Raw genomic sequence first — 115,343 nt, forward strand, 5'->3', positions numbered from 1 at the left:
CCCCACAACCGTTGTAACACCAAGCAATTCGATCTCCTTCGACGCAGCAGCAAGTAATATTGCGAATGCATCGTCATGTCCCGGATCACAATCTAGTACGATTTGCAAACTATTCACCTCCAGAGTTTTCACTGATTGATATTATCATAAGATCATCTGCCATGACAATGAAGGACTTTTCCACGGTATACTCAAAATAGTTCGTGGGAGGTGTTGATCGTGAAGTTCTCACAAATTGTATATCAAAGACCAGACTTTGAAAAACTCGAGCAACAGTTCATGGAATCTTTGGAGAAACTGACCACAGCGAAGAATTTGTCTCAAGCAGTGGAGTCCATTAAGTTCATCAACAACATTAGGAAAAGTTTTATCTCAGCTATGAGTGTGGCAACCATTCGTTACTGCATGGACACGAGGGACGAGTTCTACTCGAAAGAACGAGAATTCTACAACGAGGCCGCTCCTAGAGCGGAAGCGTTACTCTTTCGTTTCTATGAAGCTTTGATCAAATCTAGCCTGAGAGACCAACTCGAGAGAATCTTTGGAACACGGCTTTTCAACATCGCTGAAATGACCATCAAAACCTTTGTACCGGAAATACTTGAAGACCTGATAGAAGAAAACAAACTGTCCAACGATTACGCTAAGCTCATATCCTCAGCCAAAATTCAGTTCGATGGCCGTCAGCTCACTTTACCCCAGCTCAAGGCGTTCGAGATGTCACCCGAAAGAGATGTTCGTAAACGCGCATGTGAAGCAAGATATCAGTTTTTCGCACAGAACGAGAGACAACTGGATGAGATCTACGATCAACTTGTGAAGGTTAGGCACCGAATCGCCACCAAGCTTGGTTTCAAATCCTTCGTACCAGTTGCATACCTTCGGATGAAGAGATCCGATTATTCACCACAGGATGTTAAATCGCTCAGAGACGTTGTTCAAAGGCACGTTGTACCGTTGATTCAAAATTTGAGGAACCAGCAACGAAAAATCCTTCAGATCGATGAATTGAAGTACTACGATCGACCGATCCTTTTGAGAGATGGAAATCCACGGCCCCAAGGTGATCTCCACGAAATTGTCAAGTCAGCCAAAACTATGTACGAACAGATGTCGAAGCACACGAAAGAGTTCTTCGATTACATGTTGGACAACGGTCTGATGGATTTGGAAAGCAGAGAGGGTAAATATCCTGGAGGATTTTGCGATTTCATACCCGATCACGGTATGCCGTTCATCTTCGCCAATTTCAACGGTACCGCACACGATGTCGATGTTTTGACGCACGAGGCGGGTCATGCTTTTCAAGTGTACAGGAGCCGGCACTTTGAAGTACCCGAATACTACTGGCCCACTGCCGAGGCTTGTGAGATTCATTCTATGGGCATGGAGTTTTTCGCCTGGCCATGGTTAGAACTTTTCTACAAAGAACGTGCTGAAGAGGCCAGGCTCGTACATGCTTGGGGTGGTTTGAACTTCATAGCGTACGGCGTGAGTGTCGATGAATTTCAACACGTGGTGTATGAAGATCCGTCCCTCACTCCAGAAGAGCGAAGAAAAGTTTGGCGACAGATCGAAATGAAGTACATGCCTGAGATAGATTACGAAGGTAACCGTTATCTGGAAAGTGGAGGTTTCTGGCAGCAACAAGCCCACATATATGAAAGTCCCTTTTATTACATTGACTATGTCATCGCTCAATTGTGTGCGATGCAATTTTTACAAAAGTTCTTTCAAGATCGAGTCACTGCATTCGATAGATATTTGAAACTCTGCGATCTTGGTGGTAGTTTGTCGTTCTACCAACTGCTCAAAGCCGCTGACTTGGGTTCACCATTCAACGAAGAAGTTGTCAAATCAACTGTCAAATGGCTCTACGATTGGATAGAATCTCGCGTCAATAAATTGAAGAGTTCTCCGTAAGACCTAGCTTTGTTACCCTCAAAGTCTGCTTGAAGTTGATCTAGATCGATCAGTATGAAATCTATTCCCGCATTCTTTGCGGCAAGAAAATCTATGATTGGATCGTCTCCAACGTAAACTGACTCTTTCAAGGGTACCCCACTCTTTGAGGATGCTACGAAAAACATCGTCGGATCAGGTTTTGGCTTACCAGCAACTTCTGAAGTGAGTATAAATTCGAAGAATCTTTCGAGTTTTAAAAGCTTGGCTCTATTTTCTTGCACCATTTGAACCCCGTTGGTGAGCACAGCCATTCTGAATCCGGATGCTTTCATCCTCTCCAAGAACGTTTCTGCTCCCGGTAAGAAATGAGCGGTTTGAGACAATTTTCTCAGATATTGCCACGAAATTTCCTGTGCATCGAGATCAGATCTTCCCAACAGAGAAATGAATTCTTTGAACCTCGCCACAACTATTTCCTCTTTTGAAAAACGACCTTCAGAGAAAAATCTCCACCATTTTTTGTTTATCTCTACATAAGTTTCAATCTCTTTCTCAGTCAGAAACGCTCCATGTGTAGAGAAAACAGCTGTCAAAGCTTCTCTCTCTGATCGAGCAAAGTCCAACAGTGTGCCATCCAAATCGAAGTAAACCATGCGATAGCTCAAGTTCATCATCCCTTCACACTCTGCTCTTTCAGAAACCGTATCACTTCCTCAAAAGATGGAATAGAACTCTGTGCACCGAGTCTTGTGACACTTATTGCGGCGGCCGCTGAAGCAAAACGAAGAGAGTCATAAACATCTTCGGTTTTCTCGTACCAAACAGCGAATGCAGCGTTGAATATGTCACCCGCGGCTGTTGTGTCGACAGCTTTCACTTTGAACGCGTCAAGTTTGTATCTCCCCAGATGCCCAACGAAGAGGCAACCTTTTTCTCCAAGTTTCAATAGAACATTGGAGCATCCCATTTCGAGGAGAGTCTCAGCGGCGGATTCCCCTTGTTTTCCAGTGATCTGTTGAGCTTCAGCCTCGTTGGGAGTTATGATATCGACGTATTTGAAGATTTCCCCATCGATGTTGCTCGCTGGCGCAGGATCAAATATGACGAACTTTCCTTTTTGTTTGAATTTTCTTGCTATCTCCAGGTTCACATCGAACGGTATTTCGTTCTGAAGGAGCAAGATATCGGCGTTCAAAAGTTCGTCGAGATGCTTCTGAACCAATTCGACATTCATTGAAGCGTTGGCACCTGGGAAGATGATTATTCTGTTTTTTCCTTCACGTGTGACCTCAATCATCGCAAAACCGTTCGGAAGCTCGACACGAACAAGGCCTTTCTCAAGGCCAGCATCGAGCAGAGTTTTATACGAAAAATCTCCATTTCCATCGTTTCCTACACACGTTAAAAAGTAGACACTTGCCCCGAGTTTCTTGCAAGCAACCGCTTGGTTGGCACCTTTACCTCCCGGAAAGCGGTTGTAAGAAATGCATCTTTGAGTTTCTCCAGGTTCTGTGAAGTGATCCACGGTCAAAACCAGATCAACGTTGTTACTTCCAACCACTGCGATCATGACTCTCGTCCTCCCGTTCGATCTCTGTAGTTTAATTGTATCTGAAAATGGTGCAGGAGCTGTTCGTCAAAAAGTTGGCAACCCCAACAAAGATTCCCATAGCGAGATACGTTGTCAACCCATACATCGGTTGTGAGCATGGTTGTTTGTACTGTTATGCAAGATTCATAGGTCCTTTCAAGAAAATGGCAGGTGTTTGGGGTAAAGATATCTTCGTGAAAGTCAATGCCGTTGAAATCTTCGAAAGAGAAATGCCACATTTGAAGGGACCGATACTCCTTTCAAGCGTGTGTGATCCATACCAACCACTAGAAGAGCGCTACCAACTGACACGCAGAATTTTAGAACTGATCAACTCTCATTTCAAATCGGCTCATATCCTAACAAAATCGAGCCTCGTTTTGAGAGACATCGATCTCTTGATCGATTCGAATGTAAAAGTCACCATCACCATCACGACCGATGATGATAGAGTCAGACGAATTTTAGAACCGAACGCGAGCCCCATAGAAGAAAGATTTGAAGCACTCTCACAGTTGAAAAGAGCTGGTGTAGACGTATCCGTTTTCGTTGGTCCGATTCTGCCCATGAACCCCGAAAAACTGGCCAGGGAACTGTCGAAATATGTGGACAAGGTATCGATCGATGGGATGAACTACACTTGGCAGGTTGAAAGAATTTACCAAAAATATGGTTGGGCAAGGTGGCTCAGGAAAGAAACCATGAATGCTGTTGCGAACGTGTTCAGAAACTTCCTCGAAGTCGTGTGAATCAGAAATGAAAATTTGCCAAGCTTTTCTCAACCAAGTATTCCATAGCCCCTGTTAGGACAGGGTTATTGGTGGATTTTCTTATCTCGATATCGAAACCATAGAAATTGTCCTTGACCGTTCTTTCAACCTGTGAGAGGATCTTATCGGTGATATTGACTCCCGTTCCTCCGACCACGAAATGTGTCACGTCAAGAGTGGATACCACATTCAAAACTATCGTGGAGAGCAATCTGACAATATCATCTTCGCTGAGATTCTCTTTCTTCAACATCTTCGCGTATGCATCACCAACGGTCTCGAATGGCTCGGTGTTGTAAACGATCCTACCGATCTCTCCAGCGTAACCTCTATCACCGCGGAATATGCTTCTATCGATTATCAAGCCACCGCCTAGCCCTTCACCCATGTGGATGTAGAACATGTTGCTCGTCTCCTTGTCCATTTTCATGAACTCCCCCAGAGCCGATAGATTCGCATCGTTTTCGATGAACACCGGTATTTCTAACGCTGATTTTAAGTAGTCTGCCAATCTCACCGTTTCTAAACCTTTGATCAAACTACTGCTTATCTTGCCAGTCTCTGGATTCATAACTCCAGAGATCGCGACACACATGCCGAGCATCCTCGCTCGGTTGATGCTTTCGAGCAACCGCTTCGATTCTCGCACGATCGATTCGAGGCCAGTATAAATATCTTCACTCAACTCAACGTGGCCAACATCGATCGTTTCCAGTGCACAGTTCATGAGAGCTATTCTGACTCTGTGGCTAGATAGATCAACCACTATTCCTAAAACTGCTTCGGAATCGATTTTCAAGAGCATAGGTGGGCGACCGCCCGTTGAAACACCCAACATTGTTTCTACAACTATCTTCTGGTCGATCAAAGGTTTCAAAAGTTGAGCCACAGTTGAATGACCAACTTGCAGTTTCTTCGCAAGCGCCGCTTTGGATATGGGTTGATGCTTTAAAATTTCTCTGAGCACAACTCTCAAGTTGCTCGACCTGAGGAATGAAGAGTTCCTTATCCTGCTCATCTATCCCACACCAGCTGAATTATATCAAACCGATCGAAGATGTTATGTCACGACTTATTTCAAGACTTGACATAAGAGTTGAAAGGTGATAGATTAAAAATCGGTGAACATCATTTCGAGGGGGTGACGTTATGAAGAGGTTTGTGGCGTTGATTTTAACAGTAGTGGCAATCTACGCATTCTCTGCAACAAAAATAAGGTTTTCGTTCTGGGGTTCACCTGCAGAGCTTCCTCCCTATCAAGAAATCGTGAAGCAATTTCAAGCTGAAAATCCAGACATTCAAATTGAGATCATCAACTATCCTTGGTCAACGTATTTTGACAAGATCCAAGCCATGATGGCCGCTGAGGATGCCCCAGATGTGATGTTCTTACACACGATTCCAAGTTGGGCGGCCAAAGGTGTGCTCGAAGATCTCACACCTTACATTGAGAAATCGAATTTCCCGGTTAAAGCTTACAACCAAGAACTTCTGAGTACGTTCATGTACAAAGGACGCATCTATGGATTTCCACGTGACAACGACACCACTGTGCTCTTTTACAACAGAGATCTGTTCGACGAAGCCGGCGTACCTTATCCTGACTACTCCTGGGATTGGCAGAAATTCTTGGATGCCGCCAGAAGACTCACCAAGAGGGATGCACGCGGTAGAGTGACTCAGTGGGGAGTAGTACTTGAAAGAAACAAGTGGCACTTATGGATACACATGAACGGCGGTAGAATTGTTGATAACTATGACAATCCAACGCGTTGCACACTCAACGAAAGGGCAGCGGTTGAGGCTATCCAGTTCATAGCCGATATGATCCTGAGCTACAAGGTTGCTCCATCGATCGCTGAACTCGCACAGCTTGGCTCAGCTGCCGAACTTTTCACCACAGGTCGTGTGGCTATGGTTTTGACGAACGCCGCTCAAATAAACATGTTCTTGACGAACAAGAACTTGAAGTTCGGGGTTGCCCCACTGCCTTACAAAGTGACGAGAACCAACACGCTCGGTGGTGCTGGTTTCGTCATGTACTCAAAATCCAAGAACAAAGAAGCAGCATGGAAGTTCATGCAATTTCTCTGCGGTCCAAGAGGGCAAGCCATATTCGCCAAGAGTGGAGACGCAGTACCAGCGATGAGAACGCCTGAGACAGTGAAAGCTTTCACGAACAACCCACCAAGTGAACAAGAAAGATTGATATTCTTCACTGAAACGAGCTTCGGTGTCAAGTTCCCACAGATCCCTGGCTGGTGGGAAATATTTGAGTACGTCACTCGAGAATTGGACTACGTTTGGACTGGTCAAAAATCGACGGTTGAAGTGCTTGAATACGTCACTGAAGAAGTGAACAAAATGATAAAGAAATTTGGAACCTGGTGATCCTCGCGCGGTGCGTTTGCACCGCGCTTTCAAAGGAGATGATTGAGTGGTCCAACGCGTCTTTGACGTCCACGTTCATTTCGTGAGCAGAGATGACGAATACACAGAGAGAGTGGAACGTTTATTGGAATATGCTCAAGAATTCAATGTGAAGAAGATCGTTTTGATCGGAAATTTTGGATCCAACCATTTGGTGGAGAGGGCTTTCAAGGAATATCCCGATATCTTCTTGGGTCTCGCACGTATCGACATGGACAGTGAGAAACCAGATATCGTGGACGAATACAAAAACAGGGGGTTTGCTGGTCTGAAAGTCATCCTCACCGCGAAGGACTACGACGATCCTTCTTATTTTCCATTCTACGAGAAAGCCGAACGGAACAACATGGTCGTGCTGTTCCACACAGGCATCATAGGTGGGCCGGTGGATTATCTTCTACAAGAGCGGAGTGCGATGAGTGAATATGAAGACCAAATACAGCAGATACTGAAAGGCAAATCGTCGGCCAGGATGAGATCCATATTCCTTGACACGATAGCCAACACTTTTCCGAAGTTGAAGATCATAGGTGCTCACCTAGGCTGGCCAGAGTACATGGTTTCATGTGCTATAGCGAGATGGAGAAAGAACGTCTTCTTCGATGTTTCCGGTGGAGAGGTGGTGAGGAGACACATCATAGAAGGTAAATACATAAAGAGAGAGATTTCAGTGAGCAAAGTCTTGTTCGGAACCGACAGCAACATCGAAAAGATGCCGACGGAGGTTATTTGCTGGTACGATTCGCTCCGTGCCATGGGCTTGAGTTATGAGGAGATCGATGCGATCATGTACAGCAACGCGGCGAGAATTTTTGATGTGGAGGAATAGTTCGAATGACACTCAGGAAAAAAGAAGCTCTTGCAGCATGGTTTTTCTTATTGCCCGGTTTCGTCGGTTTCACGATTTTCGTTTTTGGAGCGGTGTTGTTTTCTTTGGGCTTGAGTTTCTTCGAGTGGGACATGCTGACCCAACCCACCTTCGTTGGACTAAAGAATTTTACCAGGTTACTTTTTGAAGATAAGACTTTCCACTTGGTTTTCAAGAACACTCTTTGGTTCGTGGTTGGCACAGTTCCAACCCGTGTGCTATTGGGTTTGCTATTCGCACTCATTCTGGTTAGGAACGTTCCAGGTAGAACCTTCTTCAGAGCTGTCGTGTTTTTGCCTGTGATAATACCGACGGTTGCCGCTGCTATGGTTTGGAGATGGATTTTCAACGCAGACTTTGGCCTTCTGAACGATTTTCTCTATCACATAGGGGTTTCAAATCTTCCAAGATGGTTGTCACATCCGAGGTGGGCCCTCACCGCCATCGTGATACTCAGCGTTTGGAAAGATGTTGGGTTCTCAACGGTTCTCTTCATGGCGGGACTACAATCTATTCCTTCCACAGTCTACGAAGCCGCTAAGCTCGATGGAGCAAACAGTTGGAAGATTTTCCTTCACATCACGCTGCCGTTGCTCTCCCCAACCACTTTCTTTGTGATCGTCATCAACGTCATAGCTTCTTTTCAAGTGTTCGATCAAGCTTACGTGCTGACGGGGGGAGGGCCAGGTAACGCAACCAACACGATCGTTTACTACATTTACAACAACGCTTTTCAATGGTTCAGAATGGGTTATGCCGCTGCGGTCGCTTGGATTCTATTCGGCGCAATCTTCATCGCAACGTTCATTCAGTTCAAATATCAAAAAAGGTGGGTATATTACGAATGAGAATCAAAGAAAGAATTCTAAATTGGTTCTTGTTCTCCATAATGGTCTTGGTAGCTTTCTTCATGTTGATTCCTTTCTTTTGGATGTTTTCTACATCTTTGAAGAGTTTAGGGGAAGTGTTCGAATATCCACCCAAATGGATACCGCGTGAACCTCTCTGGGAGAACTACTCCCGAGTTTGGTCGGTCGTTCCGTTTGGAAGGTATCTTCTGAACAGTTTGATCGTTTCAAGCTGTATAACGTTTTTACATCTGCTGGTCGCTTCGCTCAGTGCTTATGCGTTCGCGAGATTGAACTTCCCTGGCAGAGACAAACTTTTCCTGCTCTATCTAGCGACTCTCATGATACCAGGTCAAGTCACGATGATTCCGAACTTCATCCTCATAAAGTTGCTGAGGTTGACCGACACTTACACTGGTCTGATTCTGCCGAACGTTTTCACAGCCTTCGGAGTTTTTCTATTGAGACAATTTTTCTTGACCATACCCAAAGACTACGAAGACGCTGCGAGAATAGATGGTGCCTCGAGGTTTTACATCTATTCTAGAATAATTCTGCCGCTCTCTATCCCTGCTGTGTCCACTTTGGCCATCTTCACGTTCGTGTTCCAATGGAACAATCTCCTCTGGCCACTCGTGGTTGTGAGCAAAGATTCGATGAAGACCATAACTTTGGGGCTTGCAAGTTTTCAAGGCATGTATGGTACCACATGGAATCTGCTCATGGCCGCAGCGATGATGGGTGTGTTACCATCCATAGTGGCATTCCTGCTGGGGCAAAGGTATCTCATAAAAGGTGTGACGCTGACGGGTTTGAAAGCCTAATTCATGTTCAACGCGACATCTTTTCTATAATGTACGCCTTTGAAATGTATTTTTTGAACCTCGCGGTACACCCTTTCCCTAGCTTCTGTGTATGTTTTTGCCGTCGCACAGACGTTGAGCACTCTACCTCCGCTCGTGATGAATCTGCCGTCTACAAGTTTCGTACCAGCATGGAAAATCAGAACCTCAACTAATTCTAAGCCTTCTATGGTGAAACCAACTTCGTAGTCCCCTGGATACCCCGCACTGGCCAGAACAACACACACACATTTTTCATCCAACCAGTCGAGCTTGAGTTTTGACAATTTGCCCTCAACTACAGCGAAACATATTTCACTGAGATTCGTCTTCATTAGTGGAAGTACAACTTGAGTTTCAGGATCGCCAAATCTCGCGTTGAACTCCAACACTTTTGGCCCTTGGTTTGTGATCATGAGGCCGATGTAGAGTATCCCTTTGTAGATGATGCCCTCTTTTTGAAACGCAAGTGAGAGTTTCTCAAGAACGTTCCTTCTCACCATTTCGAAAATTTCTTCGCTGTAATGAGGTGCCGGAGCAACGGCTCCCATACCACCGGTGTTCGGGCCTCGGTCGTGATCGTGAGCTCTTTTGTAATCCATGGCACTCAAAAGCGGTACGAAATCTTCACCGTCACTCAAGACCATCAAGCTCACTTCTCTTCCTGAGAGAAACTCTTCGATGATGATCATCTTTCCAGCCTCACCGAAAATTCGCTTTCTCATGAGTGAATCGATCGCTCGAAGGGCTTCGTGATGATTCAAAGCGATGTAGGTCCCCTTCCCTTGCGCCAGTCCGTCTGCCTTTATCACTATTGGAAATTCGCACGTCTCGATGTGCCTTTCTGCTTGCACGGCGTCATCGAATACTCTGAACCTTGCCGTGGGCACACCGTACTTTTCCATCAGGCATTTAGCGAAAACTTTGCTGCTCTCAATCTTTGCAGCTTTTCTATTCGGTCCGAAAACTTTCAAACCTTTCGCTTCGAACTCATCGACTAAACCTTCCGCGAGGTATGCCTCAGGACCAACCACGGTTAAATCCACACGCTCTTTCAACGCGAGTTCCAATATATCGTGAACCGTTCGCGCATCGAAGCACTTTGCGTTCAACGATATGCCACCGTTTCCTGGGGCACAAAGTATCTCTAAACTTTTTTCTTGCGAAAACTTCCAAACAAGCGCGTGCTCCCGACCACCGCCGCCGACAACCAAGATCTTCATGTAGATCACCTCAGTGTTTGAAATGACGTGTCCCCGTGAAAACCATCGCCATGCCATATTTGTTTGCAACTTCGATCACTTCATCGTCCCTGATGGAACCTCCAGGTTGGATGATGGCCGAAACCCCACTCTTCGCTGCGAGTTCCACCGCGTCGGGAAAGGGAAAAAATGCGTCGGAGGCTAACACTGATCCTTTAGAATTTTCACCTGCGATCCTCAAACAATGTTCCGTAGGCCAGAGTCTGTTCGGTTGCCCCATACCAACGGCGAGGGTGCTTCGATCCTTGGCAAGCACGATGGCGTTCGACTTGACGTGTTTTACGACCTTCCATGCGAACAACAAATCTCGTAGCTCTTTTTCTGTTGGCTTTCTTTGACTGACTATCCTCAACTCTCGATAATCGATCTCATCGGGAGTTTGGAAGAGCAAACCACCAGACAACTTTCTTAAATCGTAAATGTCAACCTTTTCTTCGAGACTGACCCTCAGCAATCTTAAGTTTTTCTTTTTCTTAAGTATCGATAAAGCTTCCTCGCTGTAAGAGGGGGCAACGACAACCTCTAGGAAAATGTCAGCCATTCTTTGTGCCGTTTCACCATCGAGCGTTCTGTTGAAAGCAATGATCCCTCCGAAGATCGATACTGGATCTGCTGACAATACTTTCTCGAAGGCTTGTAATAAAGTTTCTGCACACGCGACGGCACATGGATTTGCATGTTTTACAACGACACAGCAAGGCTCATCGAATTCTTTCACTGTGGAGGATGCAGAATCAGCATCGACGAGGTTGTTGAAGGACAATTCTTTACCGTGTAGTTTTTGTGCGTTCACTATACCATCTCTCGACAACGGATCTTTGTAGAGCGCCGCCTTCTGGTGTGGATTTTCACCGTAACGAAGCTCACAAACCTTTTCGTAGGTGAGAGTTAAAAGCTGCGGGAAGAATTCTTCTGCAAATCTAGAGAAATAGGACGAAACAATGGCATCGTACCAAGCACTGTACTGAAAAGCTTTGCATGCGAGTTTCAGTCTATCTTCTAAAGATAAGGAACCATCCTTCAATTTTTTGGCGACCCAGCCGTAATCCGAAACGTCACACAGCGGTACAACGTGCTTGAAATTCTTGGCCGCCGCACGCAACATCGCAGGTCCACCGATGTCAATGAATTCAACTATCTCATCCAAATCGTTCTTCTCTTCGATGGCATTTTTGAACGGATAGAAGTTGACCACAACCACATCGATGGGTTCTATTCCCAACCTTTCGAGTTCTCCGATTTGGTTCGGATCATCGCGGTCAGCCAAGATCGCTGCATGGATGTATGGATGAAGGCTTTTCACCTTACCCCCCAACAGTTGGTTGAACGAGGTGATGCTCGAGGTTGGTACGACGGCCACACCATTTTTAAGCAAATATTCTGCTGTACCCCCTGTACTCATTATGGTGAAACCGAGTCTGGCAAGCTCGCCCACAAGGTCGAGGATACCACTTTTATCCCACACCGATATCAAAGCATTCTTCACACACTTTCCCTCCTGATCAGCACTCTTCTTCCCTCGATCTTCAATCTGCCTTCGGCGAACAACTTGATCGCTTGAGGAAGCAATTCATGCTCGACGTTCTTCACCCTCTCCGCGAGCGTTTCAGGTGTATCCTCGTCGAGCACTTCAACAGCTTTCTGGAGGATGATCGGTCCTCCATCGACGCTCTCGTCCACGAAATGGATCGTCACACCGGTGATCTTTACACCATACTGCAAAACGGCTTCGTGCACTCTCATACCATAGTATCCAGGACCACAGAATGCGGGTATGAGTGAGGGATGAACGTTCATGATTCTCCATCTGAAAGCACTTATGAAATGTGGGGAGAGGATGTTCAAAAAGCCTGCCAAGACCACCAGGTCAACCCCGTAAGAATTGAGAATCTCTATCATCTTGCTTTCGTATTCGACTTGATCTTTGAAGTCCTTCTTTCTCACGATATAAGTGGGTATACCGAAACTTCTGGCCTTCTCCAAAGCTGGGGCGTTCTCTCTACTGCTTATCACAACTGAAACTGTGGCTGGTATCTCTTGAGTCAAGCATCTTCGAACGATCGCGACCATGTTCGAACCAGTACCAGACACCAAAACACCTAAAGACAACCTACTCAAAGAACGATTCCCCTTTCACCACGTTTCACTTCACCCAAAAACCACACCTGCTCTCCTTCCTCTTTCAACTTTTTTGCAATCTCGTCGGCTTGATCTCGATCGACTATCAAGACAAAGCCGATGCCCATGTTGAAAGTTCGAAACATCTCCCGATCGCTTAAATCACCGAGTCGTTGAATGAGCTGGAATATGAAAGGAACACTCCACGATGTTCTGTCTATCCTCGCTTCCAATCCGTTCGGCAGAACCCTCGGTATGTTCTCGAGGATGCCCCCACCCGTTATGTGGGCCATGGCATGGATCGCTGGGCTCAACGCCTTCAAGACACTTTTCACATATATCCGCGTTGGGGTTAGCAACTCTTCTCCCAAAGTTTTCGCAAGTTCATCTATATAGCTATCGATCGTGTAGTGCTCAAATAGCACCTTTCTTGCGAGTGAAAATCCGTTGCTGTGCATTCCACTCGAAGCCAAGCCGAGTATCACATCGTTTTCCACCACTCTTGAGCCATCGATGAGCTTTTCCCGCTCGACTATACCCACGGCGAACCCTGCCAAATCGTATTCTCCTTCTTTGTAAAAATCTGGCATTTGGGCCGTCTCACCACCGATCAACGCACAACCAGCTTGTAAGCAACCTTCCACGATGCCCTTGATGATCGACTGTAATCGATCAAGCTCGAGTTTTGCAGTGGCTATGTAGTCTAGGAAGAAGAGTGGTTTTGCGCCGTGTACCAACACATCGTTCACACACATCGCCACACAATCGATGCCCACAGTGTCGTGTTTATCCATGAGAAAGGCTATCTTCAACTTGGTTCCCACTCCGTCGGCACCAGACACCAACACTGGTTTGTCGTAACCTGAAGGTAACTCGTAAAAACCTCCGAACGAACCTATATCGCCCAGAACTTCCTTCGTGTAGGTGAAACGCGCAAGACGCTTGATGAATTCAACGTTTTTATTGGCCGCATCGAGATCAACGCCAGCTTCTTTGTAAGATCTAAACATCCTCTCATCCTTTCTCGAACAAGTACTTCGTGTTCTCGCAAGGTACCTCAACCGGGTAGGATCCGTCGAAGCACGCAAGGCAAAGATGTTCACGCGACATCCCTGTGGCTTTCAACAATCCCTCCATGCTCAGATATCCAAGTGAGTCAGCACCTATCATTCGTTCTATCTCCTTTTCAGCGAGCACCGATGCCACGAGTTCCCTTCTGTCCGAAGTATCAACGCCGAAGTAGCAACTGTACCTTATGGGAGGTGAGGCGATCCTCACATGAACGGATTTCGCTCCCACATCCTTGAGCATCTGCACGATTTGACTCATGGTTGTGCCTCTCACGATCGAATCGTCCACCAAAACGACCCTTTTGTCTTTGACCAAATCCTTCAGTGCGTTCAATTTCAATTTGACTCCCAGGCTTCTGAGCTTTTGGGAAGGTTGTATGAAGGTCCTCCCTACATATCTGTTCTTGATCAAGCCCATTCCGTAGTTTATGCCGGATTGACTGGCATAACCTATCGCCGCGATCGTTCCAGAATCCGGTACACCCACGACGATATCTGCCTCTACTGGTTGTTCCATCGCGAGAAGTCTTCCCGCCATCTCGCGAACTGAATAGACGCTTTTACCTTTGAAGAAACTGTCCGGTCTAGCAAAATAGACGAATTCAAAAATACAAAACGATTCGGTTGAAGAATCGATCATAAGAGTCTCCAAACCGTCTTTATCCACCACCACAACTTCCCCAGGTTCGATCTCTCTGATGAACTTGGCACCAACTGTATCTAGAGCCACAGTTTCCGAGGCGAAGACGATTCTATCGTTCAAAGATCCCATACAGAGGGGTCTGAAACCTTTAGGATCTCTCACCGCCAGAAGTCTTTGATCATCCATGATCAGCAAACAGTAAGCCCCTTTAGCGATGTTCATGAGATCCAAACACGCCTGAGCGAGATCCGTTTGAGATTCGAGCAATTGAAGGGCCAATAGCTCGCTATCGGTCGTTGTGCGAAAGGTTATATGCTTGGTTGTCATGCGAGTTCTGAGTTCCTTCGCATTCACGAGGTTTCCGTTGTGAACAACCGCGATCGTTTTTCCCTTCCATTCAACGACGATCGGCTGTGCGTTATCGAAAAGGTTCGAACCAGTAGTCGAGTACCTAACGTGCCCCACGGCCAGTTGACCGGACAATTCATCTAAAATCTCTTCGTTGAAGACCTCGTTGACTAACCCCAAGCCTTTGTGAAATTTGATCCTTCGTCCATCGGATACGGCTATACCCGCACTCTCTTGACCTCTGTGTTGTAGAGCGATGAGTCCGTAATAAACCAGCTTCGAAATTTTAGGATCAAAACTCGGTGAAAAGATACCAAATAGGCCGCAGGCTTCTTTCATTCGTTCACCAGCTTCTCGAGGGAACGTTCATACACCGATTTCATTTTGGACACTTCCTCTTCGATGAGCGTTTTTCCGTTCACTTTGATCACAAGGCTCGTTCCACCGACCCGTCCAACGATGGTGAACGGTACACTCTCATCATTCATCAATCTAGCGAACTCTGATAGATTTTCTTCAGACAGACTCGCCACTATTCGGGATGGACGTTCACCGAAGAGGAGAAAATCTGTTCTCGATCGGCTCTCGATCTCGCAACTTGCTCCAACGTTTCCCAAGATGCAACATTCAGCCAAGGCCACCGCTAAACCACCCTCAGAAACATCGTGTGCAGAACTCAACAGATCTTTTTTTATAGCCCTGAGTAGAGCTCGATGCAGCCTTTTTTCAAACATCAGATCGATCGTTGGCACTGGTGCATCCTCGATCCCATGAATCAACCTCACATATTCGCACAAACTCTCTCCACTCTCTAAAGGTCCAAGCAACACGATGAGATCGTTTGACCGCTTGAAGGCGGCGGAACAGATTTTAGAAAGATCTTCTATGATTCCAACCATGCCTATGACTGGTGTGGGATGAACTCTTGAATCGTCAGATTCGTTGTAGAAACTCACGTTGCCACTCACAACTGGTATGTTCAGAGTTTCAGCTGCGTCCTTGATTCCATCGATGGTCCTTTCAAAGGCATATGCGACTGTGGGATCTTCAGGATCACCGAAGTTCAAACAATCAGTTATACCTAAAGGTTCCGCGCCGACCACCACTAAATTTCTCGCCGCCTCACAAACTGCCATCTGTGCACCGATGTAAGGATCCACCGAACAGTACAGCGGATTGCAGTCGGTAACAGTCGCTATCGCTCTGTTTGTTCCTTTTATTCTGATGATCGCGGCATCGTGTCCGGGTCTGAGTACCGTATCGATTCCCACCATGTGGTCGTACTGTTCGAAGATGTATTTGCGACTACAAACGTTTGGACTGCCAAGAATTTTCAGAAAGACAGTATTTAGATCCTTGGGGATGGGAACATTCAACTCGGTGGTCCTTCTTCGTAACATTGCACTCGGTTTGAGTTCGATGATCGGCGCTTCCGTCAGTAATTTCACTGGCAATCGGACCACGATCTTTCCATCGTAGATGGCAGTGAAGAAACCATCATCGACGATTTCACCTATTTTGGAAGCCCTTAAACCCCATTTTTTGAAGATTTTCGCAACAGTTTCTTCAAAACCCTTTTCTACCACCAGCAACATGCGCTCTTGTGACTCAGACAGCAAGATCTCTCGTGGCGTCATGGCTTCTTCACGCACTGGAACAAGAGAAAGGTCCACCAACACACCTTTTCCACCTTTTGCAGCGACTTCAGAGCAAGCTGAGGTCAAGCCAGCAGCCCCGAGATCTTGAATGGCAAGCACACAATCGAGTGTGGCTGACTCAACGCAGGCTTCGATGAGGAGCTTCTCCATGAACGGATCGGCTATCTGAACACAGGGACGCTTTTTCTCACTATCGTCCGAAAGATTCTCCGAAGCAAAACTTGCTCCACCGATGCCATCACGTCCAGTGAGTGATCCAACCAACAACAGCGAAGCATTCGATTTCGAAGCTCTCGCAAACTTCAAATGTTTCTTCTCGACCAAACCCACACACATCACGTTCACTAATGGGTTCTGTGAATAACACGAATGAAAATAGACTTCTCCGCCAACGGTCGGGACCCCTATACAGTTTCCATAGAAAGAGATACCCGACACCACACCGTGGAACAGATATTTCACTCGAGCTGATGTTGGATCTCCGAACCTCAGCGAATCAAGCAAAGCGATGGGCCTTGCACCCATCGCGAGAACATCCCTCACGATCCCTCCAACACCCGTGGCGGCACCGTGGAACGGTTCAACTGCGGAGGGATGGTTGTGGCTTTCCATTTTAAAAACGACCGCAAGACCATCGCCTATATCCACAACTCCTGCGTTTTCACCGGGTCCTTGTATCACCCTGGGCCCACGAGTTGGCAACCTTCGCAGAGAACTTTTCGAATGCTTATAGCCACAGTGTTCTGACCACATCACTGAGATCATCGAAAGCTCTGTCTCGTTTGGTTCTCTGCCGAGTTTTTTCAAAATGAGCTCATACTCCATCTCGGTGAGACCGAACATCTCAACTCGTTGCATAGACACGCCTCCGAGAAACATAAGTTAAGATCGATTCGAAGAACCTTTTTCCATCAGTATTCCCTAAAACATCTTCGCAACATCTTTCAGGATGAGGCATGAGGCCAAAGACGTTCCCATCTTCGTTGATGATCCCAGCGATGTTCATGTACGAACCGTTGGGATTCGTAGAATCGATCGTTTTTCCATCCTCATCACAATATTGAAGTACTATCTGATCTGGTTTCAATCCGCTTGGAGATGGGAAATACCTTCCCTCACCGTGAGCTATGGGCATGCGAATGACTTCTCCTTCCTCAAAAAGACAAGTGAAGGGAGTTCTGTTGTTGACAACTTTCACATGCACTTCTCGACATACAAATTTCAAATTGATGTTTCTCAATAAACTACCAGACAACAAACCTGCCTCGGTGAGAATCTGAAAACCGTTGCAAATGCCCATGACGAGTTTTCCAATCCTTGAAGCTTCCTGAACACTCCACATGACTGGTGAAAATCTTGCTATCGCGCCAGGTCTGAGATAATCACCGAAGGAAAATCCCCCAGGTATGACTATCAAATCGAAATCGGTGGGTGCAAATCTTTCTTCGTGAAACACGTAGTGACAATCTACACCAAAAACATTCTTCAGAACGTGGTAAGTATCGCGATCACAGTTGGAACCAGGAAAAACTATCACGGCAGCCCTCATGAAATTTCCTCCACGTTGAGTATTTTGTAAGATTCCACCACAGGATTCGCGAGCAATTTTTCACACATGGAAATGGCTCTGACCTTCGCCTCTTGTTCACCTTTCACGTCCAAAACTAGTTCGATGAGCTTTCCCATTCGCACACTCTCAACACCTTCAAATCCGAGTTTTTCCAAGGCACCTTTAACAGTTTGGCCTTGTGGATCGAACACGCCTTCCTTTGGGAGTATCTGTACCGTGACTCTGTACATGGCCCTCACTCACAGATACGCTTGTAGATCTCCCAGTAAGCTTCTTCAACCTTGCCAAGGTCGCGTCTGAATCTGTCTTTGTCGAGCTTTTCGAGAGTAGTCGCATCCCAGAATCGACACGTGTCTGGAGATATCTCGTCTGCCAGTAAAATCCCATGCGCACTCCGACCAAACTCCAGCTTGAAATCGACCAATACGAGATTTTTTTGGGCCAGGTACGATCTCAATATTTCGTTGACTTTGAGGGCCGTTTGTTCAATGAAACGCAACTCTTCTTCGTCGGCTAAATCGAGGGCGAGGGCGTGGTAGTGGTTTATCATTGGATCGTGCAACTCATCGTTCTTGTAGGTGAATTCAACGATGGGAAATTTCAACGCCGTTCCTTCTTTTAATCCAAGCCTAGAACAGAGACTACCTGCGGCTATGTTTCTGACTATCACCTCTATCGGGATGATCTGTACGGCTTTCACGAGCATCTCTCTGTCATTGAGGAGTTCAACAAAATGTGTCTTAATACCATTCTCCTCGAGCAACTTAAAGAACGCTGCCGACACTTTGTTGTTCACGATGCCCTTGCTCGGGATGATACCCTTTTTCTGACCATCGAAAGCGGTTGCGGTGTCTTTATACTCAATTATCAGATAACCTTCTCTTTCAGTTTTGTAGACCTTCTTCGCTTTCCCTTCATAAATCATCTCAACTTTTCTCATATTCTCACCCCTTCTTCCAATTGAGAACTTCTTGTTTCATTTTTTCACGATGATCTTTCAATCTCTGTGAGAGCTTTTCGTCTTTAAGCGATAACATGGCTACAGCAAACAGAGCGGCGTTGACGGCTCCGTCTATACCCATGCAAGCAACGGGTACACCACTCGGCATCTGCACTATGGAGAGGAGTGAGTCCAACCCGTTCAGCGAAACCGCCAGAGGCACCCCTATCACTGGCAGAGTGGTGTTCGCCGCTATGACACCCGGTAGATGCGCTGCCTTGCCAGCCATGGCGATGATCACTGAAAAACCGTTCTTCTCAGCGTTCTGCGCGAACGAAAGAGTCTCGAGGGGGGTTCTGTGCGCGGACAAAACGAAAATTTCGTGAGGAACTCCGAATTCTTCGAGGAGCTTTCCCGCACGCTCCGCGTGAGCAAGATCGCTAGAGCTTCCAACAACGATCGCCACTTTCAAAATATCACCTCCAAAAAAATAAAAATCCGGTAGGCCTTGGTCTCTACCGGAAAAAGAAATGAGCCCTTGTAGCCAGGACAGTTTACGGCTGTCCGGTAGAGACTCCCGAGCCATATTCTCGGGATTATACAAGGGCCTCTCCCTGTGGGAGGGAAATATTCACTTTCAATTTTATGATAGCACAGCTTCTCAATGAGAAACAAGTTGCCGTAAAGTTAATGAGAGTTTCTATGAGGTTGAAAGATCTTGACAAGTTCTACAGGATATGGTTGAATAAGATGTGGTAACGTTACCACATAAGGGGGGATGTAACTATGAAGAAGGGCTTTATAGTCTTGCTCACCATCTTGACCTTCGCGTTCTTACAAGCTTCAACGTTGAACGTACTGCTGTGGGACGATGCTCTCACTCAAGCCTTGAGAGCCGGATTGGCTGAATTCGAAAAGGCAACGGGTATCAAAGTCAATCTAGAACTCGTGCCCAGTGGCACTTTGCTTCAAAAAACGCTCATGAGTGTGAGTCCTAACTCGGCTGATTATGACTTAATCGCTGTTGATGAACCGAACATCCCTATGGTCGCGCCACTCTTGATAGAGTTCGATGAGTGGCCACAGACCAAGTTTTTCCTGCGACCACCCATGAGCGACATCATGCCTCTCGCACTGTCGGCTGGGCAATGGAAAGGTAAATTCATGGGGTTACCAGTGAATGCGAATATCTATGTATGGCTCACCAGAAAAGACATCATCGAAAGGTACAAAGATGAATTCAAGGCACAGTACGGCTACGAAATGAGAGTTCCGAAAACGTTACAAGAACTACTGGAAATGAGCGAATTTCTATCGAAGAAAGGTATCTACGGTTGGGCTCCTTTCACCAAGCCAACGGAAGGTGCCACGTGTGAGGCTGTATGGATGTTCGAAAGTTTTGGGACAAAGGTGCTCGAAGTTGATGAGAGAGGATACAGAGTCGTGCTCGATAAGAAGAAAGCTATAGAAGCGATTGAATTTTACAAAAAACTGCTCAAGTACGCTCCCGAAGGAGCTCTAGATTTCGGTCATGCCGAAAGAATGGCTGCGTTCTCGAGTGGGAAAGTATTTTCTATGTTCAACTGGCCGGCACTGATACCTGATCTGGAAAATCCTGACAAATCGCTCGTTTACGGAAAAATAGTGTACACACAACCACCAGCAGGACCTGCAAAAACGGCAGCAATCAGGGGAGCTTGGATCGTCGCGATTCCAAAAGCTGCCAAGAACAAAACGGCTGCGGCAGAATTCGCATACTGGTGGATGTCCATTGAGACTGGTAAGAAACTGATACCGAGAGGTTTAACACCGGCGAGAGAATCTTTACTCAAAGACCCTGAATTTCTGAAAGACAGACCATGGTTCAATGGCATATATCTCTCGATGATGTACGCAGTCGAAAGACCAAGATTTGAATATTACCCAGAAGTCTCAACCATTGTGAGAACGCATTGGCTGGATGCTATAAGTGGTAGGGTTGCTCCCGAAGTGGCCATCGACAGGATGGTGAACGAGATCAATGCACTACTCAAAAAATATGGATACTGATGGTAGAGGGGGGCGGGGACACCGCCCCTTGCACTTATTCTTTGTGCTACCCGCAACGGTTGTCGTCATGGCCGTTTCGATTTTTCCAGCCATTTACGCCGTCTATCTATCTTTCACGAACCGCCGTTTGATGTGGTTAGGCACGATGAAGTTCCTCGGGTTGGAGAACTACTCAAGAATGTTCAACGACAGTTTGTTCCTACACTCTTTGAGGCTCCAATTCACCTTCATGGCTCTTGCAATTCCAATTGAACTCATCATAGGATTTCTTGTGGCATTGCTGTTCTTAAAGGATTTTCCTCTTTCAAGACTGTTACGTTCACTCCTGATGCTCCCAGTGTACGTTCTACCCGTCGTTTCTGGATTGACTTGGAGGCTCATGCTTCAACCTGAATATGGAATGTTGGGCAAATTGTTCAAACAGATTTCTTTGGGTCCTGCCGCTTGGCTTGCAGATGTGCGTTTTGCCTTCGTTGCTGTAGTACTTCAAGACGTTTGGCGCATGTGGCCGTTCATGTTCATGGTACTCTACGCAGGTTTGACCTCAATACCGAACGAATATTTGGAGGCGGCGCAACTAGATGGTGCCACCCCTTTTCAACGGCTCTTTTGGGTCATCATACCACTGATAAAACCAGTGATCGTGACTGCGTTGTTACTGCGCTTGATCGACGCGCTCAGGATATTTTCGGAAGTCTACGTCATGACTTACGGGGGGCCTTCGAACGCCACGATGCTGTTACCATTGTATATACACAGGCGCGCCTTTGAATTTGGTGAAATCGGCTATGGTTCGGCTTTGGGAGTGTTCCTGATGATCGTTTCTCTGCTGATCACCTACCAACTGATCAAAAGGAGCATGCGTGGTGAGCTGGCATGAAAAAAAGACTGCTGAAGCTTTTTTTGTTCGCCATAGCCTTATTCATCGTCTCCGTTGAGCTGGTCCCCATACTGGTGATCATCACCAACGGCTTCAAAAAAGACATAGATATATGGACGAAAAGTCCCTTCTATTTCAAACCTACGGTGCACAGTTACTATCTCATCTTTTCGAATCGTGACTTTAAAATGTCGCTGAGAAATTCCTTCACCGCAGCAACCATATCGGCTTTAACATCAGTTTTTTTCGCCTCCCTGGCTGCGTTTGGATTCACGAGGTTCGATTTCAAACTAAAATTTTTACTCCTCATAGCGATCTTGCTCACCAGAATGATACCTCAAATCACGTTGGCCCTCCCTTTCTACTTACTGTTCAGAACTCTTGGCTTGAAAGATAACATCGTTGGATTGAGCGTGGCGCACATCAGTTTTAACTTACCCTATGTTCTTGCACTCTTGATACCTTTCTTTGCGAGCGTGCCGAGAGATTACGAAGAAGCTGCCAGAATCGACGGCTGTAAAATGTTCGGAGTTTTCTGGAGAATAACACTCCCGTTATCTTCTGCAGGATTGGTCGTCGCCTTCGTCTTTGCGTTTCTCATGTCTTGGAATGAGTTTCTCTACGCACTCGTTTTGACTGGACCGAATGCCAAAACGGCCCCGATAGTGATCAACGCCTTCCTCGGTCAATACGCACCTTTATGGGGACAGCTTTCTGCAAGTTCTACGATAATGCTTTTACCCGTGTTCGCCATAACTTTGGGATTTCAAAGATACATTTTGAAAGGTTTATGGACTGGTGGATTGAAAGGCTGAGCGGAGGTGAAGGTATGAAATTTTTTTTGGACAGTGCCAAGCTCGATGAGATCTCCTACGCCATAGAGCACTGGAACATCGACGGAATAACTACAAATCCAAGACACTTGGCGAATGCCGGTCTGAAAGTCGGTGAGTTCGCATCTCAAATCAAAAATCTGATCAAAGGTACCGATATCTCTGTGAGCATCGAAGTGAATCCACACTTAACGGATGCAAAGGAGATCATGAAGGAAGCTCGGTATCTGGCGAGTCTGTGCGAGAACTTTGTCATCAAGATACCTGCCACAGAATCAGGATTCGAAGCTTTGGCACAACTATCCAAAGAAGGGATCAAAGTCAACACAACGCTGGTTTTCACCGTCTTTCAAGCAGTGAACGCTGCTCGTTTGGGCGCCCACATCATCAGTTTGTTCGTCGGGTGGCGGGAAGAGAGGGGTGAAACGGATACAGATCTCATAGCGAAGGTGGTCAAAGCTGTGAAAAATTACAATTATCAATCGAAGATATTGGTCGCGGCGATCAGGTCTTCGAAACACATAGCCGATGCTGCTCTGGCTGGAGCGGACATCGTCACTGCTTCGTGGGAAGTTTACAAAAGGGCATTCGAAAATCCATACGTTGAACTCGGTCTGAACATATTCAAAGAATCGTGGAACAAGCTGGGAGGGATGTGAATGGTGCACTTTCTGGTTCACAAACCGATCGATCATGTGGGTGTTGCCGTGAGAGACCTCAAAAAAGGTGAGACAGTTTTCGGACGGTGCCTCGAAACGAATCAAGAGTACAGAATCACCGTTTTAGAGGATATACCCCTTGGTCACAAGATCGCACTCAAAGATATAGAGAAGGGAGAACATGTGGTTGAGTACGGTGAAAAGATAGGTTTCGCACTTCAACATATACCGAAAGGTTCTCACGTTCACGTTCACAATTTGCGGAGTTTAAGGTGGGGGTGAAACGTCGTGAAAAGATCGATACTCGCTTACAGGAGAAAAGATGGAAGGATTGGCGTGAGAAACCATGTACTGATATTGCCCGTAGACGATATATCCAACGCGGTTGCCGAAGGGGTGGAAAAAAACGTTTATGGCACTCTGGCCGTGCCACACCCGTATGGACGCCTACAGTTTGGAGAAGACCTCGAACTGTTCTTCCGAACTTTGATAGGGACGGGCAAAAATCCCAACGTCGCTGCGGTGATCGTCATAGGGGTTGAACCGAAGTGGACGATGAAAATCGCCGATGAGATCGCAAAATCGAATAAACCTGTGGAGGCCTTCTGGGTAGAACATCATGGTCAGCTCAAAACTATAGAGAAAGCTTCACGAGCGGCCGTTCGATTAGTTGAAGAAGCTTCCAGACTGAAGAGGGAGCCTGCAGATATGAATGAACTCGTGATAAGTCTAAAGTGCGGAGAATCCGATACAACGTCAGGTCTCGGATCGAACAGGGCAGTGGGCCGTTTCACCGAGAAATTCTTGGAGATCGGTGGAACCGTACTGTTCGGCGAGACGACGGAGCTGACCGGAGCGGAACACATCGTGGCGAGCAGGTTCAAAAAGCAAAAGGATAGGGAGAGATTTCTGAAGATGTTCGAAGAATACCAAAAGCTGATAAAGTCTCAAGGGGTGGATTTGCTCGGCTCACAACCTACGGAGGGGAACATAGCGGGTGGTCTCAGCACGATCGAGGAAAAGGCCCTTGGAAATTTACAGAAGATAGGTGGGGCTCTGATAGATGGTGTCCTTGATTACGCAGAACCACCCACTGGACGTGGACTTTTCTTCATGAACACATCTTCCGCAGCAGCAGAAGCTGTGACCCTGTTCGCAGCAGCTGGTGCCGTGATTCACTTGTTCCCGACTGGCCAAGGAAATCCTATAGGAAATCCGATAATACCTGTGATCAAAATAACTGCTAATCCGAAAACAGCTGAAAACATGTGGGAACACATCGATGTAGATGTCTCTCGCCTACTTCAACTCGAGATCAGCCTCGATGAGGCTGCTGAGTTGATATGGAACCACGTCGTAGAGACCGCTGAAGGTAAACTCGTGAAGGCTGAAATTCTGCACCACAGAGAGTTTGTACCAACGAAGCTCTATCCGAGTGCGTGAGGTGATGAGAGGATGAAAATGCTCGTGGCTGGTGAGAAGGTGGGGGGTAAGGAACTTCCGGTGGTTTTTCCCTACGATGGAAGCGTCGTGGATGTAGTTCCTGACGCGAGCGATGAAGACATAGAAAGGGCACTTTCCAAAGCTGTTGAAGGTGCTACAGTCATGAAAAAGACGCCGTCGTGGAAGCGGGCAGAGATCCTTGAAAAAACCGCGAAGTTGATCATGAGCAACCTTGAAAAGCTCACCGATCTGTTGGTTTTGGAGGTTGGCAAGACGAAACGAGAAGCTAGAAGTGAAGTCATAAGGACCGCCGAGTTGTTCAAAATGTGTGCAGAAGAAGCTCGCAGGATTCACGGTGAGACTCTTCCTTTTGACAGTCTGAAGGGTTCTGAATCGAAGCGTGGATACTTCGTACGAGAACCAGCCGGTGTAGTCGTTGCCATCACACCGTTCAACGTTCCACTAGCTCTGTGTGCTCACAAAGTTGGACCAGCCATAGCTGCAGGTAACGCGGTGATCGTCAAACCTGCAACGAAGACCCCCTTGAGTACGATCGTTCTCGGTGAACTCCTTTTGGAAGCTGGTATGCCTCCAGAAGCACTCAGCGTGATAACTGGTAGTGGCAGTAGAGTCGGTATGAAACTCGTCAAAGATCCACGCGTCAGAGTTGTGAGTTTCACGGGCAGTGTTTCAACAGGTGAAACGATCGCGAAAGAAGCCGGTTTGAAGAAACTGTGTATGGAGTTGGGTTCGAACACACCGATGATCGTGTGTGAGAGTGCCGACATCACGAAAGCTGTGAAAGCCACAGTTTCAGGTGGTTTTTCGATAGCTGGACAAGTTTGCATATCCGTTCAGAGGGTGTACGTACACAAGAAAATCTTCGATGAATTCCTCTCTATGCTCAAAATCAGTGTGGAATCTTTGAAAGTAGGTGATCCTAGGGATGAGAGCACGGACATGGGGCCGGTGATAGACGAAGCGAACGCCGGAAGGATAGAAGAATGGCTCAATGAAGCCGTTCGAAAAGGTGCAAAACTCGTGACAGGTGGAGAACGTACAGGTACGTTGATTCAACCTACGGTACTCGCTCAGGTGCCGAAAGGAACGTTCATCATGACCGAAGAACTTTTTGGACCAGCCGTGGCAGTCAACGAGTTCGAAAGCCTTGAAGAAGCCATCCACGAAGCCAATTCGACTAAATATGGCTTGCAAGCTGCAATATTCACGAACAACTTGCAAGAAGCTTTCAAAGCCATAGAGGAACTCCAGTTTGGAGGGGTCATCGTCAACGAAACGGCGAGGTACAGAGCAGACTTCATGCCATACGGTGGGTACAAAATGAGCGGCCTGGGAAGAGAAGGCGTCAGATTCGCCATCGAGGAAATGACTGAAATAAAATGCATCGTTGTTGAAACAGGGAAGTGATGCGCATGTTGCGTGTCGAAACTCGCGGTGAAGAGCTTTCCATCACTTTTGGAAACATCGTCTTGAAACACTCACCCAACAAGCCTCTACTGTTCTACGGTTATGGAGAGGCGAATTACTCCATGTCTCACGGTAACTTCAAAATTGAGGATGAACTCTTCTTCAAAATCCCAGCCAAGCGCTTCAGCATAGAGGACTCAAAGATCGTTTTCGATGACTCTGTAGAGATGAAGTTGATCGTTCAAAAAGATCTACTAGTTGTGAGATTGCATCCCTTGAGAAAGCTCAACAGGCTCTGGTTCAGGCTCGACGCTCGTAAGGATGAACATGTCTACGGTTGCGGTGAGCAGTATTCCCACTTCGATCTCAGGGGAAAAAAGGTTCCCATCTTCGTTTCCGAACAAGGTGTTGGTAGGAACAGAAAGGACTTTTTGACGCTCATAGCCGATTTTGTGTACGATGCCGGTGGTGATTGGTACTCAACTTATTTTCCACAACCGCTGTTCGTTTCTTCGAGAAAATACTTCTGTTTTGTTGATGGTTCATCGTACATGATGTTCGATTTCAGCAAAGAAGATTTCTTTGAGTTGATGGTTTGGCAGTTGCCTGTGGACTTATATTTCTCTTCACAAGAGACCTGGGAAGAGCTGTTGAACAAGTTGACAGAAACGCTTGGAAGACAAACCACCCCTCCCGAGTGGATCTATGACGGGATAGTTTTAGGCATCCAAGGTGGCACCGACATCGTTTTGAAAAAGCTCGAAAAGGTGAGATCGAAAGGACTCAAGGTTGCGGGAATTTGGATCCAAGACTGGGAAGGAAGGCGAGTCACGACCTTCGGCAAACAATTGTTCTGGAACTGGTCGTACTCCGAAGAACTCTATCGAGATCTTCCAAAAACCATCGAAAAACTCAAAGGGGAAGGAATCAGAGTGCTTGGATACATCAATCCTTTCTTGGCGCTCGAAGGTGAACTTTACAGAGAGGCTTCCAAGAAAGGTTATCTCGTTAGAAAGAACGATGGAACGGAATACCACGTTGTTATCACCACTTTCCCCGCTGCGATAGTGGATTTAACGAATCCAGAAGCTTTCGAATGGCTCAAGGGTGTGATCAAGAAAAACATGATCGACATCGGTCTGTCGGGTTGGATGGCAGATTACGGGGAGTATCTACCCGCAGATGCAAAATTGTTCAGTGGAGAACCTGCAGAGATTTTTCATAACAAATTTCCCGTAGAATGGGCGAGGTTGAACTACGAAGCTGTGAAAGAATCTGGTAAGCTCGGTGAAATAGTTTTCTTCATGCGTTCTGGGTATCTGAAAAGCGCTCGTCATACTCCAATGTACTGGCACGGAGATCAGCTAGTTAACTGGTCAAAGGATGATGGTTTACCATCGGTGATTCCTGCCAAACTTTCACTGGCCATGAGCGGTGTGGCTTTTGTGCATTCAGACATCGGTGGTTATACAACACTCGCGAAGAACCTTCCAGAACGCTTGACAGGCTTTAGAACGGTCAGAACCAAGGAGCTCTTCATGCGCTGGGCCGAGTTGAGCGCTTTCGAGCCCATGATGAGGACACACGAGGGAAATTGGCCAGAGGAAAATTGGCAGTTCGACTCAGATGAAGAGACCATCGATCATCTGATCAGGATGGTGAATCTCCACGTCCAACTCAAACCCTACTTTTTGTCTTGTCAGAAAGAATATTTCGAGCGTGGTTTGCCACTGTTTCGACCCATCATGCTCTACTACGATGGAGACGAGTTTAAGACAGAACAATACGAGTTCCTTCTGGGGAGAGACATTTTGGTCGCACCAGTACTGGAAGAAAAAGCTACTGTGAGAAAAGTCATCCTTCCAAACGATGAGTGGGTTCACTATTGGTCTGGCAAAGTTTATAGGGGCGGTGAGCACGAGATAGTGGCTCCGCTCGGCGAGCCACCATTTTTCATCAGGAAGGAGGCAAGAGTGTTTTGAAAGATCTGAAGATAGGAATAGTCGGACTCATGCAACCCAATTTCAGGGGAGACAAAATTTTTGTTTACAAAAGGTGTCTCGAGGAGTTGGATGAACTTTCTCAAGAAATGAGTTTCGAGCTATACTATCTACCAGAACTCATCAGTGAGTTGGCACAAGCACAGCATGCTCTGAATTTGATGATCGAAGAGCGAGTGGATGCACTGTTTGTTCTGAACGCGTCCTTCGCTTCAGGAAAACTTGTCCAGGTTTTCTCGAAACTCGAGGTACCGTTGTGTTTATGGTCTGTGCCGGAACAGACCAGTTCTGGTCCTCTACCTCAAAATTCTTTCTGCGCTATGAATTTGAATGCGAGTATTCTCAAAAGGATCGATCCAAAGAGGAAGTTCAAATGGTTCTACGGTTATCCCAACGATGAACTTTTCAGAACTAGGCTTTCTGTGACTGTGAAAGCCCTCAAAACTCTCAAGAAACTGCGCAAATCAAGAATTTTGCTGGTTGGAGGCCACGCGCCAGGTTTTGATAACCTCGTGTACGATGCCACCTTGCTTCGAGAAAAATTCGGTATAACCGTCGATGAAATGAGCTTCGATCAGTTCAAGACCATGGTGCAGAGCGAAGTCGTGACGGATCGCGATGTGGATCGACTGTTGAAAAGGCACGAAGAAATCGATGAACTTTCTATGATGACTGTTGAAAAACTCTCAGCTGTCGTTAACACGGTCGAAAGGCTCTCGAGAGAAGGTTATCAAGCTTTCGCGATCAGTTGCTGGCCAAATTTTAGAAAGGAACTTTCGATGGTTCCATGCGCTTCGTTCGGTCTTTTGAACGATGAGGGCATCGTAACGGCGTGCGAAGGAGATGTACTTGGAGCCATCAGCATGTTGATCCTGAGCTATTTGGCTGATCATCCTTCCATCGTTCTAGACATTTCATCTTTGGATCTTCAAGATGGTTCCATCTTGTTCTGGCACTGTGGAGTTGGCATGAAGAGCTATTCTAAGAATTTGAAGATGAAAAAACATTTCAATCCAGGTCCTTTCGATCCTCAAAAGGGTTGGATCGAAGTGGCGGCCGTTTCAGAGATGATAGTTGAATCAACGCACGCCACCGTTTTGAGGTTGACGGACGAAGGCAGAAAGTTTTTCACATTCGAAGGTGAATTTCTGAGTGGGGAAAAGCCTTCTTTCGATGGAAGTCGTGGTTGGTTTGGACGGTTCAAAAATCACAGGGGAATGAGTTTTGAGGTTCTGGATCTGGTCAACACTATAATGATCAACGGTATAGAGCATCACTTCGCGGTGGTACGAGGCGGATGGATGAACGAAATCGTTGAGATTTGCTATTGGACAGATTCAGAGTTGATCGACATTGAACCTTACACCGTTAGTGCAATAGGAGGTGTCAACGATAGAGAACCGAAAGCATCCAACGATCAGGGACATAGCTGAACTGAGTGGATATTCGATAAACACTGTCTCGAGAGCTCTGCGCGGCAGAGGCTATGTGAGTCCAGAGGCGAAGAGAAAGATATTGCAAGTTGCAGAGAGCATCGGTTATTTCAAAGACAGAACGGCACTATCTCTGAGGAACAGACAGAGCAAGATCATAGGCGTGATCATCGTTGACAATTCGAACCCTTTCTACGCCGATGTTCTGAAAGGTATCGAAGAAGAAGCTTACAAGGAAGGCTATGAAACGATCCTAATGAACACCTACAGAGATCCAGAGAGAGAGAAGATCGCTTTGATCAGGATGATAGAGAGACGCGTAGATGGCATCATCATCACCTCGACGCAACAAAACTGGGATTTTCTGCTGAGGGTCAAAAGACTTGGAATGAACGTCGTGCTGGTGGGATCTCACCATCCCGGTCTCATTTCCGTCAGGCCAGACGATGTGAAAGCAGGTTACATCGCCACCAAACATCTGATAGACATGGGACACAAGAACATAATCATGCTGAACTCACTGCCGAGCAAATTCACAGCACAGATGAGATTGAATGGTTATCTACAAGCGCTCAACGAGAGTAATTTGACCGCACGTGTACTCAACTCTTCGGAAGGTTTCGACAACGCTTACAGAACGATGAGCAAATTTTTGTCATCCTGTGATAGAAACTTCACTGCTGTTTTTTGCTACAACGACATTTTCGCTTTCGCCACGATCAAAGCTTTGAAGGATCATGGCTGGCGTGTTCCTGAAGATGTGAGCGTTGTGGGGATCGACGATTTGGTTTTTTGCAGCTTGATTTCACCACCGCTCACTACGATTCGAATCGATAGATTTCAACTTGGAAGTGACGCGTTCAACATGGTGATAAACAAGATCCAAGTCACCGAGAAAGTGAACAACGTTGAGCTGGTTTGCAGAGAAAGCGTGAAGAAGTTGACGTGAAAATTGCTATTTCAACCTGAATCGAATTTTTTCAAAAATCGGACCAGTTGTACAGATCGATCAAAACTGGGATAATCTTCATCGGAGGTGATGGTGTGATCGAGAGCGTCCTCGTTCGAAAGAGCGTTTGGGTGAAAGTCTTATTGGCGTTCGGTTTTTCAGTCCTCACGGGATTGGCAGCTCAAATCAGAATACCTCTTCCTTTCACTCCCGTTCCCGTCACGGGACAAACTTTCGTTGTGCTTCTAACACCGTTTTTGATTGGAAGCTGGTCGATCTTGAGTCAAGCGGTCTATGTAGCTTTGGGAGCAATAGGTCTACCGTGGTTTGCAGGTTGGAATGCTGGACTAAACGTAGTGCTTGGTCCTACTGGAGGTTATCTGATAGGTTTCATCCTGGCTTCTTTGTTCCTATCGTCGTACAAAAAAAGATATTACTTCGACAAGCTGGTCTCGATGCTATTGGCAAATTTCTTGATAATACACGGCCTTGGTTTGATTCAATTGACGATCTGGTTTTACACCAAAGGTTCAACACCAAATTTTTGGAAACTGATTTCCATGTCCCTGTTGCCTTTCATCCCTGGTGATCTGATCAAAATTTTTCTAGCATCATCCATTGTTTCTTTGAAGTTCAACCCAAAGAAAGAGTGAACCCCATTCAGGGGTTCACTCTTCAATCGGCTCAAAGTCTTCCTTGGGAGCACCACAGACTGGACAAACCCAATCTTCTGGTAAGTCTTCGAAAGGTGTCCCCGGAGAGATGTCGTTGTCTGGATCGCCTTCAGCAGGATCGTACACATAACCACAGATTATGCATCTGTACTTCTGCATCGAACGAAACCTCCTCAAGTTGTTTTCTTTCTTGTCTTTAGAGATAGCTGAAGCGAAATTTGTTGATACGTCTCTTCAATTATTCTATCATGGAGAATATGAATTATACTCATAAGAGGTGGGTTAAGAATGCGTCTTGAAAAACTCGAAGGGGATCTATTCAAACCGGATTACGAGCAATTCTCCATCGTTAATGTGTCGAATTTCGTCTTGGAACACTTTGGGGTTCAGACAGTTCATCCCGCGTATCCTTTAAGGCATCTTGTTCCTGGCATATCTGAAGGTGTAGAGAAGATCGTGTTCTTCCTCATAGACGCATTGGGCATGACCAGTCTGGAGAAACTTTTGAATAAAGAGCGAGTTTTCCATGATTACACGATACTTGAAGCAACTTCGGTTTTTCCAACGACCACCTCTTCTGCGATAACTTCGTTGTTGACGGCAACGACTCCCATAGAACACGGTATCCTCGGATACGCGCTTTACATAAAACAACTTGGAACCTTGCTGAACATGATAGAGCTTTCCTCTCCCATCATGGGGAAGGTCACTTCGACTTTGAACAATAAAGATCTGATGTTCGAGAAAACAGTTTTTGAGAGACTCTTGGAGATCGGTGTGAAGAGCTTCGTGTTGACCTCGAAAACCATCAGAAATTCTGGTCTTTCGACTCTGGTCAACACCGGTGCGTCCATCAGATCTTACCAAAGTTTCGGTGACATGTTCTCAAAGTTCCGAGAAATCCTGCAGGAAGATGGTCCATTTTTCTGCTTCGCGTACTGGGGACTCCTAGATTCTATAGGCCACAAGCTCGGTGTCGACTCAGACGCGTTTGAGAGTGAGCTTTATTGGCTTCTCAAGATGTTGGCAAGAGAAATTCTACCCATTTTGCCAAAGAACGCTTTGCTCGTTGTTATGGGTGATCATGGGCAAATCTACACCCCATGGGAGAGGGAAACGTGGTGGTCCTGGAAAGACCCGATCTCTCAGTTTTTCTCGATCCCACCTGGAGGCGAGATGAGAATGATGCATATTTACACTGCTGAACAAAAAGAAGTGATAAAATACTTGAGTGAAAAATATGCTGATAGAGCTATATCGATGACTAGGGAAGAAGTGTTGGGTTTGCAACTCTTCGGGAATGTACCATCGACGTCTTCGAGAGCCATTGAGAGAATAGGAGAAGTTGTGCTCATCGCCAGGGAGAATTATTCCTTTTATTTCAAATACACTGGTAAAGAAGAAAGCTTGAAATCCAAGCATGGAAGTTTGACACTTCAAGAGTTGATCGTTCCTTTGATGCTGTTCAGGAGGTGATAGGTTCTTACTGAGAAGCCCGACACACGGTGAAGTAAAAATTGATGAAGCGAAGGTGTACATAGAGAAATTTTTAAATGGTGATCGATTCAAGCTCTTCATCGGAACCGACAGTGACGATCGAGACGGTGTTGTGACGTTCGCTACGGTGTTCATAGTTTACAAACTCGGAGTTGGAGCGATCTATTTCTACACGATCAAGCGCGAACGACGTTATTATGATGTTTACTCGAGGATCTTTGAAGAAACCCACCTGAGCTTACAGATGGCTGATTTCGTCAAGCGTACTTTAAACCTGGACAGCGCCGAAATTCACATCGATGCCGGTTATGAAGGACCGAGCAAACAGATCATACCTTCCATCGTCGGTTACATAAAGGGCATGGGTTACAGCTACAGATTGAAACCTTGGGCTTTCGCTGCGACTAAAATTGCACATAGGCATACGAAATGAGTCTCAATTTCTCAACATCGTAAAAATTTCCATCAGCCTCTCCGTATCAACGTTTCCTCCAGACAGGATCACCACAATTTTTTTATGCTTCAAAGGCAACTTTTCGAACATCACCGCTGCCACCGTAACTGCCCCAGAAGGTTCAACCAGGACCTTACAACGTTCCAGCAAGAAAACAACCGCTTGGGCGATCTCTTTTTCCGAGACGAGGAGCACATCTTCAACATACTTCTGCACTATGGGGAAGGTCAACTCACCGGGACTAGCCGTTCGAAGACCATCGGCAATCGTTTGGATATTCGAAAGCTCGACCCTGTGGCCAGCTTTTAAAGATAGATAAGTGCTGTTGCTCTTTTCAGGTTCAACGCCATAGATCTTCACGTTCGGTTGTTTCTCCTTCACATAGGTCGCTATTCCCGCTATCAAACCACAGCCACCACAGGGAACCAAAACGGCATCCACTTCGTCTAATTGCTCAAGCACCTCCAATCCGACGGTGCCCTGACCAGCCATTATCCAGAAGTGATCGAACGGGGGAACAAAAACTCTACCTTCTTCCATCGAAATCTGCTTTGCACGATTCAAACGTTCCGTGGAAGAAGTTCCAAATCTTTCAAGCTTTGCGCCGTATCCTTCTATGGCTGCCACCTTCGCCGCGGATGCATCCTTCGGAACGACGACTTTCACATCCACTCCAAGGATTTTTCCAGCCAGCGCTAGGGCTTGTCCGTGGTTCCCCGAGGAACCTGTTACCACACCTTTTCGGCGTTCCCCATCGCTCATTGAGAGCAAGAAATTCATCGCCCCTCTTATTTTGAATGAACCACTCTTCTGAAAATTCTCCGCTTTCATGAATATCTGTCGCTTCGTCATCTCATTCAAAGTTCCTGATGTGAGGATGGTCGTTCTGTGGATGAACCTCCGTATTCTTTCGTAAGCTTCCTGAATCTGCTTGGCAGTCAACACACTCATCGCCTCACTCTTCTGATTTTTCTGGCGATCTCGAACAACACGATACCGGCACTGACGGACACGTTGAGCGAATCTATATCTGAATACATCGGCACAGCAATGAGTTCATCACACTTCTCTCTGATCAATCTACTCAGACCTTCACCTTCGTTTCCAAAAACCACCACCACTGGAGATTGAAAATCCTCCTCATAAACGCTTTTACCAGACATATCGGCACCGTAAACCCAGAAGCCTTCCTGCTTCAATCTTTCTATGGTTCTAGCGAGATTCGTCACGATGATCACTGGAATCCTCAGCACAGTTCCCGCCGACACTTTCACAACCGCTGGTGTAACCTTAACTGAGCGATCTTTGGGTATCACGATCGCTTTGGCCCCTGCCCCGACGGCCGTGCGGGCGATGGCACCAAAATTGTGGGGATCAGTTATGTGATCCAGAACGACCAAGAGGTCACCTTCGAGTTCGGTCTCGTCAGCATACCGAAATTCTAAATCTATCACGATTCCTTGATTTTTCTCTTCACCACACAGTTTGATGAGCTTCTCTTCGGACGCGAAGGTCACAGGATAACCAGCCTTCTTCAGCTTTTCGAAAAGCTCGGACGGCTTATCCTTTTTATCTTCTCTCAGATAAATCATCCTCACAGGGTAGCGAATCTTCAGAACTTCCTCAAGAACACTTTTACCGTACACGATCATTCGTAGCACCGGTCAGGCTGACCATCAGAATCCGAAACATTTTGTCAAGATCGCCCACAAGGTAAAGATAACCAATGAGCGCTTCCAAAGCTGTGCTCTTACGGTATTCCTCGTCATTCCCATACTTCTTTGCAGTTTTACTGTTCATCGCACGCTTCACGAGCCCCATTTCTTGTTCGTTCAGCGTGGGAAGAATTTGATCTAAACATCTGGCCTGCGAATGCTTCGAAACTAGACCAGATACCCTCTTGTGGATTTCCTTCACGTTAAGCACGTTCAAAGAGCTGATCTTTGCGAAAAATCCGTGTATCGCATCGCCGAGATACGCGAGGGTCGATATGGGAAGCAACGATGCTTCAGTCTTGCTGGGACGAGGTAAATTTTCTAATAGCAACTTCGTCGAGATAGAGTCTATGTAATCGATCTTGTTCGAATGCATAAGCTTTGAACCTTCTTTCACGGAGATTTTGCAGTATTTTCCTTTCTTTTCTTGCTTCAAGATACTGATCTCTCAAAGTTTCTTCCTGCTTTCTCAATTGATCCAACTTCGACTTTAAGCTTTCGATCTCTCTCCAGAGGATCTCTCTGTATGTGAGCAACTGGGATAACTCGAATCCGGTGACCCCACGAGTCGATCGAGAAAGCGTCCTCAGATCGAGGCTACGCAGTTGTTCTTCAAACCCTTTCAGATCGGTTTCAATGTCCTTGATTTGGTTTCTCAAAGCGTTGAGCTGAATCTTCAACAACTGTTCGTGCGAGATTTTCAACGAGAGTAACCTGGACAATCTGAATCTGAACATGTTTTACACCCACATTATTATAAGTGATAGAATCGTTTTCAGGACTTGGGGGTGCGAAGATGGACCTTGTCGATTTCAAAATGACTAAAGATGGACTCGTGCTCGTGATAAGACACTATGAAAACGTCCAATCGATCTTGGACCAAATCATTTCAAAACTTTCCCAAATGAAGGGCTTCTTCGCTGCTGGTGACAAAATCATGCTCATGATCGAACGGCACGAGATGCATTCTCATGATATACCGAAGATCATTTCACTGTTACGGGAGCATGGTATAGATGTAGCTCAAATACTGATAGGTGAATCGTTTCAACCGGATCTCAGTGCGTTGAACCGTATGAAACTGCTGGAAGAACGTGAAACGAAGTCCGGTACGAAGGTTATCAGAAAGCACGTCAGATCAGGGCAAGCGGTGGTACACTCTGGGGACATTTTGGTGATAGGAAACGTCCATGCGGGGGCGGAGTTGCTCGCTGGAGGTTCGATCGTAGTTTTTGGGAACGTCAAAGGAACCCTTCGAGCTGGTTTGAACGAGGGCGATAACGCAGTCATCGCAGCTCTCAGCATGCAACCATCGTTGTTGCAAATCTCTGGATACACTTTGAGAGAAGTTTCGAGTTACGAAGAACCAGTTGTGGTACACGTAAAAAATGGTAAGATCGTTGTGGAAAAAGCAAAGGACATCAAATTCTGAAACGAGGAGTGATCGAAGTTGAATACGAAAGAGCTTTTGATGTCACTGTCAAACATCGATGGGCCAGCCGGATTCGAAGGCCCCGTACTCGATGCGATAGAACAGATCGTGAAGGGTTTATGCGACAAAACTTGGCGCAACAAAGTTGGAACGCTCATAGCCGAAAAGAAAGGTTCAGGGAAGACGAAGTTGGGAATCTTTGCACACGTAGACGAAGTGGGTCTCACCGTGGCGAAGGTAGAAGAAGGTTTTCTCCGACTCGAAACCGTTGGTGGTGTGGATCCTAAAGTTCTACTCGCACAGAGGGTGAAGGTGTACACGAGAGAAGGAGTGGTGAACGGGATCGTCGGTATCCTCCCTCCACACCTTCAAAAAGAAGAGCACAGATCCAAATTCCCCGATTATGACAAAATCTTCGTGGATGTTTCGTGCGATGAACGTGGTGACAAAGTCCGTGTCGGAGACATTTGTGTTTTCGACGTGAAACCGATAGAGATCAACGGTAAGATTTCTGGGAAAGCTTTGGATAACCGAGCTGGTTGTGTCTCTCTACTCCTCGCTGCGAATCTGCTTCGAAAGTTACAACACGATGCGGACGTCTATTTCATTTTTTCAAGCCAAGAAGAGGTACAGGGACCAGGAGCGATCTCAGCAACTTACGAGCTGGGACTCGATCAAGCTGTAGTGGTCGATGTGACACACGCGAACGTGAAACAAGCCTCTCTACCTCTGATAAAGCTCGGTGAAGGGCCAGTTCTTGGGATTGGACCTACTATAGATCCGGGATTTTACAAACGCGCCCTGGACATAGCACAAAAACACAACGTGAAGGTTCAGATCGAACCGCTTCCAGGTCGTTCTGGCACCGACACCGATCAAATTCAGATCACACGCATTGGTGTGAAAACCTTGCTGATTTCTATACCGTTGATGTACATGCACACACCGGTTGAAGTTGTGGATCTCAAGGATGTAGAGGAAACCGCAAGACTTTTGGCATTCATCGCCGCTGAGTGAGGAGGTGTCTTCTTTGTATCTGAAGGAGTTATCGATGATCAACGGAGTATCGGGTGATGAAGGTAGAGTACGAACCTTCATAAAGCAACAGATACAGAACAAGGTGGACCAACTGTGGGAAGATAAACTTGGTAATCTGATAGCGCTGAGAAAGGGAAGCGTGGGAAAACGAAAGATACTCTTGGTGGCACACATGGATGAAGTTGGATTCATGGTGACGAACATCGACGAAGATGGTACGCTGTGCTTTGCGCCTGTTGGTGCTGTGGAAACTCAAGTTGTCATAGGTAAACAGGTCAAGATCAACGATTCGATTTTTGGTGTGATAGGTTTCAAACCTATTCATCTTCAAGAAAAAGACCAACTGCTCAAACCTCCGAAGTTCGAAGAGTTGAGGATCTACATAGGTGCCAAGAACAAGGAAGAAGCACTCAAAGCTGTCAAAATAGGCGACTATGTGTGCTTCGTCACAGAATATAGGGAAAACGGGCACAGAGCGAGTGGAAAAGCCTTCGATGATCGTGTTGGATGTTCCGTGCTGATGGACGTCATAGATAAACAAAATCGTTACCAAGACGACGTTTATTTCGCCTTCGTCGTTCAAGAAGAAGTGGGGTTGCGTGGGAGCGCGGTTGTGGTTGAGCAAGTTCATCCGGACGTATCCATCGTTTTGGAAGGTACGATCGCAGGTGACGATCTTGGATTGGAAAAGGATCGATGGTCCACTCACTTGGGTGAAGGACCAGCGGTGACGTTCATGCACAGTGGGTATGTCGTCAATCAGAGAGTTTTTCAAGCGATCGTGTCTGTCGCGGAGAAAAATGGTATACCCTATCAATTCAGAAGGAGAACGGCGGGTTCGACGGATGCCGGTAGGCTCGCAAGGACCGGAGCTGGGACGGCTTCAGGTGTGGTTTCAGTTCCAACGCGTTATATTCATAGTCCGGTGTGCATGATCGATCTGAAAGATTACGCAAACACGGTTCAGCTGATAGAGAAGATCCTTGAAGAAGGGGAGGTATTCGCAAAATGATAGACCTTATAAAAAAGTTGACGGAAGCCTATGGACCGAGTGGCAGAGAATCTGAGGTGCACAAGATAATCCTCGAAGAACTTTCAGACCACATAGATGGGTACAAATTCGACGCTGTTGGGAACTTGCTGGTGTGGAAGTACGGAAGCAGTGGGAAGAAGATCCTGTTCGATGCACACAGCGATGAAATAGGTTTGGTCGTTACGAACATAACTGAAAAAGGTTTTCTGAGGGTGGAGAGTGTCGGAGGGGTTCTTCCCCACAGCTTCGTTGGTCATCGCGTCAGGTTCCCGAACGCAGTGGGTGTGGTTTACGTGGAAGGAGAAAGTGAAGAAGAGAGGAAAAAGAACTGGACAAATCTCAGCCTCGACAGTATGTTTGTGGACATAGGTGCGAAAAGTTATGAAGAAGCTAAGAATAAAGTTCCAATTGGTTCTTTCGGTGTCTACGACAGTTATTTCTATCAAATGGGAGAATATTTGGTCAGCAAAGCGATGGACGACAGAATAGGGTGTGCTGTGATCGTCGAGGTGCTCAAGAGACTGAAGTCTTGTCCAAACACGATCATAGGTTCTTTCTCAGTTCAGGAAGAAGTCGGTTTGGTGGGAGCTTCGGTCGCAGCTTACACGCTCGTGCCCGATGTTTGCATCGCCGTAGATGTTACCGATTCTGCGGACTATCCGAAAGCTTTCAAGAGACACGCCATGGCGCTCAATAAAGGCCCCGCGATCAAGATCAAAGATCGAGCCTCTATAAGTAACAGACAGGTCGTTGAAAAACTCGTTGAACTCGCTGAAGCGAGTGGTATTCCATACCAAATGGAAGTGCTGGCTTTCGGCGGAACCAACGCGGCTGCTCTGCAGAGAACCAGGGCTGGCATCGCGGCCGCGACGGTGTCTGTACCAACCAGATACGTGCACACTCCGAGTGAAACGGTGAGCGTTTCAGACGTTGAGAACACCGTTCAATTGCTGATCGAATATGCAACGAAAGGAGTGTGATAATGCCACGCAGAGAAATAAGGTTAACCTATACACAGGCTCGTTTGCTGGCTCTGCTCGTGGTGATTTTGAGTGTGGGGTTTGTGGGTTTCAGCCTCGCAACTTTTTTCATCTTGAAGAGTCGTGAAAATGTGAAAATCGAGATAGTTGAAATTCCTCCAGCTAAGATCGAAATCCCAATTCCCCAGGAGAAAGCAGAACCGGCGAAAATTCCAGAACAACCTCGTGAGTTCTACAGGGTAGAGACGTACGATTACGCCAAGCTCGTGGTGGAGGCAACCGAATTGATCGAAAGAGGTACAAAGGTTTCGACTTACGTCCTCGAACCGAGTGAAGCTTTGGGTGTACTGAGGGCCGCCAAAAAACCTTTCTTCATAACGGAACTTTCTAAAGATGCGTGTTGCATCAGTTTCGTTGGTGGCCACGCCATCGAGGGTAAGCGAGAGTACAATACACTCTACGGCGTTTTCGTGCTTTCGAGTACGAGCAAAGATCTGGCGCTGGAAAGAATGTTCGCTCTCAGAAGCGCCGGTTTTCCGGCGTACCTCATGAAATTCACGAGGGACGGTAGGGATTGGTTCACCCTGGTGGTGGGAGCCTTTCCCACCAGTGATTCAGCCGAAGATTTCAACAAAAACTTGGATTGGTCTAGAGTCATGAGGATAAGTGGAGCGAGTAAACCTGGCTACACCGGGAGGATCAGTCCTTGAAGCTTTCCACTTCTGAAAAAAGATTGCTTTTACTTCTTTTCGTCGGTGTGTTGCTTTTGAGTGGAGCTGTGGTAGAACTGGGAACAAGAAAAGTACAGCAAAGTACTGTGACATCCAGAAAATCTGTCGAGTTACCCATCGACTTGAACAGTGCCACTGAACAAGAATTGATGTCTTTGCCTGGTATAGGTCAAAGTAAAGCGAAAGCGATCATAGAATATAGGCAAAAGAATGGTCCCTTCAGAACTTTGTCCGATCTGGAACGTGTTCCAGGGATCGGTAAAAAAACTATCGAAAAACTCGCCCCTTACGTGAATCTGTCTTCGATCGAGGCAGAATCGAAGAACAACGGCAAGTTCAAAGTGAACGTGAACACGGCGAGATTAGAGGAATTGATGGAACTACCGGGAATAGGTGAAGTCAAAGCATTGGAGATCATCAAAATGAGACAGCAAATGCGCTTTTCAAAACCGGAGGATCTGCTCAAAGTACCCGGCATAGGCTCAAAAACATTGGAAAAGATCGTGGATTACATCACATTTTAGGAGGTGTAGGAGAATGCAACGAGTTTTCATCGTAGGCTTAGTCCTCGCCGTAATGCTTCTGTTCCTCTACGGTTCAACGGCGAGCAATCCAAGGGTGGTCTTCGCGGACGTCAACCGAGTGGTTCAAGAGTATCCGAAGATGGTTGAATTGAACCAGAAATACGCTCAAGACGTGCAGTTCTACCAACAAAAGCTGAACGAATTGGTGGCTGAGCTTGAAAAGCTTCAAAAGATCGGTGCACCACAGAGCGAGATCGAAAAGAAACAATCAGAAATACTCGCGAGGAGACAACAATACGAGCAATTGCTTCAGAGTGAATACCAACCCAAAATGCAAGCAGTTCTCGATGAACTTGCGAAGAAGATTGAAACCTTTGCCAAAACCATGGGGTACGATTTTGTCATAAAAAAGGAAGCTTTGTTGTATGCGGATGATGCGTACGATGTGACGCAACAGTTGATCAAGTACCTCAAGAGCCAATGAGCGTGATCCTCTGCCGAGGTTTGGTCAAGAAGTTTGGAAGAAAAACCGTCGTCGATGGCGTGGATTTGGAAGTTCGCCAGGGAGAAGTCATTGGATTGCTGGGTCCCAACGGTGCAGGTAAAACCACGCTCTTCAACATGGTCCTTGGTTTAGTCACACCCACGAAGGGAGACGTTTATCTCGACGGAAGAAAGATAACCAACATGCCCGTGAGCGAGAGGGCCAGGCTCGGCATAACGTACTTACAACAGGAAACGTCGGTGTTCACGGGTATGAAGGTTTGGGAAAACATCGATTTTGTCCTCCGATTCAGAATGAAAGATAGATCCGAGCGCATGAGGACTGTGGAAGAGCTGCTGAGAGAATTCGGTATCTGGGAGTTGAGGGACCAGTACGCTTCGGATCTTTCTGGTGGAGAAAAGAGGAGGCTCGAATTGGCCAGAATGATGGCTTTAAAACCTCTCTTCCTCCTCTTAGATGAGCCATTCGTCGGTATCGATCCAAAAACGGTCAAAGACATACAGCACATGATACGCACTCTCAGCGCAAGGAACATAGGCATAATCGTTACCGATCACAGCGTCGATGCCCTCGTACCGGTGGTCGACAAACTGTACATAATACATAAAGGTAAGATCATAGCGCACGGTGAACCTGATTCTGTGTTGAACGATCCGATCGTTAAGGAGGTCTATCTCGGCACATGAACGTTGCGGTCGTGGGTTATTCTGGGCCTGTCGATCGCCCACCGGTGTGCGAAATAGCACAGGTGTGTGTCGAACTCGGCACGGAGTTGGCCAAGAACGGTTATACTATCGTTTGTGGTGGTAGAGACGGTGTCATGGAACTCGTCTCGTTGGGAGCCAGAAGAGTCAACGGCACGGTCATAGGTGTTCTGCCCAGGGAAGAGGAAGGCAATCCACACTTGACGGTGAAGATCAGAACACCGTTCGATAACGTAACGAGGTCTTTGGTCCTGATCGAAACGAGTGACGTGGTCGTGTCAGTCGGTGGAGAGGTCGGTACAGCTATAGAAGTTTTGGTCGCTTACGCTAAGGGAAAACCCATCATACTGTTCGTTGGTACCGGTGGCTGGACTGACAGGTTTGCGGAGGTTTTGATTGAAGGTCGTTTCTTGGACAGTCGAAGAAACGTCGCTGTTCATAAAGCTAGGACTGTGCGGGAAATCCTTCAGCTACTGGAGGCAATGAGGAGGTAGGACCGTGAGCGAGGTGAGGTTGAGGTTCGCACCGAGCCCGACAGGATATCTACACGTCGGTGGTGCCAGAACTGCACTCTTCAATTGGTTGTACGCTCGCAAGATGCATGGAAAGTTCATCATAAGGATAGAGGATACAGACCTTCAAAGATCAACTATGGAGTACGAAAAGGCGATACTTGAAGCACTCAGATGGTGTGGGTTGGATTGGGATGAAGGTCCAGACGTGGGGGGACCGTTCGGACCTTACAGGCAGAGTGAAAGAACGCGCGCTGGTATCTATGCAGAATACGCACGAAGACTCGTTGAAAAAGGCTGTGCTTATTACACTGTTTACGACAAATTGGATAGGAAAAAAGAGTTATTCAAAACTTTCGAATTTCCAAAAAAATATGTCGAAGAAGGATACGACGTTACTGTGAGTTTCAAAGTGCCTGAAGGCAAGACAAAATTCTATGATCTGTTGAAGGGCGAAGTCGAGTTCGATAATTCCACGATAGAAGACTTCGTCATGATCAAATCGGATGGTTTTCCAACGTACAACTTCGCCGTAGTCATAGACGATCATCTGATGCAGATAACTCATGTCTTTCGTGGTGAGGACCACGTTTCAAACACTCCAAAACAGATAATGCTCTATCGAGCGCTCGGATGGGATATCCCACAGTTCATGCATGTGCCTCTGATACTCGGTTTCGATCGAACTCCACTCAGCAAGAGGCACGGTGCGACGAGCGTGGAACATTTCAGAAGTATTGGAATACTGAGCAGGGGTTTGATGAATTATCTCGCATTGCTCGGTTGGAGTGTGGGAGAAGAAGAGATCTTCAACGTGAAGGAAAGAATAGATCAGTTCGACCCATCTACGATCTCGAACAAAGGTGTCATATTCGATCCGGCGAAGTTGGAGTGGGTGAACGGAAAGCACATGCGAACGATGAACGTCGAAGAATTGCTCAAAGAATTCGAAGATTGGATTCGTTATACAGATAAAAAGATGCCATCGACGGAAAGGAACTACACCTTGAAGGTCTTAGAAATATGTCGAGAGAAAGTCAACACACTCGCACAACTTTACGAATTCAGCTATCCATTCTTCTTCGACGATTTCAAGTTCGAAGATCAGTTCGTCTCAGAATATCTGACAAGTCCCTACGCAGAGGATGTGCTGAAGAAAGCTCTCGAGATGTTCAAATCGCTCGATGATTGGTCGGTGGGTGGTACGGAAAAGGTTTGTCGTGAACTTGCACAACTCGGCGTGGCTTCGAAGAACAAAGTTTTTCAAACCATCCGTGGTGCCGTCACGGGTAGGTTGGTCACACCGGGTTTGTTCGAAACGTTGGCCATTTTGGGTAAAGAAAGAACGCTCGAAAGATTGGCCAAAGCACTCAGTTATAGATCGAGATTGACCCAACAGTCCTGTTGAAAAGATCAATTCGAGTCGATCGCTCGGTGGATCACAACAGCACGATGATGGCTAGAAGTTGCAGATCTTCGTTGTAAGGATTTTCGATCGAATGTGTGTCGCCAGACATGGTGAAACACACGTCACCCGGTTTCACATCCACAGCCTGACCGTTGTCGTAGAAGATGCCTCTACCGTTCAAAACGAAAAACACCTCAAATTCGTTTTCATGCTTGTGTGGTCCGATGGACACACCTGGTTTTAAAGTGAGTTTCGCAAACAATCTTGCCCTGTTCGCGAGCATGTTGCGCTCGAGCAGATGGAGTAATTCGACCTCCCCCTTGCCACCCCGCATGTTGGAAATGATCTCTCTTCTCATCTGTTCAGACTTTAGAACCATTGGCTCACCTCCACAACTTCGATGATATTATAATTTCAGTCTTTCTAAGTCGATGGAGTTCGTCACCGATGAAAAACTGTAAACAAGAGATTACCTTTTCTCGATGCAATCGAAGCGATCCATTCAAAAGGTTTTTCGCAACATTAAAGATGAAATCGTCGATTTGCTTTTTTAAAGATTTTAGTCTTATAATACAAAAGAAAACCAGCGGAGCGGTTTGAATGAGTGTCATCCATGTACCTGTCTTAGTTGAAGAAGTTCTCGAGTATCTTGGAAACACTGAAGGTGTTTTTCTCGATTGTACCGTGGGTTTGGGTGGACATGCAGAAGCTATACTGAACAATTGTGATCGAAGTTTCGTTGTTGGATTGGACGTTGACGAAGATGCACTGAGTATTGCAAGAGAAAGGCTTGCGCGATTCATAAATGAAGGACGTTTGAAACTGTTCAAATCGTCTTATGTAGAAGCTAGAAAGGTATTGAACCAGCTTGGTATCAACAGAGTCGATGCGATTCTGATGGACCTTGGAGTTTCGTCGATGCAGCTAGAGAAAGCGGAGCGAGGGTTCTCTTTCAACAGAGATGGTCCGCTCGACATGCGAATGGACAAAGAACAAACACTGACAGCTTACGAAGTGGTGAACTCTTGGGACGAAGAAGCGTTGAGTAGGATCATCTTCGAGTACGGTGAAGAAAAAAGGTACTCAAGGCGCATAGCGAAGTACATCGTTCAAAGCAGACCCATAGAAACAACGAAACAATTGGTAGAAGTCTTAGCGAAAGCAATTCCAAACAAACATGGACGAAAAAGACATTTCGCAACGAAGGTGTTTCAGGCAATACGGATCGCTGTGAACAACGAACTCGACAATCTAAAGCGTTTTCTCTCAGATGTTCCTGATCTGTTGAACACAGGTGGAAGGATAGGTGTCATATCCTTCCATTCGTTGGAAGATAGGATCGTCAAGGAGTTTTTCAAAAAAGAGTCGAGACTAAAACAGTTAACAAAAAAGCCGATAACACCGAAGGAATCCGAGATAGAGTTGAATCCGAGGTCACGGAGTGCCAAGTTGAGGGTAGCGGAGCGGGTTTGAGAGGAGGGGGGAAGTTTGACCTCGGTAAGATCGATAGCGAAGCGGAGAAGCCGTGTGGTCGAACGGACCTCGTCGCTGGTCCTCGTGAGGTTCGCGTTGATCGTAACCTTTCTCTTAGTGATAGTCCTCGCCACTTTCCCACTGATCAGACTGACACGAGCGGTAGCCAGTTTATCCAAAGAAAACAGAGCGTTGCAGATCCAGATCTTCGAATTGGAACAACAGTTGCGCCAACTCAAAGCTGAACAGACGCTGTTGATGTCCTCACGAGAGGTGATTGCACCGGCACCGAATGAAAGATAGGTTAGTTTCAAAACGTCTCAGAGTTTTGTTGTTTTTATCCCTCCTTTGTGCCGTGGGCTCCATTCTGTTGTTGGCTTTGAGGAGCTTGAACGTTCATGTGGGACCATTCTGGACCATACGTCTTCCCGCATCTCGAGGCCGAATCCTCGATGTACAAGGTAGACTCTGCGCTTACGACGAATTGATCAATGTAGCCTACTTGGATGTAGATTATTTGAAGAAAGCCAACCTCGATAGGTTGAAACCACACCTTCAGCTCCTTCTGAAGAACTTCAAGATAAACAAGAACACCGAGGATATTTTGTCGTCGAAACAGAGATTTTTGAGGCTCGGTGAAGGTTTAACTAGAGACGAAATCATGTCCCTCATACCCACCGAGATGTTACCTTTCGTCTCGATCGAACTCGAAACTCGAAGGCGAAGGTTCAGCGACTTTGGTATGGACAAAATTTTAGGTACCGTCACGGCCGGACGTGCGTTCGGTGGTGTCGAACAGGCGCTGGATTCCACTCTGAGCGGGAAAAAAGACGGAAAAATATTTCTGAGATTTTCAGGTTTCTTGACGCTCACACCGAAGTTAGAGGCGTTGGAAAGTCCCATCGATGGAAAAGATGTTAGATTGACGATAGATCTGGATTTTCAACGCATTTGCTATGAGGAGATAATCAAAGCACAACGACAAAATCAAGCGCTCGGCACGGGGGCCATCGTCATGGAAACCAAAACTGGCAAAATCAGAGCCATGGTTACGAGCAGAAACTGGAACGATGTGGTGCTCGGTTACTTCGAACCTGGATCGGCACTGAAACCCATAGTGTACGCGATCGCCATCGAAAGTGGTGTGTTGAGTGGAAAAGAAACCTTCAACTGCACCGGACAGATAAAGCCCGTTCCAGAATTGGACGTGATTGTACGTGATATAGATACACACGGATCTGTAGATTTGAACAGAGCGCTGATCTATTCGTGCAACAGTGCGACCGTAATGATAGCCAAGCAGATCAAGGAGAAGCTAGGTGAGGAGAAATATTACGATTGGTTGAGGAAATTCGGATTTGGAGAAAAAACCAACGTAGAAATAGCCGGCGAAATCGACGGTGTGCTGAGGAAACCAAATAATTGGTCTAAGATAGATTTTGCCATGATCAGCATAGGTCAAGGTATAGGAACTCCTCCCATACAGTTCCTCGCGGCTTTCAACACGATAGCCAATTTTGGAAAGTTTGTCAAACCAACCTTGATAGAAGATTCTCCCACACTGGAGAAGCGTGTGATAAGCGAACAAACCGTCACTTTCGTTCGCAAGGCTTTAGAACGTGTTGTACTGGAAGGAACAGGGAAGCGTGCCAACGTTGTTGAAGTCAGCGTGGCTGGCAAAACAGGAACGGCTCAAAAACTCGTCGATGGCAAGGACAAAGAGAAGTATTTCTCGATCTTTGTAGGATACTTTCCAAGTGAAGATCCCCTCTACACCGTTTTGGTTTACTTGGACGAACCATCGTCTGGAACTTATTTGGCTGGGGAGATCGCCGCACCGCTGTTCGCCTCGATCGTTAAACGGATACTCCAGATCAGAAAAGAACATCCTTTAAACGTTCCAAGTAGCGCGATGCCAGATCTAAGGGGATTGACGATTCGAGATGCGCTGTTGATTTTGAACCAGTTGGGTGTGAAAAACATCGAGGTAGAAGGCACTGGTAGGGTGAAAGAGCAGTATCCAGAACCAGGTAGCATTGATTTCAAAGAAAAGACGATAATTCTCAAACTACAGTGATGGTCACGATCGTGGTAGAATCATGAACGAGGTGCGGGAGTGAGTCTAACATCGATTTCGAGACAAATCGTAATAGGATTCATCGCAGTGGTTTTGACGGTTGTGCCACGGGAGCATCTCAAAGCTAGGTTGGCTGTGAAGCTGGGAGATCAAACACCGTTGAAAGCCGGTAGAACCAGCCTGAACCCTTTCGTTCATCTCGACCCGATAGGCACCGTGGCGTTCATTTTTCTCAATTTTGGATGGTCCCGTCCCGTGCCCGTGAGACCTTGGAATTTGAGGAAAGGTAGAAGACATTTCCTCATCGTATCTCTGGCTGGTCCCACCACAGGTATGGTTTGTTTCCTCCTCTACGGTGTGCTGGCTCGCTTCATGAACAGTTCTGACTTGATCTTCGAGCTTTTCTACAAGTCAGCCAGATACAGTTTGACCTATTCGCTGTTTTCCTTGTTCCCAATACCGCCGTTGGACGGTTCGAGGGTGCTCGGTGCGTTGCTTCCAGAAGGCTACACTGAATGGTATCTCAAGTACGAAGTGTACGGAACTTTATTTTTGTTGGCTCTACTGTTCCTCTGGATCATGCCTTTAATAATGAATCCTTTCGTTCAGTTCATAGAGCGATTGACGATCTTTTTGACAGGATGAAAGGAGTCATTGGCCGTGATCTTCATGAAGTATCCGTTGTCTCTCAACATCGTCAGGAAGTTGAAAGTCTCAGACGTTGTTTCCTTCACAGGGAAGATCGTGCTCGTAGGTGAAGCTGCTTTTCAGAGAATCGTCAACTACGAACGTGCGGAAGGATTGATACCAGATTTCATCAAGGGTGAACTCGTGTGTTTCGGCTTCGTCGAACAAGGCTTGGTGAGGGGGATCCCTGCAAAGAACTGTGAACCCTTTCTAGAGAAAGCTTTTCTCTATGGTGCAACGTCGATAATCGCTTTTGACAGCAAGATCGACGAAGCCCTCTTCAAAAAGTTCGCAAGGGTTCTCTTCGTCCCTGAATCTGAAATAAGACCTTCAATGCAGAGGATCATCGCGCACGTCGATCTCGATCGAGAGGCTGTTCACGAGATCGAGGTCAGTCGACTCATCATGCGTGTCGCGATCGATAGTAAAGGGAACAGGACCACACTGGAGGTCAAAATATGAAATTTTGCTTCATCGTTGGAACGAGGCCGGAGGTCATAAAGGTGGCCCCTGTTTACAAGTTCTTCCTCCAGATGAACGAAGAAGCGTTCGTCGTCGCCACGGCACAACACAGAGAGATGATGGACATGATGCTGAACGTCTTTGAAATAAAGGCCAGATACGACTTGAACGTGATGACGCACGATCAAACTCTCGACGACGTCGTGGCGTCGATCATGCAGAAACTGCCAAAGATCTTGCAGATTGAAAGGCCGGACATTCTATTGGTGCAAGGCGACACCACCACAGCCCTTTCTTGTGCGCTCTGCGCTTTTCACTGGAAGATACCAGTTGCTCACATAGAAGCTGGACTGAGGAGCCATGATCTGTACGATCCTTTTCCAGAAGAGATGAACAGAAGAGTCATCGATGCTGTCAGTGAATATTTGTTCGCCCCAACGAACAAGGCGAAAGAAAACCTCATCAAAGAAGGTATCGAGGAAAACCGCATACACGTGGTCGGTAACAGCGTCGTAGACGCGTTGAAAATCATAAAGGAAAAGTTCGATCTGCACGAGATTCGATCGCGCACGGTTCCATTCGAAAGGTATATCTTGCTAACTCTCCACAGGCGTGAAAACATTGGTGAGAGGATGATCTCCATACTTTCCGGTGTGGCGAGGTTCGCCATGGAACACGACGTTCACGTGGTGCTTCCGGTGCACAAGAATCCGAAAGTCAGACAGATCGTTTTCGAAACGGTCAGAGCAAACCATCGTTTCTTCCTCATGGAACCTGTCGATTATGTGACGTTCCTAGCCCTGCTGGAGGGTTGTTGGTTCGTGGTGACGGATTCAGGTGGCGTTCAGGAGGAAGCTCCTTCGTTTGGAAAGTTCGTCGTGGTCGCACGTCGAACCACCGAAAGGCCAGAGCTGATAGAATCAGGTTTCGGAGCTTTGGCCGGTGCGAGCGAAGAGTCGGTGTATCGGGCGATGGTCTCAGCCAGCGAGGTAGAATTGGACTCGGTGGAAAATCCTTTCGGCGACGGTAAAACCTCGGAAAGGATCTGGAGGATTTTGAGGAGCGTGACGAGATGAAGCTGCGGATGGCTCTGGTCGGTTGCGGTAGGATCTCCACAAAACATGTGGAAGCGATCGTGAAAAACTTTGAACTTGTAGAACCTGTAGCGGTCTGTGACGTTGTCCCCGAGAGAGCGCAACGAGCGGCTGAAACTTTTGAAAAGAAGCTGGGTATACGGCCAGAACTGTACACGTCGTACGATGAACTGTTACACCGCCACGACATCGACTTCGTCTCCATAGCCACTCCGAGCGGATTACATTACGAGATGACGATCAAAGCCCTGGAGTTTGGTAAACACGTTCTAGTTGAAAAACCACTCGCCTTGGATACTGCGCATTTGCGCAAAATAGTTGAAACTTCTACCAAGAAGAACATGAAGGTTGGAGTCTGTCATCAAAACAGGTTCAACCCACCGATACAAGAGCTTCGGAAAAAAGTCGAATCCAATGCGTTCGGCAGGATATTCTACGGAGTTGTCTGCATTCGTTGGAACAGAAATGAAGCTTACTACAAGCAAGATCCTTGGAGAGGCACTTGGGAACAGGATGGAGGCGTGCTGATGAACCAATCGATACACGGGATAGACTTGTTGCAGTGGATGCTCGGTGAGAAACCGAAACGTGTCTTTGGCCACATAAACAACTTGAACCATCCGTACATTCCTGTGGAAGACTTGGGGATTGGGATCATCGAATTCGAATCGAACTGTGTCGGCATCGTTGAAGCCACTTCGAACGTCTTCGATAGAAACCTTGAAGAGGTACTCACGATCTTTGGAGAAAACGGAACAGTCAAGATCGGTGGACTTGCGGTCAACAGAATCTTGGTGTGGAGATTTCCAAACGAAGAATCCCATCCCTTCATGGATCTCCCCGATCCCGACACAGTCTACGGTCATGGGCATGTTCCGCTCTATACAGATTTCTGTGAGGCGATCTTGAACGACAGGAAACCTTACATAGACGCAGAATCAGCTTCGAAAGCGGTGGAGATAGTCCTTGCAATATACAAATCATCCCTGCAGGGTGGCTGGGTGGAATTCCCATTCGAGTTTTCCACAATCCAGATGAAGGAGTGGAGGCGTTGAAAAAAATACTTCTCGGCATCGTGGTTGCAGCAACCCTTACGTATCTACTGAAACCTTTCAGATTCAACCTGCTGGATCTGGTTTTCTTGTTGTACAGTCTGTTGGTCTTCAGCTTACAGGGCAAAAGACGAACTGCATCCACGGCTCTGTTCGTTGCTCTGCCACACGATCTTTTTGGAACAAGAGCGATGTTACCTTTCGTCGTTGGGCTTGGTTCGGCGCTGAGCACAGGTATCGCCACACGCCAAAAGAGGTTGAAAGAGTTCCTCAAAAATTACGTTGTTTTTGCAATAACCGTGTTGTTGGTGGAACAATTCACAAACTCTCTCTGGAAACCTTTGACGATGTGTCTGGTTCCGTTCATACTCTCATCAACTATGGATTGGACGAAGTCGAAAGAGTTTTTCCGAGAGGACGTCCTGTTCGTTGCTTCACTCTTCGGTCTTCACACGATGGATAAACAATTGAACGCTGTGTTGAGCTTTTTGGTGTACGCTTTGCTCTTTCTGATCCACAACGTCTCGATCAACTACAAAGCGAGGATGAAAGAGCTGGAGAGGTTCGAGTCGAATTATTCTGCTTTCAGAAAAAAGTTGGCCGCCGTGGTACAACTGGTGAGCAGTTCTTCACAGACTTCCTCAGTGCTTGAAAGCTTGAAGAAATTTGCGGAAATGATGAGCGACATAACCAGCTTTCAGTACGTGCTCATAAGCGTACTGAACAGGAGCCTCGGCATTGTTCAACGCGTCGCACACTACGGAATCAGCGAGCAGGAATTCAACAGGCTCAAAGAGAACCCTCCACCCATAGATCACGTGCTTCGACTCACACAAGAACGTTTCAGGATAAGTAACTCCTATTTTATCCCTGAAGGTACTATCGATCTGCCCTCACAGTACGTCGCCACCTTCCTCAACGCGGCGTTGGACGATGAACCCGATGCTTGGCGACCGGACGATATCCTGATCGTGCCGATATACAACCCTTCGAGGGAGATGGTAGGTTACATCTCCGTAGATGCGCCACGCAGCGGTAAAAGACCAAGGCTAGAAGATGTACAGATCTTGGAACTGATCGCCGATCAAGTTTACAAACTTTTGGAAAGATCGGAGTTGTATCGAGACGTGGTCATAAGGCGCTCTTACGATTCACACACGCTCTTGCTGACCCACTCAGCCTTCCTGGGAGCGGTCGAGGCCGAGGTGGCCAAGGCGGATCGGTTCGCGCTCGTAATCATGGATGTGGATGATCTTTCGCGCATAAACCAAGAGTTCGGACACGAAGTTGGTGACCTTCTGCTAGAAAAGATCGCCGATATTCTGCGTACCAGAACGAGAAAGACGGATATCGCAGCCAGGTTCGGGGGAGAAGAGTTTGCGCTGTTGCTCAGGAACGTGACGAAATCCAAGGCGATAGAGATCGTCGATAGATTGCTGCAGGAAATACGCAGAATGGAAGCGGAATTCCACACGAAGGTTTCAGCTAGCGCCGGCATCGCGATGTTCCCAGAACATGGAAGAAATTCCCAAGAACTCGTAAAATCAGCAACACAAGCGCTTCAAATCGCCAAGGTGTCTGGAAAAGACAGGCTCATGGTCCTTTAGGTGTGAAGTACGGCGATCGGTTCTGCCTTGAGTAAATCGATGAGCTTGCGATCGCTGGTCATCAGTATGATCTGCCTTTCTTTTGAACATTCTTTCAAAACATCCGCAGCACTCTTTAGACGCTCTTCGTCGAACCTTATGAGGAAGTTATCGACGATCAGTGGCAAAGATTCTGCCGGCTCGATGATTTTGTAGAGCGCCAACTTGTAACAAAGCATCAACTGATCGAGTGTGGCTCTGCTGAGAGTCCCTTTGACCGATTGCAATTCATTCTTCGCCGAAATTCTGATCGATAGATCTTTATCGACGACCACGTCTTCGGCCATCTTTGAAAACTTTTTGAACATGCCTGTGAAGAGGTTTGCGAAGTTCTTCACATAACTCCCAGTCAATCTTTCAAGCTCGCTGTTGAGAAAGTGAGAAAGTGACTGTAGTTTTTCTAACTTCCTGTTCAGTATCAAAACTTCTCCCTGAACCAGTGAATACTGTTTCAAAGTGCTTTTCATCTTCTCGATGAGCACTCCTTCGTCTAAGCTTTTCTCGAGCATTTCCAGGTTGGATCGAAGCTTGTCTGACTCTTCTTGAACGTTTCTGAGCAACTCTTCAAGCTTGGCTTTTTCCTCCATCATATCCGAAAGATCTACATATTGCCTTTTGAGACAAGATAGATTCACTTCTTCCACACATTTTTTCAACCGTTCAATCGATTCTCTTTGAAGGTTGAGATTCTCGATCCGGCGCAATCTTTCTCGTGCAGTTTCAACCTCATCGAAACTCGTCAGGCCAAAGTCTGAGAGCAATCGATTGAACTTGTAAGTCTTCGATTGTAGATCCTGCTCGAGTGCAGATATATCAGCCTTTATTTTTTCCAAAGATTCCTTCAACTGCATTATTTTCATATTCTTCTCATCTATTTGAGAAACCATCTCTTCTAGTCTCAGTATCACACTCGGTACATCCGTGATTTCCACAGCCCCGTAATGTTGAAGCTCTTTCAACAGATCCTTCGACTCTTTTTCCAGATCTTTTTTCAATTGCTCGAACTTGTCTTTCTCCCTCAACCATCTTTTGTATCGCTCATAGCTCTCCTTCAACTCCGTAGTCCCCTTCGCACCGAAGCTCGAAAGGAGCCTTTGTAAGATCGAAACCTTTTTCTTTTCAATGGCTCGAAGTTCCAACTGGCATCTGACCATGTTCTCCTCATTTTCTGCCAAAGTCTTGTCCAATCTGTATGCATTCAATATTGTGAAGATTGAACTGAATCCTAAACCTCCAGATAGAATGAACCACCAACCAGACAGGGTGAAACCGAAAATCGCAGAAACAACGGAGGCCAGCAATAAAAAGATACCTACGACACGGAATCTTTTTATCTTGATCTTGAGCTGAGCGTTCTGCTCTTGAAAAGATCTCAACTTTTCTTGAAGTTGTTGCTCTTCTTGGTTGAGAGCAGATGAAGCTTCTTGTTCTAAACGTTCAAAGAAATCTTCACTCAGACCTTCGAAGGATTTCCAATGATGTTCGTATTTTGATTCGAATTCCTGCAGTTGCTTGAAGTTCGTTTCGAGCAACTTGTAAGAGAGTTGAAGGTTCTTCATCTTCAGCTTGAAAGTTTCCAAATCTTCAGTCTTCAACGTTTCGAGCAACTCGTTGCGCTCGTTCAACGTTTTTTGCAAAAGGTTCGAAATCTCCTTCAGTTTTTCCTTGTGTTCTTTCAAAGCTTCCTCCAATTCATCCAAACGTGATTTTTCTTCTTGAAGTTGCCTGTACTTTTCTTCATCCAACCTCGGTAAGAGCATTTCTTTTTCGATGGAACTCTCCACCCTCTCCAACTCTCTGTTGAGGCTCTGTTGGATCATTTCTAAACGCTGTTTAAAACTTTCATTCAAACGCACCAATTGGGCCTTGAGTCCAGCCTGTTCTTTCTCCAACACGGACAATCTGTGTTTCATCTTCGAAATTTCCTCATGCTTTAGGAAAAGTTCCTGTCTGGTCTGCTGAAATCTTTCGATCTCAAGTTCCAATCGGTGCAATTCTTCCTCGAAACGTTTTTTCTCAGAGAGGAGTTTTTCAAAGTAGGCTGGTATTCTTTCCAACAAATCTTTCATCAATTGAGCTTCCTCGATACGTTGAACGTTGTTCTTCAACCTCGCGATGATCGAATCTTGAACTCTTTGAACGGTTACGTCCTCTTCATCGCTCAGAAAGATCAGACTGTCGGCCAAGCCCTTTTCGAGCAACTGATTCGATGTCGAACAATTCAGAATTTTTTCCCCACCTTCGTACATCAAACAGAGTTCTCCATCCAGTTCTGACCCATCCCAAGGCTGATACCTCACCAATTCACCTTCGGATAGGCCACAGATGCACGATCGGATGAAGTTGTAGAGAGTCGTTTTACCCGATTCGTTGGGTCCGTATATCACGTTCAAACCAGGCTCCAAAGACAGCTGAAAATTTTTGAACTTGCCGAACGCTTTGATGTTCACCCTACGTATCTCCACCGTTTCACCCCTACAGGCTTAGAATCTCTATCAACAAACATCTCAATTGTTCTGGACATTTTTCAAATATCTTTTTCTCCGATTCTTTCTCAGGGTTCCCGCAAGTTCGGAAAACGAAGACCCCCAGTTGTGAAAGCTCACGTGCCTTTTCCTTCGTCACGACATCCACAGTGTAGACGAACTGTCCCTCTTCAGGGATGTTCAGCACGTCTTTTTGAACTGGTCTACAACCTTTCACTGAGCTTTTAACGAAACTGAAGGTGGCGTTTTCCTCCACACAGAAAACCGGTTGCTCGACCTCTAAAGGATTCGAAGAAAAACTCGGACACACCGTTTCGAATGAATCGAAGATCAAAACGTTTCTGGGGAGAGTCAAACGAGCCAGTGGTGAGTTACGATCACACAACTTGAGCACTTTATCGTTCGGTACGAGGGACAACACCTCGATTATCTGGCCAGGCATCGCGAGATCTCCAAAGAGTTCCCAAGCGAACAACTCTTCGGCATCCAAGCTCAAAAACTCTGTAAAAATTGCTTTCTTTATCTTCTGTACTTGCTCGAAATCCAATGGAAAATGAAAATCTTTGATGTCGAACAACCTGAGGTTCGCCAAATGAGCTTTCCTCAAACTTCATTCACCCGCCTGAATTTGAGAATGTACAACTTGAATCCGAGCTGAGGAAGTTCACAATCGAGTTTCATCGAAACGTTCTCTTGTTTCCATCCAGCTCCATCCCAGGAATGAACCTTCTCCACTTCGATCTCTTCACCCAGAGTGCGATCGAGCAGGACGCTGACGTTGCTGGCGGTTGTCTTCAAGTTGGCCAGCACGATCAGGGCGGTGTCGTGAGTCCAATAAGATGCGTTACAGATGGTGCCGTCCTGCCAACTGAGATAGACAGGTTTATACTGTCCATCAGTTATCAGGTCCAAAAACTGATTCCTTATTCCGATGAGTTCGCTGAGAAAATCGATGAGGTCTGTTCTGTGCCAGTGTAAAACGTAGTGGTCAAAGAAGGCGAGCTTACCTTGAAATTCATCGTCACAGCTCAACGTGAACCTACCACACGCATCGTTGTCCAAGCCGAGGTTCATTGGCTGAGTCTCTTCTATCTCTTGACCACAGTTCAACGTCATCACACCGTTCTTCGAGAAGGCACACAGAAATGGTAAAAGGTATTTGAGCCTTTGAGCCTCTCTTCTAACTGCAACCCGCGGAGTATCAGGTGTTTCAGCCGCGGCCAAGAATGGTAAAACCATGTTGCACGAAAGAGTCTGGAAAAATTCGTAAGTCTTGTCTGGAAATCTAGGCAACATCCACCAACTGTTTCCAACCACAACGTCGTAGCCAGCTTTGGCGGCTTCTGCCGCTCTGTGAGGTTCGAGCTCTTCCGCAATAAAAACGAACGCAGGATCGATTCTTCGGGCGTTGCTCATGATCATCTGCTGAAGCTCTGCCGGGAGTGCGTGACCCATGTCTAACCTCACGCCATCTACACCGTATTTCTTTTGAAATTGTGGAAGGATCGATGCGATGTATTCCCAAAGCTCTGAATTGCTCTTCTCTCCAGGGAAGCGACTCGCTTTGATGACGTCGAAAAGTACGTACGGGGGCTGTTCCTCTCCAACCTTTCCCCTCGCGGTGATCGGGTGATCCAGATACAACCTCAAGAACGTCACATCGTCCCAGGTCGGCTGTGGGTCGTTCACCCAATCGGAAAAACCAGGTGCCGTGATCACCCCGAAATGTTTTGCGATCTCGTAAATGAGGTTTTCTTCCCGACAATCTTTCACGAAATTGTGCCATTTTTGTGGGTTCAGCTTTGAAGGGTCTTGACTGAACTTATCGAGGTGCGCTCGAACGTTGGGTAAATCGTACAGATCACGCATCTGTTCGAAGGTTGGTTGACAGAAACCAAGTTTCTCGATCTTTGGTGGGGCGTAACTGGAAAGCGCTTCGAGCTTCACCCAGTAGAACCATTCTGGATGGCTCAAGATCAGATTGCAGTCCCTAGCGGCCGTACGGGGGATGAAGTCCAGCACGACCCTGATACCCACCATGTGACAAGCTTGAACGAAAGCTTTGAATTCGTCTTCAAGGTGCCAACCTTCAAGGAGCGGATCGTGATATCTTCGATCTATCCTCAAAAAATCCTTCACCGCGTACGGTGAACCAACTTCACCTTTTTTGAACACGTCGCTCGATTCGGTTATGGGTAAAAGATAGAGCGTGTTCACTCCGAGTTTCTTCAGATGTGGTAACAGTGCCGTCATTTTGAGAAAAGTTCCACTCTCTCGATAACCTAGTACATCGTCCTGTTCGAACCTTCCAAAACCTTTGTGGTTGTAGGCGCTGTTGGTGCGGACCAAACTACTGTACAGAACGGCCCGCTTTATCCACTCCCTGCTAGACTCACCCCTCTGCAAGCTCAAAGACTCGCCAACTTTGGCATCGAAGATCTTGTTTTCTTCCAACCACTTTCGAAGGTATGAATAGAAAACCGCAGGATCGACGAAAACCTTTTCACCTTCCACTCTCGAAGGACCTCTGTACCAACCTTCGAGCCAGACCTTCGGTAAACAGTAATCCATCCTACCTTTAGATTTCACACTACTCAACATCTCGAAAACCACTTGTTATCACCTCAAAAGTTTTCCAGATATCTCTCCTGCTCATCGGTGAGTTCATCTATCTCCACACCCATGCTTGCCAATTTCATCTCGGCGATCTCCTCGTCGATGTGCTTGGGAACCGGATAAACGCCAGGTTCAAGCTTCACATCCGCAAGGTATATCAGTGATAACGCTTGTACAGCGAAAGAAAGATCCATTATCTCCACAGGATGTCCGTCGGCGGCGGCCAAGTTCACCAGTCTCCCTTCCGCCAACAGATACAGTGTTCTGCCGTTCGATAATCTGTAAGCGGTCACGTTCGGCCTGGCTTCGAATTTTTCGACACAGATTCTCTCTAAAGTTTTTACGTCAACTTCTACGTCGAAATGTCCCGCGTTGGCCAGAATGGCACCATCTTTCATCTGCATGAACTCATTTTCACTGATCACTTTTGTATTCCCAGTCACCGTTATGAAGAAATCTCCCAGCTTCGCAGCCTGTGAGATCTTCATCACATCGAATCCATCCATCAACGCTTCCAGTGCCTTCACTGGGTCCACCTCGGTCACTATGACCCGTGCACCCAATCCCCTCGCACGCATCGCCACACCCTTACCGCACCAACCGTAGCCACACACCACCACCACTTTTCCAGCCACGGTGAGGTTCGTGTTCCTCATGATGCTATCCCATGTGGACTGACCTGTACCGTAACGGTTGTCGAAAAGATGTTTCGTGAAAGCGTCGTTCACGGCGATCACTGGAACTGTGAGTAAACCGTTTTTCTGCAACGCTCTGAGTCTCCTCAAACCTGTCGTCGTCTCTTCGGTGACACCCCTCAAGCGTTTCAACCCTTCTTTGAACTCCGTGTGTGCCGTCACCGTGAGGTCGGCCCCGTCGTCCAGGATCAAATCCGGCTGGGTTGAAAGAACGTCCTTGATGCCTTTTAAATACACTTGCTCATCGCTGGTTCGCTTTGCGTATACGATCAAACCTCTCTCTCGCAGAGCTTCCGCCACATCGTCTTGAGTGCTCAAAGGATTGCTACCCGTCACCACCACCTCGGCTCCCAAATCTCTGAGCAACAACGCGAGCCTGGCCGTTTTCGCTTCGAGGTGTATGGACATACCGATGCGAAGCCCCCTCAATGGCTTTTTGTGTTCGTACTTTTCCTCGATCGATCTTAAAAGAGGCATGAATTTGTAGACCCAATCGATCTTGACGTGCCCAGATTTCAAAATCCTCCCCCTCCTTCAGAAGAAGCGTCTCACCAATTTTATGGCCCCCTGCGGACAAACTTCGTGACACACGTAACACTTGATGCACTTATCGTAATCTATCTTGAATTCGTCTATGTCTATCGCCTTCGCGGGACACCTTTCTTCACATATTTTACAGCGAATGCACATGGACTTCGAAATCTTTGGAGAGCGGAACAAAGATCGCGCGATCTTTTGTAGGGAAGATGGAACTGGTAAAACCGAGACGGTGTTCGGAAGCTGTATTTGGTTAATCCAGTTTCCTTCAACAACGTGATCACTTATCAAACCCCTTCGCATCGATTCACGAACCGTGTAAACGATCATTGGCTCGATGTTCAACCTCTTGCACAGTGCAAAATCGAGTGTGAATCCATCCGTTCCAACCGCGATCACACCGAAATGCTTAGTTTTACCGTTCGCTGGGCCGTTAGCTTCCATGCCAACGATTCCGTCGATTATGTTGAGAACTGGTTTCACCAAACGGTGAACGTCCACTAAAAGGGCCGCAAAATTTTCGTTCGTTCCACACCTCATATGCCAGCCAGACTTTTCCAACCCCGGTACACAACCAAAAGTGTTCTTCACAGCCAGGGTGAGAACCATTTGAGAATGCGTTTTCAATTTTGCGAGATTGATGACTTTGTCGACCTCAAAGATCCTTCTGTCTATGTGTATTTTTTTGTAGATCTGCCCATCCACGCTGACGGGTTGATCCAGCTCGAAGATGGGTACGTTCAAATCTTGACACACATCTCTGATCCCAGTTTTTTCCGCGATCTTTTCGAAATTTCCTGAAGCTGGACTGTCAGCCACGATCGCTCGACACTTCAAAGTGTGCAAAAACCGTAGCACCGTCTGGAGAACTGCAGGATGGGTCGTCACACCTTCTTCTGGTCTGCGAGCTGAAAGCATGTTGGGTTTCACTAACACCGTGTCGCCAGGTTCGAAGAGATGAACATGCTTCAGTAAAATCTTCGTCAGCACTTCGCCAACATCGAAATAAGAATCACAAGGTTGCAAAAAAATCTTCATAAAATCCTCCCGTCATGAATTTGTTGTGTATTTGCTTGAACACTATTCGCTCCAAGTTCTATCTTAGTTTATCATCAGTTTGGTGGAGGATTGCGATGACCAAGGTTGTGATAAGCCAAGTTCTGATGATTTTTCTTTTGGTTGGATTCGGATTCGTTCTGAAGAAGATAAAACTGTTGAACGATGGATTCACGAAGAGTAGCTCGGACTTGATCGTGTACGTCACGTTGCCCGCGATGATAATCAGTTCGATGGACAGAGATTTCTCCAGCGAGGTCGCCAAAACCTCCCTGCAGATTTTCCTTCTCGGTGCCGTCATGTACGCCTGCACGACGATTCTGGCTTATTTCTTCGTCTCAGTGAAAAAGTTCGATGAAGATCAGCGCGGAGTCTACATGTACATGATCATCTTTGGAAACGTGGGGTATCTTGGTTATCCAGTTTCGGCCATCCTGTTTGGAAGTATAGGAGTTTTCTATTCTGCTGTCTTCAACATCTGGTTCAACTTGCTGACGTGGACGCTCGGTGTGAGCATCATGTCACGCAGTAAGTTGAGCCTATCGAAGATCTTGTTGAATCCAGGCTTGATTTCAACTCTTCTAGGTTTGCTCATATTCCTCACACCTTTGACGATACCAACGACGGTGAAGTCAGTCCTCGACAGTGTTGGTTCTATGACGACTCCCTTAGCGATGTTCCTCGTGGGTGCCTTTTTGGCAGAAGCACACTTGAAGGATTTCATAGCGAAGATCGATCTGTATTTCGCTTCGATTTTGAAACTGGTCGTTGCGCCGCTCATGGTTTATTTGTGCGTCAAGTATCTGAAGACCGATTCGATAGTCAAGATGCTCCCCGTCATGATGGCGGGTATGCCCTCGGGTGTGAACACGGCCATCTTCGCAAGGATGTTCAACAGAGACTACAAGCTGGCGGCCCAAGGAGTGGTGCTTTCCACGGCCCTTTCGATGATCAGTCTACCGCTTTTGATCGTTCTCATCGTGTAATTTCTCAGAAAGGAAACTCTCGTTCTACTTTACTCTCTACTTGAATCGTTCAAAGGATGTGGTAAAATCAAAAATGAGCGCCGAGGTGGCGGAACTGGCAGACGCGACTGACTCAAAATCAGTTGAGGGTTGACCCCCTCGTGCGGGTTCGACTCCCGCCCTCGGCACCAACCCGCCAAAAAGGCGGGTTTTTCTGTGTTAAAATCTGTTGGGAGCAGCGATGTGGAAGCGCCTTCTTGCTTTTTTAATAATTTTCTTTGCCGTGTTGAGTTTATTGATTCTTCTCAACTTAAGATACGCAAGAACCTATTTAGAACGATCTTCAGAGACGTTCAGAGGGTTCGTTGAACTGTTGGCAAACGCAATCAGTGCGCGTTACTTTCATTCTGACACCACGTACAAACTCGTGTCACTCCTCGGTACGAACGCAGAAAGTTTGTTCTCCAAAATTGTCGAGGAATTTTTTGTCGTCGAGAGAGTCTACCTTGAGGAAAACGAGGCTGCAAAATTCGTCCCTTACAGGATCGAAGGTAGCAAAGAAAATTTGCTCATCAAACTGGTGATTTACAACAACGATACGACTGACTATGTTATCGACAAGATCGCGGTCGCTCAGCTGAACGTTCAAAGAATTTTGCAGCTGTTGAATCTGGACCACATCGTGATAACCTCCAGAGGTCTTCCTTTCGCGTTCGGTATGAACGCAAAAGCTACACTTCCTCTGATCGATCCACTTTCGATCGTTGCTTCGCTGTCGATCGCAGCGATAATCTTGATGTATCGGAGGATAAGAGAATACAAAATCAAAATAGAGTTGGATCATAAAAAGAAACTCGAGAGAAAAACGTTGATCCTCGAGGCACTCAACGATATCACGTGTGAGATGCTGATGGGGGTGAGCGAGTCGACGTACCAGTTGATACTCAAAAAAGCTGTAGAATGCGTACCAAACGCACAAGCGGGAAGTTTACTCGTGAGAAAAAACTCAGTCTTTCACTACATAGCCACCGTCGGGTTCGATCTATCGCGCCTCTCCAGCGTTGTCATGTTGGAAAAAGAGATCTCACAGTGGGTTCAACGACACGATTATCTGATCAGAAGAAGGCCCTACGAGATGGACGAGAAGATGTTGGATCAGGAAAGGCTAAAAACTCTCGTCGAAAGCGGTGGCCTCAAACAGATCAAATCGACTCTCGTGGTACCAGTGAGGATAGAAGGTCAGGTTGAAATTCTGTTCAACTTGGACAACTTCGAGAGTGAAGATGCGTTCAACGAAGAAGATGTTCAAGTCGCCACTCTGTTCGCAAACCACGTCGGTCTGTTATTGAAAAGGCTCAAGTTGGAGGAACAACTCGAACAGCAGTACAAATTGATCGAACACATCTCTTACCACGACGCATTGACGAAACTTCCCAACCGAAGATTCCTCGAAGAGTTCGGAGAAAAAATGTTGTCCTTAGCTAGGAGAGAGAACAAAAGCTTGGTGATCCTGTTCATCGACTTGGTTGATTTCAAACTCGTCAACGACAACTACGGTCACGAAACGGGTGACGAGGTACTCAAGATAGTTGCTGAAAGAATGAGCAACGCCGTTCGTTCAAGTGATTTTATTGCTCGGCTCGGTGGAGACGAGTTCATCGTGATTCTGTATGATTGCGACACGAAAGGTGCCTTGGATGTAGTGAAAAGGCTCATCGACGTTGTGGAAAAGCCGATCTCGATCGATGGATCACAGCTATGCGTCGGTGCCACCGTCGGTGTAGCGGAGTATCCAAAAGATGGTGAAACGCTCGATGCGTTGATAAGGAAAGCCGATGTGGCCATGTATCTGGCCAAGAGGAAAGGTATCGACGTGGCAACGACCGACGAGCTTAGCTGTTGAGCGAGTGATATAATTCTCTTAGGCTTGTGAAATTCTTAACAGGAGGTGAAGCAGTTGCAGAACGTCTGCACGACTGGAGAAAGGCTTTTCAAAGAGCTCGATGAATACATGAAATCCATCAATGCAACACCTGACAAACTCATCTCCGTCCTCCAGAAAGCTCAAGAAATCTTCGGTTATCTCTCCCCCCAAGTTCAACAGTACATAGCCGATGCATTGAACATCCCAGTTTCTCAGGTTTATGGCGTCGTCACCTTCTACAACTTCTTTTCAATGACGCCTAAGGGTAAAGTACAAATAAAGGTCTGCCTTGGGACTGCCTGTTACGTCAAAGGAGCCGACAGAGTTCTTGAAAGATTCCTCGAGGAGCTCGGTGCGGAGTTGGAAAAACCAACCAAGGATGGTCAGTTCTCCGTGCACGCCGTCAGATGCTTGGGCGCTTGCAGTATGGCACCCGTGGTTCTGGTCGGAGAGAGGGATTTCTACGGTAGATTGAAACCAGACATGGTGCCCAGGATCATAGCGAAATACAGGGAGGTGAAGTCATGAGCAAGGTCAAGTCCATTGAGGAGCTCATGAAGATCAAAGAGAGGGCGTTGAAGGAACTACAGCTCAGAGACACCGGTAAAAGGGGTAAGATCACCGTGGCGATGGGGACTTGTGGTATCGCAGCTGGTGCCAAAGAGACGTTGCGAGCGATCGTAGAAGCTCTGGCTGAAAACAACATAAACGATGTTGCGGTGGTGCAGTCAGGTTGCATGGGACTGTGCGAAGTGGAGCCCACCGTTGAGGTTCGATTGGAAGGTCAAGAGCCAGTGGTGTATGGGCACGTTACGCCGGAGAACGCGAAAAGAATCGTGAAACTTCACATAATGGCAAACCAGATTGTCTCCGACCTGATGGTGAGAAAAGGAGAGATGTGAAGTGCCACTCACTACAAGCACGGTCTTGATATGTGCCGGAGGAGCGTGCATCTCTTCAGGTGAGGCGAGCGTCAAGGAGGCCCTCAAAAAAGAAATAAGAAAATATGGCCTCGATGAGGTTGTAAGGGTTGTGGAAACTGGGTGCATGGGTGCCTGCAGTTTAGGTCCGATCATCGTCATCTATCCAGATGGTGTTTTTTATCAGAAGCTCACACCTCGTGCTGCTGAAAAGATCGTTCAAGAGCATCTCTTGAAAGGTAGGATCGTTCAGGAGTATCTGTACAAGATGCCCACGGGAGAGGTCGTACCGGAGGCCATGGACAAGCTCCCGTTCTTCGCAAAGCAGGTGAAAATTGCGACACGCAACGTGGGCTACATTGACCCTTCGAACATAGAAGAATACATCGCGAGGGACGGTTACTTTGCCCTCAACAAGGTCCTAACCCAAATGAGTCCAGAACAAGTGATAGAAGAGATCAAACGCAGTGGGTTGAGAGGTAGAGGCGGTGCCGGTTTCCCAACGGGACTGAAATGGGAGCTGACGAGGAAAGCGAAAGGTGATAGAAAATACATCGTTTGCAACGCGGATGAAGGTGATCCCGGGGCTTTCATGGATAGATCCATACTTGAGGGTGATCCACACACAGTTTTGGAAGCAATGGTGATAGCAGGATACGCGATAGGTGCCCATCAAGGTTACATATACGTCCGTGCGGAGTATCCTTTAGCGATAGAAAGACTCCAGATCGCCATAGCTCAAGCGAAAGAGTTCGGCTTTTTGGGTGAAAATATCCTCGGCAGCGAGTTCGGATTCGATATCGAAATACGCATCGGAGCGGGTGCGTTCGTGTGCGGTGAAGAAACCGCTCTGATCGCCTCCATCGAGGGAAAAAGAGGTCAACCGAGGGTCAAACCTCCATACCCAGCGCAAAGTGGTGTGTGGGGTTGTCCCACCGTGATAAACAACGTGGAAACGTTCGCCTGTGTGCCACCCATCATTATAAAGGGAGCAGACTGGTTCAGGAGCATCGGAACGCCGACTTCCCCTGGAACCAAAGTCTTCGCACTGGCGGGAAAGATCACCAACACTGGGTTGGTCGAAGTACCTATGGGCATCACAATAAAAGAACTGCTCTACGAAATAGGTGGTGGTTCCTCGACGGGCAAGAAGATCAAAGCTGTTCAAACCGGAGGACCGAGTGGAGGCTGTATCCCATCCGAATACTTCGATACACCGGTGGACTATGAATCTCTCCAAAAGCTTGGAGCCATCATGGGTTCAGGCGGAATGATCGTCATGGATGAGGACGATTGCATGGTGGACGTTGCGAGATTCTTCTTGGAATTCACCGTGGACGAATCGTGTGGCAAATGCACGCCCTGTAGAGAAGGAACACGCCAGATGTTGAAGATTTTGGAAAAGATAACTTCTGGCGAAGGAAGTGAAAAAGATCTGATCGAACTGGAAACGCTTGGCAACATCATAAAAGATACATCTCTGTGTGGACTTGGTCAAACTGCACCCAATCCAGTGCTGAGCACTCTCAGGTACTACCGTCACGAGTACGAGGCGCACGTTAGAGAAAAAAGATGTCCAGCTCTGCGTTGTAAAGCCCTCGTGAGGTACGTCATCGATCCATCGAAATGCGTTGGTTGTACCGCTTGTGCACGCGTTTGTCCCGTCAACGCGATAAGTGGTGAACTCAGGAAGGTTCACACGATAGACAACGATGTGTGCGTGAGGTGTGGAAGCTGCATAGAGGTTTGTAGGTTTGGAGCCATAAGCAAAGTCTCACCGTGAAGGGGGAGTAGCTGGTGGTCGACCGCGAAGCGATCGTTAATCTGGTGCGAAACATAAAGCAACAGGCACTCGAAGAGCGCGATATGCTCATCAATGCTTTGCATCAAATACAGAACCATTTTGGTAGCTACATACCTGTGGAAGCGGCGAAACTCGTGGCTGAAGAACTCAACGTTCCCGAGTCCAAAGTCTATGAGGTGCTCACGTTCTACACGATGTTTTCGATCAAACCGAGGGGAAAGTACGTTGTGAGAGTTTGTGTCAATTTACCTTGCCACGTCACTGGAGGTAGACAGATCATCGAGACGCTCAAGCAAACGCTGGGTATCGATTTTGACCAAACGACGAGTGACGGTCTGTTCACACTCGAAAGAACCAGCTGTCTGGGGCTCTGCGGTGTGGCACCGGTCATCATGGTGAACGATGAGTACTACGGCGACCTCACGCCTAAAAAGGTTAAAGAGCTCATCGAGAGCCTCAGAGCGAGGGGTGAGGGCAGATGAAGCCCATATTGGTCTTAGTATCGGTGGACTCGAACAGCATTCTGCTTGGAGCAAAGCAGTTCGTCAACTATTTGAAGGAAGCGATCGAAAAGTACAACCTCAGAGATACGGTGGACGTGCTCGAAACTGGTAGCATGGGTGTCTACACTCAAGGTGTCGTCATGGCAATCTTCCCAGACGACATCTATTATTCCGTTCGCTCCATTGAAGATGTAGAAAAGATCGTTTCTGAACATCTGCTCAAAGGCCGAGCTGTTCTTCCACTCGAGCTACCCAAAGAGCGTTTGAAACTCGTCGTCGAAAAGGAGAGAGTGACGGAAGAGGTTCGCATAGTTCTGAGGAACGTGGGTGTGATAGATCCAAAAAGTATAGATCAGTACATCGCCAGAGACGGTTACTTTGCACTCCACAAGGCTTTGTTCGAAATGACCCCACAACAAGTCATCCAAACGATCAAGGAATCCGGTTTGAGAGGTAGAGGCGGTGCCGGTTTCCCAACGGGGTTGAAGTGGGAATTCACGGCGAAAGTTCAAGCCGATCAGAAATACGTGGTCTGCAACGCGGATGAAGGTGAACCAGGTACGTTCAAAGACAGGTTGATCATGGAGGGTGACCCACACTCAGTTATAGAGGCGATGATAATCTGTGGATACGCCGTTGGAGCAACGAAGGGATACATATACATCAGAGGAGAGTATTACGGCTCGGTCGAGAACGTCCAGAAAGCCATCAAGGATGCCTACGAATATGGATTCCTCGGTAAAAACATTCTCGGCAGTGGGTTCTCGTTCGATCTCACGGTGAGACTTGGAGCGGGTGCTTACGTCTGTGGTGAGGAGACTGCACTTTTGGAATCGATAGAAGGCAAATCGGGCAGACCGAGGCTCAAGCCACCATACCCTCCAACGCAGGGTTTGTTCGGCAAGCCAACGGTCATAAACAACGTCGAAACGTTCGCAAACGTACCGCAGATAATCTTGAACGGTGCGAATTGGTTCAAGCAGTTCGGAACGAAGGGATCACCCGGCACGAAGGTTTTCTCTTTGGTGGGAAACGTCGTCAAGAGAGGCATCGTCGAAGTTCCGATGGGCATCAGCGTCCGAGAACTCATCTACAGATTCGGAGGAGGTCTCCTCGGCGGTAAACGTTTGTACATGGTTCAGACTGGCGGTACGGCTGGCACATTCATAGGCGTCGACAAGCTCGATGTGCCATTGGATTATGAATCTTTCCGAGATCACGGTGTGTCGATCGGTTCAGGCGTGATCCTCGCGATGGACGAGGACGTTTGTCCCGTGGATGTGGCGTTGAACACGATGGAATTCTTCGAGCATGAATCGTGCGGAAAATGTACTCCGTGCCGTGAAGGTACAAGGCTTGCGGTGCAAATCCTCAGAAAGATGAGTAAAGGTCAAGGTCAAAAGGAAGATCTCGAAACGTTGAAGCAGATCGCTCTAGTCACCCAAGAAGCTTCCCTGTGTGGTCTTGGTCAGAGCATCAACGTTCCACTCCTCTCCATCCTAGACAACTTCAAAGAAGATTTCGTCAACCACATAGGTGCTTCGAGTTGTCCAAGGGGAGTCTGTAGGTTCGAAAAACCCACCAAAGTCAAGACGAAGGTTTGACTGTGTGCTCGGCCTGTGGGCCGAGCATACTTTCTATCGCGATCGTTTCTCTAAACGATTTGCTCAGATCGTAAACGTACCGACCCGATTTTCTTTTCTTAGTCAATATTCCCATCTTGTGTAAAGCCCTAACCAGGTGTGACGATTCTTTTCCCCTGATTTCGTTGAGTGCAGTGACCGTCAATGGTCCGTTCAGCGCTATCGCCGCAACGATCTCGAGCTGACCCAATGTTAACTTCGCTGCACGCACGTTGGTCGCCTTCATGGCGAGCTGTGAATAATCAGATTTCGTGTAGAATCTGTAGACGTCCCCGATCTTTTTGAGTTCTACTCCGTGGCGATCCTCGAGGTATTCTTTCTCTATTTCCTCGATTATCGGGATGAGCTTTTCTTCCTCCACCTTGAGCAAGTTTGAAATCTTTTTCAGAGTCGTTCCACGACTCGCGAAAAGGATCGCTTCAACTGCCGCTCTGAGGTTCAAATCCTTCGTACCTCCTGAGTAACATCTTTCCATCTTCAGTGGCGATGAGGCACTTCTTCAGATGTATCAGCTCCAACACGGCGAGGAATCGTACGATCAGTTCGTACCTGCTGGCCGATTCTCTCAACACTTCATACACGCTTAACTCATGCTCGACCGTCAATCTCTCCAATAATTCTTCCATGATTTGTTCCACGGTCATCGGAGATCTTTTGATCCTGAGGGCAGACGTTCTGATGTTCATTTCCTCCAGTATGGCTTTCAAAACCTTGAGTAATTTCTCCTGTTGGACGTACGGCATTGGAGTGACGCGCACACGTTTTCTCAAAAAAAGATCTTTCACATCCTTTTCGAGATGCTCCGCAAACTGCTTCACTTGCTCGTAAAGTTCTATCCTTCTGTAAAGATCTTCTTCCAACTTCATCAAATGCCGTTTTTCCCTCTCGGAAAGCGACGGGAGTAGATACTTCGATTTCAATTCCATCAAATGCGACGCCATGACGAAAAAATCGGAAGCTAGCTGTAGATCGAGCCTTTTCATCCGCTCAACGTATTCGATGAACTCGTCGGCCAGTTGAGAAATAGGTATCTGTCGCACGTTTATTCTGCGCTTCTTCACCAAATGTAGCAGAAGATCCAATGGCCCTTCGAACTGTGGCAATTTGAAAACGAGTTCCAAAACATCACCTCAAAAGAGCAAATTCATCCTCTCTCTGACCAACCTCATCGTCCGCTCCGCCACACTCTTTGCCTTCCGATTACCCTCTTCTATGACGTCCTTTGTGAAACGCTCATCTATCTTGGAATATCTTTCCCAAATGGGTTCGAGTTCTTTTTTCATGTTCTTCAAAAGGAGCTTCTTGCAGTCGATACAACCAATCTTCGCCTTGGTGCATCCTTCGAACACCCACTGTTTCTCCTCTTCGCTTATTCCAAACGCTCTGTGGTAATCCCACACGGGACATTTGTTCGGATCACCAGGATCCGTTCTGCGTTTCCGTGCCGGATCTGTGACCATGGGTAGTATGCTCTTCTCAAGTTCTTCCGACGTGTTCTCCAATGGTATGATGTTTCCATAGCTTTTACTCATCTTTCTTCCGTCGGTACCAGGCAGTTTGGGAACGATCGAGAGTATCACTTCAGGCTCAGGAAAAGTCTGACCGTACAGATAGTTGAATCTCCTGGCGATCTCCCTGGTGAGCTCCACGTGGTACACCTGATCTTCCCCAACTGGAACACCCTCAGCCAAATAGATGAGTATATCGGCCGCCTGAAGCACCGGGTACAAAAGAAAGCCGGTGTTGGAAAGGTCTTTATCGGACAGTTGCTGTTTCATCTCTTTGTAGGTGGGTACCCTCTCCAACCACGGTAGAGGAACGATCATTGAAAACAACAAAGCAAGCTCTGCGTGCTCTTTCACTCCAGATTGAACGAAGAGCACGGACTTATTCGGATCCAAACCGCACGCCAGGAATGCCCTCATGACCTCGACGGTGTTCTGCTGGAGTTGCTTGGTATCTTCGTAGGCAGTGGTCAACGCGTGCCAATCCGCAACGAAGAAAAAACACTCATGACCCATATCTTGGAGTGACTTCCAGTTCCTGAGGGCCCCCACGTAGTTTCCAATGTGAGGTTTGCCCGTGGGTCTAACACCACTGAGAAGCCTCAAAAACGATCACCCCTCGACGCGATCCGAGCGACGCGGTTCATGAGGATGGCCGTCGTGACGACACCGACACCTCCTGGTACGGGTGTGAGTGTCGCTCTGTTTGCAACTTCCGGATCCACATCACCGACGATCCTATCGTTCACAACGTTTATACCAACATCTATCACTATCGCTCCTTCTCTGACCATGTGTGGTTTCAAAAAGTTGGCCTTTCCAACGGCCACGACGATTATGTCGGCTCGTGCAGTCATTTCACCGATGTCTCTCGTCTTCGTATGACAAACTGTCACTGTGGCACTGCGATCCCTCCTGAGCAACATCACGGACAACGGGAGTCCGACTGTGTTACTCCTACCCAAGATGACGGCGTTTTTGCCCGTCAAGTCCGTCGTCCTTGTGAGGATTTCAACCACAGCTGCAGCTGTGCAGGGAGCGAACGTCTCTTCTCCGTACATGAGTCGTCCAAGATTCACAGGGTTTCTACCCTCCACGTCTTTGTCTGGATTTATGAGGCAAGCGATCTTCAGTTCGTCGACTCCTGCCGGCAAGGGATGTGCCACGAAGATGCCATGAACGGTGTCATCGTTACAAGCTTTTAAGAGTTTCTCTTGGAAAGTTTCAACGCTTTCAAACACCAATATCTCGTGTTCTATGTTCAACGCCTTAGCTTTTTTCTGCTGATTTCTCAGATACGCGAGTGTGCTTTCGTCAGGATTGATAGCGAAACTCACCAGTTTTGGTTTGACACGGCTCGATAGATTCAACGTTTCCTCATCGATCGACTTCGCTATGGTTTTACAGTCGATGTACAAGAAGACCACCAGCCTTCAGAAAAGACCAATTATATTACCATCCGGATCGATATCGATGTTCACCGCATTCGGCTTCTTCCCCAGTCCAGGCATCAACATGATGTCTCCGCACACCGCAACGACGAAACCTGCCCCAGCCGAAAGCAGAAAGTCTCTCACCGTGAAGGTGTAATCTCTGGGAGCACCCAACTTCGCAGGATCGTCCGAGATGGAATACTGAGTCTTCGCCACTATGACGGGTAAGTTCCCATAACCGTTCTGTTCGAGTCTTTCTAGAGACTCTTCGGCATCCTTCGTGAAGGCCACATCCTTGGCCCTGTAGATTTCTCTGGCGAGAACATCTATTTTCTTTCGAATGGGTTCCGAAGCGTCGAACAACGGCCGATAATTGGTTCCATCGGCCAGTTGCACAACTTTTCTTGCCAGATCCAACGCGCCCTCTGAACCTTTTGCGAACGCCTCGTTGACCGCTACGGCGACATTCAACTTTTCAACTTTTTCACACAAAAATTCTATCTCTTGCGGGGCGTCCGTATCGAAACGGTTCACCGCAACGACCACCGGTAAACCGTACTTTCTCATGTTTTCGATGTGAACCTTCAAATTCTCGATGCCCCGATGCAACGCTTCGATGTTCGGTGTGCCGAGCTCTTTCAAGTTCATACCACCGTGGTACTTCAAAGCGCGCACGGTTGCAACGATAACGATCAGTGATGGTTTAAAGCCAGCCGTCGGTGCAACGAAATCTAAGAACTTTTCCGCACCAAGGTCCGATCCGAAGCCAGTCTCCGTTACAACAAAGTCACTCAACCCCAAGGCCATCTTCGTTGCGATGATCGAATTCGTACCGTGGGCGATGTTCGCGAAAGGTCCACCGTGAATGAACGCTGGAGTATTCTCGCTGGTCTGTACTAGGTTTGGATTCAGCGCGTCTTTCAAAAGCACGGCGACAGATCCTTGGACCTTCAAATCAAAAACTCTCACAGGCTTGTTCGTCCTGGTCCAGCCTATCACGACTTCCCCAACACGCTTTTTGAGATCTTGAAGATCTTTGGCGAGACAGAGTATGGCCATGATCTCTGAAGCTGCCGTGATCACGAATCCATCCTGTCTTGGATAACCGTTCGCGTGTCCCCCCAGCCCCACGATGATCTGTCTGAGCGCTCGATCGTTCATATCCATAGCCCTTGGCCAGCTGATCCTCGTCACATCGATGTCTAGTTCGTTTCCAAACTTTATGTGCGCATCTATCATGGCGGATATCAAGTTGTGGGCACTCGTGACTGCGTGTATGTCACCGGTGAAATGCAAGTTGATGTCTTCCATCGGCAACACTTGAGCTTTCCCACCGCCGGTGGCACCACCCTTTATGCCGAACACAGGTCCAAGAGAAGGCTCTCTCAAGGTCACGATAGAGCTGTAACCGAGCTTGTTGATGGCCATAGACAAACCTATGCTCGTGGTGGTTTTACCCTCGCCGGCGGGTGTGGGAGTCATGGCAGTGACGACGATCAGCTTACCCTTCGGTTCGAGATGATTCAAAAGTTTGTGTGAAACCTTCGCCACGTGATCTCCGTAAAACTTCAAGTACTCTGGAGGGATAGAAAGCGCCTCCGCGATCTTTCTGATCGGTTTCAGCTGAAACGTGGACGAACCAGCCACTCCCATCATCCCCCTTCACAAGCGCCATTTTTCTTCGGCGGCGAACTGCTTGGCTATCTTATCGAGAACACCGTTGACGAATTTTCCACTGTTGTCAGTACCGTACCTCTTGGCCAATTCGATGGCTTCATCCAGTGTGACTTGAACGGGTACGTCTCCTTCGTACAAAAGTTCGTAAGTTCCTAGACGCAACACGCATTTGTCCACCAGTGATAGTCTGTCCAAAGTCCAATTCTCCAAGCACGAAGTTATCTTACTGTCTATCGAATCGAGGTTCTCATAGATCCCTTTCACGTACCGCTCGACGTCTCGACGGATCGAATCTGACTTTTCTTTACCAAGAACTTCCTCAAGAATGGCTTCCACGGAATCCTTACGAAATTCATTCTGAAATATCGCTCTGAAAACTAAATCCCTCATTCTGCTGCGGCGTGTCACGTTGGATCACTCCTTCGTCTCTTCCTCCCCTTCACGAGAAATACTGGATTCTTCAACGTCATCGATCACCACGTTCACTGAAATCACCTGTTGGTCTGTCATCCTTTCGATATCCAGTTTCACTTGTTCCATGAGCTTTCTGGCGATTTCGACGAACGGTCTGCCGAAGGGTGCCGTAACTCTCATCGAAACGATTATGCTGTCTTCAGGGGTTCTATCCACATCGATCGATTTTCTGAGTTTTTTCTGCTTTCTCTCATCGGTCAGATCGAGCACCGAACAGGCACTTCTGAAAGCGATTTCTCTTATCGCGTTGTCGGATATGTCAATGGTTCCGAATCCTTTCTCCATCTCGTCACCCCCTCAAGCTCTCTCTAAGTACTCTCCAGTTCTAGTGTCAACCTTGATCAGTTCACCGGTTTCCACGAAGAACGGTACTGTGAGCCTCAAACCAGTTTCCAAAACGGCTGGTTTACCGCTGCCCGCAACTGTGTCACCCTTGAAACCTGGTTCAGTCTCCACGACTCTGAGAACGACAACGTTGGGGAGTTGAACTCCTATAGGACTGTCACCGAGCATCATGATGTCCACTTCAAGGTTCTCCGTCAAGTACCATTTGGCGTCACCGATCTCCTCTTCGCTGAAAGCGTACTGCTCATAGTCATCGAGAGACATGAAGTAATAGTGATCTCCATCGTTGTAGAGATACTGAGCTTTCTTGTATGTCAAGTCTGCCTCGGGGACTCTATCTCCACTGCTGAACGTGACGTCTCTGACGAGTCCCGTCTTCACATTTTTGAGTTTGGTCCTAACCAAACCTCGACCCATCGCCATGTGATGCTTGTTCACGTCCAAAACTCTGTAAGGCTCACCTTCGTACATGATCACCATACCTTTTCTCAGATCTGTGACCTCTATCAAACTCATCCACCTCCAGTCAGATCGATTGAATTCTTCTATCGAGGCGAGTGAGTCTCTCTAAGCGATCCTCGCGGATCACAACATCCTCCTCTATTCTAACACCGAACCTACCTTCGATATAGATCCCTGGTTCGATCGTCACCACCGCACCCACGGGTAGAACAGACTCGTTGGCTTGACTCACTCTGGGTGCCTCATGAACCTCCAACCCCAAGCCATGGCCGAGCCCATGACCAAAGTATTCACCAAAGCCACGATCGATGATGTGGTTGCGTGCGATGGAATCCAACTCCTTTCCGCTCATGCGCCCGTTGCCTCTCTCGAGCGCCAGTGTCTGTGCTTCGAAAACGGCGTTGTAGATCTTCAAAAAGTCTTCGTCTGGCTTACCGAGGAAAAAAGTTCTCGTTATGTCCGCACAGTAACCGTTGAATTTGGCACCGAAATCGAACAGAATTGGCTCGTTCATCTTTATTTTTCGCTCTGAAGGTCTGCCGTGAGGCAGGGCCGTCCTCGGACCTGAGATCACGATCGTTTCGAACGCGGGACCATCCGCACCGAGTTTCTTCATTCTGTACTCTAGTTCCGCAGCGATGTCTTTCTCACAGACCCCCTCTTTAACGAGTTGCAGGGTTTGCACGAGGGATTCCTCGCTGATCTCTATAGCCCTCTTCATGTTCTCTATTTCCTGTGGTTCTTTCACCATGCGCATCTGTTCGATGATCTTGTCAACGGGTTTGTAGGTAGCTTGGTATTTTTCGGTGAGTTTTAGATACGTATCGTGACTGATGCGTGAAAATTCGAGGCCTACCACCTTCGGACCGAGTCTTTGAAGCACGCTCGAAACGGTGTCAAGAACATTCACACCACGATGTTCAACGAGCGCGAACTTTGTCTGTTGCTTGGCTTGTTCGAAATATCTCGAGTCCGTGATGATGAACTGTTGATCTTTTGTGATCACAAGGAAACTGAAAGAGCCCGTGAACCCCGACAGATACATCGTGGTCGGTTTCGAAGAGTACTCGACGTTGCATATGAGAACTGCTTCGATCCCTTCCGCTTCGAAAGCTTCGATGAATTTTTTGATCCTCTCCAAGATAGATCACCTCCATCGTTTCGATTGTACAATATCTCGCGAGGTGAAGAGATCTCATGAGAAATGTCGAACAACTGATCGAGAAGATTGTGAAACTTTTTCCCCGTGAAAAGTTCCGCGCAGATCCATTCAGAATACTCATCTGTACGATACTGAGCCAACGCACACGTGACGAAAACACAGAGAAAGCCTGTGAAAAACTCTTCGCCAGATACGGCAACGTCTTCGAACTCGCCAGAGCGTCCGCCGAAGATCTTCACGAACTCATAAGAGAGAGTGGCATGTACAGACAAAAAGCTGAGAGGATAGTTCGAGTCGCAAGGTTGATCGTTGAAAGATACGGTGGGAAGGTACCAAACACGCTGGAAGAACTGTTGAAACTGCCCGGTGTGGGTAGAAAGACGGCGAACATAGTTCTTTACCATGGATTCGATCAACCGGCCATCGCCGTCGACACACACGTTCATAGGATCTCCAACCGGCTGGGATTGGTGAGAACGAAGAAGCCGGAGGAAACGGAGGAGGAACTCAAAAAGATCGTGCCCGAACGTTTTTGGGGTCCTTTGAACGGATCCATGGTCGAGTTCGGTAGAACGATCTGTCTACCGATCAAACCAAAATGCGAGGTCTGTCCTTTGAATTCGGATTGCGAGTACTTTTTTCAAAAAAGACGTTGAAATTTCAAACAACGAGACATTATAATTCATTCAAACACCATGTAGGGGGTGTGAGGATGAAAAAAATTCTACTGCTTTGGTTTGCCTTCTTGCTCTCCACCATCGTTCTAGCCCAGAGGCAAACTATGGTCATTTACGCTTACGGTTCAGAGATGATCACACTCGATCCAAGCACCGAGTTCTCCAACTCCATAATAGTACTGAACAACGTTTATGAGACTCTCACACGTTACGTGGATGGAAAGTTAGAACCGCTGCTCGCAGTCGAGTGGTCTTCCAACGAAGATGGTACCGTTTGGACTTTCAAGCTGAGGAAAGGTGTCAAATTCCACGATGGTACGGAGTTGACATCTTCGGCGGTGAAGTTCTCCGTAGAAAGGACCATCAGGCTTGCAGGGGGACCGGCTTACATCTGGGACAGCGTCGAGAAGATCGAAACACCAGATCCCTACACGGTCGTGTTCAAGTTGAAATATCCTGCGAACATACCTCTCATCGCCTCCGCAGGTTATGGCGCTTTCATATTCAGCCCGAAAGTTGCTGAAATTGGTGACGATGAGGCCATAGCGAAGTGGTTCAATGCGGGTAACGATGCAGGTACGGGACCTTATACGATCAGCAAATTCGACCCAAAGACCCAAGTTGTGCTCAGAAAATTCGATGGTTATTGGAAAGGTTGGACCGACAAAAAGTTCGACATCGCCGTAGTTCAAATCGTACCCGACCCTTCTTTGAGGATGCAAATGATCACGGCAGGCAGGATCCATCTGACGAGGAACTTGATCTACGACGATCTGAAAAAACTGGAAGTTAATCCGAACGTTTATATCAAACAAAAGCCAAGCTTTCAAGTTCTGTACCTGTTCTTCAACACCAAGAAAGCCCCTTTGAGTAACCCGGACTTCAGAGCGGCCGTTGCTTACGCGATACCTTACAATGAAATCCTCAACCACGTGCTGTTGGGTTATGGCCTGCAACCTTCAGGTATCATCCCGAAAGGCATGTTCGGTTATGCGAGCCACCTTTCACCGCTTTCACAGGATTTGAACAAGTCCAAGGAATTTCTTACAAAATCCGGTGTGGACCCAAAGGGTGTCAAATTGGTATTGACGTACTTGCAATCTGACGAAGGCGAGAAGAAAGCTTCGGAGCTGATCTGGTCGAGCCTGAGAAAACTTGGTATCGATGTCGAACTCAGACCGATGAACTGGGAACAACAATGGGCGTGGGCGAGGAGCGATCCAACCAAAGCTCAGGACATGTTCATCATGTACTGGTGGCCAACGGTCATGACACCTTACGATTTTCTCTTCAGTATGTTCCACACCGAGGAAGAGGTGCTCTTCAACTTGTCTTACTATTACAACAAAGAAGTGGATAAGCTGATGGACGAAGCTGTGAGGTTAGAAGGCGTCAATCCAAAACGTGCTGAAGAGCTCTACAGAGCAGTAGAAACGATACTGCGTAGAGACCTACCCGCAGTTCCACTCTATCAAATCAACGATATCTACGTGGTTCACAAGTCTATCAAGGGATTTGAACCCAACCCAGCTTATCCAAACGTGGTTTTCTTCTATGAACTTGAGAGTGCGTCATGAGGTCGATTTGGTGTGAACTTTGTTAGGTACATCATTTCAAGATCGTTCTCTTCGATATTCGTTGTGCTCGGAGTAGTTTTTGTAGTCTTCATCGTTTCGAACGTCGTGCCATCCGATCCTGCAGCGCTGTGGGTGGGACCAAAAGCTACCCACAGCGCAATTCAAGCAGCTAGGGAAAGATTGAAGTTGGATGAACCCATTTTGGTGAGATTCAGCTATTTTTTGAGAAATCTACTTCGCCTCGATCTCGGTGTGTCGATAAGAACTCATAACCCCGTGGCTTACGATATAAAGAAGGCGTTGACTGCCACGCTTGAACTGCTGCTGATCGCGGAATTTTTCGCTATCATCGTTGGAATACCTTTGGGGGTCTTGGCCGCAGTCCACAGGAACAGTTGGCTCGACAACGTTAGTAGACTGTTCGCAGTCGCAGGTGTGTCGCTCCCAAGCTTTTGGTACGGGATGATCCTGCAACTGCTTTTCTTCAAATGGCTTGGCATTTTACCTCTGTCAGACAGAGTCGATACCTTCGTTTCTCTAATTCATCCTTTCGAGGAGAAAACGGGCTTTTATCTGATCGACACTCTCCTTGCTCGAAACTACGTCGCATTTTTCGATGTATTGAAACATTTGGTCCTACCAGCTGTGACACTCGCAGCGTACCCCATAGGCTTGATCACCAGACAAGTCAGGTCGATGATGGTCGAGGTGCTTCAAGAAAATTACATCAGAACGGCTTTTGCATATGCGATCCCTGAAAGGAAGATATACTTCGGTTATGCACTTAAAAACGCGATCGCACCTGCCATGGTCACCGTGGCTTTGTCCTTCGCATACACGCTCGTTGGCGCGTTTCTCGTCGAATTGATCTTCAACTGGCCAGGTCTCGGTAGATACGCCGCAAACGCGATACTCAGCATGGATTATCCAGCCATCGTCGGTGTGACGATCGTTGCCTCCGTATGTTACGTTCTCATAAACTTCATCGTTGACCTGATCCAAGCAAAGATTGACCCAAGGATAAGATTCTGAAGAGGTGAACATTTTTGAACATTCAACTCGTTAAACTCGCTTTGAAAAACACTGTGGCCAAATTCAGTTTCACAGTCATCGTGGTTTTCATAATACTTGCTTTGCTCGCGCCGTTGATAACACCTTTCAAAGAGCAAGCACTCGGTGAACCGAACATGGCGACGCGATTGCTTCCACCGAGTTTGAAACACCCATTCGGAACGGACCATATGGGTCGAGACATACTCAGCCGTATAATTTACGGTGCGAGGACCTCACTCGTCACAGCATTGACTGTCGTGTTCCTCTCAGCCATGATGGGTGTTCCGATAGGTATCGCTGCTGGCTATTTTGGAGGCATAACAGACAACATCCTGATGCGATTCACCGATGTATTTCTTTCCTTTCCACCTTTACTGCTCGCACTCTTGATCGCATCAACTCTCGGTAAAGGTTTACTCAACGCCATTGTGGCATTAGTCATAACGTGGTGGCCGTGGTACGCACGACTCGTGCGCTCTCAAACGCTATCGATCAAATCTCTCGCTTATGTAGAGGCTGCGAAGGCTGCCGGCGTCCCACACATCACGATCATGTTCAGACACATTCTTCCAAGTTGTATAGCTCCGCTCGCCGTTCAGTGTACGATGGACATGGGGAGTGCGATCCTTGAGGCCGCCGCCCTTTCTTTCCTTGGCCTCGGGGTCCAACCACCCGCACCAGATTGGGGTCTCATGATCAGTGAAGGTAAAGCTTATTTTCTGAATTATTGGTGGGTTCCCACATTTCCAGGGCTCTTCATACTACTTTTGGTCATGTCCTTCAATTTGCTCGGTGATGTTCTGAGAGAGCTCATAGACCCAAGATTGAGGAGGAGAATGCTGATTTGAGTGAGCTTCTGAGGTTTGAGAACTTTTCTTTGACTTTTAAGACTCTTTACGGAGAAGTTAGAGCTTTAAGGAACGTATCTTTCTCGATCAACACCGATGAGATAGTGGCGCTCGTCGGGGAGACAGGCTGTGGCAAGACCGTGACCGGCTTATCGATAGTTGGATTGCTCCCAGAGAACGCTAGAACATCTGGAAGGATTTTTTTCAAAGGGACAGAAGTGACACCGAACACGGCGAAAAGAATGCGTGGCAAAGAGGTGGCGATCATCTTTCAAGATCCCACTTCCTCGCTGAATCCACTCTACAGGATAGAGCAGCAGCTGATGGACGTTCTAAAAAACAAATGGAATGTATCACAGAGAGAATTAAGATCCAAAGTTTTGGAGCTTTTGAAACAAGTACAGTTGTTCGATACGGATAGGGTGCGTCGAGCATACCCCCACGAGCTTTCTGGTGGTATGAGACAACGCGTTATGATCGCCATGGCACTCGCATGTGAACCGAGCCTGCTAATAGCGGATGAACCGACGACGGCCCTCGACGTGACTGTACAACGCCAGATATTGTACTTGATCTGGGAACTGAAGCAGAAGAAGGGATTCTCAGTACTCTTCATCACCCACGATCTTGGCATAGTATCCCAACTGGCCGACAGAGTGATCGTGATGTACGCTGGAAGCATCGTGGAAATGGCTCCAAAGAAGGAGCTGTTTTTGAACACGATGCATCCTTACACGTTGGGCTTATTGAGCTGTGTGCTCGATCCACGCAGGAGAAAACTCCCAAAACCGATACCAGGCTCTCTCCCATCCCTAGAGCAACTGACAGCGGGATGCGCTTTTTACGAAAGATGCAGTGAGGCCCTTTCGATGTGTCAAAATCACACACCAGAATTGATCGAGGTGAGGCCTGGCCATTACGTATCGTGCCATAGATGGAGGGAAAGATGTGGTTGAAGTCAGAAATCTCAAAAAGCACTTCGTACTGCGTGGCAGAGGATTGTGGGGTAAAAAGATACTCGTGAAAGCTGTCGATGACGTCAGCTTCAGTGTTTCTGAAGGTCAAAGTGTGGCGATCGTGGGAGAATCTGGCAGTGGTAAGAGCACCCTCATTCGTTGCATAAACGGCTTGATCAGGCCCACGAGTGGTGAGGTTTATCTCGACGGTCAACGCGTGGCACGGCTCAAAGGAAAAGAATACAGAGAAAAGGTGGCACGCAAGGTTCAGATGGTTTTTCAAGATCCCACAACTTCCTTGAACCCGAGGCTCAAAGTCTTTGACATCGTTGTCGAACCCGTACTCGCCCAAGGAAAAATGTCCAAATCGCAACTCAAAGATCTTGTGTACGACCTGCTCGAAAAAGTTGGGCTCGATCCAGAATTGTCGAGTAGATACCCAGGAGAGCTCAGCGGTGGGCAATGCCAAAGGGTAGCCATCGCTAGGGCCCTCTCCGTCAATCCAAAGATTCTACTGTTGGACGAGCCAACTTCCTCTCTGGATGTATCGGTCCAGGCACAAGTTCTACAACTTTTGAACGAATTGCGTTACAAGTTCAATCTCACATACATCTTCGTCAGCCACGACCTTGGTGTTGTGAGGAACGTTTCAGAAACGATCTTAGTTATGTATTTAGGAAAGATAGTCGAAGTGGGTCCAGTCGAACGAGTGATCGATGAACCTATACATCCATACACCAAATTACTCATCGATTCTATGTTCGTGCCGGATCCGAATCTTGAAATGAGGAAACCTTCAACGTTTGGAGAACCCAGTACGGCCGTGAACGAAGGTTGCAAGTTCAGAAGTAGATGTCCTTTCTCGATCAAAGAGTGCGGATTTTATGATATGAATCTCATCAAGGTTTCGGAGAATAGGTTCGTTTCGTGCATCAAATGGAAGGAGGTAAGCTGATGGTCGAATTGAGTGTGAGTGACATCGAACAAATACTCTTCGGGTGTGCCGTACTCGGTACAGGTGGCGGAGGAGACCTTCAGAAGGGGCTCGAAACTGTCAGAAAATCCGTCAAAGGAAAGATCAAGCTGTTGTCTGTAGACGAATTCGATGACGATCGTTTGGCGGCGTGTCCTTATTTCGTAGGTTCAGTCTCACCATCCTCGGATGTGAAGAAATCGACGAAGAAAGTAGAATCGCCCGTGGTCGAGTCTTTCAAACTCCTCGAGCGTTATATGGGTAAAAAGTTCGACGCCGTTTTCCCGACTGAGCTTGGAGGAGGAAACACCGCAGTTGCCTTCGAGGTTGCCGCACAGCTGAACGTGGCAGTTTTGGACGGTGACCCAGTGGGTAGAGCAGTACCTGAGGTACAGCACACCAGCTTCTATTTGCTCGGAGTTCCCATGACGCCTTTCACCGTATGCAATCATTACGGTGATAAGCTGGTGGTTGAAGAGGTGTGCTCAGACGAACAAGCGGAAGAAATAACAAGGTCCATCGCAATCTTGAGCGGTGGAAAGGTGGGGGTCACGTCACATCCGCTCAAAGGGTCCATACTGAAACGAAGTCTTGTGAGAGGTACCGTGAGCCTGGCTTGGCAGGTTGGAAAGGCGAAGAGTGAGGCACAAAGAAGAGGAGAAAACGTCGTAGAAGCGATCGTGAAAGTTCTGGGAGCAAAAGTTCTTTTCGAAGGTTTAGCGATCGGCGATGCTCAATGGGAAGATAAAGGGGGTTTTACGTACGGTGAGATGCTTTTCGATGGGATAGGATCTTTCGAGGGTAGAAAATTCAAAATTTGGTTCAAGAACGAAAACCTCATAGCGTGGCTGGACGGGAGAGTTTGCATAACTTGTCCAGATTTGATCATCGTTCTCAGAGCCGACGATGGTTCTCCAGTGCTCAACCCACATTTGAAGAAGAATGAGCGGGTCGTCGTGATCGGCATGGCAGCGAACCAGTTGTGGAGGAGCAGTAAGGCGATCGAAATATTCGGACCGAGACACTTTGGTTTCGACTTCGATTACGTGCCTTTTGAAAGGAGCACGGTGAAATGAGGTTCGATCTGTCGAAGGCTGCGAGAAAATTGATCTGTGAGGTTTTCAAGATTAAGCCCGATGAAGAAGTCGTCATCACGTACGATACACTCTCCGATCTTTCCGTCGTTCAAGCAGTTGCGAGTGAAGTTTTTCGCACGGGAGCTAAGCCTCTGCTTCTCTGTGTTCCTGCGCCCAAGGGTGTTGGCAAAGCTGCCGATCCAGATCTTCCACTCAAAACACTCAGTGCAGCCCTTCAGAATGCGAACGTGTGGATAGAGTTCAATCAACGTTGGCTACTCTATTCTTCAGCTTTCGAAATGGCGATCAAGAACAAAAACCTTCGGTACATGTGCCTTGTGGGAATGGATCACGATATGTTCGTACGAACCTTGGACATCGATCTAGACAAGTTGGCCATTTTCATGGAACGGCTCGCACGCATACTGAAGGAAGCTGAAGAAGTGCGGATCGTGAACCCTTCTGGCACCGATGTGAAGTTCAAAAACCATCCGAAGCGTCCCATAATATGCGACCATGGTGATGCGAGTGTGCCTGGCATCCATATGCTTCCAGGCCAGATGAGTTGGACTCCCATTGAAGAGACGATTCACGGAAGGATCGTCTTCGACGGTTCAATCGTTCCGCCACTCGGTGTACTCAAGCAACCTGTCACGCTGATCGTCGAATCTGGTAGGATCGTCCAAATCCTTGGTGGTAATGAAGCGAAGCAGTTTGAATCTTGGTTGAAGTCTTTCCACCACGAAGGTATGTTCAGACTCGCACACATCTCACTCGGACTCAATCCGGGTGCGAGGTTGAGCGGAAACGTTTTGGAAGATGAGCGAGTCTGGGGTTGTAGCGAATGGGGCATAGGTTACATCAGCGAAGACCTCACACCGGACAGAGTCTACACAGATCAAGCTCCATCGCACTGTGATGGTGTGTGCTTGAATTCGACCATCATCGTCGATGGAAGAGTTGTGATGTCCGACGGAGCCATCGTGGACGAAAGGCTCAGTGAAATTATGAACGGTTGAAGTTCATTCCGGCTCGCTCTCGATTTGTTGGGCAAACTGCGTTGCCATCTGTTGGAGCTTCTCCAAATCGTTTTCCGTTGGAGCTCCGTTGAACTCGTGGACATCGACCACCTTCCAGCCCAGCGGTTCAACGAGTTCTTTGATCCGCTTGATGGCACCTCCACTCCAACCGTAACTTCCAAAGATCAAAGCCAGCTTGTTCTTCACGTGCTTTATCTGTGCCAATCTCAACAGATCTTCCATCGGTGGGAACAACGCAGCTTCGTAAGTTGGAGCACCTATGACGACACCACGTTTTTCCCACAACGAAGCGAGGATGTAACTGTGGTGTGTCTGAGTGACGTTGAATACAGAGATGGGTAATCTGGACTTGCTCAATCCCCTCAGTACGGAGTTCATCGCTCGCTCGGTGTTACCATACATCGAACCGTAGACGAGCGTGACACCTTTCTTGGAAGGCTTTTCAGCGTATTCCGCCCATTCTCTGTACATCCTGATGGGCGTGTGAGGTTCTGCCCTCCACACGAGCCCGTGCGATGGAGCGACGACATCGATCGGTAAGTTCGCCAATCTCTCTATCGCCCTCAGAACTGGCCTGCTGAAAGAGGCGACGATGTTGACGTAATATCTGAGCATTTCCTTCAAGTAAAATTCCTTATCCTCACACTCATCATCGAATATGGCTCCCTTAAACGCCCCGTAGCTTCCAAAACCATCACAGGAGAAAAGCACTCTCTCACTCACCTCGTAAGTCATCATCGTTTCGGGCCAGTGAACCAACGGTGTGTAGAAAAATTTCAAGGTCTTTTTGCCCAGGGAAAGTTGCTCTCCATCTTTGACGATCTTCACGTTCTGATCGATCTGATAGAAAGCTTTCAACATTTTAGCACCCCTATCGGAGATGAGTATCGTCGCGTTCGGTGCAACCTTCTTCAAAACGCTCAAAACACCCGTGTGGTCTGGCTCCATGTGGTTGACCACGACGTAATCGATTTTCGAAAGGGGAACGACACTCTCTATCTGTTCGAAGAACTCATCCACCTTGATCGATTTTGCCAGATCGATGAGTGCGTTTTTCTCATCTTTGAGCAGATAGGCGTTGTACGAAACACCTTCTTCACCTATGGGCCAGAGCCCTTCGAACAGCTGAGTGAACCTATCGTTCACTCCCACCCAATAGATACCTGGCTTCACCTCGATCGCTTTCATGCGAAATCCCTCCTCGGCAATATTGTACAAAACGATCGCGAGACACTGTAAAATTCAAGATGGAGGGGGGATCTCTGGTGAAAAAATATTTAGCGATGTTTCTGGTCTTGATCGTCGTGGCGTTGTTCGCAGCGAAGTTAACGATCCTTCACATCAACGACACACACGGTCGAGCCTGGCCCTGGAGTGAGACGAACAATCCAAACATAGGAGGTTTCGCTGCAATCGCGACGATCGTGGAGGAGGTTAGAAAGGAAGTCGAAGCCGTTTCTGGTCGTGTGCTGTTTCTGCACGCTGGAGATTTGAACACGGGTGTACCCGAATCGGACATGTTGGATGCCGCACCAGACATCGTCGCGTTCAACATGATGAGACTCGATGCGATGGTGCTTGGTAACCACGAGTTCGATAAACCGAAGGAAGTTTTGGCCAAACAGATGAAGCTCGCAAAGTTTCCGTTTTTGAGTGCGAACTTTTACGATCCAGAAGGCGTTGTCAAACCTGCTCCTTACATCATCAAAGATTTTGGAGATCTGAAGGTGGCGATCATAGGCCTCACCACCGAAGAAACGGCGATACTGGAACCGTTACATCTGAAGGGTGCACGGTTTGAAAACTGTGTGGAAACCACCAAAAAGATCGTTGAGGAATTGAAAGGGAAAGTCGATCTGATCGTCGTATTGGCGCATTTGGGTTGGGGACCAGAGGGTGAAGGAAAGACCACGAGCAAACAGCTGGCGCAGAGTGTTGAAGGTATCCATGTGATCGTCGATGGACACAGCCATACGAAGTTCGAAACGGCTCAGCTGGTCAACGGAGTCATCGTGGTTCAGGCGTGGGAATGGGGTAAATACGTAGGGAGACTAGATCTAGAGATAGAGAAAGGTAAGATCCTGTCGTACAACTGGAAACCGATCCCAGTGAATCTGAAGATCCACAAAGGCAAGGATGCGGAAGGTAAAGACATCTACGAATACGTGGACAAAGAATACAAAGAACACTTCTACGTCAAAACCGTACTCGATTACTTCAAACAGCTCGGCGATGAAAAACTCAACACGGTGATAGGGAAAACCCACATCCTGCTCGATGGCGAAAGGGCGAACGTTCGTTCGAAGAGCACGAACCTTGCGAACATGATCTGCGATGCGATGATCTGGAAAGTCAACGCGGACGTTTCACTAATGAACGGTGGTGGCATCAGAGCCTCGATAAAGCCTGGAGAAATCACGGTGAGAGACGTGCTGACGGTCCTACCATTCGGCAACACCCTCTACGTGCTCAAAATGAACGGTGAACAGCTGTTGAAAGTTTTGCGGTATGCTGCAACCATAAAAGAGGGGCAAGGTGGATTCCTACAGACCGGCGGTTTGACTTGGAAGAGCGTCGCAGGAGAGGTAGTGGAAGCCAAGGTGAAGGGTGAACCGATCGATCCAAGCAAAACGTACACGGTTGTGACGAACAATTACTTGGCTGGTGGCGGCGATGGCTATACGATGCTTTCGGGCCTACCTGGCTACGATACCGGTTTCAGATTGGACAGCGTTCTTGTCGAGTTCATCCAAACGGTTCTAAAAGGCGAGATAAAAGACTACGACTCTTCACTCAGATACATCAGACAATGACGGTAAAAGAAGGGGACCTTCGCTGGTCCCCTTTCTTCATCTTTCACCGACGATCGTACCTGGAATCCTCAGCTTTCTTTCGAGCAACGAGAAGAGATGGGCACTCAGCCAAACCACGGAGAGGTATATAAAGGCAGTTAGAAGGTACACTCTGAAAAATTCAAAGTTGCGACTGGCTATGAATTTGGCTTGAGCCATCATTTCCGGAGCACCTATGATGTAAGCCATCGAAGTGTACTTCAAAAGGTAAATGAACTCGTTCGTCCAAGCGGGAATCACGCGCCTCAACGCTTGAGGTAGAATGATCAGTCTAACGGCTTGCCACTTCGTCATTCCGATCGAATGGGCCGCTCTCAGCTGTCCCACGCCGATGGATTGAATGGCTCCCCTTATGTACTCAGCTTGATAAGCAGCGCTGTTGATCGTGAAACCTATCAGCGCCGCGGCCAGAGGAGAAAGTCTCAACCCGTAAACAGGTAAGCCATAGTACAAGATGAAAAGTTGCACGAGCATCGGTGTGCCCCTTATCAGCTCTATGAATCCTACGCACAGAAAGCTCACAAACTTGTTGGCGTAAACTCTTCCGACGCAGAGCAAGATCCCAAGAACAAATCCAACGCCGGCGGCGAAGAGTGTCAGATAGACCGTGACTATCAAACCGTTCAACAACTTCGGTAAAGATTGCTGCACGATTTGGATGAAACTCATCTCGGTTTCTCTCCGTAGAGCTCGCTCAGTTTCTTGAGGAACTGTTTTGCACGTTCGGTTTTTGGATTGCTGAAAAATTCATCTGGAGCACCCCTTTCGAGGATCACACCATCCTCCATGAAGAGTATTTCGCTCGCCACGTTCCTGGCGAAACCAAGTTCGTGTGTGACCACGACCATCGTCATGCCCTCTTTCGCGAGGTCCATCATGACCGACAAGACTTCACCTATCAACTCCGGGTCGAGAGCGGACGTTGGCTCATCGAAGAGTATCACCTTCGGTCTCATCGCCAACGCCCTCGCGATGGCAACACGCTGCTTTTGACCACCAGAAAGTTGCGACGGATAATGGTTCGCTTTGTCCAGAAGTCCTACCTTTCTCAGTTGTTCTAAAGCTATCTGCGTTGCCTCCTCTTTGGGGATTTTTTGAACTTTCATTGGGCCTATCCGAACGTTATCGAGGGCCGTGAGGTGGTTGAACAGGTTGAAATCTTGAAAGACGAAACCGATCTTTTGTCTCATCCTATGAACGTTCTTGGGCGTGATCTCTTCGTTCTCGAGGAAAACCCTCCCCGAATCTGGTTCAACGAGCCTGTTTATGCACGCAAGTAGTGTGCTCTTACCAGTCCCACTCGGTCCAAGTATGACCTTCGTTTCACCCCTTTTGACCTCGAACGATACACCGCGAAGAACCTGTACAGAACCGAAACTCTTTTTTAGGTTTTCGACCCTCAACACGACTTCGCTCAATGAACTACCTCCCTCGTTTCAAAGCCAGGGATCGCAAGTTTCTTCTCAACGATCGCGAAGATCTTGTTCGCCGAGAGGGTGAGTACCAGATATATGGCCGCGCAAGTCAAAAAGATCACCATGGGTTCGTAGGTTCGCGCCACGATGTAGCTACCTTGCCTCAACAACTCGATGACACCGAGCGCATACGCCATGGAGGAATCCTTCAACACCACGGTGAGTTCGTTGGTCCACGGTGCGATGGAGAATCTCAGAGCCTGTGGCAAGACCACATGCCAAAACGTTTGTAATCTGTTCATACCGAGTGAGTACGCAGCGAGCGTTTGGCCTTTCGATACGGACAGGATGGCCCCTCTGAAAATTTGAGACTGATAGGCTGAACTCCTTATGCCAAGTCCCAGAACGCACGCCAAAAAGGGATTGAGTCTGATACCTACTTCGGGTAAGCCGTAAAAGATGAGCATCAAAAGGACCAACAGGGGGATACTCCTGAAGGTCCTTTCATAGACCGAACAAACGATTTTTGAAAAAGAATGACCGTACACTTGAAAAAAACTCACAGGTATGGCGACTAACAGGCCGAGGGTCAGCCCCAGCGCAGTCAACTGAACCGTCACCCAAGTGCCTTTCAACAGGTACGGGAGAGACTCCAAAATCAGTTTCAGCTTATCTATCTTTCATCTCCCCCCACAGCCTCAGAAGTACTTGTCAATGAGTTCACTCATTTTACCAGATTCGATGATCTGCTTGAGTGCGTTGTTAATCGCGTTCAACAGTTCCTTGTTCCCTTTCCTCACGGCTATACCGTACTGCTCACCGGTGACTATGATCCCCACGACTTTGACTGGTTTCGTGGCGGCGAACCTGCTTGCAACAGGTGAGTCCAGCACGATGGCATCGATGTTCCCATTCAAAAGGTCGCTCAACGCCAAGATGAACGTGTCATACCTTTTGAGGTTTCTCTCTGGCAATATGCCTTTCGAAACCAACTCATCGGTGCACCAGAGATCCCCCGTTGTACCGGTTTGAACACCGATTTTGTACTTACCGAACAACACGGTGATCGTCAGGTTCGAATCGGCTCTGACTATCACACTCTGATCGGCCGTCCAATAGGGTATAGAGAAATCCACAACCTGTTTTCGTTCTTCCGTTATCGTCATTGCAGCCGCAACCACATCGATCTGACCAGCACGCAGTGCGGGGATCAAAGAATCGAAACTCATATCCACGAATTTCAACTCAAAACCTGCGATCTTTGCGATCTCCCTCATGAGGTCCATGTCGAAGCCAACGAACCGGCCGTTTTCTATGTACTCGAAAGGTGGAAAGTCTGCACTGGTTCCTACCGTGATGGTCTTCGAAAAGGCAAATGCGGCGAGCAATAGCAAAGCGAGCACGAACGATCTCAACTTCATTCAAACACCACCTCCAACCTTTAAAGGTTTGTCACATTATACCACACACGTTTTCGCTCATTCAAGAGGTTGCCATTCTACATGGAACGTTCCGGGCTTATCGATCCGCTGGAAAGTGTGCGCACCGAAGAAATCTCTCTGCGCTTGTATGAGGTTGGCCGGCAAGTTTTCCGTCATCAAGCTGAACAAATAGTCCAAACAAGCGTTCAACGATGGTGTGGGTATCATCGACGATCTTGCAAGGTTCGTGACCTTGATCGCATGGGGCAATCTTTCTTCTACGAAGTTTCGTGCCCTTTCGTCGTTCAAGAACGTGATGTTTTCCTGCGAGTTTTTCAACAGCTGTCTCAAAAAGTCGAGCATTTTGGATCTGATGATGCATCCACCTTTCCAAATCCTCAGCACCTCGAGTGAGTCGACGTTGTATTTGAAGCTCTTCGAAGCTTCGTGGATGAGCCACACACCCTGTGAATAAGAAAGAAAGTAAGCCAACGACAACGTTTTCTTTAGATCTTCAACGGCGATGTTTTCGGCGGTTTTCATGTTCGGCTTGTAGAGTTCAGCCATCTTTTGTCTTTCTTCTTTGTAGTAAGACACGGCGCGCGCGAAGACGGAGGCACCGAACGAGAAGGCTGGCACCCCAAGATCGAGAGCAACCTGGGTTGACCATTTGCCAGTCCCTTTCTGTTCAGCCTTGTCGAGTATCAGCTCGACGAGGGGTTTACCAGTTTCTTCATCTTTCCAGCTCATGATCTTGTACGATATTTCCATGAGGAAGGATGCCAACTCTTCTCTGTTCCACCGCTCGAAGATCTCGCCGATCTTTTCACTTGAAAGTTTCATCACCTTTCTCATGATGTCGTAAACTTCAGCGATGGCTTGCATGATGCTGTATTCAATGCCGTTGTGGACCATCTTCACAAAGTGCCCAGCAGAGCCGTCACCAACGTAGGTGCAACATGGGCCGTCTTCCGTTTTGGCAGCGATTTCGACCAAGATCTTTTCCACCAAACTGTAAGCTTCCCTCGTTCCCCCAGGCATGAGCGATGGTCCATGCAACGCACCGTACTCACCACCAGAAACACCCATGCCGAGGTACAGAATTCCCTCTTTGGCGAGCTCGCTCAATCTCCGATCCGTATCTGCAAAATGAGAATTGCCACCATCTATCAATAGATCGCCTTTCTCAAGGTATGGCAGAAGCTCACTGATCATGTCGTCCACCGCTTGACCTGCTTTGACCATCAATATGATCTTTCTTGGTCTGCTCAAACTGTTCACTAGCTCTTTGATGCTGTAAGCTGGCAGCACCTTTTCTGATTTCACTCTTTCTTCCACGAATTTCTTCGTTCTCTCGGCGGTTCGATTGTAGACGGCCACCGAATAACCTTTCCTAGCGATGTTCAGTGCCAAATTCTGTCCCATGACCGCTAGGCCTATCAAACCTATATCCGCTTTCACGCATCCCTACCTCCTCACGTTCGACTCACTTCAATGATACATCAGTAGATGAAATAGCTACCTTCTCTAACCAAGAGGTGAACCTGTTCGTTCAGCTCGAAGTTCTCCTCGCTGTTTATGAATACGTTCTCATCGAGGTCTTTCAGTTTTATCTCATAACGTATTTTTGCCCCCAGATACTGTTTACCGATGATCTGGCCGTTCAACAAAAGATCGTTGGATCTCTTCGTCAGAGGGGCGTTCATGCGATCCAGAACGACTTCCTCAGCTCTTATGACCAGGTTGACTTCTCTTTGGCCCGAAACATCCAAACCGATCCTTCTGAGTCGTTCAGCCTCGGTCTTCACAACACAGTTCACACCGACGAAATCGGCCACGAAGAGATCTTTAGGCTTGCGGTATATCTCACGTGGCTCACCGATCTGCAATACCTTGCCGTTGTTCATCACGGCTATCTTGTCGGCTATGCTGAGCGCTTCCTCCTGATCGTGAGTGACGTAGAGTGTTGCGATGTTCAATCTTTTTAGAATGTCTCTCAGCTCGAACCTGATCCTCATCCTTATTTTCGCATCCAAGTTCGACAGAGGTTCATCGAGTAGCAACAGATCCGGTTCAACCACGATCGCTCGGGCGAGAGCGACTCTCTGTTGCTGACCTCCTGAAAGCTGGCTCGGCTTTCTGCCCGCCAAATGTCCTATGTCGAGAAAGTTCAAAGCCCATTCGACCTTCTCCTTCACCTTTTCTTTCGAAAGTTTTCTCACCTTCAAACCGTACGCCACGTTTTCGAACACGCTCATGTGTGGCCAAAGAGCGTAGTTTTGGAAAAACATCGCAACGTTTCTCTTCTCAGGAGGCAAATCCGTCACATCGCGTCCCTTTATATAGATCCTTCCCTCATCCAGTTGAACAAAACCGGCGATCGATCTCAACAAGGTTGTCTTTCCTGAACCGCTGGGTCCTATGACGGCCAACAACTCTCCTTCATCTATCTGTATGGACACGCCGTCGAGGGCCCTCACTTCACCGTAGTATTTCTTCAAATTCTCCGTCTTCAAGACGATCACGGTTTCAACCCCCAATGCCGGCGATGTACTCAGCTTTTAGAAATTTCTCGATGATCAACATGAACAACAAAGAAGGAACCATCAGGATGATCGCTATAACACTGGCTATCTGCATGTTGTAGCCAGCGCTAGCTGTGTACATCAACACCGGAGCGGTCTGTATGAACGGAGCTCCTATGAAGAAAGCGGCGTTGAATTCACCCATGGACCACAGAAAAACGTGTATGGCCCCTGCGATGATACCCGGTATGCCGAGTGGGAAGGTTATGGTCCAAAAAACTCTGAACCTACTCGCTCCGAGGTTCTGCGCGGCTTGTTCGAGATCCAGCGGTATAGATTTGAACGTTGCGGTTATTATCCAAAGTGAAAAAACCAACGAAGCCATCGTGTGTGCTAGAATTATTCCCCACATGTTGCCTCTCAATCCGATCCTTCCAAAAACTCTCGCAAGGTTGATGAAAACTGGTAGTTGCGGAAAGGCTTGTGGCATCAAGAACAAAAACAACAAGATTCTTTCTACCGGAAGTTTGTACCTTGCGAAGGCATAGGCGGCGGGAATGGCGATCGATATGGAAAAAACTACCGTGATCAGTGCGATCCTCAAGCTGAGCGTCAACGAATTCAACACCCTACCTTGTCTGAAGACTTCGCTCCAGTAACGCAGAGTGAACTCTTGAGGAATCGGGCTTGGCCAATACCAGATCCTGGCGAAGCTCCAAAGCACGATCCCCACGAAAGGTCCAACCACCAACAGAAGTATCAGAACCACGAGGACCAACTTCAACGTCAACCTCAATATCGAAAATTGTCTCATGCCTTGATGCCCCCTCGTTCAGCCGCCATGAACTTCAAATAATAAATGGCGAAGACCATGACGATCAGATAAGACACCACACCCAAGGCGTTGGCGGTACCCCAGTCGTTGAAGTAGTTGACCCTGAACATCATGCTCACCGTGATCATGTTGGGACTGGCTGGACCAACCATGATGGGTATGGTCAAACTGCTTATCGTTCTGACGAACGTCAGGATGAACGCAACCATGATGGAAGGCCTGCACATGGGCAGTAGAACGTCCAGCACGATTTTCACCTTGTTGGCCCCAAGGTTCTGCGCAGCTTCGATGTAAGCACTGTCCAAACTTTTGAAGGCGCCGAGCACGATGAGAGTTGCGTAAGGCGTCATGATCCACACGAAAGCCCAAACCAAGCCGATCCAACTTCTAGAAAGTCCAGGTAACTCTTCGATGCGCAAGATCCTCGTGAGCAAATTGTTCAAAGTCCCGTGAGGGGCGAGAAACACACGCATCGCATGTCCAACTATCAAAAAAGGAATGAAGAGGGGCAATTTGTACATCAAATCGAGAAATCTCCAATTTTTGAATCTCAAATAACCCGATATGAGCACACTTAAAACCAAAGTGGCGAAGGTCGTGATCAAACTGATCATCACACTGTAAACCACGTCACGCCAGTATATGTCGAACACCTTTCCGTAGTTGGCCAAGCTGAACCTGTTCGAGACGGTGAAACTCATGTACATCGACAGAAACAACGGATAGATGTACAAAACAGCTAAAACTAGCAGAGCGGGGAGAATGAGCAGAAAGCCGACGAGAACCTCCCTTCTTCGTCTCATGAGCTCAACCCCCAAAGTGAGGCGAGGCCGATGGCCCCGCCTTCACTCATTTCTCGACCCACCTTTCGTAAGCTTCAAGCATTCTGGTTCTGTAGTCAGCTATTGGCATGCGCTTGCCGAATTTCAACAGATCTGTCTCTTTGATGTCTCGATACAGTCTTTCGAAGACTTCCTTGCCCAGGTGTGGAGAAACGTACTCCACGCCGATCGCCGGATACCAGTTGAATTTATCGACTATGTACTTGGCGTGTATCGATGGGGATGACACGAATTCGATGAGCTTGAGCGCATAATCGGCGTTCGCTGCCTTGGTCGGTATCGCGAAGTACATCGGTTGACCAGGCATACCGGGTTCTGGAAGGATCAACCTTATGTTCGGGTCCATCCTACCTTCCCTGATCCACGTGTAGAACATGTCCACCCAAACTGGGCCCATCCAGATCTCGCCCCTGTTCAGTGCGTCCAGAGTTCCAGCGTTGCCAGCCGTGAGCACAACGTACTTGTTGAACTCTTTCAATTCTGCGTAGATCTGTGGCCAATCTTCCGTGTACTTCTCATCGAAAGGTCCGTTCATCAGTATCTCTGGATTCTTCGACTTCCAATAGACCCATCCGAACACGAACGAAACACCAGACATACCACCTTTGATGCCGTTGTAGCCGAACTTCTTCGGGTTCTTCTTCACCCATTCGACCAGTTCGGCATAGCTCCTCGGTGGATCTTTGACGAACCTTGGGTTGTAAGCTATCGCAGTCTGGCTGTGGAACATGGGCATGACGTAACCGTCAACTTTGACGCCGAGTGCAACTTCCGCCGTCTTCATCGTCACGAGTCTCCTCGCGGTGAGGAAATCCGTGTACGGTCTTATTAGACCACGCTCGATCGCCCAGATCGTTCCAGCCTCGTGAATGACGACTAAATCGATGGCCCACTTGTCCTTGCCCGAATCTTTCTCGAGTTGCAGTTGTTGAATGATCTGTTGCGAGCCGGCATCACCTGGTCCGGTACCTACGACCTTCACCTTCACGTTCGGATAGAGTTTTTCAAACTGTGGTGCTATCTCGTACTGGAAGAAATCGACCATGTTCTGATCACCCGCGACCATCATGGTGAGGGTGACTTTGATGGGGATGTCTGCCTGTGCCAACACCACCGCCGCTGCGAGCATCAACAGCACGGCACACACTCTCTTCATGCACATTCACCTCCCCTTCAATTTGAACAATGAACTTTCAGAGTTTCTTCAAAAACCTTTGTAAAGTTTTAAAAGCCAATCTGGCCGCCTCTTCGGTTCCACCTGGCAACGGCAAGCACTCCACCGAGATGAACCCACTGTAACCGATCTCTCGCAGAGTTTTGAAGATCGAATCGAAGTTCAAATGTCCCGCACCCGGTGCCCATCTGTTGCTGTCAGCGACGTGGAAATGTTTGATCCAACTCGCACACTCTTTCAAGCTCTCTTCGATGTTCACTTCCTCGATGTTCATGTGGAACGTATCGGCCAATATTCCCACATTGTCACGCCTCAAAAGCTCCAAGGCATGTCTCACTTCTTTCAACGTGTTCAGAAAATCCGTCTCGTACCTGTTCAAAGGTTCCACCACCAGCTCGACACCCTTTTCTTTCGCGTAGTTTGCGAGCTCACCCACCGACTCGATGAACAATTTCAAAGTCTCGTCCAAGGATCTTTTTCCCTTCTTGCCCCTAACCAGTCCAACGATGACCTTCGCATTGAAGAACGAGGCGAAATCGATGTGATTCTTTAGCCTCTCCATGGCGCGGGATCGTATTGAAACGTCCGCATCGGTGATGCTCAAACCTTCAGCGAGATAAGCTTGCCCAGTCCCAACGGCAACCACATCCATTCGCAACTCATCCAACAAACTTTTGAGTTGTGCCACGTCTATCACTTTCGGGTCTCTGATCGCGATCTCGACGGCATCGTAGCCAATATCTTTGGCCATCATCGCTCCCTTCGTCAGATCACCTTTGAAGGCCAACGCATCGAAGGCGGCATCTACCGTGCTCAAAACCAGTGCAAGTTTCACAGAGTCACCCCTTTTGTGAAGAATTTCTCGAAGAACTCTTGAAGTCCAAGATGACCGCAGTTTTGCAAGATGACCTTAGCTTGTTTCTTCACAACATCCGGTGCATCGTTGAAGGTCACACCGGTTCCCGCAATTTTGATCATCTCCAGATCGTTCTCCCCGTTGCCGAAAGCTACAACCTCCTTTAAATCGATGTTCAAAAACTTGCAGAGTCTCCTCAGCGCTTCAGCTTTGTTCACACCGAACGGTAGGATTTCTAAAAGGTCCTCTTCCGATCTTGTGATCGAAGCGTGGATACGATGCTGAAGTTTCAATACGTTCTCTATGTCGGTCAGTTCAAAACTGGGGCCTGTGAGAACTATCTTCGTCACCCTTTTGTGATTCAAAAAATCGATGTTCTCCACAAGATGGTAGCTGAGCCCATCTCTGTAAACGTAACGTGCCGCATGTGAAGTTAAATTCAGAACGTAGACATCTTCATCGATGAAGAAAAAGATGGACACGTCAGACCTTTGGCAAAGATGGCCCACCTTTTGAGCCAGAGAATCTTGTAACGTCTCTGAATACAGGTATCGCCCAGTCACTGGATCGAAGATCCGTGCACCGTTGAAGAGTATCACGGGTACTTTGCTGACGAGTCGTTCGATGAATCTGCTCGCACTCTTCAAAGAGCGACCCGTCGCCACAGTGGATTTGACACTTTTCTCCTCCAGTTTTTTCAACATTTGCAAAGTTTCTAAAGAAAGGGTCCCATCTTTTTCCAAAAGTGTTCCATCCAGATCGAAGACCAGCAATTTCATTCTCTCTTCACCACCGACATGGACGATCTTTCGAACGACACATTCACCGTTTCACCGAGCTGTGGAACTTTTCTTTCCTCGTGCCCGTGGATTTCAACGCTCACAGTTCCATGCTCGGTCTTGATCTCAAAGTAGAACGTTGAACCGGTGTAGACTCTAGTCACGACCTTTCCTTTCAACAAACCTTCTTGGGGTGAAACGAACCGTCCGCCTTCAGGTCTGAGGACCAAAAGAACCGAATCGTTCAGTTGAACGTTCGAATCTTCCCGCACATCGACGGTTACCTTCTGACCATCCTTCAACTCAACGATGGCTTCGTTATGTTTGCGCTCGTAGATCTTTCCTTCGACGAAGCTGGCTTTCCCAATGAAGCTGGCCACGAACACGTTGGTGGGAAATCTGTAAAGCATCTCTGGTGTATCCTTTTGAACGATTTTTCCGTCTTTCATCACGATCACATAGTCTGAAAGCGTCATGGCTTCCAGCTGATCGTGTGTCACATAAATGCTGGTGATACCAAGGCTCATCTGTATTTTTCTCAGCTCGACTCTCATCTGCTCACGGAGTTTCGCATCCAAGTTCGATAGAGGCTCGTCCAAGAGGAGCACCTTCGGCTCAACTACCAGTGCGCGCGCCAAAGCTACACGTTGTTGTTGACCGCCAGACAGTTGACTGGGATATCTCTTTTCCAAACCAACGAGCCCGACTATTTCCAGTATCTGCATCACTTTCCTTCGCAAAATGTCTTTCGCTACCCTGCGCGCTTTGAGTCCGTAGGCGACATTCTCGAACACGTTCAGATGTGGAAACAAAGCGTAGCTCTGAAAGACCATCGCGGTCGGACGGCGGTTCGGTGGCAGATCGTTGACCACACTTCCGTCGATGAGTATGTCTCCAGAAGTGGGTATTTCGAATCCACCTATCAGGCGTAGAGTTGTAGTCTTGCCACAACCTGATGGCCCCAGCAAAGTCACGAGTTTCCCCTTCTCCACCCCAAAGCTCACACCATCGACGGCCCTCACGACGGAACGTGTGGCAGGATCTTTGAAGATCTTCACCAAGTTTTTGACTTCGACGTAGTAGCCGTTCACCCTTCAACCCTCCTGAGCTTCATTTGGTACGAAAGGTTCACCGTCACAACTCTCATCAAAAACATCGCCAGAACGACGAACCCAATCAAAACACAGCTGAGAGCTGCCGCTTGTGCCAAGTCACCGTTGCTCACAGCCCCAAGGATCCTCACGGTGATGAGATTCCACTTGGCCGATACGACGAAGATCACGGCGCTTATAGCCGTCATGCTCCGAACGAAAGCGTTGAACAACGCCGTGAAGAAGGCTGGCATCAACAATGGGAGTGTGACTTTCCAAAAGGTCTGGTTACTGTTACACCCAAGATCCATGGAAGCTTCTTCTATCGATTTGTCTATCTGATACAGCGCAGCAACTCCGTTCTGTACGCCCACAGGAAGCTCCCTGAAGACGAACACCAACACTATGATCAACGCCGTTCCCGTTAGAACGAGTGGTTCTTGGTTGAAGGCCAGAAGGTAACCTATACCAACCACCGTTCCGGGGACCGCGAAAGGCAGCAGCGAAATGGCTTCCATCAATCTCCTTCCAAAGAACTCTTTCCTCGCCACAAGATAGGCGATCATTATGCCGAGCACACCACATATGGGTGTCGCCATGGACGCCAACAACAGAGTGTCCTTCAGATACTCCCAGCTGAAGTTGAAGACGTATCTGTAGTTGTCCAGCGTTAAGGTATGATTCACACCCCAAAGCTTGGTGAAAGAACCGAACAACACTGTTCCGTAGAACGTCATGATGGAGGCTGTGAGGATGAAGCAGATGAGCGTGAGGATCACCTTCGCCCAACTTGGAAGTTCCATCGATTTGGATAGGAAAGATTTTCCCGTCACCGTGACGAAAGATTTCCTCGACAACCAATATCTCTGTACGAAGAACGCTATCAAGGTTGGGATCAAAAGCAAAATCGCAAGTGCAGAACCGTGTGGTACCCTGTAACCGCCCGTGATCTCCAAATAGGCAGACACGCTCAGCACGTGGTATTTTCCACCCAGCACGAGTGGATTTCCAAAATCAGCCATCGATTGGGAGAACACCAAAAGCCACGCAGACAGAACACCTGGCATACTCAAAGGAAAAGTCACACGCCAAAAAGTTCTCCATTTGCTACATCCAAGACTTTGGGAAGCCTCCTCAAGATCTGCACCTATCGAGAGCAACGTACCTTCCAAAGTCAAAAACGCCGTTGGAAAGTAAGCGAGCGTTTCGACGATGACCAAACCCCAAAATCCATATATCTCGAACGGTGGCGTACCACCGAACAGTCTTCTTGTGAACAAGCCGTTCCTTCCAAAAAGAAGGATCGCAGCCAGCGCAACGACGAACGGTGGAGAAACGATGGGAAAAGTTGCAACCGTTCTGAAGAAGTTCTTCATGGGCACGTTGGCCTTGACGATGGAGTATGCGAAGATGTATCCTATCAGAACACCAAGGCATGCCACCACAACGCCGAGTCTCAGAGTGTTGAAGATCGGTACGATGAAATACCTTTTGGAGAATATGGTCCTATAGACGTCCAAACCGAACCTGGCTGGCTTCGGTTCAAAGCTCTTCAACCCCACCATGAAGAGTGGATAGATCACGAAGATCGCCAACAGTACCCAGACTAAAACTATCATCGAGAGCAAAACCGGCTCGTTCAAAATCCTCCTCAGTTGTTTCCCCACCGTTCAACCTCACCTCTAGAATACTGGCGCGGCAGCACCGCGCCAGCGAAAAGTTCATCTTCCATACTCGATCTCTTCTCTCCAGCGTTCACACAACCTATCTTTTTCTCTACCGAAGTATTCGAAGTCCATGGGCACCAACTTGACATCTTCCAACCTCACCGCGCCGAGCGCCACTTCGGCCGCCGGGTTGGCAGGTATCCTGAACCATTCTTTCATGAGGTTCTGCGCCTCAACGCTGAGCATCCAGTCGATGAACTTCGCCGCTAGATCTGGTTCCGGTCCACCCTTGATGAGGGACATCGCACCGATTTCGTAACCGGTCCCTTCCTTAGGGAAGGTGAGCACCAGAGGATAACCCTTCGCGATACCCCTCGCTATGATGTCGTGTGCGAAGGCGATGCCCACAGCCGCTTCACCGAGACCAACTTGTACGACGGGGGCAGAACCAGATTTGGTGTACTGCTGTATCTGTTTGTCCAAACTCTTCCAGTACTTGAACGCTGCATCCTCACCCATCAACGCCACGAGAGCCGCCAATACGGTGTAAGCGGTGCCAGAAGTGTACGGGAAAGCTACAGAAACTTTGCCTTTGAATTCGGGTTTGAGCAGGTCTTGCCAAGAAGTTGGTGGATCAACCTTGAGTTGTTTCAAGATCTCCGTGTTACTCGCAAAACCTATGGCACCGAAGTAAATACCAACCCAGTAACCTTCCGGATCCTTCAAAGCTGCCGGAACCTTCTCGGTCATCGCAGATCTGTAAGGCACCAAAAGTCCCTTCTTCTTCGCTGCGATGTGATCGACGGCAGGCCCACCGAACCAGATGCTGGCCCTGGGGTTCTTAGATTCAGCCTCGATACGCGCGAGCAGTTCACCTGAAGACAATCGAACGACTTCAACTTTGATCCCCGTCGCCTTCTCGAAAGCCTTCACATAGATGGGCCATTCGTTCTCATCCAAGGCGGTGTACATGTGCAGCACTCTCTCGGCAGTCAGAGCCACGCATGCCACCAACATCACCGACAACAACACAAAGAGCTTTCTCACACGACCTCACCCCCTCTGTAAGGCCCCGCGTACTGCATCTTCGCTGAAGTCACCCTAGCTGCCAGTTCAACCGATTCTTCCAAACTCTTTCCGTTCATCAAACCTGCAAGGAACGCAGCCAGACACGTATCGCCACGACCAGTACGACCGAGAAGCTTGTAATCTGAGAACTTTCCTTCGTAGAAATTTCGACCATCGTAGGCGACAACGCCTTCTTTATGAGTTGCTAGGATCAACTTCGCTCCAAACTTTGAAAGTTCAACGCACGCTCTTTCCAACCGCCGTTCATGGGTCATCACGTACGCTTCGTTGTTGTCAACTTTGAAGATGTCTATCATCGGCAGATATTTCTCTTTGTCATGCCAATCTGCATACTTCATGCTTCCATCCTCGAGCACGTTCCTCAAAAAACCTTGTGCGTCCACAACGAGCAATTCCACTTTCGATCTCAATCGTTCCAAGAGCCTTTCTGGAAATTCTCCGTGCCACAGCGCGCTGACCACCGTCACGTTGGTCTTCACGTAACTCAGCTCTTCATCCACGAACGGTTCGGCTCTGTATAAGATCCTGCTTTTTCTTTCGTCTGGGTTGCTCGATGGATAGACGTTCTCTATCGTCGTCGTCTCCCGGCTGGGTAGAGTGAGCATTTCGACCCCAGCTTCCCGCATCGGTTTGAAAAGTTCAACGTCCCGATCGGCCAGTTTCGTCACAACGACACATTCCACCGCGAGCTTTCGTGCCGTTATGGATCCGTAGAAAACACCTCCACCCGGTACGACGAGCAATTCGGTTTGTGTTCTGTTGATGTCTTTCGACACATGTCCGACGAACGTCACTTTCGCCAAACTCATCACCTCATTTGACCCCAGCCGCAGCGGCAATGAGGTCCATCACCTGCTGTGGTGTTACATGTTCTTTTTTGTACTCACCGATCTTCTCCCCACGCTCAAGGACGACCAATCTGTCTGCGACCTCGTAGACGTGGTAGATGTTGTGCGTGATGAAGATCACCGAAATTCCCCTCCTTTTGGCTTCCAAGATGTGCTCGAGCACCCTTCTCGTTTCACCGACCGAAAGTGCGGCGGTCGGTTCATCCAAGATCAGCAACTTCGCTCCGAAATGGATCGCTCTGGCTATCGCCACAGCTTGTCTTTCACCACCGGATAGAAAGGCGACCGTGTCGTCGACGTTGCGCACACTTATCCCGATGTCTGCGAGAGCTTCCAGCGCGACCTTTCTCATTTTCTTCCTGTTCAACCACTTCACTGGTCCAAATCTGTGTACCAGTTCGCGACCCAAAAAGAAGTTGCGCCACAACGGCATGAGGTTGACCAACGCGAGATCTTGATAGACAGTCTCTATACCAAGCTCACGAGCCTCACGTGGAGAACTGAACCTGACGCGTTTGCCTTCAAAATAGATCTCACCCTCGTCCGGTTGGTAGTAACCGACCAAGACCTTTATCAAGGTGGATTTGCCTGCGCCGTTGTCTCCCAAAAGTCCGACCACTTCAGCTCGACCCACTGAGAAATCTACACCCTTCAGTGCCCTCACCTTACCGAAACTTTTTTTGATGTTCCTCATCTCAACGAGTGGCTGGTTCATCCCGCCACCTTCCTTCTGATCCTCGCGTTGATCACTGCCGCGATTATCAGAATCACTCCGATGAACGCTCTGTACCAGTAAGCGGGTGCTCCAGCGAGCACCAAGCCGTTTCGAACCATGCTTATCATGAAAGCTCCGATGCACGCACCGAGCACACTCCCATACCCACCTGTGAGCAAGGTGCCTCCCATCACGGCACTGGCGATCGCCTCGAGCTCGAGTTCTTGACCGAAGGTGGGATCAACCAACTTGAACCTTGCAAACGTCGTCAGGCCAGCAAAACCAGCCAAGACCGAGCACAGAACGAAGTTGATCAGTTTCACACTACCCGTCGCGATCCCCAAAGCCCTCGCGGCACCGAGACTACCGCCAGTGGCGAACACCCAGTTGCCGTACTGCGTTTGTTCCAAAATGATCGAAAAAATCAAGGCCAACACGACGAACCAGAGTGCCGAATACCTCAATCCTCCATAGATCCTGCCACCCAAGTACTGCAACATGTCTACTCTCCGAGCCAAGATGATGGGAAACCCACCGGTGACCGCCAAAAGAATCCCACGCCAAAACATCATCATTCCAAGCGTCGTTATGAAAGAAGGTATCCCAGTCTTGAGGGTCACCAACCCGTTCACCGCTCCGACCCCAAGACAGACCGCCAGAGAGACGACTAAAGACAGATACGGATCGTATCTGGAATTGACCATGGTTGCGAACACCATGGGTGCGACGGCGAACACGGAACCAACAGACAGATCGAATTCACCGCTGATCATGAGCATCGCAACACCTATCGATATGATCCCCAGCTCGGCCGCCATCGTGAGTGTGTTGAAGAAATTTTCTACCGTCAAAAACCTGTTGGATAACGCGGAAAAGAGGACCAAAAAAACAGCGACACCGACTATGGCTCCAAACTCCTTTATTCTGAAAAAGCCCATCAAACTCGCTTGCTTGTTTTTCAAACGCTTCCCCCCTATGCAAGGGGTGGTCGAAAGACCACCCCTTGTGAGTCGTGAGGGATCATTTTCGATTCATCGATATCCCAGTTTTACGGTCTTTTCCACGATATCGACGTTGCTCTTATCGACGATGGAAGGTCCAGTCAAGATGTTTTCGTGAGGTATCAGACCGTACTCTTTGTAGAGGTACAGAAACACGATGGGTAGGTAACCTTGCAGATACTGCTGTTGATCGATCGTGAAGACCACGACACCTCTCTTGATCGCGTCCGTGATCCTCGTCGTCAGGTCGATCGCACCTATTTTGACTTTGCCCACCAGTTTTTCTTCCTCAACGAGTTGAATGGCTGGATGTGCACCCAACGGGCCAAGAGTGAAGATCGCATCGGTGTCTGGATATCTGGCGAGATAACTCTTCAGCAAGGTCAAAGCCTTGGTTGGATCGGTGGTTATGTCCAACTTTTCGGCAGGTATCTTCTTTTCCTTCAACACATCGATGATGCCTTTCGCTCTGGCTTCGAGTCCCACGTGGCCCGGTTCGTGTATGGCGATGACGGCGCGTTTGGGTGTGAACTCTTGAAGCATTCTTCTTCCCGCGTAGACTCCGGCCAGATACTCATCCATACCGACGTAGCACAGATACGGGATCTTCTGATCGATCGGTCGATCGTCTGGCACGTTGATCGCCACCACGGGTATCCCCATCTGGATCGCCCGTCTTATGGGTTCATCCAGAGCAACCGGGTTCGTCATCGTGACGATGAGACCATCGGGTTTTTTGGCTATCGCTGCGTTCACAAGATCGATGAACTCCTTCAGAGAAAACTTCTCAGGACCCAGATACACCGCTTCGACGCCGAACTTCGCAGCCGCATCTTTGACGCCTTTCATGACCACGCCCCAGAACGGATCGGCCGGTCCACCGTGTGAGACCACGTAGAACGTGTAGGCAAAGGCTGCAACCACCACCACGAGTAGAGCCACCACAAGCAACCTTCTCACACACATCCCCCCTGAAAACGGGCGCGCGGGGCGCCCGGTGTTTCACCACATATTAGCTATGCTGTATATGCTCCTCCATCCGGGAGATAGAGGTTCTTTCAACGCCGCATCGAGCTCTTCTTTTGATCTCTGTGACAGCTCGTGTGCTGGCGGCAGTTTTCCTGCTGGGAACCTTTCCATGATGTCTCTCACCAATTTTTCAAGATAGTCCAAAAACGCTTCGACTCCCTCTTTCGCTTTCTCCGCACTCGCAGCCGTAGCCTTTCCAACTACACCTTCTGGGTATGCGACCACCTCGATCGGTCCACCTCCAACGTGTCCGTACCAAGCGATGGGTCTGTGCAACAAGTTTCCAGCTTTGTCTATGTGGCCTTCTGGGAGATAGCCACGCGGTTTGGTGTCCACGGCCCATTCTTGGTGGCAGAACTCGGGGAACAGCGCCAAACTCCAGGAGGTCTCGACCTCGTCTGCGTGGACGAACCTCGTTTCGTAAGGTCCACCTTCCTCTTTGGTTTTGAATTTGTCCTGGATCGCGTGGTACCAGTTCAAGTTGATGATTATTGCCGGCAGCTGGAAGATCTTGGCGAATTTGTGTATCGCGACGGGTATCACGAATTCTTGGCCATGGCCATTCAACAAGATCTGCTTTCTGAAACCCGTGTTCCAAAAACCAGCGATGACGCTGACCAGATAATCTACGAAGGCTTCATCCTTCACAGGAACCGTTCCAGGCATGCCGATGTGGTGGTAAGGATGAAATCCGTACCATATCGGTTCTGCCACGGTACAACCAGTTTTCAACGCGACTTGCTCGGCCATGCGCGTGACCAAGAAGGTGTCTTCTCCAGTCGGTGCGTTGGGGCCGTGGTTTTCCGTGCTTCCGACTGGGATGATTATCAAGTCGCACTTCTTCAGCCTATCTTGAATTTCTTTCATCGTCATCGTTTGAAAGTAGACTCCCGTAGGTCTCTCCATGTGCCCTCCTTCTGGAGGTATCTTCCACTTCGACATCTTCATCCCTCCAATTTCACGTGAGCGTTTCCACTCTCGACAGCTCTGTAACAAGCATCTATTATTCGAATGACGGCAACACCGTCCGACACGGTGATGGGTGGCGTCGCTCTCTGCTTGACGCATTCCACGAAGAGCTTGTTTTCCTCGATGTAACCCCACTTTTCCTTGAAATCGACTTTTGTGAAGTCGTGGCTCTCAACCTCTTTCCCCAGACCCTTACAGAAGTGCACCCTCTCCATCTCTTCGTTCATGAGCATGTTGTGTTCACCGTAAACTTCAACCCTTTCGAACGGGATCATCCAACTCGCGTGCGCGCAAGAAGTGAAGGTGCCAATGAGACCGTTCTTCAACTTCATGACGATCGCCCAATCGTCTATGTCTGGATAGACGCTCTTTTTACCCAACACGTACATCTCCTCGACTTCTCCCAAGAGCCACCTGACCATGTCGAACAGATGGATCGTGCTTTCGAACAAAAAACCACCAGTGTAGTTGCGATCGCTCGTCCAAGGCGGGTTCAACAGTTCTCCTCGATTCATCTTTATCTGGAAAGAGAGCGGTTTCACCGAACCGTCCAGAATCTTCTGCTTCATGAATTTGTAAACGCTCGCGAAACGCCTGTTGTGTCCAACTTGAAAGATGAGGTTCTTTTCTTTGACTTTCTTTTCCAGCTCGATCGCATCCTTCAGAGAGATCGTCATGGGTTTTTCACAGAACACGTTCATGCCCAATTCGAGCGTCTGCATCGCATAGTCGAAGTGAGTTCTGTTCGGCGAGGTTATGTAAACTGCATTCACACCGGCATCCTTCATCTGCTTGAGGTTATCAAACACTTTTGCGTTGAATCTCTCTGCAACCGTTTTGGCTCGATTCTTATCGACATCCATCACACCGACTATCTCAACGTCTGGAAAAGTCGACAGTATCTCCAAATGAACTTGGCCTATGAACCCACTCCCCACTACTCCTATCCTGACTTTATCCATGCGTTTCACCTCTCATGGGTTGAGCATCGTGACCTTGACCAGCTCCTTGTCGGTCTGCAGTCTCTTTATGTACTCGGGGATCTCATCTATCTTCACCGTCTTGGAGATGATCTTCGTCATGTCCATACCCGTGGCCATGAGGCTGATGACCCTTGGGAAGTTCCCATGACCCGAGTGACCCTGCGACCCTACAACTTGAGCGCGCCTGACTTGCAACACTTCACCGGTGAGCGGTATCTTCACATCCGCCCTCGCCACGATGACGACGGTCGCGTTCACGCTCCTACCTCTCCAGATGACTTCCTCTATGTCTTTCCAAACTATCTGTGGCAGTCCAGTCGCTTCCAAATACAGCTTGGCACCCATTCCGTTCGTACTGTCGAGAACGGCTTCAACGAAGTTCTCTTTCGTTGGATCTATCACTACGTCGGCACCGAGTTGCTTAGCGATGTTCCTGCGTGTGGCTGCAGGTTCTGAGAGTATAACCTTCGCAGCCCCAGCCCTCTTCAAGATGGCCACGGCCGCAAGCCCTATGGGTCCTCCTCCGAGGATCACCACATTGTCGCCAGGTCTGATGCCTCCTCCCCTCTCTATCACGGCGTTGTAAGCAACCGAAGTCGGTTCCACCAAACTACCAGCTAAGAATAGCCTGTCCCCCTCGTAAACACCTTCAAGTTCCTTCAAGCTCCACAGGTATTTGGACTCCAGAACGATGTACTCAGCGAAGGCACCGTCGACGTCGAACCCCATTTCGCGAAGATTTTCACAGTTGTTCGGATAACCATCCGCACACGGTCTGCAATGTCCACACCAGAACATCTCTTCGGTAGTGACAGGCTCACCGGGTTCGAACCGCTTGTTCGTTCTCCTGTTGATCGCTTCTGGACCGGCATCCACCACGATGCCAGAGAACTCGTGACCGAGGGTAACCGGAAAACCCGTCAAACCGGGGTAGAGAATGTAACCTTGTTCGTCGGTCTGAGCCATGTGAACATCGCTACCACAGATCCCGCATGCCTTCACTTTCACGAGCACTTGCGTGGGTTTGGTGATCTTCGGCTCGGGTACGTTCTCAACACGTACCTCTGGATACCTCCACACCTTGCTGCCGAGCCAACAGAGTTTTCCCTCGACATCTTTCGGACCAAGTTTGAACCCAGGTCTTGGGTCCCATTTAGCATGCAATCTGACCGCTTTCATCTTCGTCCCTCCCGTCCATCGTGCACTCCGTTACATAGTTTATGATCATTTGAACACGGTTCCAAATCCGATAATTGACGGTTAAGGTCAGTTGAAATGCCTTACGCTCGCATTTTCTTTGCTTTTCTTCTCTTTTCGTAAAATTTCCAACTCTTTTTGATGCTTTCGATTCTGATCTTCGTAACTCGCCGTGCTATAATGCAAAAGGGGGTTGTGAACGTGTTTACAGAAGAAAGAAGGAATATGATACTCGATATTCTGAAACGAAAAGGGAAGGTCACCGTACAGGAACTCGTAGAAAAGTTCAACGTCAGCAGTGTCACGATACGAAAGGATTTGGAATTTCTCGAATCCAACGGTTCGATCGTTCGAACGCACGGTGGAGCGATATTGGCAGACCATTCTCGATCTGAATGGAATTTTTTGAAGAAGATACACCAAAAAGAAAACGAAAAGAGACGCATAGCAAGAAAGATCGTTTCCTTGATCGAAGACGGTGACACTGTGATCTTGGACAGCAGCAGCACCAATTATTACGTCACTTTCGAATTGAGACATGCGGAATTTTCTTCCATAACTGTGGTGACGAACAACGTTTTCATAGCAGGGAAATTGATAGAGCAGGGAGTGGAGGTCATCGTGCTCGGCGGTGTGGTGAGGGAGAACAGTCTATCGCTCGTTGGACCTTGGGCTTTGAGGTTCTTGGAGGAGATCAACGTGGACAAAGCGTTCCTAGGTACCACGGGCTTTTCGATAGACAAAGGTTTCATGACGCCGAGCATCGTCGAAGCTGACGTGAAGAGGGCCATGATAAGGAGCGCCTCGAAGGTGTACATCGTGACCGATTCCACCAAGTTCTACAGGAGTGCGTTCGCATCCTTCGCGATGCCTGAAGATATCGACGGTATAATAACAGATCACGGCATACCAGAAGATTTCGAAAAGTTCTTGATCGAAAAAGGTGTCGAAGTGCACAAAGTGTGAAGGGGGTTGATCTGATGAACGAAGCGCTGAGAAAGTTCAAAGCTCAGCTGGCTGGAAAGTTCAGTACTTACGATGCGTCAGTTCGACAGACCGCCGATGCCACGTTTTTCATGGCGAGGAATCAGAGTGCAAAACGTTTGATCGTCATGGGGAAGAAGGGGGTCTGTGCCCTGTTCGAGGGGGAAAAGATCGGAACCATCGATCAATTGGACGTGCTTGCGTGTCCTCTCAACGATCACAACTGTGGGAGGTTGATGGAACTGCTCGTTTCCCTCAAGCCATCGATCTGTGATAAAAAGCTTTCGTTTGGTTTCGGTGATCGCATCGGAGTCGCAACGGCCGCACACGCACAAATCGTGAACAAAGACGAGGTGTTCCCCGTCTTTGCACAACAATCCGTCCGTGAAATAACGAGGACCGAGAGATCTTGGCGAGAGGTTCTCCACAGCGCCGTTTGGGGTGTCTTCGAGAGCGGTTACGATGGAGCCTTCGGCGCCGATGCCGATCATGTGAAAAAGATCGAAGATTTAGAGAGTGCCGCGCACGTGGGCTACACCATGTTCACGATCGATCCTTCTGACCACGTGAAAGACCCTACAAAGATCGATCGAAGAGAACTTGTGAACTTTTTTCAAGAACATCCCAAAAGGCGAGAGATCGCGTCCAAATACATCGGTAAAAGTTTCACCGTTTTAGATGAAAAACTCTCGTTCGACGAAGACAGTTTCGCCGAGATTTTCACAACTTACATCAGCGCCATAGAGCACGTGGAAAGTTGTTATAAGGCCCTGCGTGCCGTTCGTTCGAGAGGTTTCGACCTTGAAGTTTCCATAGACGAAACTTCCCTGCCGACGACACCACTCGCACACATATTTTTCGTTCAAGAATTGAGGAGGCGTGGGGTAGATTTCCAAACGCTCGCGCTCAGATTCCCCGGAGAATGGCAGAAAGGCATCGATTACATAGGTGATACAGACCAATTTTCCAAAGAACTCGAAAAACACGTCGCCATAGTGAAAATGCTCTCAGGATACAAGCTTTCTTTGCATTCAGGTAGCGACAAGTTCAGCGTGTATCCAGTTTTGGCTGAGAAAACGGAAAGAACGGTGCACGTCAAAACGGCCGGAACCAGCTATCTCGAAGCGATCAGAACGGTTGCGAAGTTTGCTCCCGATTTGTACAGAGAGATTCACAAATTCGCACTGTCGAGGTTCGAACAGGACAGAGCCTCGTACCATGTCACAACGAACTTGTCGAGGGTTCCGAACGTGGACGAAGTTTCAGATTCAAATCTTTCAGATCTTCTCGATCAGCCAGACGTGCGTCAAGTCATCCACATAACTTACGGTTCTGTTCTGACTGCGAAAGAATCTGGTAAAACTCTCTTCAAAGATCGTATAATGAAAGTGTTGTTTGAACATGAGGATGAACACTACAACTTTTTGAAATCACATCTTGGAAAACATCTAAAACTGCTCGGCGCATGAAAGGAGTGTGATGGATGTGAACGAAGCGTACAAACTTTTCAGTCTGGAGGGGAAGGTCGTCGTCATCACGGGTGGTGCGGGGATCCTCGGCTCAGCGATAGGTGAGGGAATGGCGAGGTTCGGAGCGAGCATCGCCATTTGTGACATCAGAAACTACGAAGAGAGGGCAAACGAGTTCAGATCCAAAGGCTTGAACGCTCGTGGTTATTACATGGATGTGTTGAACATCGAAAGCATAAGGAAGGCCCACGATGAGATACTCAAAGACTTCGGTAAGGTGGATGTGTTGATCAACGCCGCGGGTGGGAACATACCCGAGGCGACCACATCGCCACAGCTGAGCTTCTTCGATATCCCACTCGAATCACTCCAGAAAGTCGTTGGACTGAATCTGTTCGGCGGTGCGATACTACCTTCACAAGTGTTTGGAAAAACGCTGGTGAAGAATCCAGAAGGTGGTTCCATCATAAACATCTCTTCGATGTCGGCTTACAGACCATTGACACGGGTCCTTGGATATTCTGCGGCCAAGGCGGCGGTGAGCAACTTCACTCAATGGCTCGCGGTGCACATGGCCATGGAATACAGCAAGAAAGTGAGAGTCAACGCGATCGCACCCGGATTTTTCTTGACCCATCAGAACAGATACCTCCTGTTGGACGAGCAGGGGAATCTGACGGCGAGGGGCAAGGCTATAATCGATCATACACCCATGGGTAGGTTCGGCGATCCAGAAGACCTCATCGGTGCGTGTGTGTGGCTCGCTTCCGACGCTTCAAAGTTCGTCACCGGCGCGGTCATCCCGATCGATGGAGGTTTCAACGCCTACGCGGGTGTGTAATGAAAGGTGGTACACATGAAATGCATCGAGCGTTTGGAAGGTTGTCTCGATCGAGATGAAATGAAACGATTAGTCGAAGAGACCTTACCAGATAGAGATCTTCAGAAGGTTCTTTTGATCCATCCAGACTACACGCGCGTGGACTTCTCATCCACGTTGGTTCCCATCGTTCATCGAGAGCTGAAAAAGAGGGGATTGAAGACTCTCCACACGCTGAACGCCAGCGGTACACACAGGGCCATGAGCGAGCAAGAAGTCAGAAAGAAGCTCGGCCTGTTCAACGAAGACTTCGTGATGTTCAACCATGAGTACGCCAATCCGAACGCGCTGATGAACGTTGGAGAACTCAGCGCGGAGTTCGTGAGCCAAAAAACGATGGGAGATCTTCAACAACCTCTTCCAGTCACGCTCAACAGATTGTTCTTCGAGAAGTACGATCTCATCATCGTTCTGAGTGGTACTTCCCCACACGAATCCACTGGATTTTCTGGTGGATTGAAATCCATCGTTCCAGGCATCGCTGGTCCCGACGTCGTTGGGCTCTTCCATTGGGCTGCCGTTTTGATAGGCATACCGAGGCTGATCGGATTGATCGACAATCCGGCCAGAGATGTGATCAACGAAGCTTGCAGGATGGCTTTCCAAAAGGTTCGTTCACCTGTGATCTTTTACAACATGGTCTACGAAGAAACCTCCAGCGGAGTTCTGGCAAAAGGCCTTTACTGTGGAAACGGATACGAAGGAGCCTTGGAGGCGTACAGGCGCGCGGCCGAAGCGAGCAAGAAGGTCCACATAGTGTACATCGATAAACCTGTGAAGCGCGCCGTGCAGGTCATCGATGAAAATTACGACGAAATATGGACGGCTGGGAAAGGTTCTTACAAGTTGCAACGGCCCGGTGTGATAGAACCTGGTGGAGAGATCATCATTTATGCTCCTCACATAAAGATCTTCCATTCGAACAGAGACATGGATCGAGCCATCCGGCAGATCGGTTATCACTGCAAAGATTACGTGAAAGAGTTTTTGAAGAAGCACCCAAACTTCGACAGAAACGTTGCGGCGCACGTGATAAACGTCCGTGGTGATGGTAGGTACGATCCCAAAACTGGCAAAGAAGAATGTCTATTCAACGTGACCTTGGCCACGAGTATAAGCAAAGAAGAATGTGAAGCCGTGTCGTTGGGGTACAGGTCACCTCAATCGATAAGACGTGAAGATTTCTTGAATGAAGATTCTCTGTGGATAGAACACGGAGGAAAGTTCCTCTACGAACTTCGTAAAAACGAGTGAATGTCATTCACCGAAAACCAACATTTAACAAATTTGAGCAATAATACTTTAGCTCAAAAAGCACGCCTTCCGATCCCGAGCCTCGGTGCCCGTGTGGGTCGGTGAGGGAGATGACGAAGGCGGAAGGTTCAACCAAATCGGGAGGTGTTCGAATGCCAGTTGTCACCATGAAGCAGTTGCTCGAAGCCGGTGCGCATTTCGGTCATCGCACCAGACGATGGAATCCCAAGATGGCACCGTACATCTACGGTAGTCGTAAGGGAATCTACATCATCGACCTTCAAAAGACACTGAAACTCATCGAAGAAGCGTGCGAGTTCATCCGGACCAAGGCGAGTGAAGGTGGCACCATGATCATGGTCGGTACGAAGAAACAAGCACAGCGAGTCATCGAAGAGGAAGCGAAAAGGTGTGGAGTTTTCTACGTGAACAACAGGTGGCTCGGTGGCCTTCTGACGAACTTCAGAACGATCAAATCGAGGATCGACAAACTCGCCGAACTCGAGCGGATGGAAGAAAGTGGAGAACTCGCCAAGCTACCGAAGAAGGAACAGAGTAAGATGAGAAAAGTGCTGGAGAAGTTGCGCAAGAACTTGGGCGGTTTGAAAGGCATGGAAAGGTTGCCGGACATCGTTTTCGTGGTAGATCCACGCAAGGAAAAGAACGCGGTGGCTGAGGCGAACATTCTAGGCATCCCAGTGATAGCCATAGTCGATACCAACTGTGATCCCGATCCAATCGATTATGTAATTCCAGCCAACGACGATGCTATAAGATCGATAAAACTGATCGTTTCGAAGATAGCAGATGCCTATCTCGAAGGTAGAGAAGGTGTTTCGTTCGCCGAACCTGAGCCTGAGCAACCTCCGAAGGTCGAAGCGAAGGAATCTGAAAGTGAGATAGACATCTCTGATCTGTTCGAAGATACAAGTTTCGAAGAAGAGGAGGAAGAATGAGGGGGTCGAAACCCCCTCTTTTTGTTTCATGAGGGTGTACATCAAAACCTATGGATGCCAGATGAACGAGAGCGACACAGAGACGATGGCTGGCATACTTTCACACGAAGGATTCGAGATCGTCGACGATGTAGAATCTGCGGACGTAGTCATACTGAACACCTGTGTCGTTAGACAAAAATCGCAGGACAAATACCATTCGGCACTCGGGCAGCTCGTCAAACTGAAAAAGCAGGGGAAGATAAAGTTAATAGGCATCGCGGGCTGTGGTTCCAACCTCGAAGGAGAAAGATTGTTGCAACTCGGTGCCGATTTCGTCATAGGGTCTCGTTCGATAGTCGAGATCGCCAACGTGCTCAAGCGTGCCGTCGAAGGCGAAAAGATAGTCTATCTTGAAGACAGAACGTGCGACATCGTTGCAGATTTGCCAAAGTTACGCAGTACGAAGCACCATGCGTGGATAACGATCATACACGGATGCAACAGATTCTGCACCTACTGCATCGTTCCTTACGTGCGTGGCCGTGAACGGAGCAGGCCCATTCAGGACGTGCTGAAGGAGATCGAAGGTTTGACCCAGCAAGGCGTCATCGAGGTCACTTTTTTAGGTCAGAACGTGGATGCGTACGGAAAAGATTTGAAGGATGGAACGAGCCTAGCGAAGTTGATAGAGGAAACGAGCGAGTTCGATCGAATAAAACGCATCTGGTTTTTGACCTCCTATCCCACAGACATCACCGACGAGTTGATAGACGTCGTTGCGAACAATCCGAAGGCTGCAAAGTCGTTCCACATACCAGTACAATCTGGTAGCGATCGCATCCTCAAGTTGATGAACCGTCGTTACACTTCGGCGCAGTTTTTAAAGCTTGTAGAAAAGATTCGCTCGAAGGTTCAAGATGTCGCGATCAGCAGTGATATCATAGTGGGTTTTCCCACCGAATCGGAAGAAGATTATCTTCAAAGTGTCGAGTTGGTACGCCAAGCCAGGTTCGAACGTTTGAATCTGGCCGTTTATTCCCCAAGACCAGGAACGGTCGCGGCGAAGTATTATCCAGACGACGTGCCGTACAGTGTGAAGGTGAAGAGACTGAACGAGTTGTTGAATCTACAAAAGCAGATCAACGCGGAGCTGAACCGGTCTTATTTGAACCGGACTGTGGAACTGTTCGTCGAAGGCAAAACGAAGGATGGCTCCCACTATGGACGTGACATTAGAAACAAGATCGTGATCTTCACGGCTGAAAAGCCATTGCAACCTGGTGAGTGCGTTCGCGTGAAGATAGACCGGGTCACGGCAGGCCCAGTGTATGGAAAGATGATTTAAAAGAAAATGCGGACCCAGGTGGGTCCGCTAAAGCCGTGGGGGGTGTATCTCAAGGGGGATAGGGGGGTCCTGATTCACTTTCCAACTACATTGTAACGGTTCCAAGTTACATTATCTATCAGTTTAGGTTCCTATGTGACAACGTTTGTGTTAACAAATCTCTGACTAAACTGGTCTTACTTTTTCCTTCCGTTATATAGACGATCGATCGGTCGAACTGGTTCAAACACCTTTCTTCACCCGATGCTTTATGAACTCTGAAAGCACGTCTTCCAAGTTCGGTTTTCCTATCTCCTGTAGTTCGTACCGCACTCTCACGGCAGGTTTGTTGAGTTTCATGAGCCTCCTCAGATCTATGGGTGTACCTATGATCACGACGTCTGCTTCTGCGTTGTTTATTGTTTGTTCCAGTTCTCTTATCTGTCTTTCTCCATAACCCATCGCAGGGAGTATCAGATCCAGATGTGTGTACTTTCTGTACGTTTCCAAGATCGAACCGACCGCGTACGGCCTTGGATCCACTATCTGCGATGCACCGAACTTCTTGGCTGCGACGAACCCAGCCCCGTACCGCATTTCCCCGTGCGTTAGAGTTGGACCATCCTCCACGATGAGCACTCTTTTTCCTTTGATCAAGCTTGGATCTTCCACGAATATGGGTGAGGCTGCATCGATCACGATGGCGTGAGGATTCCATTTTTCAATGTTCTTTCTGACCGTTTCTATGTTCTCTGGACTGGCCGTTTCTTCCTTGTTGATCACCACGACGTTCGCCATGAGCAGGTTGGTCATCCCAGGATAGTAGGACACTTCGTGCCCAGCCCTGTGTGGATCCGCCACGACTATCAAAAGGTCTGGTTTGTAGAACGGAAAGTCGTTGTTACCACCGTCCCAGAGTATGACGTCTGGATTTTCAGCCTCGGCGCTTTTCAGTATCGCTTCGTAATCGACTCCAGCGTATATTACAGATCTTCTGTCTATGTGAGGTTCGTATTCCTCTCGCTCTTCTATGGTGCAGTTGTATTTGTCCAAATCTTCATGCGTTGCGAACCTTTGAACCTTCTGCGCAACGAGGTTACCGTACGGCATGGGGTGTCTGATGGACACGACTTTCAAACCTTTGGATCTGAGTATGTCGAGCACCCGGCGCGTCGTTTGGCTCTTTCCGCAACCTGTCCTCACCGCACATACGGCCACCACCGGTCTTTTCGATTCGATCATCGTGTGCTTCGGTCCCATGAGTTTGAAGTCCGCACCTGCCGCCGTCACTATCGCAGCCCGCTCCATCACGTATTGGTGCGAAAGGTCGCTGTATGCGAGGATCACTTCATCGACGTTGTACTTTTTGATCAGCTCGACCAACTTCGATTCAGGTTCTATGGGTATTCCGTTTGGATAGAGCTTGCCTGCCAGCTCCGGCGGATAGATCCTACCTTCTATGTCCGGTATCTGAGTCGCTGTGAAGGCAACCACTTCGTATTCTTCGTTGTCTCTGAAGTACACGTTGAAATTGTGAAAATCTCTTCCTGCCGCACCCATGATGATGACTCTCTTACGCATCCTGTACATCACCTCCGTGTACGCGTTGCTCGCCTGGAGTAATATACCAATCAAACGACCGTTTGTCACGGTTGAATCGAAACCTTGGAGAGCCAAAGAAAGACGATCTTTAACCAAAGTGGGTCACTTTTTTCAGTATGCTCACGTATGCGCAGGTATGCTCGAGTATGCGCATTTTGTTATACTCTTTTCAGTGCAAGACTTGAGAGGTGGTAATTGTGCACTATCTCTATCTGATCGTGACGTTGTTTTTCTTCTCTTCGCTGGAAGTTGTCACAAAACCTCTTTCTGGTAGGATCGATCCTTTCTTTCTCACATTTTTCAGATTCTTCGCCGGTGGCATCTTCTTGACACTCTTTTCGTTGACTTCCAGAAAGAAGATCGAACGGAACGATCTGTCGAAGCTCATCGCCGTGGGTTGTTTGAACGGTGTGATCTCCATGAGTTTGCTTCAACTGTCCATAAAGCACTCGAACGCCTCCACCGCCGCCACGTTAGTGGCGATGAACCCCTTGTTCGTCAGCGTGTTCGCCCACGCGTTTGGTAAAGACAAACTGACGAGGAAAGCTATCTTGGCGATATCACTCGGTGCCATCGGGGTTTTGGTCCTCTCTTCGGCCAACGTTGCTGGTGACAGTCCTTTTGGGATCTTCTGTGGGATAGCAGCTTCGATCACTTTCGCTCTCTACACAGTTCTGATGAGAGATTTTTCCGTCAAGTACGGTGCACTGCTCGCAACCTCCATCTCCACTCTCGCCGCCGGCTTGGTCTATGGAGCTCTGCTCGCCGTCTTTGGAAGGCTCTCAGTTCCAAGCTTGAGCTGGCCCGATTGGTCGATCCTGCTCTACGTTGGGATCGGCATCACGGGCGTTGCGTACGTCACCTTCTTCAAGGCGATGCAAAGGTTCGGCCCTGTGAGAACGAGCCTCGTGTTCTACCTCAAACCTGCCCTCGCGAGCTTTCTCGCAGCGATCTTTCTATCC

Annotated in this window: 117 protein-coding genes, 1 tRNA gene and 1 riboswitch (2 of these 119 cut by a window edge); of the genes, 61 read left to right on the forward strand and 57 right to left on the reverse strand. The window is 48.0% G+C overall.

Translation table 11 applies throughout. The annotated features are described in order from the left end of the window. Positions 1 to 108, reverse strand: partial view of a nucleoside hydrolase gene (locus tag NZ875_03960; protein MCS7174892.1) — the beginning only. Its footprint begins 819 nt before the window's first position; the window shows 108 of its 927 coding nt (coding positions 1-108); the start codon lies at positions 106 to 108; the stop codon falls past the left edge of the window. Positions 109 to 219: 111 nt separating this feature from the next. On the opposite strand from NZ875_03960, the gene NZ875_03965 reads away from it, so the two are divergent. Beyond that, positions 220 to 1,923 (forward strand): M3 family oligoendopeptidase, encoded by a 1,704-nt coding sequence (locus tag NZ875_03965; GenBank protein MCS7174893.1) that lies wholly within the window; start codon positions 220 to 222, stop codon positions 1,921 to 1,923. Here NZ875_03965 and NZ875_03970 read toward each other — a convergent pair. Together NZ875_03970 and rbsK are read right to left on the reverse strand one after the other, a co-directional pair. Next, positions 1,875 to 2,576, reverse strand: coding sequence for a YjjG family noncanonical pyrimidine nucleotidase (locus NZ875_03970; protein ID MCS7174894.1), 702 nt, complete (start codon positions 2,574 to 2,576; stop codon positions 1,875 to 1,877). The two genes, NZ875_03965 and NZ875_03970, sit on opposite strands and share 49 nt — an antisense overlap. After that, a complete protein-coding gene (rbsK, locus tag NZ875_03975; GenBank protein ID MCS7174895.1) occupies positions 2,576 to 3,475 on the reverse strand; it encodes a ribokinase in 900 nt (299 codons plus the stop codon). The genes NZ875_03970 and rbsK overlap by 1 nt, the downstream gene beginning before the upstream one ends. A 47-nt stretch (positions 3,476 to 3,522) precedes the next feature. Between rbsK and NZ875_03980 the strand changes: the two genes are divergently transcribed. Next, positions 3,523 to 4,245, forward strand: coding sequence for a radical SAM protein (locus NZ875_03980; protein ID MCS7174896.1), 723 nt, complete (start codon positions 3,523 to 3,525; stop codon positions 4,243 to 4,245). A 1-nt stretch (position 4,246) separates the two neighbouring features. Here the strand turns inward: NZ875_03980 and NZ875_03985 are convergent, their stop codons facing one another. Continuing rightward, positions 4,247 to 5,284: an ROK family protein gene (locus NZ875_03985; GenBank protein ID MCS7174897.1), complete on the reverse strand. Its 1,038-nt coding sequence runs from the start codon at positions 5,282 to 5,284 to the stop codon at positions 4,247 to 4,249. 131 nt (positions 5,285 to 5,415) lie between these two features. On the opposite strand from NZ875_03985, the gene NZ875_03990 reads away from it, so the two are divergent. From NZ875_03990 to NZ875_04005, 4 genes are read left to right on the forward strand one after another with little or no spacing between them, the layout of a single operon-like run. Further along, on the forward strand, positions 5,416 to 6,657 hold the full coding sequence (locus NZ875_03990) for a sugar ABC transporter substrate-binding protein (GenBank protein MCS7174898.1): 1,242 nt from the start codon (positions 5,416 to 5,418) through the stop codon (positions 6,655 to 6,657). A gap of 46 nt (positions 6,658 to 6,703) precedes the next feature. Beyond that, complete coding sequence (locus tag NZ875_03995; protein MCS7174899.1) at positions 6,704 to 7,525, forward strand: amidohydrolase family protein; 822 nt, start codon at positions 6,704 to 6,706, stop codon at positions 7,523 to 7,525. A 5-nt stretch (positions 7,526 to 7,530) separates the two neighbouring features. Beyond that, a complete protein-coding gene (locus NZ875_04000; GenBank protein MCS7174900.1) occupies positions 7,531 to 8,412 on the forward strand; it encodes a sugar ABC transporter permease in 882 nt (293 codons plus the stop codon). Continuing rightward, the gene (locus NZ875_04005; GenBank protein MCS7174901.1) at positions 8,409 to 9,236 is read left to right on the forward strand and encodes a carbohydrate ABC transporter permease; all 828 of its coding nucleotides are present in this window, start codon (positions 8,409 to 8,411) and stop codon (positions 9,234 to 9,236) included. Before NZ875_04000 ends, NZ875_04005 begins: the two co-directional genes overlap by 4 nt. Here NZ875_04005 and purD read toward each other — a convergent pair. Genes purD through purE form a run of 10 tightly spaced genes read right to left on the reverse strand, consistent with a single transcriptional unit; the run spans position 9,233 to position 19,338 of the window. Further along, positions 9,233 to 10,477, reverse strand: coding sequence for a phosphoribosylamine--glycine ligase (purD, locus tag NZ875_04010; GenBank protein ID MCS7174902.1), 1,245 nt, complete (start codon positions 10,475 to 10,477; stop codon positions 9,233 to 9,235). The genes NZ875_04005 and purD overlap by 4 nt on opposite strands. Before the next feature lie 10 nt (positions 10,478 to 10,487). After that, a complete protein-coding gene (gene purH / locus NZ875_04015) occupies positions 10,488 to 12,002 on the reverse strand; it encodes a bifunctional phosphoribosylaminoimidazolecarboxamide formyltransferase/IMP cyclohydrolase (protein ID MCS7174903.1) in 1,515 nt (504 codons plus the stop codon). Continuing rightward, complete coding sequence (gene purN, locus NZ875_04020; protein ID MCS7174904.1) at positions 11,999 to 12,634, reverse strand: phosphoribosylglycinamide formyltransferase; 636 nt, start codon at positions 12,632 to 12,634, stop codon at positions 11,999 to 12,001. The genes purH and purN overlap by 4 nt, the downstream gene beginning before the upstream one ends. Then, positions 12,631 to 13,644, reverse strand: a complete 1,014-nt coding sequence (gene purM, locus NZ875_04025; protein MCS7174905.1) for a phosphoribosylformylglycinamidine cyclo-ligase — start codon at positions 13,642 to 13,644, stop codon at positions 12,631 to 12,633. Before purM ends, purN begins: the two co-directional genes overlap by 4 nt. A 4-nt stretch (positions 13,645 to 13,648) precedes the next feature. After that, on the reverse strand, positions 13,649 to 15,034 hold the full coding sequence (purF, locus tag NZ875_04030; protein ID MCS7174906.1) for an amidophosphoribosyltransferase: 1,386 nt from the start codon (positions 15,032 to 15,034) through the stop codon (positions 13,649 to 13,651). Beyond that, positions 15,031 to 17,211, reverse strand: a complete 2,181-nt coding sequence (gene purL, locus NZ875_04035; GenBank protein ID MCS7174907.1) for a phosphoribosylformylglycinamidine synthase subunit PurL — start codon at positions 17,209 to 17,211, stop codon at positions 15,031 to 15,033. Before purL ends, purF begins: the two co-directional genes overlap by 4 nt. Then, on the reverse strand, positions 17,198 to 17,902 hold the full coding sequence (gene purQ, locus NZ875_04040) for a phosphoribosylformylglycinamidine synthase I (GenBank protein MCS7174908.1): 705 nt from the start codon (positions 17,900 to 17,902) through the stop codon (positions 17,198 to 17,200). Before purQ ends, purL begins: the two co-directional genes overlap by 14 nt. Further along, the gene (gene purS / locus NZ875_04045) at positions 17,899 to 18,153 is read right to left on the reverse strand and encodes a phosphoribosylformylglycinamidine synthase subunit PurS (GenBank protein ID MCS7174909.1); all 255 of its coding nucleotides are present in this window, start codon (positions 18,151 to 18,153) and stop codon (positions 17,899 to 17,901) included. The genes purQ and purS overlap by 4 nt, the downstream gene beginning before the upstream one ends. A gap of 5 nt (positions 18,154 to 18,158) precedes the next feature. Then, a complete protein-coding gene (locus tag NZ875_04050; protein MCS7174910.1) occupies positions 18,159 to 18,863 on the reverse strand; it encodes a phosphoribosylaminoimidazolesuccinocarboxamide synthase in 705 nt (234 codons plus the stop codon). A gap of 4 nt (positions 18,864 to 18,867) precedes the next feature. Then, complete coding sequence (gene purE / locus NZ875_04055; GenBank protein ID MCS7174911.1) at positions 18,868 to 19,338, reverse strand: 5-(carboxyamino)imidazole ribonucleotide mutase; 471 nt, start codon at positions 19,336 to 19,338, stop codon at positions 18,868 to 18,870. A 46-nt stretch (positions 19,339 to 19,384) separates the two neighbouring features. Continuing rightward, positions 19,385 to 19,487: riboswitch (purine riboswitch) on the reverse strand. A 162-nt stretch (positions 19,488 to 19,649) separates the two neighbouring features. Between purE and NZ875_04060 the strand changes: the two genes are divergently transcribed. The 11 genes from NZ875_04060 (at position 19,650) to NZ875_04110 (ending at position 31,190) form a co-directional block, all read left to right on the forward strand. Beyond that, a complete protein-coding gene (locus NZ875_04060; protein ID MCS7174912.1) occupies positions 19,650 to 20,912 on the forward strand; it encodes an extracellular solute-binding protein in 1,263 nt (420 codons plus the stop codon). Between the two features lie 28 nt (positions 20,913 to 20,940). Further along, on the forward strand, positions 20,941 to 21,792 hold the full coding sequence (locus tag NZ875_04065; GenBank protein ID MCS7174913.1) for a sugar ABC transporter permease: 852 nt from the start codon (positions 20,941 to 20,943) through the stop codon (positions 21,790 to 21,792). Then, positions 21,789 to 22,607: a carbohydrate ABC transporter permease gene (locus tag NZ875_04070; protein MCS7174914.1), complete on the forward strand. Its 819-nt coding sequence runs from the start codon at positions 21,789 to 21,791 to the stop codon at positions 22,605 to 22,607. The genes NZ875_04065 and NZ875_04070 overlap by 4 nt, the downstream gene beginning before the upstream one ends. Positions 22,608 to 22,621: 14 nt before the next feature. Beyond that, positions 22,622 to 23,284, forward strand: coding sequence for a transaldolase (locus NZ875_04075; protein MCS7174915.1), 663 nt, complete (start codon positions 22,622 to 22,624; stop codon positions 23,282 to 23,284). Next, on the forward strand, positions 23,285 to 23,566 hold the full coding sequence (locus NZ875_04080; GenBank protein MCS7174916.1) for a UxaA family hydrolase: 282 nt from the start codon (positions 23,285 to 23,287) through the stop codon (positions 23,564 to 23,566). Positions 23,567 to 23,572: 6 nt separating this feature from the next. Next, positions 23,573 to 24,727 carry a UxaA family hydrolase gene (locus tag NZ875_04085; GenBank protein MCS7174917.1) on the forward strand — a complete coding sequence of 385 codons (1,155 nt, stop codon included), beginning with the start codon at positions 23,573 to 23,575 and terminating at the stop codon, positions 24,725 to 24,727. 12 nt (positions 24,728 to 24,739) lie between these two features. Continuing rightward, a complete protein-coding gene (locus NZ875_04090; protein ID MCS7174918.1) occupies positions 24,740 to 26,155 on the forward strand; it encodes an aldehyde dehydrogenase family protein in 1,416 nt (471 codons plus the stop codon). Between the two features lie 5 nt (positions 26,156 to 26,160). Continuing rightward, a complete protein-coding gene (locus tag NZ875_04095) occupies positions 26,161 to 28,137 on the forward strand; it encodes an alpha-glucosidase (GenBank protein ID MCS7174919.1) in 1,977 nt (658 codons plus the stop codon). Next, positions 28,134 to 29,588: a hypothetical protein gene (locus NZ875_04100; protein ID MCS7174920.1), complete on the forward strand. Its 1,455-nt coding sequence runs from the start codon at positions 28,134 to 28,136 to the stop codon at positions 29,586 to 29,588. Before NZ875_04095 ends, NZ875_04100 begins: the two co-directional genes overlap by 4 nt. After that, positions 29,539 to 30,537: a LacI family transcriptional regulator gene (locus tag NZ875_04105; protein MCS7174921.1), complete on the forward strand. Its 999-nt coding sequence runs from the start codon at positions 29,539 to 29,541 to the stop codon at positions 30,535 to 30,537. The genes NZ875_04100 and NZ875_04105 overlap by 50 nt, the downstream gene beginning before the upstream one ends. Before the next feature lie 95 nt (positions 30,538 to 30,632). After that, the gene (locus NZ875_04110; protein ID MCS7174922.1) at positions 30,633 to 31,190 is read left to right on the forward strand and encodes a biotin transporter BioY; all 558 of its coding nucleotides are present in this window, start codon (positions 30,633 to 30,635) and stop codon (positions 31,188 to 31,190) included. Positions 31,191 to 31,205: 15 nt separating this feature from the next. Here NZ875_04110 and NZ875_04115 read toward each other — a convergent pair whose 3' ends face one another. After that, the gene (locus NZ875_04115; protein ID MCS7174923.1) at positions 31,206 to 31,370 is read right to left on the reverse strand and encodes a rubredoxin; all 165 of its coding nucleotides are present in this window, start codon (positions 31,368 to 31,370) and stop codon (positions 31,206 to 31,208) included. Positions 31,371 to 31,499: 129 nt separating this feature from the next. Here NZ875_04115 and NZ875_04120 point away from each other — a divergent pair, with 129 nt between their 5' ends. Both NZ875_04120 and NZ875_04125 read left to right on the forward strand, forming a co-directional pair. Then, complete coding sequence (locus tag NZ875_04120; GenBank protein ID MCS7174924.1) at positions 31,500 to 32,687, forward strand: alkaline phosphatase family protein; 1,188 nt, start codon at positions 31,500 to 31,502, stop codon at positions 32,685 to 32,687. Positions 32,688 to 32,742: 55 nt separating this feature from the next. Then, the gene (locus tag NZ875_04125) at positions 32,743 to 33,141 is read left to right on the forward strand and encodes a ribonuclease H-like YkuK family protein (GenBank protein MCS7174925.1); all 399 of its coding nucleotides are present in this window, start codon (positions 32,743 to 32,745) and stop codon (positions 33,139 to 33,141) included. Positions 33,142 to 33,144: 3 nt separating this feature from the next. Here NZ875_04125 and NZ875_04130 read toward each other — a convergent pair whose 3' ends face one another. From NZ875_04130 to fliJ, 4 genes are read right to left on the reverse strand one after another with little or no spacing between them, the layout of a single operon-like run. Further along, complete coding sequence (locus NZ875_04130; protein MCS7174926.1) at positions 33,145 to 34,113, reverse strand: threonine/serine dehydratase; 969 nt, start codon at positions 34,111 to 34,113, stop codon at positions 33,145 to 33,147. Next, positions 34,110 to 34,814, reverse strand: coding sequence for a 23S rRNA (guanosine(2251)-2'-O)-methyltransferase RlmB (rlmB, locus tag NZ875_04135; protein ID MCS7174927.1), 705 nt, complete (start codon positions 34,812 to 34,814; stop codon positions 34,110 to 34,112). Before rlmB ends, NZ875_04130 begins: the two co-directional genes overlap by 4 nt. Then, the gene (locus tag NZ875_04140; protein ID MCS7174928.1) at positions 34,798 to 35,253 is read right to left on the reverse strand and encodes a hypothetical protein; all 456 of its coding nucleotides are present in this window, start codon (positions 35,251 to 35,253) and stop codon (positions 34,798 to 34,800) included. The genes rlmB and NZ875_04140 overlap by 17 nt, the downstream gene beginning before the upstream one ends. Then, on the reverse strand, positions 35,171 to 35,614 hold the full coding sequence (gene fliJ / locus NZ875_04145) for a flagellar export protein FliJ (GenBank protein MCS7174929.1): 444 nt from the start codon (positions 35,612 to 35,614) through the stop codon (positions 35,171 to 35,173). The genes NZ875_04140 and fliJ overlap by 83 nt, the downstream gene beginning before the upstream one ends. A gap of 59 nt (positions 35,615 to 35,673) precedes the next feature. On the opposite strand from fliJ, the gene minC reads away from it, so the two are divergent. Genes minC through gltX form a run of 10 tightly spaced genes read left to right on the forward strand, consistent with a single transcriptional unit; the run spans position 35,674 to position 43,744 of the window. Next, positions 35,674 to 36,309, forward strand: coding sequence for a septum site-determining protein MinC (gene minC / locus NZ875_04150; GenBank protein MCS7174930.1), 636 nt, complete (start codon positions 35,674 to 35,676; stop codon positions 36,307 to 36,309). A gap of 18 nt (positions 36,310 to 36,327) precedes the next feature. After that, positions 36,328 to 37,326: a M20/M25/M40 family metallo-hydrolase gene (locus tag NZ875_04155; protein MCS7174931.1), complete on the forward strand. Its 999-nt coding sequence runs from the start codon at positions 36,328 to 36,330 to the stop codon at positions 37,324 to 37,326. Positions 37,327 to 37,339: 13 nt separating this feature from the next. Then, positions 37,340 to 38,359 carry a M42 family metallopeptidase gene (locus NZ875_04160; GenBank protein MCS7174932.1) on the forward strand — a complete coding sequence of 340 codons (1,020 nt, stop codon included), beginning with the start codon at positions 37,340 to 37,342 and terminating at the stop codon, positions 38,357 to 38,359. Further along, positions 38,356 to 39,360 (forward strand): M42 family metallopeptidase, encoded by a 1,005-nt coding sequence (locus NZ875_04165; protein ID MCS7174933.1) that lies wholly within the window; start codon positions 38,356 to 38,358, stop codon positions 39,358 to 39,360. Before NZ875_04160 ends, NZ875_04165 begins: the two co-directional genes overlap by 4 nt. Positions 39,361 to 39,362: 2 nt before the next feature. Beyond that, positions 39,363 to 40,070 carry an SPOR domain-containing protein gene (locus NZ875_04170; GenBank protein ID MCS7174934.1) on the forward strand — a complete coding sequence of 236 codons (708 nt, stop codon included), beginning with the start codon at positions 39,363 to 39,365 and terminating at the stop codon, positions 40,068 to 40,070. Then, entirely contained in the window at positions 40,067 to 40,615 is a 549-nt protein-coding gene (locus NZ875_04175; GenBank protein ID MCS7174935.1) for a helix-hairpin-helix domain-containing protein, read from the forward strand. The genes NZ875_04170 and NZ875_04175 overlap by 4 nt, the downstream gene beginning before the upstream one ends. Positions 40,616 to 40,628: 13 nt before the next feature. Continuing rightward, entirely contained in the window at positions 40,629 to 41,099 is a 471-nt protein-coding gene (locus NZ875_04180) for an OmpH family outer membrane protein (GenBank protein MCS7174936.1), read from the forward strand. After that, a complete protein-coding gene (lptB, locus tag NZ875_04185; protein ID MCS7174937.1) occupies positions 41,096 to 41,806 on the forward strand; it encodes an LPS export ABC transporter ATP-binding protein in 711 nt (236 codons plus the stop codon). The genes NZ875_04180 and lptB overlap by 4 nt, the downstream gene beginning before the upstream one ends. Continuing rightward, positions 41,803 to 42,318 (forward strand): TIGR00725 family protein, encoded by a 516-nt coding sequence (locus tag NZ875_04190; GenBank protein MCS7174938.1) that lies wholly within the window; start codon positions 41,803 to 41,805, stop codon positions 42,316 to 42,318. Before lptB ends, NZ875_04190 begins: the two co-directional genes overlap by 4 nt. 4 nt (positions 42,319 to 42,322) lie before the next feature. Continuing rightward, positions 42,323 to 43,744 (forward strand): glutamate--tRNA ligase, encoded by a 1,422-nt coding sequence (gene gltX / locus NZ875_04195; protein MCS7174939.1) that lies wholly within the window; start codon positions 42,323 to 42,325, stop codon positions 43,742 to 43,744. A gap of 31 nt (positions 43,745 to 43,775) precedes the next feature. Here gltX and NZ875_04200 read toward each other — a convergent pair whose 3' ends face one another. Next, positions 43,776 to 44,123, reverse strand: coding sequence for a cupin domain-containing protein (locus NZ875_04200; GenBank protein MCS7174940.1), 348 nt, complete (start codon positions 44,121 to 44,123; stop codon positions 43,776 to 43,778). A gap of 221 nt (positions 44,124 to 44,344) precedes the next feature. Here NZ875_04200 and rsmH point away from each other — a divergent pair, with 221 nt between their 5' ends. Genes rsmH through NZ875_04240 form a run of 8 tightly spaced genes read left to right on the forward strand, consistent with a single transcriptional unit; the run spans position 44,345 to position 52,196 of the window. After that, positions 44,345 to 45,217: a 16S rRNA (cytosine(1402)-N(4))-methyltransferase RsmH gene (rsmH, locus tag NZ875_04205; GenBank protein MCS7174941.1), complete on the forward strand. Its 873-nt coding sequence runs from the start codon at positions 44,345 to 44,347 to the stop codon at positions 45,215 to 45,217. 15 nt (positions 45,218 to 45,232) lie between these two features. Continuing rightward, a complete protein-coding gene (locus tag NZ875_04210) occupies positions 45,233 to 45,520 on the forward strand; it encodes a hypothetical protein (protein ID MCS7174942.1) in 288 nt (95 codons plus the stop codon). Positions 45,521 to 45,572: 52 nt separating this feature from the next. Next, positions 45,573 to 47,294 (forward strand): transpeptidase family protein, encoded by a 1,722-nt coding sequence (locus tag NZ875_04215; GenBank protein MCS7174943.1) that lies wholly within the window; start codon positions 45,573 to 45,575, stop codon positions 47,292 to 47,294. Between the two features lie 39 nt (positions 47,295 to 47,333). Continuing rightward, positions 47,334 to 47,939 (forward strand): site-2 protease family protein, encoded by a 606-nt coding sequence (locus tag NZ875_04220; protein MCS7174944.1) that lies wholly within the window; start codon positions 47,334 to 47,336, stop codon positions 47,937 to 47,939. Positions 47,940 to 47,954: 15 nt separating this feature from the next. Next, a complete protein-coding gene (locus tag NZ875_04225; GenBank protein ID MCS7174945.1) occupies positions 47,955 to 48,443 on the forward strand; it encodes a hypothetical protein in 489 nt (162 codons plus the stop codon). Next, the gene (gene wecB, locus NZ875_04230; protein MCS7174946.1) at positions 48,440 to 49,519 is read left to right on the forward strand and encodes a UDP-N-acetylglucosamine 2-epimerase (non-hydrolyzing); all 1,080 of its coding nucleotides are present in this window, start codon (positions 48,440 to 48,442) and stop codon (positions 49,517 to 49,519) included. Before NZ875_04225 ends, wecB begins: the two co-directional genes overlap by 4 nt. Continuing rightward, on the forward strand, positions 49,516 to 50,592 hold the full coding sequence (locus NZ875_04235) for a Gfo/Idh/MocA family oxidoreductase (protein MCS7174947.1): 1,077 nt from the start codon (positions 49,516 to 49,518) through the stop codon (positions 50,590 to 50,592). Before wecB ends, NZ875_04235 begins: the two co-directional genes overlap by 4 nt. Further along, positions 50,589 to 52,196, forward strand: coding sequence for a sensor domain-containing diguanylate cyclase (locus NZ875_04240; protein ID MCS7174948.1), 1,608 nt, complete (start codon positions 50,589 to 50,591; stop codon positions 52,194 to 52,196). Before NZ875_04235 ends, NZ875_04240 begins: the two co-directional genes overlap by 4 nt. Here NZ875_04240 and NZ875_04245 read toward each other — a convergent pair. From NZ875_04245 to NZ875_04265, 5 genes are read right to left on the reverse strand one after another with little or no spacing between them, the layout of a single operon-like run. Then, entirely contained in the window at positions 52,193 to 54,700 is a 2,508-nt protein-coding gene (locus NZ875_04245; GenBank protein ID MCS7174949.1) for an AAA family ATPase, read from the reverse strand. The genes NZ875_04240 and NZ875_04245 overlap by 4 nt on opposite strands. A 10-nt stretch (positions 54,701 to 54,710) precedes the next feature. Next, positions 54,711 to 55,328 (reverse strand): hypothetical protein, encoded by a 618-nt coding sequence (locus NZ875_04250; GenBank protein ID MCS7174950.1) that lies wholly within the window; start codon positions 55,326 to 55,328, stop codon positions 54,711 to 54,713. Further along, on the reverse strand, positions 55,325 to 57,322 hold the full coding sequence (locus tag NZ875_04255) for an alpha-amylase family glycosyl hydrolase (GenBank protein ID MCS7174951.1): 1,998 nt from the start codon (positions 57,320 to 57,322) through the stop codon (positions 55,325 to 55,327). The genes NZ875_04250 and NZ875_04255 overlap by 4 nt, the downstream gene beginning before the upstream one ends. Before the next feature lie 23 nt (positions 57,323 to 57,345). Beyond that, positions 57,346 to 58,551, reverse strand: a complete 1,206-nt coding sequence (locus tag NZ875_04260; GenBank protein MCS7174952.1) for an adenosylhomocysteinase — start codon at positions 58,549 to 58,551, stop codon at positions 57,346 to 57,348. 15 nt (positions 58,552 to 58,566) lie between these two features. After that, a complete protein-coding gene (locus NZ875_04265) occupies positions 58,567 to 59,607 on the reverse strand; it encodes a DUF362 domain-containing protein (protein MCS7174953.1) in 1,041 nt (346 codons plus the stop codon). Between the two features lie 95 nt (positions 59,608 to 59,702). On the opposite strand from NZ875_04265, the gene NZ875_04270 reads away from it, so the two are divergent. From NZ875_04270 to nuoF (NZ875_04305), 8 genes are all read left to right on the forward strand, one after another. Next, positions 59,703 to 60,611 carry an AEC family transporter gene (locus tag NZ875_04270; protein MCS7174954.1) on the forward strand — a complete coding sequence of 303 codons (909 nt, stop codon included), beginning with the start codon at positions 59,703 to 59,705 and terminating at the stop codon, positions 60,609 to 60,611. A 79-nt stretch (positions 60,612 to 60,690) separates the two neighbouring features. Beyond that, positions 60,691 to 60,781: transfer RNA gene (locus tag NZ875_04275), tRNA-Leu, on the forward strand. A 50-nt stretch (positions 60,782 to 60,831) separates the two neighbouring features. Then, positions 60,832 to 62,493 carry a sensor domain-containing diguanylate cyclase gene (locus tag NZ875_04280; protein ID MCS7174955.1) on the forward strand — a complete coding sequence of 554 codons (1,662 nt, stop codon included), beginning with the start codon at positions 60,832 to 60,834 and terminating at the stop codon, positions 62,491 to 62,493. A 108-nt stretch (positions 62,494 to 62,601) separates the two neighbouring features. Continuing rightward, positions 62,602 to 63,042 (forward strand): NAD(P)H-dependent oxidoreductase subunit E, encoded by a 441-nt coding sequence (locus NZ875_04285; GenBank protein MCS7174956.1) that lies wholly within the window; start codon positions 62,602 to 62,604, stop codon positions 63,040 to 63,042. Continuing rightward, complete coding sequence (locus NZ875_04290; protein ID MCS7174957.1) at positions 63,039 to 63,416, forward strand: (2Fe-2S) ferredoxin domain-containing protein; 378 nt, start codon at positions 63,039 to 63,041, stop codon at positions 63,414 to 63,416. The genes NZ875_04285 and NZ875_04290 overlap by 4 nt, the downstream gene beginning before the upstream one ends. A 1-nt stretch (position 63,417) precedes the next feature. Next, positions 63,418 to 65,217: an NADH-quinone oxidoreductase subunit NuoF gene (gene nuoF, locus NZ875_04295; GenBank protein ID MCS7174958.1), complete on the forward strand. Its 1,800-nt coding sequence runs from the start codon at positions 63,418 to 63,420 to the stop codon at positions 65,215 to 65,217. A 14-nt stretch (positions 65,218 to 65,231) separates the two neighbouring features. Further along, positions 65,232 to 65,720: an NADH-quinone oxidoreductase subunit NuoE gene (gene nuoE, locus NZ875_04300; protein MCS7174959.1), complete on the forward strand. Its 489-nt coding sequence runs from the start codon at positions 65,232 to 65,234 to the stop codon at positions 65,718 to 65,720. Further along, complete coding sequence (nuoF, locus tag NZ875_04305) at positions 65,717 to 67,345, forward strand: NADH-quinone oxidoreductase subunit NuoF (protein MCS7174960.1); 1,629 nt, start codon at positions 65,717 to 65,719, stop codon at positions 67,343 to 67,345. Before nuoE ends, nuoF (NZ875_04305) begins: the two co-directional genes overlap by 4 nt. On the opposite strand, the gene scpB is transcribed toward nuoF (NZ875_04305), so the two are convergent. Genes scpB through NZ875_04350 form a run of 9 tightly spaced genes read right to left on the reverse strand, consistent with a single transcriptional unit; the run spans position 67,329 to position 74,421 of the window. Continuing rightward, the gene (scpB, locus tag NZ875_04310; protein ID MCS7174961.1) at positions 67,329 to 67,826 is read right to left on the reverse strand and encodes an SMC-Scp complex subunit ScpB; all 498 of its coding nucleotides are present in this window, start codon (positions 67,824 to 67,826) and stop codon (positions 67,329 to 67,331) included. The genes nuoF (NZ875_04305) and scpB overlap by 17 nt on opposite strands. Then, the gene (locus tag NZ875_04315) at positions 67,804 to 68,505 is read right to left on the reverse strand and encodes a segregation/condensation protein A (GenBank protein MCS7174962.1); all 702 of its coding nucleotides are present in this window, start codon (positions 68,503 to 68,505) and stop codon (positions 67,804 to 67,806) included. The genes scpB and NZ875_04315 overlap by 23 nt, the downstream gene beginning before the upstream one ends. A 9-nt stretch (positions 68,506 to 68,514) precedes the next feature. Next, positions 68,515 to 69,495, reverse strand: a complete 981-nt coding sequence (gene trpS / locus NZ875_04320) for a tryptophan--tRNA ligase (protein MCS7174963.1) — start codon at positions 69,493 to 69,495, stop codon at positions 68,515 to 68,517. Further along, complete coding sequence (locus NZ875_04325; GenBank protein ID MCS7174964.1) at positions 69,492 to 70,307, reverse strand: bifunctional 5,10-methylenetetrahydrofolate dehydrogenase/5,10-methenyltetrahydrofolate cyclohydrolase; 816 nt, start codon at positions 70,305 to 70,307, stop codon at positions 69,492 to 69,494. Before NZ875_04325 ends, trpS begins: the two co-directional genes overlap by 4 nt. Positions 70,308 to 70,322: 15 nt before the next feature. Continuing rightward, positions 70,323 to 71,969 carry a formate--tetrahydrofolate ligase gene (locus tag NZ875_04330; GenBank protein ID MCS7174965.1) on the reverse strand — a complete coding sequence of 549 codons (1,647 nt, stop codon included), beginning with the start codon at positions 71,967 to 71,969 and terminating at the stop codon, positions 70,323 to 70,325. 15 nt (positions 71,970 to 71,984) lie between these two features. After that, positions 71,985 to 72,389 (reverse strand): transcription antitermination factor NusB, encoded by a 405-nt coding sequence (gene nusB, locus NZ875_04335; protein ID MCS7174966.1) that lies wholly within the window; start codon positions 72,387 to 72,389, stop codon positions 71,985 to 71,987. A gap of 24 nt (positions 72,390 to 72,413) precedes the next feature. Beyond that, positions 72,414 to 72,758 carry an Asp23/Gls24 family envelope stress response protein gene (locus NZ875_04340; protein MCS7174967.1) on the reverse strand — a complete coding sequence of 115 codons (345 nt, stop codon included), beginning with the start codon at positions 72,756 to 72,758 and terminating at the stop codon, positions 72,414 to 72,416. Between the two features lie 12 nt (positions 72,759 to 72,770). Beyond that, a complete protein-coding gene (gene efp, locus NZ875_04345) occupies positions 72,771 to 73,328 on the reverse strand; it encodes an elongation factor P (GenBank protein ID MCS7174968.1) in 558 nt (185 codons plus the stop codon). Positions 73,329 to 73,344: 16 nt separating this feature from the next. Beyond that, positions 73,345 to 74,421: a Xaa-Pro peptidase family protein gene (locus tag NZ875_04350; protein ID MCS7174969.1), complete on the reverse strand. Its 1,077-nt coding sequence runs from the start codon at positions 74,419 to 74,421 to the stop codon at positions 73,345 to 73,347. Positions 74,422 to 74,477: 56 nt separating this feature from the next. Here NZ875_04350 and nth point away from each other — a divergent pair, with 56 nt between their 5' ends. The 8 genes from nth to NZ875_04390 are packed head-to-tail and all read left to right on the forward strand — an operon-like array spanning position 74,478 to position 82,621. After that, complete coding sequence (gene nth / locus NZ875_04355) at positions 74,478 to 75,098, forward strand: endonuclease III (GenBank protein MCS7174970.1); 621 nt, start codon at positions 74,478 to 74,480, stop codon at positions 75,096 to 75,098. A gap of 56 nt (positions 75,099 to 75,154) precedes the next feature. Continuing rightward, the gene (locus tag NZ875_04360; GenBank protein ID MCS7174971.1) at positions 75,155 to 76,696 is read left to right on the forward strand and encodes an ABC transporter substrate-binding protein; all 1,542 of its coding nucleotides are present in this window, start codon (positions 75,155 to 75,157) and stop codon (positions 76,694 to 76,696) included. Positions 76,697 to 76,708: 12 nt separating this feature from the next. After that, positions 76,709 to 77,728, forward strand: a complete 1,020-nt coding sequence (locus NZ875_04365; protein ID MCS7174972.1) for an ABC transporter permease — start codon at positions 76,709 to 76,711, stop codon at positions 77,726 to 77,728. Positions 77,729 to 77,742: 14 nt separating this feature from the next. After that, a complete protein-coding gene (locus NZ875_04370) occupies positions 77,743 to 78,597 on the forward strand; it encodes an ABC transporter permease (GenBank protein MCS7174973.1) in 855 nt (284 codons plus the stop codon). After that, entirely contained in the window at positions 78,594 to 79,553 is a 960-nt protein-coding gene (locus NZ875_04375; protein MCS7174974.1) for an ABC transporter ATP-binding protein, read from the forward strand. Before NZ875_04370 ends, NZ875_04375 begins: the two co-directional genes overlap by 4 nt. After that, positions 79,546 to 80,508, forward strand: a complete 963-nt coding sequence (locus NZ875_04380) for an ATP-binding cassette domain-containing protein (protein ID MCS7174975.1) — start codon at positions 79,546 to 79,548, stop codon at positions 80,506 to 80,508. The genes NZ875_04375 and NZ875_04380 overlap by 8 nt, the downstream gene beginning before the upstream one ends. Further along, positions 80,508 to 81,602, forward strand: coding sequence for a DUF917 domain-containing protein (locus NZ875_04385; protein MCS7174976.1), 1,095 nt, complete (start codon positions 80,508 to 80,510; stop codon positions 81,600 to 81,602). The genes NZ875_04380 and NZ875_04385 overlap by 1 nt, the downstream gene beginning before the upstream one ends. Beyond that, positions 81,599 to 82,621 carry an aminopeptidase gene (locus NZ875_04390; protein MCS7174977.1) on the forward strand — a complete coding sequence of 341 codons (1,023 nt, stop codon included), beginning with the start codon at positions 81,599 to 81,601 and terminating at the stop codon, positions 82,619 to 82,621. The genes NZ875_04385 and NZ875_04390 overlap by 4 nt, the downstream gene beginning before the upstream one ends. A 3-nt stretch (positions 82,622 to 82,624) precedes the next feature. Here the strand turns inward: NZ875_04390 and NZ875_04395 are convergent, their stop codons facing one another. Then, positions 82,625 to 83,830 carry an FprA family A-type flavoprotein gene (locus NZ875_04395; GenBank protein ID MCS7174978.1) on the reverse strand — a complete coding sequence of 402 codons (1,206 nt, stop codon included), beginning with the start codon at positions 83,828 to 83,830 and terminating at the stop codon, positions 82,625 to 82,627. Positions 83,831 to 83,907: 77 nt separating this feature from the next. Between NZ875_04395 and NZ875_04400 the strand changes: the two genes are divergently transcribed. Continuing rightward, a complete protein-coding gene (locus NZ875_04400; protein ID MCS7174979.1) occupies positions 83,908 to 85,455 on the forward strand; it encodes a bifunctional UDP-sugar hydrolase/5'-nucleotidase in 1,548 nt (515 codons plus the stop codon). A 36-nt stretch (positions 85,456 to 85,491) separates the two neighbouring features. Here the strand turns inward: NZ875_04400 and NZ875_04405 are convergent, their stop codons facing one another. From NZ875_04405 to iolM, 21 genes are all read right to left on the reverse strand, one after another. Beyond that, positions 85,492 to 86,163, reverse strand: coding sequence for an amino acid ABC transporter permease (locus tag NZ875_04405; protein ID MCS7174980.1), 672 nt, complete (start codon positions 86,161 to 86,163; stop codon positions 85,492 to 85,494). Further along, positions 86,160 to 86,900: an amino acid ABC transporter ATP-binding protein gene (locus NZ875_04410; GenBank protein ID MCS7174981.1), complete on the reverse strand. Its 741-nt coding sequence runs from the start codon at positions 86,898 to 86,900 to the stop codon at positions 86,160 to 86,162. Before NZ875_04410 ends, NZ875_04405 begins: the two co-directional genes overlap by 4 nt. 8 nt (positions 86,901 to 86,908) lie before the next feature. Continuing rightward, a complete protein-coding gene (locus tag NZ875_04415; GenBank protein ID MCS7174982.1) occupies positions 86,909 to 87,544 on the reverse strand; it encodes an amino acid ABC transporter permease in 636 nt (211 codons plus the stop codon). A gap of 63 nt (positions 87,545 to 87,607) precedes the next feature. Continuing rightward, the gene (locus tag NZ875_04420) at positions 87,608 to 88,330 is read right to left on the reverse strand and encodes a basic amino acid ABC transporter substrate-binding protein (GenBank protein MCS7174983.1); all 723 of its coding nucleotides are present in this window, start codon (positions 88,328 to 88,330) and stop codon (positions 87,608 to 87,610) included. 57 nt (positions 88,331 to 88,387) lie between these two features. After that, the gene (gene gndA, locus NZ875_04425) at positions 88,388 to 89,791 is read right to left on the reverse strand and encodes an NADP-dependent phosphogluconate dehydrogenase (GenBank protein MCS7174984.1); all 1,404 of its coding nucleotides are present in this window, start codon (positions 89,789 to 89,791) and stop codon (positions 88,388 to 88,390) included. Between the two features lie 41 nt (positions 89,792 to 89,832). Beyond that, positions 89,833 to 90,855, reverse strand: a complete 1,023-nt coding sequence (locus NZ875_04430) for an ABC transporter ATP-binding protein (GenBank protein ID MCS7174985.1) — start codon at positions 90,853 to 90,855, stop codon at positions 89,833 to 89,835. 4 nt (positions 90,856 to 90,859) lie between these two features. Next, positions 90,860 to 91,669: an ABC transporter permease subunit gene (locus NZ875_04435; protein MCS7174986.1), complete on the reverse strand. Its 810-nt coding sequence runs from the start codon at positions 91,667 to 91,669 to the stop codon at positions 90,860 to 90,862. After that, positions 91,666 to 92,493, reverse strand: coding sequence for an ABC transporter permease subunit (locus tag NZ875_04440; protein MCS7174987.1), 828 nt, complete (start codon positions 92,491 to 92,493; stop codon positions 91,666 to 91,668). Before NZ875_04440 ends, NZ875_04435 begins: the two co-directional genes overlap by 4 nt. Before the next feature lie 46 nt (positions 92,494 to 92,539). Next, positions 92,540 to 93,688, reverse strand: coding sequence for an extracellular solute-binding protein (locus tag NZ875_04445; protein MCS7174988.1), 1,149 nt, complete (start codon positions 93,686 to 93,688; stop codon positions 92,540 to 92,542). Between the two features lie 37 nt (positions 93,689 to 93,725). Continuing rightward, positions 93,726 to 94,541, reverse strand: a complete 816-nt coding sequence (gene iolO, locus NZ875_04450) for a 5-keto-L-gluconate epimerase (GenBank protein ID MCS7174989.1) — start codon at positions 94,539 to 94,541, stop codon at positions 93,726 to 93,728. Beyond that, positions 94,538 to 95,341 carry a Cof-type HAD-IIB family hydrolase gene (locus NZ875_04455; protein MCS7174990.1) on the reverse strand — a complete coding sequence of 268 codons (804 nt, stop codon included), beginning with the start codon at positions 95,339 to 95,341 and terminating at the stop codon, positions 94,538 to 94,540. Before NZ875_04455 ends, iolO begins: the two co-directional genes overlap by 4 nt. Further along, positions 95,338 to 96,432, reverse strand: coding sequence for an ABC transporter ATP-binding protein (locus NZ875_04460; GenBank protein MCS7174991.1), 1,095 nt, complete (start codon positions 96,430 to 96,432; stop codon positions 95,338 to 95,340). The genes NZ875_04455 and NZ875_04460 overlap by 4 nt, the downstream gene beginning before the upstream one ends. Continuing rightward, entirely contained in the window at positions 96,429 to 98,099 is a 1,671-nt protein-coding gene (locus tag NZ875_04465; protein MCS7174992.1) for an iron ABC transporter permease, read from the reverse strand. Before NZ875_04465 ends, NZ875_04460 begins: the two co-directional genes overlap by 4 nt. Positions 98,100 to 98,153: 54 nt before the next feature. Then, positions 98,154 to 99,146: an ABC transporter substrate-binding protein gene (locus NZ875_04470; protein ID MCS7174993.1), complete on the reverse strand. Its 993-nt coding sequence runs from the start codon at positions 99,144 to 99,146 to the stop codon at positions 98,154 to 98,156. Then, entirely contained in the window at positions 99,143 to 99,982 is an 840-nt protein-coding gene (locus NZ875_04475) for a PfkB family carbohydrate kinase (protein MCS7174994.1), read from the reverse strand. Before NZ875_04475 ends, NZ875_04470 begins: the two co-directional genes overlap by 4 nt. Before the next feature lie 19 nt (positions 99,983 to 100,001). Next, positions 100,002 to 100,751, reverse strand: a complete 750-nt coding sequence (locus tag NZ875_04480; GenBank protein MCS7174995.1) for an ATP-binding cassette domain-containing protein — start codon at positions 100,749 to 100,751, stop codon at positions 100,002 to 100,004. After that, positions 100,748 to 101,713, reverse strand: coding sequence for an ABC transporter permease (locus NZ875_04485; protein MCS7174996.1), 966 nt, complete (start codon positions 101,711 to 101,713; stop codon positions 100,748 to 100,750). The genes NZ875_04480 and NZ875_04485 overlap by 4 nt, the downstream gene beginning before the upstream one ends. A 69-nt stretch (positions 101,714 to 101,782) precedes the next feature. Further along, positions 101,783 to 102,718 (reverse strand): sugar ABC transporter substrate-binding protein, encoded by a 936-nt coding sequence (locus NZ875_04490; protein ID MCS7174997.1) that lies wholly within the window; start codon positions 102,716 to 102,718, stop codon positions 101,783 to 101,785. A gap of 36 nt (positions 102,719 to 102,754) precedes the next feature. After that, positions 102,755 to 103,723, reverse strand: a complete 969-nt coding sequence (gene iolN, locus NZ875_04495) for a 3-dehydro-scyllo-inosose hydrolase (protein ID MCS7174998.1) — start codon at positions 103,721 to 103,723, stop codon at positions 102,755 to 102,757. A gap of 2 nt (positions 103,724 to 103,725) precedes the next feature. Next, complete coding sequence (locus NZ875_04500) at positions 103,726 to 104,712, reverse strand: Gfo/Idh/MocA family oxidoreductase (GenBank protein MCS7174999.1); 987 nt, start codon at positions 104,710 to 104,712, stop codon at positions 103,726 to 103,728. Between the two features lie 12 nt (positions 104,713 to 104,724). After that, complete coding sequence (gene iolM, locus NZ875_04505) at positions 104,725 to 105,912, reverse strand: scyllo-inosose 3-dehydrogenase (GenBank protein ID MCS7175000.1); 1,188 nt, start codon at positions 105,910 to 105,912, stop codon at positions 104,725 to 104,727. A 213-nt stretch (positions 105,913 to 106,125) separates the two neighbouring features. On the opposite strand from iolM, the gene NZ875_04510 reads away from it, so the two are divergent. The 6 genes from NZ875_04510 (at position 106,126) to miaB (ending at position 112,800) form a co-directional block, all read left to right on the forward strand. Continuing rightward, entirely contained in the window at positions 106,126 to 106,896 is a 771-nt protein-coding gene (locus NZ875_04510; protein ID MCS7175001.1) for a DeoR/GlpR family DNA-binding transcription regulator, read from the forward strand. Between the two features lie 14 nt (positions 106,897 to 106,910). After that, entirely contained in the window at positions 106,911 to 108,383 is a 1,473-nt protein-coding gene (locus tag NZ875_04515; GenBank protein ID MCS7175002.1) for a tagaturonate epimerase family protein, read from the forward strand. 10 nt (positions 108,384 to 108,393) lie between these two features. Then, positions 108,394 to 109,224, forward strand: coding sequence for an SDR family oxidoreductase (locus tag NZ875_04520; protein ID MCS7175003.1), 831 nt, complete (start codon positions 108,394 to 108,396; stop codon positions 109,222 to 109,224). A gap of 15 nt (positions 109,225 to 109,239) precedes the next feature. Next, on the forward strand, positions 109,240 to 110,517 hold the full coding sequence (locus NZ875_04525; protein MCS7175004.1) for a lactate racemase domain-containing protein: 1,278 nt from the start codon (positions 109,240 to 109,242) through the stop codon (positions 110,515 to 110,517). 152 nt (positions 110,518 to 110,669) lie between these two features. Beyond that, entirely contained in the window at positions 110,670 to 111,473 is an 804-nt protein-coding gene (gene rpsB, locus NZ875_04530) for a 30S ribosomal protein S2 (protein ID MCS7175005.1), read from the forward strand. A gap of 28 nt (positions 111,474 to 111,501) precedes the next feature. Further along, entirely contained in the window at positions 111,502 to 112,800 is a 1,299-nt protein-coding gene (gene miaB / locus NZ875_04535) for a tRNA (N6-isopentenyl adenosine(37)-C2)-methylthiotransferase MiaB (GenBank protein ID MCS7175006.1), read from the forward strand. A 222-nt stretch (positions 112,801 to 113,022) separates the two neighbouring features. Here miaB and NZ875_04540 read toward each other — a convergent pair whose 3' ends face one another. Further along, the gene (locus NZ875_04540; GenBank protein ID MCS7175007.1) at positions 113,023 to 114,360 is read right to left on the reverse strand and encodes a cyclic 2,3-diphosphoglycerate synthase; all 1,338 of its coding nucleotides are present in this window, start codon (positions 114,358 to 114,360) and stop codon (positions 113,023 to 113,025) included. Between the two features lie 218 nt (positions 114,361 to 114,578). Here NZ875_04540 and NZ875_04545 point away from each other — a divergent pair, with 218 nt between their 5' ends. Continuing rightward, positions 114,579 to 115,343 carry the 5' portion of a DMT family transporter gene (locus NZ875_04545; GenBank protein MCS7175008.1) on the forward strand. The gene runs 66 nt beyond the window's last position, so 765 of the gene's 831 nt are visible here — the first part of the coding sequence; the start codon lies at positions 114,579 to 114,581; its stop codon lies off the right edge, out of view.

This window comes from Pseudothermotoga sp. (genome assembly GCA_025060105.1).
Classification (GTDB): domain Bacteria; phylum Thermotogota; class Thermotogae; order Thermotogales; family DSM-5069; genus Pseudothermotoga_A.

Coding starts and splice junctions, on each gene's coding strand:
- NZ875_03970 (MCS7174894.1), bottom strand. CDS start 2,576: ATGAACTTGAGCTATCGCATGGTTTACTTCGATTTGGATGGCACACTG.
- rbsK (MCS7174895.1), bottom strand. CDS start 3,475: ATGATCGCAGTGGTTGGAAGTAACAACGTTGATCTGGTTTTGACCGTG.
- NZ875_03980 (MCS7174896.1), top strand. CDS start 3,523: ATGGTGCAGGAGCTGTTCGTCAAAAAGTTGGCAACCCCAACAAAGATT.
- NZ875_03985 (MCS7174897.1), bottom strand. CDS start 5,284: ATGAGCAGGATAAGGAACTCTTCATTCCTCAGGTCGAGCAACTTGAGA.
- NZ875_03990 (MCS7174898.1), top strand. CDS start 5,416: ATGAAGAGGTTTGTGGCGTTGATTTTAACAGTAGTGGCAATCTACGCA.
- NZ875_04000 (MCS7174900.1), top strand. CDS start 7,531: ATGACACTCAGGAAAAAAGAAGCTCTTGCAGCATGGTTTTTCTTATTG.
- NZ875_04005 (MCS7174901.1), top strand. CDS start 8,409: ATGAGAATCAAAGAAAGAATTCTAAATTGGTTCTTGTTCTCCATAATG.
- purD (MCS7174902.1), bottom strand. CDS start 10,477: ATGAAGATCTTGGTTGTCGGCGGCGGTGGTCGGGAGCACGCGCTTGTT.
- purM (MCS7174905.1), bottom strand. CDS start 13,644: ATGTTTAGATCTTACAAAGAAGCTGGCGTTGATCTCGATGCGGCCAAT.
- purF (MCS7174906.1), bottom strand. CDS start 15,034: ATGAAAGAAGCCTGCGGCCTATTTGGTATCTTTTCACCGAGTTTTGAT.
- purL (MCS7174907.1), bottom strand. CDS start 17,211: ATGCAACGAGTTGAGATGTTCGGTCTCACCGAGATGGAGTATGAGCTC.
- purQ (MCS7174908.1), bottom strand. CDS start 17,902: ATGAGGGCTGCCGTGATAGTTTTTCCTGGTTCCAACTGTGATCGCGAT.
- purS (MCS7174909.1), bottom strand. CDS start 18,153: ATGTACAGAGTCACGGTACAGATACTCCCAAAGGAAGGCGTGTTCGAT.
- NZ875_04050 (MCS7174910.1), bottom strand. CDS start 18,863: ATGAGAAAAGTTGAGATGATTTATGAAGGGAAAGCGAAGAAGGTCTAC.
- NZ875_04060 (MCS7174912.1), top strand. CDS start 19,650: ATGAAGAAGGGCTTTATAGTCTTGCTCACCATCTTGACCTTCGCGTTC.
- NZ875_04070 (MCS7174914.1), top strand. CDS start 21,789: ATGAAAAAAAGACTGCTGAAGCTTTTTTTGTTCGCCATAGCCTTATTC.
- NZ875_04075 (MCS7174915.1), top strand. CDS start 22,622: ATGAAATTTTTTTTGGACAGTGCCAAGCTCGATGAGATCTCCTACGCC.
- NZ875_04080 (MCS7174916.1), top strand. CDS start 23,285: ATGGTGCACTTTCTGGTTCACAAACCGATCGATCATGTGGGTGTTGCC.
- NZ875_04090 (MCS7174918.1), top strand. CDS start 24,740: ATGAAAATGCTCGTGGCTGGTGAGAAGGTGGGGGGTAAGGAACTTCCG.
- NZ875_04095 (MCS7174919.1), top strand. CDS start 26,161: ATGTTGCGTGTCGAAACTCGCGGTGAAGAGCTTTCCATCACTTTTGGA.
- NZ875_04115 (MCS7174923.1), bottom strand. CDS start 31,370: ATGCAGAAGTACAGATGCATAATCTGTGGTTATGTGTACGATCCTGCT.
- NZ875_04120 (MCS7174924.1), top strand. CDS start 31,500: ATGCGTCTTGAAAAACTCGAAGGGGATCTATTCAAACCGGATTACGAG.
- NZ875_04130 (MCS7174926.1), bottom strand. CDS start 34,113: ATGAGTGTGTTGACTGCCAAGCAGATTCAGGAAGCTTACGAAAGAATA.
- rlmB (MCS7174927.1), bottom strand. CDS start 34,814: ATGATCGTGTACGGTAAAAGTGTTCTTGAGGAAGTTCTGAAGATTCGC.
- NZ875_04140 (MCS7174928.1), bottom strand. CDS start 35,253: ATGCATTCGAACAAGATCGATTACATAGACTCTATCTCGACGAAGTTG.
- fliJ (MCS7174929.1), bottom strand. CDS start 35,614: ATGTTCAGATTCAGATTGTCCAGGTTACTCTCGTTGAAAATCTCGCAC.
- minC (MCS7174930.1), top strand. CDS start 35,674: ATGGACCTTGTCGATTTCAAAATGACTAAAGATGGACTCGTGCTCGTG.
- NZ875_04165 (MCS7174933.1), top strand. CDS start 38,356: ATGATAGACCTTATAAAAAAGTTGACGGAAGCCTATGGACCGAGTGGC.
- NZ875_04170 (MCS7174934.1), top strand. CDS start 39,363: ATGCCACGCAGAGAAATAAGGTTAACCTATACACAGGCTCGTTTGCTG.
- NZ875_04180 (MCS7174936.1), top strand. CDS start 40,629: ATGCAACGAGTTTTCATCGTAGGCTTAGTCCTCGCCGTAATGCTTCTG.
- lptB (MCS7174937.1), top strand. CDS start 41,096: ATGAGCGTGATCCTCTGCCGAGGTTTGGTCAAGAAGTTTGGAAGAAAA.
- NZ875_04190 (MCS7174938.1), top strand. CDS start 41,803: ATGAACGTTGCGGTCGTGGGTTATTCTGGGCCTGTCGATCGCCCACCG.
- NZ875_04200 (MCS7174940.1), bottom strand. CDS start 44,123: ATGGTTCTAAAGTCTGAACAGATGAGAAGAGAGATCATTTCCAACATG.
- rsmH (MCS7174941.1), top strand. CDS start 44,345: ATGAGTGTCATCCATGTACCTGTCTTAGTTGAAGAAGTTCTCGAGTAT.
- wecB (MCS7174946.1), top strand. CDS start 48,440: ATGAAATTTTGCTTCATCGTTGGAACGAGGCCGGAGGTCATAAAGGTG.
- NZ875_04235 (MCS7174947.1), top strand. CDS start 49,516: ATGAAGCTGCGGATGGCTCTGGTCGGTTGCGGTAGGATCTCCACAAAA.
- NZ875_04255 (MCS7174951.1), bottom strand. CDS start 57,322: ATGTTGAGTAGTGTGAAATCTAAAGGTAGGATGGATTACTGTTTACCG.
- NZ875_04265 (MCS7174953.1), bottom strand. CDS start 59,607: ATGAAGATTTTTTTGCAACCTTGTGATTCTTATTTCGATGTTGGCGAA.
- NZ875_04270 (MCS7174954.1), top strand. CDS start 59,703: ATGACCAAGGTTGTGATAAGCCAAGTTCTGATGATTTTTCTTTTGGTT.
- NZ875_04280 (MCS7174955.1), top strand. CDS start 60,832: ATGTGGAAGCGCCTTCTTGCTTTTTTAATAATTTTCTTTGCCGTGTTG.
- NZ875_04285 (MCS7174956.1), top strand. CDS start 62,602: ATGAAATCCATCAATGCAACACCTGACAAACTCATCTCCGTCCTCCAG.
- NZ875_04290 (MCS7174957.1), top strand. CDS start 63,039: ATGAGCAAGGTCAAGTCCATTGAGGAGCTCATGAAGATCAAAGAGAGG.
- nuoF (MCS7174960.1), top strand. CDS start 65,717: ATGAAGCCCATATTGGTCTTAGTATCGGTGGACTCGAACAGCATTCTG.
- nusB (MCS7174966.1), bottom strand. CDS start 72,389: ATGAGGGATTTAGTTTTCAGAGCGATATTTCAGAATGAATTTCGTAAG.
- NZ875_04340 (MCS7174967.1), bottom strand. CDS start 72,758: ATGGAGAAAGGATTCGGAACCATTGACATATCCGACAACGCGATAAGA.
- nth (MCS7174970.1), top strand. CDS start 74,478: ATGAGAAATGTCGAACAACTGATCGAGAAGATTGTGAAACTTTTTCCC.
- NZ875_04360 (MCS7174971.1), top strand. CDS start 75,155: ATGAAAAAAATTCTACTGCTTTGGTTTGCCTTCTTGCTCTCCACCATC.
- NZ875_04385 (MCS7174976.1), top strand. CDS start 80,508: ATGGTCGAATTGAGTGTGAGTGACATCGAACAAATACTCTTCGGGTGT.
- NZ875_04390 (MCS7174977.1), top strand. CDS start 81,599: ATGAGGTTCGATCTGTCGAAGGCTGCGAGAAAATTGATCTGTGAGGTT.
- NZ875_04395 (MCS7174978.1), bottom strand. CDS start 83,830: ATGAAAGCGATCGAGGTGAAGCCAGGTATCTATTGGGTGGGAGTGAAC.
- NZ875_04405 (MCS7174980.1), bottom strand. CDS start 86,163: ATGAGTTTCATCCAAATCGTGCAGCAATCTTTACCGAAGTTGTTGAAC.
- NZ875_04420 (MCS7174983.1), bottom strand. CDS start 88,330: ATGAAGTTGAGATCGTTCGTGCTCGCTTTGCTATTGCTCGCCGCATTT.
- NZ875_04435 (MCS7174986.1), bottom strand. CDS start 91,669: ATGAGACAATTTTCGATATTGAGGTTGACGTTGAAGTTGGTCCTCGTG.
- NZ875_04440 (MCS7174987.1), bottom strand. CDS start 92,493: ATGAGACGAAGAAGGGAGGTTCTCGTCGGCTTTCTGCTCATTCTCCCC.
- NZ875_04445 (MCS7174988.1), bottom strand. CDS start 93,688: ATGAAGAGAGTGTGTGCCGTGCTGTTGATGCTCGCAGCGGCGGTGGTG.
- NZ875_04455 (MCS7174990.1), bottom strand. CDS start 95,341: ATGAAATTGCTGGTCTTCGATCTGGATGGAACACTTTTGGAAAAAGAT.
- NZ875_04480 (MCS7174995.1), bottom strand. CDS start 100,751: ATGAACCAGCCACTCGTTGAGATGAGGAACATCAAAAAAAGTTTCGGT.
- NZ875_04490 (MCS7174997.1), bottom strand. CDS start 102,718: ATGTGTGTGAGAAGGTTGCTTGTGGTGGCTCTACTCGTGGTGGTGGTT.
- iolN (MCS7174998.1), bottom strand. CDS start 103,723: ATGTCGAAGTGGAAGATACCTCCAGAAGGAGGGCACATGGAGAGACCT.
- NZ875_04500 (MCS7174999.1), bottom strand. CDS start 104,712: ATGGATAAAGTCAGGATAGGAGTAGTGGGGAGTGGGTTCATAGGCCAA.
- iolM (MCS7175000.1), bottom strand. CDS start 105,912: ATGAAAGCGGTCAGATTGCATGCTAAATGGGACCCAAGACCTGGGTTC.
- NZ875_04515 (MCS7175002.1), top strand. CDS start 106,911: ATGAACGAAGCGCTGAGAAAGTTCAAAGCTCAGCTGGCTGGAAAGTTC.
- NZ875_04520 (MCS7175003.1), top strand. CDS start 108,394: ATGGATGTGAACGAAGCGTACAAACTTTTCAGTCTGGAGGGGAAGGTC.
- NZ875_04525 (MCS7175004.1), top strand. CDS start 109,240: ATGAAATGCATCGAGCGTTTGGAAGGTTGTCTCGATCGAGATGAAATG.
- rpsB (MCS7175005.1), top strand. CDS start 110,670: ATGCCAGTTGTCACCATGAAGCAGTTGCTCGAAGCCGGTGCGCATTTC.
- miaB (MCS7175006.1), top strand. CDS start 111,502: ATGAGGGTGTACATCAAAACCTATGGATGCCAGATGAACGAGAGCGAC.
- NZ875_04540 (MCS7175007.1), bottom strand. CDS start 114,360: ATGCGTAAGAGAGTCATCATCATGGGTGCGGCAGGAAGAGATTTTCAC.